Source organism: Streptomyces beigongshangae (assembly GCF_019710745.1).
GTDB classification, from domain to species: Bacteria; Actinomycetota; Actinomycetes; order Streptomycetales; family Streptomycetaceae; genus Streptomyces; species Streptomyces beigongshangae.
On the sequence record NZ_JAHKJW010000010.1, the window covers coordinates 56811 to 172153 of the forward strand.

At 70.7% G+C, this 115343-nt stretch carries 93 protein-coding genes and 8 pseudogenes (1 of these 101 only partly in view); 46 read left to right on the plus strand and 55 right to left on the minus strand.

The genetic code is table 11. From position 1 onward, the window contains the following. The first annotated feature begins 38 nt into the window (after nucleotides 1–38). Nucleotides 39–950 (plus strand): MerR family transcriptional regulator, encoded by a 912-nt coding sequence (locus KM933_RS09990; protein WP_221350380.1) that lies wholly within the window; start codon nucleotides 39–41, stop codon nucleotides 948–950. Nucleotides 951–1055: 105 nt separating this feature from the next. Here the strand turns inward: KM933_RS09990 and KM933_RS09995 are convergent, their stop codons facing one another. The 3 genes from KM933_RS09995 to KM933_RS10005 all read right to left on the minus strand — a co-directional run bounded on the left by KM933_RS09995 (nucleotide 1056) and on the right by KM933_RS10005 (nucleotide 3807). After that, nucleotides 1056–1640, minus strand: a complete 585-nt coding sequence (locus KM933_RS09995) for a short chain dehydrogenase (RefSeq protein ID WP_221350591.1) — start codon at nucleotides 1638–1640, stop codon at nucleotides 1056–1058. A 13-nt stretch (nucleotides 1641–1653) separates the two neighbouring features. Continuing rightward, a complete protein-coding gene (locus KM933_RS10000; RefSeq protein WP_260333320.1) occupies nucleotides 1654–2418 on the minus strand; it encodes a hypothetical protein in 765 nt (254 codons plus the stop codon). A gap of 534 nt (nucleotides 2419–2952) precedes the next feature. Continuing rightward, entirely contained in the window at nucleotides 2953–3807 is an 855-nt protein-coding gene (locus KM933_RS10005; protein ID WP_221350381.1) for an alpha/beta hydrolase, read from the minus strand. A gap of 325 nt (nucleotides 3808–4132) precedes the next feature. Here KM933_RS10005 and KM933_RS10010 point away from each other — a divergent pair, with 325 nt between their 5' ends. Then, nucleotides 4133–4732, plus strand: coding sequence for a TetR/AcrR family transcriptional regulator (locus KM933_RS10010; RefSeq protein WP_221350383.1), 600 nt, complete (start codon nucleotides 4133–4135; stop codon nucleotides 4730–4732). A gap of 879 nt (nucleotides 4733–5611) precedes the next feature. On the opposite strand, the gene KM933_RS10015 is transcribed toward KM933_RS10010, so the two are convergent. From KM933_RS10015 to KM933_RS10025, 3 genes and pseudogenes are all read right to left on the minus strand, one after another. Next, nucleotides 5612–6445 (minus strand): NAD(P)H-binding protein, encoded by an 834-nt coding sequence (locus KM933_RS10015; protein WP_221350593.1) that lies wholly within the window; start codon nucleotides 6443–6445, stop codon nucleotides 5612–5614. An 84-nt stretch (nucleotides 6446–6529) separates the two neighbouring features. Next, a pseudogene (locus KM933_RS10020) lies at nucleotides 6530–7294 on the minus strand (transposase); the annotation flags it as partial. Between the two features lie 43 nt (nucleotides 7295–7337). Further along, a pseudogene (locus tag KM933_RS10025) lies at nucleotides 7338–7751 on the minus strand (transposase); the annotation flags it as partial. Between the two features lie 133 nt (nucleotides 7752–7884). Here KM933_RS10025 and murJ point away from each other — a divergent pair. Further along, nucleotides 7885–9447 carry a murein biosynthesis integral membrane protein MurJ gene (murJ, locus tag KM933_RS10030; protein WP_221350385.1) on the plus strand — a complete coding sequence of 521 codons (1563 nt, stop codon included), beginning with the start codon at nucleotides 7885–7887 and terminating at the stop codon, nucleotides 9445–9447. Nucleotides 9448–9512: 65 nt separating this feature from the next. On the opposite strand, the gene KM933_RS10035 is transcribed toward murJ, so the two are convergent. Both KM933_RS10035 and KM933_RS10040 read right to left on the minus strand, forming a co-directional pair. Further along, complete coding sequence (locus KM933_RS10035; protein WP_308013324.1) at nucleotides 9513–11216, minus strand: IS1182 family transposase; 1704 nt, start codon at nucleotides 11214–11216, stop codon at nucleotides 9513–9515. A gap of 240 nt (nucleotides 11217–11456) precedes the next feature. Next, a complete protein-coding gene (locus KM933_RS10040) occupies nucleotides 11457–12215 on the minus strand; it encodes a hypothetical protein (RefSeq protein WP_221350389.1) in 759 nt (252 codons plus the stop codon). Between the two features lie 632 nt (nucleotides 12216–12847). Between KM933_RS10040 and KM933_RS10045 the strand changes: the two are divergent. Both KM933_RS10045 and KM933_RS10050 read left to right on the plus strand, forming a co-directional pair. Next, nucleotides 12848–13664, plus strand: a pseudogene (locus KM933_RS10045) (IS5 family transposase). 665 nt (nucleotides 13665–14329) lie between these two features. Continuing rightward, nucleotides 14330–14974 (plus strand): annotated as a pseudogene (locus KM933_RS10050) (type III PLP-dependent enzyme domain-containing protein); the annotation flags it as partial. 144 nt (nucleotides 14975–15118) lie between these two features. On the opposite strand, the gene KM933_RS10055 reads toward KM933_RS10050, so the two are convergent. From KM933_RS10055 to KM933_RS10065, 3 genes are all read right to left on the minus strand, one after another. Beyond that, nucleotides 15119–15682, minus strand: coding sequence for a TetR/AcrR family transcriptional regulator (locus KM933_RS10055; protein ID WP_221350391.1), 564 nt, complete (start codon nucleotides 15680–15682; stop codon nucleotides 15119–15121). Between the two features lie 144 nt (nucleotides 15683–15826). Then, entirely contained in the window at nucleotides 15827–17218 is a 1392-nt protein-coding gene (locus KM933_RS10060) for an amidase (RefSeq protein WP_221350392.1), read from the minus strand. Further along, a complete protein-coding gene (locus KM933_RS10065) occupies nucleotides 17205–17414 on the minus strand; it encodes a hypothetical protein (protein WP_221350394.1) in 210 nt (69 codons plus the stop codon). The genes KM933_RS10060 and KM933_RS10065 overlap by 14 nt, the downstream gene beginning before the upstream one ends. 131 nt (nucleotides 17415–17545) lie before the next feature. Here KM933_RS10065 and KM933_RS10070 point away from each other — a divergent pair, with 131 nt between their 5' ends. The 7 genes and pseudogenes from KM933_RS10070 to rfbB all read left to right on the plus strand — a co-directional run bounded on the left by KM933_RS10070 (nucleotide 17546) and on the right by rfbB (nucleotide 24141). Beyond that, nucleotides 17546–18808 (plus strand): MFS transporter, encoded by a 1263-nt coding sequence (locus KM933_RS10070; RefSeq protein ID WP_221350397.1) that lies wholly within the window; start codon nucleotides 17546–17548, stop codon nucleotides 18806–18808. A 40-nt stretch (nucleotides 18809–18848) separates the two neighbouring features. Further along, the gene (locus KM933_RS10075; protein ID WP_221350399.1) at nucleotides 18849–19763 is read left to right on the plus strand and encodes an MBL fold metallo-hydrolase; all 915 of its coding nucleotides are present in this window, start codon (nucleotides 18849–18851) and stop codon (nucleotides 19761–19763) included. A gap of 66 nt (nucleotides 19764–19829) precedes the next feature. Continuing rightward, nucleotides 19830–19955: pseudogene (locus KM933_RS10080) on the plus strand (ATP-binding protein); the annotation flags it as partial. Between the two features lie 26 nt (nucleotides 19956–19981). After that, on the plus strand, nucleotides 19982–20575 hold the full coding sequence (locus tag KM933_RS10085) for a hypothetical protein (RefSeq protein ID WP_221350401.1): 594 nt from the start codon (nucleotides 19982–19984) through the stop codon (nucleotides 20573–20575). A 241-nt stretch (nucleotides 20576–20816) separates the two neighbouring features. Next, nucleotides 20817–21821: an IS3 family transposase gene (locus KM933_RS10090; protein ID WP_221350403.1), complete on the plus strand. Its 1005-nt coding sequence runs from the start codon at nucleotides 20817–20819 to the stop codon at nucleotides 21819–21821. 283 nt (nucleotides 21822–22104) lie between these two features. Continuing rightward, nucleotides 22105–23070 carry a hydroxymethylbilane synthase gene (gene hemC, locus KM933_RS10095; RefSeq protein ID WP_260333323.1) on the plus strand — a complete coding sequence of 322 codons (966 nt, stop codon included), beginning with the start codon at nucleotides 22105–22107 and terminating at the stop codon, nucleotides 23068–23070. 75 nt (nucleotides 23071–23145) lie between these two features. After that, nucleotides 23146–24141: a dTDP-glucose 4,6-dehydratase gene (gene rfbB / locus KM933_RS10100; protein WP_221350405.1), complete on the plus strand. Its 996-nt coding sequence runs from the start codon at nucleotides 23146–23148 to the stop codon at nucleotides 24139–24141. 84 nt (nucleotides 24142–24225) lie between these two features. On the opposite strand, the gene rfbA is transcribed toward rfbB, so the two are convergent. The 7 genes from rfbA to KM933_RS10135 form a co-directional block, all read right to left on the minus strand. Further along, on the minus strand, nucleotides 24226–25098 hold the full coding sequence (rfbA, locus tag KM933_RS10105) for a glucose-1-phosphate thymidylyltransferase RfbA (RefSeq protein WP_221350407.1): 873 nt from the start codon (nucleotides 25096–25098) through the stop codon (nucleotides 24226–24228). Further along, entirely contained in the window at nucleotides 25095–25388 is a 294-nt protein-coding gene (locus KM933_RS40570) for a DUF6059 family protein (RefSeq protein WP_430727296.1), read from the minus strand. Before KM933_RS40570 ends, rfbA begins: the two co-directional genes overlap by 4 nt. Next, a complete protein-coding gene (locus KM933_RS10115; RefSeq protein ID WP_260333324.1) occupies nucleotides 25328–26998 on the minus strand; it encodes an acyltransferase domain-containing protein in 1671 nt (556 codons plus the stop codon). The genes KM933_RS40570 and KM933_RS10115 overlap by 61 nt, the downstream gene beginning before the upstream one ends. Nucleotides 26999–27101: 103 nt before the next feature. Then, on the minus strand, nucleotides 27102–27374 hold the full coding sequence (locus KM933_RS10120; RefSeq protein WP_221350412.1) for an acyl carrier protein: 273 nt from the start codon (nucleotides 27372–27374) through the stop codon (nucleotides 27102–27104). A gap of 31 nt (nucleotides 27375–27405) precedes the next feature. Continuing rightward, nucleotides 27406–28626, minus strand: coding sequence for a ketosynthase chain-length factor (locus tag KM933_RS10125; RefSeq protein WP_221350414.1), 1221 nt, complete (start codon nucleotides 28624–28626; stop codon nucleotides 27406–27408). Further along, entirely contained in the window at nucleotides 28623–29885 is a 1263-nt protein-coding gene (locus tag KM933_RS10130) for a beta-ketoacyl-[acyl-carrier-protein] synthase family protein (protein ID WP_260333325.1), read from the minus strand. The genes KM933_RS10125 and KM933_RS10130 overlap by 4 nt, the downstream gene beginning before the upstream one ends. Nucleotides 29886–30163: 278 nt before the next feature. Beyond that, the gene (locus tag KM933_RS10135) at nucleotides 30164–30955 is read right to left on the minus strand and encodes an AfsR/SARP family transcriptional regulator (protein ID WP_221350418.1); all 792 of its coding nucleotides are present in this window, start codon (nucleotides 30953–30955) and stop codon (nucleotides 30164–30166) included. 975 nt (nucleotides 30956–31930) lie between these two features. Here KM933_RS10135 and KM933_RS10140 point away from each other — a divergent pair. Continuing rightward, nucleotides 31931–32671, plus strand: coding sequence for a sensor histidine kinase (locus KM933_RS10140; RefSeq protein ID WP_221350420.1), 741 nt, complete (start codon nucleotides 31931–31933; stop codon nucleotides 32669–32671). A 15-nt stretch (nucleotides 32672–32686) separates the two neighbouring features. Then, a complete protein-coding gene (locus tag KM933_RS10145) occupies nucleotides 32687–33298 on the plus strand; it encodes a response regulator transcription factor (RefSeq protein WP_221350422.1) in 612 nt (203 codons plus the stop codon). A 42-nt stretch (nucleotides 33299–33340) separates the two neighbouring features. On the opposite strand, the gene KM933_RS10150 is transcribed toward KM933_RS10145, so the two are convergent. The 5 genes from KM933_RS10150 to KM933_RS10170 all read right to left on the minus strand — a co-directional run bounded on the left by KM933_RS10150 (nucleotide 33341) and on the right by KM933_RS10170 (nucleotide 40257). Further along, complete coding sequence (locus KM933_RS10150) at nucleotides 33341–35077, minus strand: AMP-binding protein (protein WP_221350424.1); 1737 nt, start codon at nucleotides 35075–35077, stop codon at nucleotides 33341–33343. Nucleotides 35078–35205: 128 nt separating this feature from the next. Continuing rightward, on the minus strand, nucleotides 35206–36171 hold the full coding sequence (locus tag KM933_RS10155; protein ID WP_308013325.1) for an aromatase/cyclase: 966 nt from the start codon (nucleotides 36169–36171) through the stop codon (nucleotides 35206–35208). Between the two features lie 74 nt (nucleotides 36172–36245). After that, complete coding sequence (locus KM933_RS10160) at nucleotides 36246–37280, minus strand: ketoacyl-ACP synthase III family protein (RefSeq protein ID WP_221350428.1); 1035 nt, start codon at nucleotides 37278–37280, stop codon at nucleotides 36246–36248. Nucleotides 37281–37307: 27 nt separating this feature from the next. Continuing rightward, nucleotides 37308–38939: a citramalate synthase gene (gene cimA / locus KM933_RS10165; protein ID WP_221350430.1), complete on the minus strand. Its 1632-nt coding sequence runs from the start codon at nucleotides 38937–38939 to the stop codon at nucleotides 37308–37310. 82 nt (nucleotides 38940–39021) lie between these two features. Then, complete coding sequence (locus tag KM933_RS10170) at nucleotides 39022–40257, minus strand: CaiB/BaiF CoA transferase family protein (protein WP_221350432.1); 1236 nt, start codon at nucleotides 40255–40257, stop codon at nucleotides 39022–39024. Nucleotides 40258–40475: 218 nt separating this feature from the next. Here KM933_RS10170 and KM933_RS10175 point away from each other — a divergent pair, with 218 nt between their 5' ends. From KM933_RS10175 to KM933_RS10185, 3 genes are all read left to right on the plus strand, one after another. Further along, nucleotides 40476–41258, plus strand: a complete 783-nt coding sequence (locus tag KM933_RS10175; RefSeq protein WP_221350434.1) for an SDR family NAD(P)-dependent oxidoreductase — start codon at nucleotides 40476–40478, stop codon at nucleotides 41256–41258. Between the two features lie 150 nt (nucleotides 41259–41408). After that, nucleotides 41409–42782, plus strand: coding sequence for an MFS transporter (locus KM933_RS10180; RefSeq protein ID WP_221350436.1), 1374 nt, complete (start codon nucleotides 41409–41411; stop codon nucleotides 42780–42782). Nucleotides 42783–42841: 59 nt separating this feature from the next. After that, nucleotides 42842–43879: an MDR family NADP-dependent oxidoreductase gene (locus KM933_RS10185; RefSeq protein ID WP_221350438.1), complete on the plus strand. Its 1038-nt coding sequence runs from the start codon at nucleotides 42842–42844 to the stop codon at nucleotides 43877–43879. Between the two features lie 97 nt (nucleotides 43880–43976). On the opposite strand, the gene KM933_RS10190 is transcribed toward KM933_RS10185, so the two are convergent. Both KM933_RS10190 and KM933_RS10195 read right to left on the minus strand, forming a co-directional pair. Next, on the minus strand, nucleotides 43977–44315 hold the full coding sequence (locus tag KM933_RS10190) for a hypothetical protein (RefSeq protein WP_221350440.1): 339 nt from the start codon (nucleotides 44313–44315) through the stop codon (nucleotides 43977–43979). A gap of 49 nt (nucleotides 44316–44364) precedes the next feature. Continuing rightward, entirely contained in the window at nucleotides 44365–45591 is a 1227-nt protein-coding gene (locus KM933_RS10195; protein WP_221350442.1) for a cytochrome P450 family protein, read from the minus strand. Nucleotides 45592–45755: 164 nt separating this feature from the next. On the opposite strand from KM933_RS10195, the gene KM933_RS10200 reads away from it, so the two are divergent. Further along, nucleotides 45756–46847, plus strand: a complete 1092-nt coding sequence (locus KM933_RS10200) for a winged helix DNA-binding domain-containing protein (RefSeq protein WP_221350444.1) — start codon at nucleotides 45756–45758, stop codon at nucleotides 46845–46847. Nucleotides 46848–46899: 52 nt separating this feature from the next. Here KM933_RS10200 and KM933_RS10205 read toward each other — a convergent pair whose 3' ends face one another. Together KM933_RS10205 and KM933_RS10210 are read right to left on the minus strand one after the other, a co-directional pair. Beyond that, nucleotides 46900–48135, minus strand: a complete 1236-nt coding sequence (locus KM933_RS10205; RefSeq protein ID WP_221350446.1) for an NAD(P)/FAD-dependent oxidoreductase — start codon at nucleotides 48133–48135, stop codon at nucleotides 46900–46902. Next, nucleotides 48135–48458: a 2Fe-2S iron-sulfur cluster-binding protein gene (locus tag KM933_RS10210; RefSeq protein ID WP_221350448.1), complete on the minus strand. Its 324-nt coding sequence runs from the start codon at nucleotides 48456–48458 to the stop codon at nucleotides 48135–48137. Before KM933_RS10210 ends, KM933_RS10205 begins: the two co-directional genes overlap by 1 nt. A gap of 146 nt (nucleotides 48459–48604) precedes the next feature. Here KM933_RS10210 and KM933_RS10215 point away from each other — a divergent pair, with 146 nt between their 5' ends. Both KM933_RS10215 and KM933_RS10220 read left to right on the plus strand, forming a co-directional pair. Further along, nucleotides 48605–50044: an MFS transporter gene (locus tag KM933_RS10215; protein ID WP_221350450.1), complete on the plus strand. Its 1440-nt coding sequence runs from the start codon at nucleotides 48605–48607 to the stop codon at nucleotides 50042–50044. Between the two features lie 98 nt (nucleotides 50045–50142). Continuing rightward, complete coding sequence (locus tag KM933_RS10220) at nucleotides 50143–51627, plus strand: alpha/beta fold hydrolase (protein WP_308013326.1); 1485 nt, start codon at nucleotides 50143–50145, stop codon at nucleotides 51625–51627. Between the two features lie 68 nt (nucleotides 51628–51695). Here the strand turns inward: KM933_RS10220 and KM933_RS40225 are convergent, their stop codons facing one another. Beyond that, complete coding sequence (locus tag KM933_RS40225) at nucleotides 51696–52925, minus strand: cytochrome P450 (RefSeq protein WP_308013327.1); 1230 nt, start codon at nucleotides 52923–52925, stop codon at nucleotides 51696–51698. A 27-nt stretch (nucleotides 52926–52952) separates the two neighbouring features. Then, nucleotides 52953–54074, minus strand: a complete 1122-nt coding sequence (locus tag KM933_RS10230) for an epoxide hydrolase family protein (RefSeq protein WP_221350452.1) — start codon at nucleotides 54072–54074, stop codon at nucleotides 52953–52955. 218 nt (nucleotides 54075–54292) lie between these two features. Between KM933_RS10230 and KM933_RS10235 the strand changes: the two genes are divergently transcribed. Together KM933_RS10235 and KM933_RS10240 are read left to right on the plus strand one after the other, a co-directional pair. Beyond that, nucleotides 54293–55756, plus strand: a complete 1464-nt coding sequence (locus KM933_RS10235) for an NDP-hexose 2,3-dehydratase family protein (RefSeq protein WP_221350453.1) — start codon at nucleotides 54293–54295, stop codon at nucleotides 55754–55756. Next, the gene (locus KM933_RS10240; RefSeq protein ID WP_308013328.1) at nucleotides 55753–56721 is read left to right on the plus strand and encodes a Gfo/Idh/MocA family protein; all 969 of its coding nucleotides are present in this window, start codon (nucleotides 55753–55755) and stop codon (nucleotides 56719–56721) included. Before KM933_RS10235 ends, KM933_RS10240 begins: the two co-directional genes overlap by 4 nt. A 118-nt stretch (nucleotides 56722–56839) precedes the next feature. Here KM933_RS10240 and KM933_RS10245 read toward each other — a convergent pair whose 3' ends face one another. The 5 genes from KM933_RS10245 to KM933_RS10265 form a co-directional block, all read right to left on the minus strand. Further along, nucleotides 56840–57862, minus strand: coding sequence for a helix-turn-helix transcriptional regulator (locus KM933_RS10245; RefSeq protein WP_221350455.1), 1023 nt, complete (start codon nucleotides 57860–57862; stop codon nucleotides 56840–56842). Nucleotides 57863–57946: 84 nt separating this feature from the next. After that, on the minus strand, nucleotides 57947–59071 hold the full coding sequence (locus KM933_RS10250; protein WP_221350457.1) for a cytochrome P450: 1125 nt from the start codon (nucleotides 59069–59071) through the stop codon (nucleotides 57947–57949). Between the two features lie 247 nt (nucleotides 59072–59318). Beyond that, nucleotides 59319–59846 carry a nuclear transport factor 2 family protein gene (locus KM933_RS10255; RefSeq protein ID WP_221350459.1) on the minus strand — a complete coding sequence of 176 codons (528 nt, stop codon included), beginning with the start codon at nucleotides 59844–59846 and terminating at the stop codon, nucleotides 59319–59321. A 64-nt stretch (nucleotides 59847–59910) separates the two neighbouring features. Beyond that, entirely contained in the window at nucleotides 59911–61026 is a 1116-nt protein-coding gene (locus KM933_RS10260; RefSeq protein ID WP_221350461.1) for an acyl-CoA dehydrogenase family protein, read from the minus strand. 28 nt (nucleotides 61027–61054) lie between these two features. Next, the gene (locus tag KM933_RS10265) at nucleotides 61055–61519 is read right to left on the minus strand and encodes an SRPBCC family protein (protein ID WP_221350463.1); all 465 of its coding nucleotides are present in this window, start codon (nucleotides 61517–61519) and stop codon (nucleotides 61055–61057) included. A 186-nt stretch (nucleotides 61520–61705) separates the two neighbouring features. On the opposite strand from KM933_RS10265, the gene KM933_RS10270 reads away from it, so the two are divergent. The 3 genes from KM933_RS10270 to KM933_RS10280 are packed head-to-tail and all read left to right on the plus strand — an operon-like array spanning nucleotide 61706 to nucleotide 63974. Next, a complete protein-coding gene (locus KM933_RS10270) occupies nucleotides 61706–62491 on the plus strand; it encodes an SDR family NAD(P)-dependent oxidoreductase (protein ID WP_221350465.1) in 786 nt (261 codons plus the stop codon). Nucleotides 62492–62517: 26 nt separating this feature from the next. Beyond that, nucleotides 62518–63054: a flavin reductase family protein gene (locus KM933_RS10275; protein WP_221350467.1), complete on the plus strand. Its 537-nt coding sequence runs from the start codon at nucleotides 62518–62520 to the stop codon at nucleotides 63052–63054. Further along, entirely contained in the window at nucleotides 63051–63974 is a 924-nt protein-coding gene (locus KM933_RS10280) for an MBL fold metallo-hydrolase (RefSeq protein ID WP_221350468.1), read from the plus strand. Before KM933_RS10275 ends, KM933_RS10280 begins: the two co-directional genes overlap by 4 nt. 57 nt (nucleotides 63975–64031) lie before the next feature. Here KM933_RS10280 and KM933_RS10285 read toward each other — a convergent pair whose 3' ends face one another. The 3 genes from KM933_RS10285 to KM933_RS10295 form a co-directional block, all read right to left on the minus strand. Then, nucleotides 64032–64649, minus strand: coding sequence for a glycosyltransferase (locus tag KM933_RS10285; RefSeq protein ID WP_221350470.1), 618 nt, complete (start codon nucleotides 64647–64649; stop codon nucleotides 64032–64034). A gap of 70 nt (nucleotides 64650–64719) precedes the next feature. Further along, nucleotides 64720–65127: a glycosyltransferase family protein gene (locus KM933_RS10290; RefSeq protein ID WP_347355169.1), complete on the minus strand. Its 408-nt coding sequence runs from the start codon at nucleotides 65125–65127 to the stop codon at nucleotides 64720–64722. Between the two features lie 76 nt (nucleotides 65128–65203). After that, nucleotides 65204–65635 carry a nuclear transport factor 2 family protein gene (locus tag KM933_RS10295; RefSeq protein ID WP_308013329.1) on the minus strand — a complete coding sequence of 144 codons (432 nt, stop codon included), beginning with the start codon at nucleotides 65633–65635 and terminating at the stop codon, nucleotides 65204–65206. 199 nt (nucleotides 65636–65834) lie between these two features. Here KM933_RS10295 and KM933_RS10300 point away from each other — a divergent pair, with 199 nt between their 5' ends. The 3 genes from KM933_RS10300 (at nucleotide 65835) to KM933_RS10310 (ending at nucleotide 68773) form a co-directional block, all read left to right on the plus strand. Beyond that, a complete protein-coding gene (locus tag KM933_RS10300) occupies nucleotides 65835–66881 on the plus strand; it encodes a methyltransferase (protein WP_221350473.1) in 1047 nt (348 codons plus the stop codon). Nucleotides 66882–66928: 47 nt separating this feature from the next. Beyond that, complete coding sequence (locus KM933_RS10305; protein WP_221350476.1) at nucleotides 66929–67954, plus strand: methyltransferase; 1026 nt, start codon at nucleotides 66929–66931, stop codon at nucleotides 67952–67954. A 96-nt stretch (nucleotides 67955–68050) separates the two neighbouring features. Beyond that, the gene (locus tag KM933_RS10310; RefSeq protein ID WP_221350478.1) at nucleotides 68051–68773 is read left to right on the plus strand and encodes an SDR family NAD(P)-dependent oxidoreductase; all 723 of its coding nucleotides are present in this window, start codon (nucleotides 68051–68053) and stop codon (nucleotides 68771–68773) included. Nucleotides 68774–68794: 21 nt separating this feature from the next. Here KM933_RS10310 and KM933_RS10315 read toward each other — a convergent pair whose 3' ends face one another. Beyond that, nucleotides 68795–69997 (minus strand): cytochrome P450 family protein, encoded by a 1203-nt coding sequence (locus tag KM933_RS10315; RefSeq protein ID WP_221350480.1) that lies wholly within the window; start codon nucleotides 69995–69997, stop codon nucleotides 68795–68797. A 180-nt stretch (nucleotides 69998–70177) separates the two neighbouring features. On the opposite strand from KM933_RS10315, the gene KM933_RS10320 reads away from it, so the two are divergent. After that, nucleotides 70178–70558 carry a hypothetical protein gene (locus tag KM933_RS10320; protein WP_221350482.1) on the plus strand — a complete coding sequence of 127 codons (381 nt, stop codon included), beginning with the start codon at nucleotides 70178–70180 and terminating at the stop codon, nucleotides 70556–70558. Between the two features lie 33 nt (nucleotides 70559–70591). Here KM933_RS10320 and KM933_RS10325 read toward each other — a convergent pair whose 3' ends face one another. Next, nucleotides 70592–71764, minus strand: coding sequence for a winged helix DNA-binding domain-containing protein (locus KM933_RS10325; RefSeq protein ID WP_221350483.1), 1173 nt, complete (start codon nucleotides 71762–71764; stop codon nucleotides 70592–70594). 183 nt (nucleotides 71765–71947) lie between these two features. Between KM933_RS10325 and KM933_RS10330 the strand changes: the two genes are divergently transcribed. Then, entirely contained in the window at nucleotides 71948–72454 is a 507-nt protein-coding gene (locus tag KM933_RS10330) for a VOC family protein (protein WP_221350485.1), read from the plus strand. Here KM933_RS10330 and KM933_RS10335 read toward each other — a convergent pair. The 6 genes and pseudogenes from KM933_RS10335 to KM933_RS10355 form a co-directional block, all read right to left on the minus strand. Beyond that, entirely contained in the window at nucleotides 72437–73612 is a 1176-nt protein-coding gene (locus tag KM933_RS10335; RefSeq protein ID WP_221350487.1) for an acyltransferase family protein, read from the minus strand. The two genes, KM933_RS10330 and KM933_RS10335, sit on opposite strands and share 18 nt — an antisense overlap. A gap of 30 nt (nucleotides 73613–73642) precedes the next feature. Beyond that, nucleotides 73643–74914: a nucleotide disphospho-sugar-binding domain-containing protein gene (locus KM933_RS10340; protein ID WP_221350489.1), complete on the minus strand. Its 1272-nt coding sequence runs from the start codon at nucleotides 74912–74914 to the stop codon at nucleotides 73643–73645. A 43-nt stretch (nucleotides 74915–74957) separates the two neighbouring features. Then, on the minus strand, nucleotides 74958–75704 hold the full coding sequence (locus KM933_RS10345; protein ID WP_221350608.1) for a methyltransferase: 747 nt from the start codon (nucleotides 75702–75704) through the stop codon (nucleotides 74958–74960). Nucleotides 75705–75823: 119 nt separating this feature from the next. Next, a pseudogene (locus KM933_RS40575) lies at nucleotides 75824–76036 on the minus strand (methyltransferase family protein); the annotation flags it as partial. A gap of 210 nt (nucleotides 76037–76246) precedes the next feature. Continuing rightward, on the minus strand, nucleotides 76247–77764 hold the full coding sequence (locus KM933_RS10350) for an MFS transporter (protein ID WP_221350490.1): 1518 nt from the start codon (nucleotides 77762–77764) through the stop codon (nucleotides 76247–76249). Between the two features lie 144 nt (nucleotides 77765–77908). Then, a complete protein-coding gene (locus KM933_RS10355) occupies nucleotides 77909–79198 on the minus strand; it encodes a nucleotide disphospho-sugar-binding domain-containing protein (RefSeq protein WP_221350492.1) in 1290 nt (429 codons plus the stop codon). A gap of 197 nt (nucleotides 79199–79395) precedes the next feature. Here KM933_RS10355 and KM933_RS10360 point away from each other — a divergent pair, with 197 nt between their 5' ends. The 4 genes from KM933_RS10360 (at nucleotide 79396) to KM933_RS10375 (ending at nucleotide 83494) form a co-directional block, all read left to right on the plus strand. Beyond that, the gene (locus tag KM933_RS10360) at nucleotides 79396–80658 is read left to right on the plus strand and encodes a nucleotide disphospho-sugar-binding domain-containing protein (RefSeq protein WP_221350494.1); all 1263 of its coding nucleotides are present in this window, start codon (nucleotides 79396–79398) and stop codon (nucleotides 80656–80658) included. A gap of 79 nt (nucleotides 80659–80737) precedes the next feature. Continuing rightward, a complete protein-coding gene (locus KM933_RS10365) occupies nucleotides 80738–81970 on the plus strand; it encodes a class I SAM-dependent methyltransferase (RefSeq protein ID WP_221350496.1) in 1233 nt (410 codons plus the stop codon). A 4-nt stretch (nucleotides 81971–81974) separates the two neighbouring features. Further along, the gene (locus tag KM933_RS10370; RefSeq protein WP_221350497.1) at nucleotides 81975–82559 is read left to right on the plus strand and encodes a dTDP-4-dehydrorhamnose 3,5-epimerase family protein; all 585 of its coding nucleotides are present in this window, start codon (nucleotides 81975–81977) and stop codon (nucleotides 82557–82559) included. Then, a complete protein-coding gene (locus tag KM933_RS10375; RefSeq protein WP_221350499.1) occupies nucleotides 82556–83494 on the plus strand; it encodes an NAD-dependent epimerase/dehydratase family protein in 939 nt (312 codons plus the stop codon). Before KM933_RS10370 ends, KM933_RS10375 begins: the two co-directional genes overlap by 4 nt. A gap of 34 nt (nucleotides 83495–83528) precedes the next feature. Here the strand turns inward: KM933_RS10375 and KM933_RS10380 are convergent, their stop codons facing one another. Next, nucleotides 83529–84332 carry an AfsR/SARP family transcriptional regulator gene (locus KM933_RS10380; RefSeq protein WP_221350501.1) on the minus strand — a complete coding sequence of 268 codons (804 nt, stop codon included), beginning with the start codon at nucleotides 84330–84332 and terminating at the stop codon, nucleotides 83529–83531. A gap of 316 nt (nucleotides 84333–84648) precedes the next feature. On the opposite strand from KM933_RS10380, the gene KM933_RS40580 reads away from it, so the two are divergent. Continuing rightward, a complete protein-coding gene (locus KM933_RS40580; RefSeq protein ID WP_430727298.1) occupies nucleotides 84649–85086 on the plus strand; it encodes a transposase family protein in 438 nt (145 codons plus the stop codon). Between the two features lie 112 nt (nucleotides 85087–85198). Here KM933_RS40580 and KM933_RS10390 read toward each other — a convergent pair whose 3' ends face one another. The 6 genes and pseudogenes from KM933_RS10390 to KM933_RS10415 form a co-directional block, all read right to left on the minus strand. Further along, nucleotides 85199–85618 (minus strand): hypothetical protein, encoded by a 420-nt coding sequence (locus KM933_RS10390; protein WP_221350505.1) that lies wholly within the window; start codon nucleotides 85616–85618, stop codon nucleotides 85199–85201. Then, nucleotides 85615–85725, minus strand: a pseudogene (locus KM933_RS10395) (aminoglycoside phosphotransferase); the annotation flags it as partial. The pseudogene KM933_RS10395 and the gene KM933_RS10390, both read right to left, overlap by 4 nt. Nucleotides 85726–85862: 137 nt before the next feature. Then, a complete protein-coding gene (locus KM933_RS10400; RefSeq protein ID WP_221350507.1) occupies nucleotides 85863–86624 on the minus strand; it encodes an anti-sigma factor in 762 nt (253 codons plus the stop codon). Further along, nucleotides 86621–87205, minus strand: coding sequence for a sigma-70 family RNA polymerase sigma factor (locus KM933_RS10405; protein ID WP_221350610.1), 585 nt, complete (start codon nucleotides 87203–87205; stop codon nucleotides 86621–86623). The genes KM933_RS10400 and KM933_RS10405 overlap by 4 nt, the downstream gene beginning before the upstream one ends. A 196-nt stretch (nucleotides 87206–87401) precedes the next feature. Continuing rightward, complete coding sequence (locus KM933_RS10410; protein WP_221350509.1) at nucleotides 87402–88052, minus strand: fasciclin domain-containing protein; 651 nt, start codon at nucleotides 88050–88052, stop codon at nucleotides 87402–87404. A gap of 86 nt (nucleotides 88053–88138) precedes the next feature. Next, nucleotides 88139–89797: a molybdopterin-dependent oxidoreductase gene (locus tag KM933_RS10415; protein WP_221350510.1), complete on the minus strand. Its 1659-nt coding sequence runs from the start codon at nucleotides 89795–89797 to the stop codon at nucleotides 88139–88141. Between the two features lie 244 nt (nucleotides 89798–90041). Between KM933_RS10415 and KM933_RS39180 the strand changes: the two are divergent. Continuing rightward, a pseudogene (locus KM933_RS39180) lies at nucleotides 90042–90149 on the plus strand (IS6 family transposase); the annotation flags it as partial. Between the two features lie 243 nt (nucleotides 90150–90392). Here the strand turns inward: KM933_RS39180 and KM933_RS10420 are convergent. Genes KM933_RS10420 through KM933_RS10430 form a run of 3 tightly spaced genes read right to left on the minus strand, consistent with a single transcriptional unit; the run spans nucleotide 90393 to nucleotide 92970 of the window. Next, nucleotides 90393–91367 carry a sugar phosphate isomerase/epimerase family protein gene (locus KM933_RS10420; protein ID WP_221350512.1) on the minus strand — a complete coding sequence of 325 codons (975 nt, stop codon included), beginning with the start codon at nucleotides 91365–91367 and terminating at the stop codon, nucleotides 90393–90395. After that, complete coding sequence (locus KM933_RS10425; RefSeq protein ID WP_221350514.1) at nucleotides 91364–92647, minus strand: tetratricopeptide repeat protein; 1284 nt, start codon at nucleotides 92645–92647, stop codon at nucleotides 91364–91366. Before KM933_RS10425 ends, KM933_RS10420 begins: the two co-directional genes overlap by 4 nt. Further along, the gene (locus tag KM933_RS10430; RefSeq protein WP_260333327.1) at nucleotides 92644–92970 is read right to left on the minus strand and encodes a PadR family transcriptional regulator; all 327 of its coding nucleotides are present in this window, start codon (nucleotides 92968–92970) and stop codon (nucleotides 92644–92646) included. Before KM933_RS10430 ends, KM933_RS10425 begins: the two co-directional genes overlap by 4 nt. Before the next feature lie 817 nt (nucleotides 92971–93787). On the opposite strand from KM933_RS10430, the gene KM933_RS10435 reads away from it, so the two are divergent. From KM933_RS10435 to KM933_RS10480, 10 genes are all read left to right on the plus strand, one after another. Further along, nucleotides 93788–94537 (plus strand): class I SAM-dependent methyltransferase, encoded by a 750-nt coding sequence (locus tag KM933_RS10435; protein WP_221350518.1) that lies wholly within the window; start codon nucleotides 93788–93790, stop codon nucleotides 94535–94537. Nucleotides 94538–94633: 96 nt separating this feature from the next. After that, the gene (locus KM933_RS10440; protein ID WP_221350520.1) at nucleotides 94634–98794 is read left to right on the plus strand and encodes a non-ribosomal peptide synthetase; all 4161 of its coding nucleotides are present in this window, start codon (nucleotides 94634–94636) and stop codon (nucleotides 98792–98794) included. Continuing rightward, entirely contained in the window at nucleotides 98791–105621 is a 6831-nt protein-coding gene (locus KM933_RS10445) for a type I polyketide synthase (RefSeq protein ID WP_221350522.1), read from the plus strand. Before KM933_RS10440 ends, KM933_RS10445 begins: the two co-directional genes overlap by 4 nt. Nucleotides 105622–105668: 47 nt before the next feature. Beyond that, nucleotides 105669–107249, plus strand: coding sequence for an ABC transporter substrate-binding protein (locus KM933_RS10450; RefSeq protein ID WP_221350524.1), 1581 nt, complete (start codon nucleotides 105669–105671; stop codon nucleotides 107247–107249). Continuing rightward, nucleotides 107234–108232 carry an ABC transporter permease gene (locus KM933_RS40230; RefSeq protein WP_221350526.1) on the plus strand — a complete coding sequence of 333 codons (999 nt, stop codon included), beginning with the start codon at nucleotides 107234–107236 and terminating at the stop codon, nucleotides 108230–108232. The genes KM933_RS10450 and KM933_RS40230 overlap by 16 nt, the downstream gene beginning before the upstream one ends. Then, nucleotides 108229–109056, plus strand: coding sequence for an ABC transporter permease (locus KM933_RS10460; RefSeq protein ID WP_221350528.1), 828 nt, complete (start codon nucleotides 108229–108231; stop codon nucleotides 109054–109056). Before KM933_RS40230 ends, KM933_RS10460 begins: the two co-directional genes overlap by 4 nt. Next, the gene (locus KM933_RS10465; RefSeq protein WP_221350530.1) at nucleotides 109053–110735 is read left to right on the plus strand and encodes an ABC transporter ATP-binding protein; all 1683 of its coding nucleotides are present in this window, start codon (nucleotides 109053–109055) and stop codon (nucleotides 110733–110735) included. Before KM933_RS10460 ends, KM933_RS10465 begins: the two co-directional genes overlap by 4 nt. Beyond that, nucleotides 110713–112095 (plus strand): class I SAM-dependent methyltransferase, encoded by a 1383-nt coding sequence (locus tag KM933_RS10470; RefSeq protein WP_221350531.1) that lies wholly within the window; start codon nucleotides 110713–110715, stop codon nucleotides 112093–112095. Before KM933_RS10465 ends, KM933_RS10470 begins: the two co-directional genes overlap by 23 nt. Continuing rightward, a complete protein-coding gene (locus KM933_RS40235) occupies nucleotides 112092–113516 on the plus strand; it encodes a class I SAM-dependent methyltransferase (RefSeq protein WP_221350533.1) in 1425 nt (474 codons plus the stop codon). Before KM933_RS10470 ends, KM933_RS40235 begins: the two co-directional genes overlap by 4 nt. After that, a protein-coding gene (locus KM933_RS10480; RefSeq protein ID WP_221350536.1) for a condensation domain-containing protein crosses the window boundary here: on the plus strand, nucleotides 113513–115343 show its 5' portion. Its footprint extends 191 nt past the window's final position; the window shows 1831 of its 2022 coding nt (coding positions 1–1831); the start codon lies at nucleotides 113513–113515; the stop codon falls past the right edge of the window. The genes KM933_RS40235 and KM933_RS10480 overlap by 4 nt, the downstream gene beginning before the upstream one ends.

The window sequence follows — 115343 nt, forward strand, 5'->3', positions numbered from 1 at the left end:
GACTTACGTCCCGATCCCTTGAGGAAAGATCCCTGCTCATGCATTCGTCCTTCATGCCACCTCGCCAGGTCAAGATCGGTGACGCGGCGGCCTTCGCCGGCACCACGCCGCGGGCGATCCGTCATTACCACGAGATCGGCCTGCTCCCCGAGCCTGAGCGGGGCGGCGATGACCGCCGCCGCTACGGCTACGAAGACATGATCCGGCTGCTGTGGATTCGCAAGATGGCCGACGCCGGGATCGCCCTGGACGACATCCGTGACGCCTTTACCACCGGCACGGCTTCCGCCGGTGCGGACAGCGGAGACGGTATCCAGGTCATCCTGGAGCGGTTGGAGGAAACCCTCGCCGAGCAGGAAGCAGAAGTGCGGCGGCAGCGGACCGCCGTGCAGCGGATGCGCACCGAAGGCAGCCGGATGGGTCTGCTCTCCGACTTCGTCACCGAACGCCTCAAGAGCCTGCCCGAGGGCTCCCTGCGTCAGGCGGACCTGGACAGCCTGCTGGTCACTGAGCGGATCTTCGGCCCGCTCGGCGCGGCCGTCCAGGCCACCCGCTTCGTCGTCCTGGCCACGCACCCCGCTCTGCGGGAGGACTCCGACCGCATCGATGACGCCGAGGAGGCACTCGATGACAGTGTCGCCGTCGATGATCCGCGCGTGGCCCAGGTGGCCGCCGAACGGCACGCCTTCGAAAGCGCCCTGCACGCCGTCATCGAGAAGTCCGGTCTGGAAAAGGACGACGATGCCCTCTTCGACGCCTGGGACGCTTTGCACCCTGCTCCCGCCCATGAGGGCGAGGACGAGGCCGATCCCAGCTCCGGCGGGCGGGAGACTGACTCCACGAGCGTGTTCGAAGCCATCGGCAAGATGCCCTACGACTTCTCCCCAGCCCGCCTGCGCTGTATGGAACTGGCCGTAGAACTCTCCGCCCAAGACTCACCCGCTACCTAAAACACGCCCTAGCCGTATTGCCCTGTGAGGCAGGGGTTCGGCTATCCCGCACTCAGGTCGCTGGCCCGTCGCCCTCGATGGCGACGGGCCGGCCTCTCCTGACGGTTACGGACGTATGGTCTGGCCTTGCGCGGTGCCTTCCACCGTTGTCACATACGCCCGGGCCACCTCGGAGACAGGAGTTCCCTCGCTCCCGTCTGCGCCCATGCTTTCCAGGGTTTCCTTGATCCACCCAGGGCTGATGAGATTGATGCGAAGCCTTCGCGGCAGCTCGCTGGCCGCGTTGCGGACGAAGCCTTCCAGGCCGGTGTTGACGAGAGCCCCCAGCGAACCGCCGGCCAGCGGGGTGGAGAAGGTGCCCCCGGTCAGAGTGATGGAGCCGCCATCGCGCAGCCGGCGCACAGCTCGTTGCACCAGCGCGACCTGCCCCAGCAGCTTGCCCTGTACTCCAGTCACGATCTCTTCATCCGCCGCTGACTCCAGGTCCACCAGCGGGCCGCTGGCGGCGCAGCACACCACAGCGTCGAGATCCGGCACCTCATCGAAGAGTGCGTCCAAGGAAGACGGGTCTTCCATATCCACCTTCACCGGCCCCCTGCGGGACCCCTTGATCACCTGATGAGAAGCCTCTAACGCGCTGACGACAGCGCTGCCGATCGTGCCTGTCGCTCCGATCACAAGTACCTTCATGTCATCGATCATGTCAGGGTCGGTAACACACGAGCGACGTCTTTCTCCGCACTGCCACAGACCCGGGAGAGCGGTTGTGGACGGCTACTGAAGCAGGATCAACTTTGCGGAGCAGTTCGAATCCGGCTCGCCCATAGAGCTGTCTCCTGATCTTCTTGATGCGGTTGACGGATCCCTCGATGCTGCCGGAGCTCCAGTCCAGGGTGAGCCCCGCTGCCACGGCGTCGAGGTCCCGTAGCAGGTGGAGTGCGAAACCGGTGAGGCCAGGTGGTTGGCTGGCGTCGACCGAGTCGATCCGGGCAGGGAGCGTGGCACCCGGACGGTTGTTGAGTATCTCGCCGAAGTTGCGGACGTGCCCAGCGGCCGGGTCCAGTTCGGGGCAGCGCACCAGGACATCCTTCAGCCCGGCGCGGTCGCCCTCGCTCGGCGCGGTGGGGTGTCGGGTGAGCCAGCCGGTCACCTGGCGCACCGTCGGCGGCTGGGATGGGGCGCCGGCCGGCGTCCTGCGGAGGGTGGCGATGTGGGCGCGGACCATCTGGTGGGTGACGGAGGCGTTGTCGGCAACAAGTTCACTGTGGAGGTGGGTGACGCTGGTGAATCCTGCGGCAAACCGTCGCTCCAGGTAGGGCTTGCAGGGGTCCAGCCTGCTGGGTCGGGGCCGGTTGTCGCGAATGGTGTCCTGCCGGCGTGCGGCGTTTGCGTGCCGGAGCACGGTGTTGACCGGGCCCGTACGACGATGGACCGCTCCGCGCACCGCGACGATGCCGAGAAGCCGCACCGGCGCGCCAGGACGATCAGCAGGCGCGCCGCCCGCAGGAGCCCGGACCGTACCGCGCCCGGGAAGCCGGCCACTGAACGGACCCGATGCCGCGCACCTGGTGCGCACCGCTCCCGCACCGGAGTCCGGCTTCCCGTCGAATGGCTCAGAAGAGAGTCCTCACGGTTACTTGCTGTGCGCGGCCAAGTCGGCGCACACAGCCAGCAGTACCCCAAGTCCGCGTTCAGGTGCGTGAAGCTGAAGCCGAACGTCGTGGTGGAGCGCCTGGTCATCGTTCAGCGGTCGCTGCCCTGAAGCTGACTGCTCGCTGGGCGTAGGCAGCACCGCCGTGAGGAGAGCGACAGGACACGCCATGGCCGCGTGATCTGCACCTGCGACCTCATCGAGCGCTACGGACCGAACTCCGCGCGTGACGGCGACCGGCTCCAGGCTCCGACCGGTCCCCGGGCCCGTACAGGGCCCGGGGTCTCGCACAGAGCCTGTCGGAGGAGGCAGCGCACCTCTTGGCCCATGACGACGGCCGCGAGCAGGCAGCTATCGGCCACGGCAGGTCCTGAGGTAGCTGAGGAACGACGCCTGCAGCCCGGTCACGTGCGTTTCGTGCATGAGTGCGCTGGTGACAGAACCGTTGCGTGCGCTGAGGCGGTGGAGGAACGTGGCCGTGTTCTTCGCGAGATTCTGGTAGACCGCCAAGTCTCCGAGGATCTCCCGGTCGTTGAAGGTCACGTGAAGCTTGGTGTCAGGCAGGGTGTCACCCATGGCTTGAAGGCGGGCGAAGACCTGACTGTCCGCACTGACAATGCCGGGGCTACCCGCGCCGATGCTCTCGAAGAAGGTGCTGTTGGTGAGCCAGGCGTAGAGACTGAAGAGTCCGCCGTAGGAGTAGCCGAAGAGGCCGTGACCGCCCGGGGCTGTACCGTAGTCGCGTTCGATCCGCGGGTGCAGGTCGTCGGTAAGGAAGTTCAGGAACATATCCCCGCGGCTGTCGCTCAGTTCAGCGAGGTAGGCATCGGCTTGCTCGCGCGTCATCGTCCCTGTTTCGACCCCCATGTCCACCGCATCGACGTACTCCTTCGCGATGGGCTCGCCCGGGGGTACGAGATCGCGGTTGCGCAGCCGTTCCCAGTGCTCTGCTTCCTCGCCCGCGTAACCCACGCTGACTTGGACGTAGGGCAGGATCGACTGCATGGGGTCCAGCTGCGTGACTATGAGCGGGGCGGTCATGCCCACGGCCCAGTTGCCGTCGAGGACGTACACGACAGGCGCTTGCGCCGCGGCAGGGTCGTAGTTCGGTGGCGTGGTGACCCACACGCCGTAGTCGTGCCCACCGCTGGAGCGCATCTCGAAATAGTCGGTGTGGGCGAGGCAACCTTGCCACATGGTGCTCATCTGAGGTCCTTCACGATGGGGTCGGCCTGGATGACGAGGACGGCGTTGATGGGGTCGAGAGCAGTTCCGGGTCTTCGGCGAGGTTGCCGTTCCGGGGGACGAGGTCTGTCTGCGCGCCGCACTGGAGGCACCGGGCTGGGTGAGGCGGCCGTCCTCAAAGGTGACGCCGAGGTTGCTGGGACCGCGCTCCGATCCATCGGCGGACGCCGCGTGACTGCCTGAGCAGGTCCCAAGGTCGATCCTCCGCCGTTGCGAGCTGACTGCGTCCGTATGCAGAACAGCATGCGACCGCCTATGATTCTTTTCCAATGGATAAACCGTAGGAGTGATTCTGTCAACTTCAGAACGCAAGGGCAGCGCGCCGCGCGAGCGGCTCCTGGCACGGCTTCTAGATGCCTTCGGCGAGGCCCTTCCCTCGCCGGAGATGTCGCTCCGTGAGGTCGCCGCCCGGATCGAGACCAGCCACGCACTGTTGCGTTACCACTTCGGGTCGCTCTCAGGCGTCCTGGCCGCCATGCTCACGGCGCAGCGATCCCGTGACAACGAGGCGCTTTTGCAGGCCGCCCAGAAGGGCACCTTCGACGATCTCGTCGCGGCGATCTGGCGTACGTACACCCGGCCGGAACAGCTGCCGCGTTTCCGGGGCTTCTTCCACGTCGTCGGACTGGCCGCGTACAGCCCCGGGGACTTCTGTGAGTTCGTGGAGTCGATCGGCGACCTGACCGTGATGCTGTCCTCACTCGCGGAACGTGAAGGACTCGGCACGGAGGAGGCGCGAAATGTGGCCGCCGTCACTGTTGCCGCGATACGCGGCCTTCTCCTGCAGGAGGTCCTGACCCCCGGAACACGTCCGGAGGACGCGGTCACCTTGATCCTGCGCATGAAAGAGGGCCGACCCGATCCGCGATCACATCCGGAGCGTTGAGGTGTCATCCCGTTGGGAAGCGATCGGCAATCCCCGGCGCGAGACGGCCGGTGCCCGCGACCGGGAAGAGGCCAGGGCCCGGCAGGAGGAGTACCAGGCACAGGCGCGGCGAGCAGCTCAGGGGCAGAGGGCGAAGAAGGCAGCCGAGCGCGAAGCCCGCCGCCCCGTCTGCGCTGACTGCGGGGCGAAGTCCACCGACGAACGCTGGGAGGCGGTACAGGGGCAGGCGAAGGTGGTTGGGACGGCTTCTTTCGGCCCCACCGAGGCGACTCCAACTGGCCCGCTGAAAAGGGGCGTTCGGAGGTACTTGGGGGTAGTGGCGAGGTGAAGTGGCCCCACCTTGGGCCTTGCGGTGGAACGGTGGGTGTGGTCCGCCGAGGGTGGGTGCTGTGGATGTCTTTTCCAAGCGAGAACTGTTCGACCGGATCTGCCGCGACAACTGGCAGCAGCTGTCGATCCGGGCGTTGTCGAAGAAGTACGGCGTCCACCGGCGTCTGGTACGAGAGGCACTGGCTCGCCGGTGCCGAAGCCGCGCAAGCGGCCGACGCGGGCCTCGTCGCGGATGGAGCCGTACAAGAAGACGGTCGACGAGTGGCTGCGGGCTGATCTTGAAGCGCCGTGCAAGCAGCGGCACACCGCGGAGCGGATCGGTACGCGGCTTCAGGAAGAGTTCGGCGTCACGCTTCCTTACACCACGGTGCGGGACTTCGTCACCGCCAGCCGCCAGGTGATTGCCACGGAGGGCGGGGTACTGGTCGGGGTTTCCTGGTCCGGCGCAACGCGCCTGGGGCGGATGCCGAGGTGGACTTCGGGGAGGTGTCGGTGTACTCCTGAAAATGCGCACCTGGGTACGGATGAACGTGCTCGGGCCCTGGCGATTCAACGGAAGGCGTCGGCGTTCTCCGAAGCCCACTGCAGGAACGGGCGAGCCGGCGTTCCGGTGACCTGAGAAACCGTGTCGCGCACCATCAGCAGCTCGGGGTTCACGTCTCCACCAGTGACGTCGAGCACCGCGTCCGCGGCCTCGACCCCGAAGACCGCGACCATCTGCGCGTGGGCCTGCCGACGGCTGATCTCGGCGAAGGGAACCTCCCGACCCAGTACTGCCGCGATGGCCTCGACCTGCTGTCGGGCGGTTATCGGCTCTGGCCCGGTCAAGGCATACGTGCGTCCGTGGTGGCCGGGCTCGGTCAGTGCCACCCGTGCCACCGATGCGATGTCCGCGGGGTGGATGGTCGGCAGCGCGGTCTCGGCGTACGGTGCGCGGACGGTCTCGCGGCCACGGATGGACGCAGCCCACATCAGGGCGTTCGACGCGAACTGCGTCGGCCGCAGGATCGTCCAGGCCATACCGGTTTCCTTGAGCAGGTGCTCCACCGCCAGGTTCTCGTCGGCGGGGCCGAGGTGCGGGTGGGTCTGGACGGTGATGGACGACACCAGCACGACGTGCTGCACTCCCGCCTGCCGGGCGGCTTCGAGGATGTCGGCGTCCGAGCCCAGACGCGACACAAGAAACAGCGAGCGCACCCCCTCCAGCGCGGGCTTCAATGACGCCGGCTCTGCGAAGTCGCCCTCCACAGCCTCGACCCCTTGGGGGAAGACGGCCCGTGCGGCATCACGGGTAAGCCCTCTCAGCGGCCCGACACCGCGTGCGTGCAGCTCCATCAGCAGGGCACTGCCTATGTTTCCAGTGGCTCCGGTCACGAGGATCACGAGCGTGTTTCCCATCGTCAGATGATCGAGTAGGTGACACGCTAGAAGCTCAATCATGCTTCAGGTCAAGAAGACGCCTGACCATGCCCGCGGGTGGGCACGTTCATCCGTACTCGGCTGTGCGCGTTCACGTGTACGCCGACACGGGCAGCCGACCGGTTTCGGCAGGCGCATGACGCGGTCGGAGAGGACACGGCCGACCAGCTCGACGGGCCGGTCGCGCAGGACCCAGGCCGGGCGAGTGACGTCATGGCCGGCGTCGCTGACGATCACGATATCCGGGTCCCCCGCCTGCCACTGGCCCACGGCGATGAGCCGCTCGACAACCCCCCGCAGCTGGGCAGCAGTGACGGCGGTCGCGTCGTCTGCAGGTCCCAGCCGGACCGCGTCCAGGATCGCGGTCTAGGACGTGGCCCCCGGCTCCGGCACGGCCACGAAGGAGTAGGGCCAGCCGGGGATGAACTGCGAGGCCGTCTTCGCGCGGCCGTGGACGTGGCGGAACAGCCGTTCCGCCGAGCACGGTGCGTCCGAACGCAGCCACGGTGACACGTCGACCGCCAGTACCAGGCGCCCGCCGTCAAAACGCGGGGGCGACAGCCCGGCCAGCACCGTCCGCAGCCGTCCGACGTCCATCCGGCCGGGGTTCAGGCCGCCATGCATCGCTCCGTGTCCACGCCGGTGCTCAGGCAGCAGCGTCAGGTCCACCGGGGACCTCACCGCACCCTCCGTACACAGCACCGCGTCCATCAACTCGAACAACTCATCGCGCCGGACGGTCAGACACTCGTAGAGCTCGCCCTCACGGCCTTCGTCGCGATCACGTGCATCTTGGCCGGAGCACAGGATCAGACGAAGGCCGCCCCTACGTCCGGCGAATCCCCAGGTGAGCGACTCAGTACGAGACACCGTTCGAGGCTGGAAGAAAAAGAACTTCCCAATGACGACGTTGAGCCGCTGCCGTGACGGTTGGCAGGGCCTCGTAACACTCTCCGTCGCGGAGCATGGCCCACAGGACGTTGGCTCGTCGGCGGGCCAGAGCGAGTAGGGCCTGCTCGTGCCCCCTGCCCTCGTTCCGCTTGCGCCCGTGGTAAGCCTGAGAGGCAGAGCAGGTTCTCAGGCTGGCCATCGCGGAGAGGTAGAAGGCACGGAGCAGGCCGCGGTGGTAGCGGCGCGGGCGGCGCATGCTGCCGCTGACGCGGCCGGAGTCCCGGGGCGCGAGTGAGAGGCCCGCGAAGGACGCGAGGCGGTCGGCCGTGCCGAAAGCCTTCAGGTCGCCACCGGTGGCGGCGATGCACTCGGCGCCGATCGTCCTCGCAGAGCTTCACCCGCCGCAGCCGTACAGCCCAGGACTCACCCACACGAGTGACGCCCTCGCAAGATCACCGCCGTTTGCGGCTGGTGACGATCCTGCTGGCCAATTCTGTTGATGGTCGGTTGTGATGCTCGTTGGCCAGGCAACACGGGCGACGGGGCTGGTCCGTCAGGTGCTACAGGCCGCGGCGCTGGGAACGGGCCTGCTGGCCAGTACGTACAACACTGCGAACACCGTGCCGACGAGCCTGTACACGCTGCTGATCGGTGGCGCGCTCAACGCTGTACTCGTGCCGCAGCTGGTGCGGGCCCGGACGACGGAGCCCGACGGCGGGCGGGCCTACGAGCAGCGGTTGGTCACGCTCGTGGTGTGCGTGCTGGGCGTGGGGACGGCGCTGGCGGTGTGGGCGGCGCCGCAGATCGTGGGCCTGTACATGCGGGACACTCCCGACAGTCATGAGGCGTTCGAGCTGACGGTGACGTTCGCCCGGTTCCTGCTTCCGCAGATCTTCTTCTACGGGCTGTTCAGCATCTACGGGCAGGTGTTGAACGCCCGCGAGAAGTTCGGCGCGATGATGTGGACGCCGGTGCTGAACAATGTGGTGCTGGTCGGCATGTTCGCCGCCTACCTGGGGCTGATGGCGGTGTCCGACCAGGTTGAGGACATCACCGCCGGCCAGGTGCGGCTGCTGGGGATCGGGACGACAGCTGGCATCGCCGTGCAGGCCCTGGCTCTGATCCCGTTCGCGCGGGCGACGGGTTTCCGGTTCCGGCCGCGGTTCGACTGGCGGGGTACGGGCCTGGGCAAGAGCGTCCACGCGGCGAAGTGGACGCTGCTGTTCGTCCTGGCCAACCAGGTTGCCCTGACCGTGGTCACGAACTACGCCAATGCTGCCGACCAGGAACTGCCCCAGGCCGGCGCGGGCTACTCGGCCTACACCTACGCGCAGACCATCTGGATGCTGCCGCAGTCGATCGTGACCGTGTCCCTGGTTACGGCCCTGTTGCCGCGCATGAGCCGGGCTGTCGCCGAGGGACGCATCCCGGATCTACGCGCGGATCTGTCCCGGGCGCTGCGGATCAGCGGGGTGGTCATCGTGCCTGCCGCCTTCCTCTTCCTCGCCCTGGGCCCGCAGATCTCCTCGCTGCTGTTCGCCCACGGAGCAGCCGACGCCGCCTCGGTCCGCCCGCTGGGCTACATGCTTCAGGCTTTCGGGCTCGGGCTTATCCCGTTCTCTGCCCAGTACCTTCTGCTGCGCGGCTTCTACGCCTTCGAGGACACGCGCACGCCGTTCTTCATGGCGGCGTGGATCGCGGGCGTGAACATCGCCTTGGCCACGGCCTGTCATCTGCTGATGCCCGCCCGTTGGGCGGTGGTGGGCATGGCCGGGGCCTACACCCTCTCCTACGTGGCTGGCCTCGCGCTCACCGCGTCCCTGCTACGCAGGCGGCTGGGAGGCCGTGTCGACGACGGCGGTCTGCGCCGCACCTACGTGAAACTGTTTTGCGCCGCGGGCCCGGCTGCCGGGCTGGGCTGGGCCGCAGCGCGTGCGTGCGCTGGCCTGGGAGATGGAACGTGGCCTACAGCCGTCGCATTGGCTGCCGGGGCGCTCGCGACAGCCCTGGCGTACCTCCTTCTTGCCCGGTTGCTGAAAGTCAACGAGCTCCGTCGCCTGCCCGGGATGCGTTGAGTCCAGGCAAGCGACGCAAGGGTGGGCAAGAACGCTGTCACCGATCCTTTTAGCCATTTCGGGGGTCACGCGGTGAGGGAGAGGTCGAGTCGGGCGAGGTGGCTGACGCGGGTGCGGTCGAGCGGGTGGCCGGTCCACCAGGCATCGAGGCGGATGAGGTTGAGTGCGACGGCGTAGAAGACGTGCTCCAGGTGGGTCTTCTGGAGACCGAGGTAGCGGGCACGTCTTATCCCGGTGACCGCGACGGCCTGGTGGATGGTTCCCTCGATGCCCGCGCGGGTTGCGTACTTGGTTCGCCACTGCTCGTCGTCCTGCTGGAGGCGGGCATGGTCGAGGACTTCCTGCAGCTCGCGGGGTTGCAGGGAGAGGGTCCGGCCGCCGGTCTTCGAGCGGGTGCACTGGTCGCGCACCGGGCAGGGGCGGCATGTCTCCTTGTCGAACTTGATAATGATGATGGCTTTGGTGCCGCGCAGGGTGGCGGGGCTCCACCAGGTGCTGGTGTCCCCGCGTGGGCAGGTGGCCTGCCGCTTGTCCCAGTCGATGGTGAACGCGGTGCGGTCGAAACCGGCGCCGGCACGCGCCTGGGGTGAGCTGTTCATGAGGACCGGGGTGACCAGGGTGACTCCGAAGTTCTTCTTCATGCCCACGATCAATTCGGCGGAGGCGTAACCGGAGTCGAGGTAGTGCTTGGCGGGCAGGAGATCGCGGGCGGCGAGCATGTGATGGACCGGTTCGGTCATTTCCGCATCGGTCACCGTGGCGTCGGTGGTCGCGATGCCGGTGATCAAGCGCGGCGGCGGTCCGTCGGCTCCAGGGATCAGCGCCTGGCCGCCGGAAGCCGGGTCCTGGTCATCGGCATCGTCGCAGGACTCACTGATGTGGACCTTGTAGCCGGTCCACCAGGAGCCCTGTTTGAGGCCGTAGCGCGCGTCGGCGTCGTACGGAGAGGCCAGCCGCAGTCTGCCGGGCGGGAGGTCCTTGCTCTCCCGCCGCTTCACCTCCGCTCCGGCCTCGGACACGGTGCGGTGGTAATTCTGCACCCACATCGCGCGCAGAACCTGTACCGCCGGGAGTTCGCGCAGCCACGCCGGGGCATCAGGGGTATGCACTGCCTCCAGCAGCGCGAAACCGTCCCGGCCGTAGACCAGAGCCATCTCCTCCCGCTTGCTCGTGGAAGCCGGCGGATGCCAGGAGTGAATCCGCGGACCATAGCGTTCGGCCCATTCCCGAACCGGCACCGCCCGGGCCAGCCAGGCCGGGGCCGCACAGGCCAGCGCCTCCAGCGCGGCCCGCAGCGTCTCCCCGGCCAGCTCCAGCCTGTTCAGATCACGTACTGCCGCCAGCACGCGGGTGGAGTCGGTGCGCTGCTTGCCTCCGGCCTTCACCAGACCCCGGTCCTTGAGCGCGGTCAGCAGCAGGTCGAGCACCATCTCCTCCATCCCGTGCTCGACCAGTCGCGTGCGGAACTCGGACAGCACCGATGCGTCGAACCCGGGATCATCCAGCTCCAGGCCGAGCGCGTACTTCAGGTCCATGCCGTACCGCCCCCGATGCGCCGCCGCCCGGGCGGTGAGGTTCTCGGCGAACTGCAACACCGTCACCAGCGCCAGCTGGCCCGGTGACCAGCCCGGCCGCCCTCTGACTCCGAACGCCTCGGCGAACTCGGCGTCCGCGAACAACTCGCCCAGCTCGTCACGGACCCGCATCGCCAACGGGTACGGGCCCCGTACCGCCACCGCCCGCGCCACCTGCGCGGTCAGCTCAGGCACCTTCGGCCACGACCTCGGCTGCATCGACACTCCACACCCCACCCGCGACCGGGAACGCCCAGACGGCCGCTGCTGCTCCGACCAACGAGCCGCCAGCCCTGCCGGGCACGGAATAAGCCAGCAGGATCGGTGACGGCGCTCTTACCGGCACCCCATCCAGCGAAAGGCGGGCCTTTTGCACCCTCGCCGGGTGGGGAGGGCGGTTCTGCACACCCTGGCCCCACTCGGCGTGGCGGTGCTCTACGGATCTACCGGCTTCCCATTGGGGTAGGAGCACACGGCGTAGACGTAACACTGGAAGTACGGGCCAGGGATGTCCCCAATGATGGGGAACGTATCGTTTTGCCCGAGATCCTTCACAACCATATTGGTCAGGTTGTAGTAGAAGATCTGCCGGTCGGAATGCTCCGTGAACAGGATCTTGGACGCCTTGTAGTCCTTGGAGTAGTAGGACGTCGTGTAGACGACGCTGTCCTCGACCACATCGGTCCCAGGCCAGTAGATGTAGCGCTTCATCTGCGCGTTGATCGAGAGGTTGACGTCGCGGCCGTCCTTCTGGTTCCAGTAGATCTCCAGCCACTGATGCTGATACTGGCCGAGACTGATGATGGCGCGGACGAAGATGGTGCTACGGAACACCCACTGGCCGTTCTCTATTGTTCCGTAGATCAGATCGTCTTCGGTGCGGCCCCGGTACAGGCCATCGACGTAACCGACGAAGGGGCGCATCTCGTCGTAGGAGTAGGTCTTCGACCGCCCGGTCGCCTTCGAGGTGACGGTAGCGATTCCCCGGTAACAGGTCACGTTGACACGGCCCTTCGGTGACGCCTCGGTCACCGCGTCCACGCAGGCGTCGGAGGCGTCGGTGCTTGCGCTTGCATCGGCCGCCGAAACACCCGTGGACGCCATTATGAACGCCGCCGCGAGCGTGCCGGCGAGCGACGTCCGCCATTTGCGAGCCAATTCGATCACATTCTCTCCGGTCGCTGGATCTGCCATTACTCGGATCGTGACCGTGGGCGTTGGTCGGCAGCCTGTGATCAGCGCCTGGAAGGCCGGCACCCGTCGGTCATCCGCTCCAGGTGTAGCAACTCAGGCATTGTTCGCGTTCGACCCTCTGATCCGAACAAACAACTCTCGAAAAATATGGCGACGTCATGTGGGTCGTGGCACACCGACGGCACGTCCCACGGGGTTTCGAGTAGGCTTGGCCCCGGTCGACCCGCGAGGGACCCATCTGGTTCCCCCTTGCAACGCCCGGACGTGGGAGGCCGAGAATCATCATGGCTTCGTCCGGGACACCGATGGTGATCCTGATGCCTTAGAGGTCGTTTTCATCTATTTTGCACCGCCACAACTGCCTCATTGGAATACTTGCGCTTCCTGAGTGCCGGACCGGCGGGGGCAACTACGGGGCGGATCGCCCATGCAGGCAATATTTGGGATGAGACGGAACTTGCTCAGATGAAACGGAAATTTGAAGCACCGCCTCAGTCACTCTGAGTTCTAGAGAAGCCATCGCCCCAATAGTCACGTCTCGACACTGCGACCTGTTGGGATGAAACGGGCTTCGTAGATGAAAACGACCTCTTAGACGATGTCCTATGTGGTGATCGCTCGTTGTGCTGTGTATGGGGCGAGGTACGTGGAGTTGGATTGTTCCGGATGGGCTGTGGGAGATCGCGGAGTCGTTGATCCCGCCGTCGAGAGTGCGGCCGCAGGGCGGCGGAACGCAGGACACGCCTGATGAGACGCTGTTCGCGGCGATCATCTACGTGCTGGTCAGCGGTTGCGCATGGCGCCAACTGCCGCCCTGCTTCGGCATACCGAAGTCAACCGCGCACCGCCGGTTCCTGATCTGGTCCAGAGCCGGGGTGTGGGGCCGCCTGCATGAGGCCGTGCTGCACCAGCTCGACGACGCCGGCCTCATCGACGTCACCCGTATCGTCCTGGACACCGCTCACGTACGCGCTAAAAAAGGGGCGAACACACAGGTCCGAGCCCCGTGGACCGGGCAAAGCCGGGCTCCAAGATGCACATCCTGTCGGACGCGAACGGACTGCCCCTTCTCGTCGGCATCTCCGCGGCGAACGTCCACGACAGCGAAGGACTGAAGCCCATGGTCGAGGGCCACCAAACGAGACACGACCCCCACAACGGCCGCCACTTCAAGCCCCAGCGTCTCTACGCGGACAAGGCCTACGACAACCTCACCTGCGGAAGTGGCTCTGGGGAAAGCACATCGGCGTGCGGATCGCCCGCAAAGGCATCGAATCCAGCGAAAGGTTAGGGCGCCGCAGGTGGGTCATCGAGCGAACCATGAGCTGGCTGTCCGGCTACCGCAGGCTCAGTCCCCGCTACGAGCGCCATCCCCGCAACTACCTGGGCTTTCTCGGCCTCGCCGCCGCCCTGTGCTGCTACAAACGGCTCGTCCGACTCACCACATAGGACATCGTCTTAGCGCCGGTTTTCGTTCCGATGTTCCTCAACCCCCGAAGAAGGCGGCTCAGGACGGCGCCGGAGGCTCCGGTCGCCGCGCCAGACGCTCCGCAGGCACCGGTGAGGACGCGTGAGATGCGATCGGCCGGGTTCGCCTGCGGACTGTTGCCGGACCTCACCCTCCACCCGACAGGACGAGCACCGAGGTGCGCCGTCACCGGTTCGGCCCATCAGTGTCCCCCTGACGAGGTACGGCAATCGGCTGTCGGTGCCACGCCGTAGCGCGCCCATGAGGTACACGTTCATACCGCCGGTTCCGGCGGAACAGATCCGGCAGCTGCCCACCTGGGATGTTGCGAGCCTCCTTCTGAGCCCCTCGCCACCGCCACCGGCTTCCTGCAGTACGCAGGAACGATGGGTTCGGCCTGCCAGGCGTTCCAGGACGAGCCGGACCGGGCGCCAGGCTCCTTCTGTCCCGTCCCCCGCCCGCCGGAGCTTGCCCACCCGGGGTGACTACCACGTTCGGTTCTCTGGCGTGCGCGTGCGGACGGCGAGGCTGGCCGGGTAGAGCATCCGGTGTCCGTAGCGGGCGCGGGCCCGGTCGACGACGGCCTCGATCGCGAGCGAGGTGTCATCGCTGCTGTCGAGGGTGAGTTGCCGCGCGGCTCGCCCGGGGCGTACTCACGCACGCGGGCGAGCCCTGCTTCGCCTACACCGCCGAAGAACAGCGCCTGGCGGCGAAGAACGAACGCGACACCGCCGTCGCCGTGGCCCAGCGGCTGCGTGCGGCCGACCTGCCGGTGGACACCGTCAGCGTGGGTTCCACCCTCACCGCCCATGCCGCCGAGGACCTCACCGGGGTCACCGAACTACGCGCCGGCAACTACGTCTTCTTCGACCTGGTGATGGCCGGCGTCTGCGACATCGATGACCTCGCCCTCCCGGTCGTCGTCACCGTCATCGGCCACCGCCCCGAGTACGGATGGATCCTCACCGACGGTGGCTGGATGGCCATGTCCCACGACCGCGGCACCGCAGCCCAGCAGACGGACCAGGGCTACGGCCTGGCCACTGACCTGGACGGCAACCCGATCCACGGCCTGGTCATGACGGCCGCGAGCCAGGAGCACGGCACCCTCACCGCCCGCGACGGTGCCGATCTTCCCGACCTGCCCGTCGGCACCCGCCTGCGTATCCTGCCCAACCACGCCCGCGCCACCGCCGCCCAGCACCACGGCTACCACGTCATCGACGGCCCCCGGAGCACAGGCGGCGCGCCCGTGACCGAGGCTTTCCGGCAACGCGTCACCGGCTGGTGACTTGCCTCGGCGTGCTCGGGAAGTGCTCCGGGTACGCCCTTGGGACCGCCCGCCGGAGGACCGGGGACGCGGCGAGGTCCTGCCGGTCTCCGAGGCCCGGGATCGCAGGCGCTGCCAGCGGGGCATGCCGGTGCGATCACCTGGTCACGGGCCGGTCTGGCCGAGGACCTCTGCGGCGAGCCGGCGCGCGTACGTGGCGTCGAGTCCGTCCGGGCGGAAGAGGATGCGGTACATCATGGGCGCGACGACACGGTCGATGACCGTCTCGACCTCGGGCGTCCTCTCCCCGCGTTCGGTGGCGCGGGTGAGGACGAGGCCGATCTGCTCGGCGGCGTAGGCCGAGCACTGGCCGGCGTTACTGCCGTCCGGGTCGCCGAGCAGGGCGTCACGGATGTAGGCCCGGCCGGTGGGGGAGGCCATCTCGTCGAGGAACTGCTCGGCCCAGGCTGTCAGGTCGGACGACAGGGCACCGTGGTCGTTGGGTGCGGTGTCGGGCCGCAGACGCTCGACCGCTACGTCCGACAACAGCTCCTGCAGATCCCCCCAGCGGCGGTAGATCGTCGACGGTGTCACGCCCGCACGCCGGGCGATCAGCGGTACGGTCAGGGCGTCCCGGCCCACTTCCGACGCGAGTTCGCGTACGGCGGCGTGGACCGATGCCTGGACCCGGGCGCTGCGCCCGCCGGGGCGCACCATCTGCCTGCTCATAAAACCCACCTTAAAGCAAAATCATTGCGTCTAGCGAGCGGCCCACCTCCGTGCGACGGTCTTCTTCTTGCGGCACCTGGCCGATCGGAGCCGAACGGCGCTTTCGGGCCCGGCCGACTGGTGAGGCCGGGCCCGAGCGCTCGTTCACGCTGCGCGAGCGAGCTCGCGGGCGGGCTGGGTCTGCTCGTAGGCATGACCGACTCGCAGGAGCGCGCTCTCTCCGAGCGGTCGCCCGAGCAGCTGCATGCCGATCGGCATGCCTGCCGCATCGTGGCCGACGGGGAAGGACAGGGACGGCACCCCGGTGATGTTGGCAGGAGACGAGAGGCGTACGTAGGCGTCGGAGACGTCCTCGACGGTGCCGTCGGCCCAGGTGATCGTCTCCTGGCCGGCCTTGACCGCGGTCGCCGGGACGGTGGGGGCGACGATCAGGTCGACCGCCTGCAGCATGCGTGCCCATTCCTGCCGCATGAGGGTGCGGGCGCGCTGGGCCCGCAGATAGTCCCCGGCGGGCATCAGTTCGCCGGCCTCGAGGAGGATGCGGACGTCGTCCTGGTAGAGCTCGGGGGCGGTGCGCAGGGTGCTCTCGTGGTAGGCGGTCGCCTCGGGCACCATCAGACCCCACTGGGTGGCCTGGATGTAGCGGGTCATGGGGATCTCGACCTCCACGAGGCGCGCGCCAAGGGCCCGAAGCCGGGTGATCGCGCGCCGGACGGCAGCCTCCACCTCCGCGTCGACGTGATCGAAGTAGTAGTTGCGCGGTACGCCCACGCGCAGCCCCGTCAGGTCCGTACCTGCGCCCGGCCGGTAGTCCACGGCGGGAGTGGTAAGGGACGCGGGGTCGCGCGGGTCGTGTCCGGCCAGGGCGGCCAGGACCAGGGCCGCGTCCTCGACGGTGCGGGTGATCGGGCCGACGTGGTCCAGTGACCAGGACAGGGACGTGACGCCGTGGCGGGGGACGAGGCCGTACGTCGGCTTGAGGCCGACGACCCCGTTCAGCGCGGCGGGCACCCGGATCGATCCGCCGGTGTCGGTGCCCAGGGCGAAGGTCGCGGTGCCCGCGGCGACGGCGACGGAGGATCCGCCGCTGGAGCCGCCGGCGACCCGGCCGGTGTCCCAGGCGTTGCTGGTCTGCGGGGTGGTCAGCCCGTAGGCGAACTCGTGGGTGTGGGTCTTGCCGACCAGGATGGCTCCGGCCGCCGACAGGCGTGCGGCGACGGCGCTGTCGGCCTGGGCGCGGTGGTCGGCTCGGACGCGGGAGCTGGCCGACGTCGCCGCGCCGGCGACGTCGATCAGGTCCTTGAGGCCCATCGGGATGCCGTGCAGCGGACCGCGGTGGCGGCCGGCCGCGAGGTCGTTCTCGGCTTCGCGCGCGGCCCGGCGGGTGTGCTCGGCGGTGACGGTGACGTACGCCTGAAGGTGCGGCTCCACCTGTTCGATGCGCTCCAGGACGGAGTCAGCCAGCTCGACGGGGGACAGCTGCCGGGCCCGGATCGCGTCGGCGGCTGCGGTCAGGGGCAGTTCATACGGCTGCATCGTGGTTCTCCTGTTCAGCGCGGTAGGCGGGGGCGGGCGGGGTCTCCCCGAAGTCCAGCTCCCGCAGGACCGCGACGACGGAGTGGATGTGGTCGGCGGTGGCTGCGACCGCGGCGTGGCGGTCGGCAGGCAGCGGGAGCCCGGCGTGGGCGGCCCAACGGGCCGCTTCCGACGGCGTGAGTTCCGCGGAGGACATGGACGTTCTCTCCTCAGGACTGGAGGGGGCGGAGCAACCCCCGAGACCAAAAGCTAAGAGTTTGCTTTAACCGACTGTAGAACCTACGGTGCTTTAAAGCAAACTCATTGCGTTTAGCGCCAAGGAGTCCCATGCCCACCGTCACACCCCGCGCACCTGCGCGACCCAACTACCCGGGAGCCCGCACCCAGAGCGCCCACCGCGCGGCGTCCTTCGTCCTGGACGCCTCGATCCTGGCCGCCCTCCTCGCGGCATCCAGTGCGCCGACGCCCCTCTACCCCCACTACCAGGACGCCTGGGACCTGTCCGCACTCACCATCACCGTGGTCTTCAGCGCCTACTCCCTGACGCTGCTGCTGGCCCTGCTCACCACCGGAGCGCTCTCCGACCACCTCGGGCGGCGCCCCGTCCTGGTGGGCGCCCTGCTGCTGGAGGCCGCCTCCATGCTGATGCTGGCCACGGCGGACGGCGCCGGAGTGCTGATCACCGCCCGGATCCTGCAGGGAGCGGCCACCGGCGCGGCCACCAGCGCCGCGGGAGCGGCCCTCCTCGACCTTCACGACCCCCTGCGTCCGGGCCGGTCCGCCCTGACCAACAGCATCGCGCCCGTGGCGGGCATGGCCGCCGGCGTCCTCGCCTCCACCCTCCTCGTCCGCTTCGCCCCCGCGCCCACGGTCACCGTGTACGCCCTGCTGGCGGTCCTCTTCGCTGCCCAGGCGATCGCGGTCACGTTCACCGCGGAGACGGCCCGCCCGCACACCGGCGCCCTGCGGTCGCTGCGCCCCCACCTCGCCGTGCCGCCGTCGGCGCGCAGCGCCCTGCTGGCGGTCGGCACCGCTGTCGTCGCCATCTGGGCGCTGGGCGGCTTCTACTCCTCCCTCGGACCGGCGCTCGTGCACCTCATGGCCTCAGGTGCCTCACAGGCGGCCGGCGGCATGGTCTTCTTCGTACTCACCACCGCGGCCACGCTCACCGTGTGGACACTGCGGCGCACGGCGCCGCGCGCCGCCGCCACCGGCGGAACCCTGGCCGTCATCCCGTCCGCGGCCCTGAGCCTGCTCGGCCTGCACGGCGCCGGCCTGCCCGCCGTCTACGGCGGCGCGGCCCTGGCCGAAGTCGCTTTCGGCGCCGTCTCCCAAGGGGCGCTGCGCATGACGCTCGCCTCCATCGACGAGCAGGACCGCGCCGCGACCCTGGCCGCCTACTACGTCCTCAGCTACCTGTCCATGAGCCTGCCCGCCATCGCCGCGGGCGCCGCCACCCAGCACCACGGGCTGCGCACCACCGCACTTGCCTACGCCATCGCCGCCGCCCTGCTCGCCGTAGCGGCCCTGGCAACACTCGCCATGTCGAGACGCGGGGCAGCCCACAGCGCACACAACGACCTTCCGTAACGAGATAACGAGATAACGAGAGCAAGGGAAACGACCGATCATGAGCACTGCACCGGCCACCGACCCGACCGCCATCCCCTCCTGGACCGTGGGCGACGTCACCGTCCACCGCATCGACGAGATCCTGCTGCCGTCGGCCACCGGACCGTGGCTGCTGCCCGACGCCACCCCGGACGTCGTCGCCGGGCAGGACTGGCTGCGCCCGGACTTCGCCGACGACGAGGGCATCCTGCACATCGACAGCCACAGCTTCGCGTTCACCGTCGGCGGGCTGCGCATTCTGGTGGACACCGGCATCGGCAACGGCAAGGAGCGGGCCAACCCCGCCTGGCATGATCTGAACACCGACTACCTTCAGCGCCTCGGCGCCGCCGGGTTCCCCCCGGACTCCGTCGGCCTGGTGATCCTCACCCACCTGCACGCCGACCACGTCGGCTGGAACACCCACGAGGTGAACGGCGAGTGGGTTCCCACCTTCCCCAACGCTCGTTACATCACCTCCCGCGTCGAGCGGGAGTTCTGGGTCGGGTACGACATGGAGGAGGCGCGCAAGCAGATGTTCCGCGACTCCGTGATCCCGGTGGAGGCGGCGGGGCTGCTCGACCTCGTCGACGTCCCCGCCGACGGTGTCGAAGTCGTCCCGGGCCTGCGCCTGATCCCCACCCCCGGGCACACCCCCGGCCACGTCACCGTCGAGCTGACCAGCCGCGGAGAGACGGCTCTGATCACCGGCGACTGCATCCACCACCCCGTCCAGCTCGCCCATCCCACCATCGGGGCCTGCGTCGACATCGAGCCCGAGCAGTCCGAGGCCTCGCGCCGCACGCTGCTCGGCTCGCTCGCCGGCACGGACACCCTCGTCCTGGGCACCCACTTCGCGCCGCCCACCGCCGGCCGCGTCGTCACCCAGGAGGGCGCCTACCGGCTCTCACCCGTCCCCGCCGACCCGCACTGACCCGGTCGCGGCCCAGCCCGTGTCCGGCCGGCACTCCGCGCGGCCGGACACGGCTCGCACAGCGCTGTCCTGGCCACCGCCATCCTCGACCGTCTCCTGCACCACTGCGGTGTCATCTCCATCAACGGCCCCAGCCACAGGCTCAAGAACCGGCTCGCCGCCATCGAACGAGAACAGGACGACACGGCCTGATAGTTCAGCTGGTCGACAATGAGGGCATGGACGTCCCTGAGTTGCTCGAATCAGCTTCCCTGCTGGTTCCGGAAGATACCGCCACCGAGAACGACATCACGGTGCGAGACATCTGGGACTACCTCGTCCACGACGAGTGGGAGATCACCCTGAGTCTGCTGGAGGAACTCGGGGACGCTCGCTCGCTCCCTCTGACGTTCTGGGAGAAGCTCGCCGAAGCGGCTGAGCAGCTCCGGATGGAGCGGAGCGCGGCCTGGTGCCATTGGCGGTGCTCCGAGATCCGCAACGGCGTGATCCGGGCGGATCTGACGCTCCGTGCTGCCGCCGAGGCGCGACGCACGACGCCAATCCACTCCGGTGTTCTGCGACCGATGTGGGACATCGGACACCTCTCACCCATCGGTGGACGTTCGGTCAGCATCGCCGCGCTCTGGGTTGAGAACATGCCCATTCTGCAACCCGGCGGGCGAGCCACGGTCCGTCTCGTGCCTCTGACTCCCGCCCACTGGATGCACGTCCGGGCCGGCCAGCAGATCACCATGCACGAGGACCGAACCGTCGCCGGCACCGCTGTCATCCTGGAGGTTCATCCTCCTGCCACCGCCATGCCCACACGATGACGTGACTGGCTCACAGCCTCCCTGCTGGTGCACGTATCTCCGTACTTGGTGGAGCACTCGGGCCTTGAAGCCGGGTCTTGGACACAGGAGACACTTGGATCTTGCGCCGGCCTGGCGCCCACTCCGAGCCGCCCGCCGCCTCGCCGGCCGGCGGTGACGTGGTTCAGGCGGAGCTGGCCGCGGCCCGCAGGAGGATCCGTGAACTCGGGGAGGAACGGGACATTCTCCGCAAGGCGGCCCGGTGTTTCGCGACGGAGACGCGCTGGTGAACCGCTGCCAGTTCGTTGACGATCACCGGCGCCGATACGGCGTGAAGCGGCTGTGCGACATCCTCGCTCTGGCCCGATCGAGCTTCTACTACCGGCGCCGCACCGCAGGCGCGGGAGCGGCCCGGCAGATCGCCGAAGCCCGGGTCGCGGCCCGGATGCGCACGGTCCACCAGGACTCCGACGGCACCTACGGGACTCCCAGGATCACCGTGGAACTCCGCGACGAGGACGGCCCGGTGGTCAACCACAAGCGCGTCGCGAGGATCATGCGGACCATCCGGCTCGAGGGCGTCCGTCTGCGCCGCCGGCACCGCACCACGTTCGCGGACCAGGCCGCGGCAAAGGCACCGGACCTGATCGGACGTGACTTCACCGCGACCGGGGTGAACACGAAGTGCGTCGGCGACATCACATATCTGCCGGTCAGCGGTTCGGGACCGCTCTATCTCGCGACCGTCATCGACCTCGCCCCGCGCCGGCGGGCCGGGTGGGCGATCGCCGATCACATGCGGACCGAGCTCGTCATCGACGCCTTCACGGCCACCGAGCAAAAGAGAGACGCTCAAGGGACGCAAAGGCTGGTCGAGCGAGCACGAGGCCAGGCTCGACGCCTTCCGCCGGCTGACTCGGTACAACACCCGCCGCCGGCACTCCCGCCTCGGTCGACGATCTCCGATCGCCTACGAGAACGCCCTCCAACGAACGGCAACTACCCTGACCCAAGCCGCATGGACGTGTTCGAAATCCGGGGTCAAGGCCCCAGTCTGCCCTCGACCAGCTCCGGTGCCGGCACGGGCAGCAACGGCTCAATCAGCGACCACAGTTCGAAGTCCTCGTCGCACCACAGGCCGTCCCAGCCGGTCACGCACCCATATCGCCGCCGTGCCGCCCGGATTGCTCGCCCGCGCGATCTGCGCAGTCAGAGGCGGGATTTGCCCGCCGGAACGGGGGCGGAGGGACAACGGGCACCACCATGACGGTTGCATCAGTCATCGGAACGACCCGGGCATGCCCGTTGGCCATGCTGCCGCGCCGGGAAACTCCAAGATCTCCGACAGAGTCGATTCACCTCGGACACCGTCAATCCTGTCGCCCGGCCCTGGTTCCGGCCGGGCGCGGGTGCTGCGTCGTTTCGGCAGGCTTCTGACGTCCCCCATGGGTCGAAGGGCGCGGTCGGCCCCTCGTGCCGGATCGTCCGCGCAAACGAGAGTCGACCGCAGGTCGAGTTCGTCCCTGTAAAACAAGCAGTCATGGAGGTCCATGAGTGTGCAGGAGTTGATTTCCGTGTCGGCCTACGTAGTTGGTTCGCGAGCAAGTAATCTCGCTAAAGCTCAGGTTCGGGAGTATCTCGCCCTTCTTCTCGATGGTTTCCCGGAGGTTGAGTTCAAGCATCGGGTCATTCTCGAGGGCGGCGACAGGGACCGAAAGTCTCGGATTTCCGAAGTGTCCGCGGTCTACGGTGGAAGTGCCTTCAGTTCCGCGCAGGAGGCGGCACTGAGCAGTGGTGACGTGGATGTCGTCGTCCACTCGCTGAAAGACCTGCCGACTGTGAATCCGCCCGGCCTGATTCTGCTGTCGCCTCCTGGCCGTGAGGACGTGCGGGACGCGCTGTGCGGGGCCACGCTGTCCGGACTGCGAAAAGGCGCACGGGTGGGAACCGGTTCCCCCCGGCGGATTGCTCAGCTCTTGGCCGTGCGACCGGATTTGGAAGTGGTTCCGATCAGGGGGAATGTGCCTCCGCGTCTGAAGAAGATCGAGGCCGGAGGGCTCGACGCCGTGGTTCTGGCTGTCGCGGGGCTCAGACGCCTGGGTCTCGATGACGCGATCGGTGAGCTGTTGCCCCTCGACCTTTTCCCGCCTTCGCCCGGTCAGGGCGCGCTCGGCATTCAGGTGCGAGACGGCAGCGCTGAGCTCAAGGAGATCCTCTCCGCTGTGGGCGACGTGACTGTCGACGGTCAGGTGCGCGCGGAGAGGGCCTTGCTCGCTGAGCTGCACGGCGGGTGCAGTGTGCCCGTGGGCGCGTACGCGCAGACAGGGCCGGACGATTCCCTGACTCTCTTCGCCCAGGTCACGTCGCTCGACGGCACCCGGCGCGTCACGGGCAGCCTCGTCGGCACGGTCGGCGAGCCGGAAAAGCTCGGTGCGGCGCTGGCCGAGGAGCTGATCGACCGGGGTGCGCGTTCCGTCCTCGACGGGATCAGGGGCGATCCGGTCGCCGGTCGCTGATGCATCGGCAGGTTCTGTCCGTGCGTCGCGTAGTGCCGTCGGCAGGGCCTGAACGACGATCGAAAGGAATGCCAAATGAATCTTCTCATTACCGGCGGCGCTGGTTTCATCGGCTCCCACTATATCCGCAGCCTCCTCGCTGACGCTTACCATGGGCACGAGGAAGACCGGCTGACGGTGCTGGACAAGCTCACTTATTCGGGCACGCTCACCAGTCTTCCGAACAATCACCCGCGCCTGACGTTCGTGCGGGGTGATATCTGCGACGCTGATCTTCTTATGGATGTCCTGCCAGGGCACGACGCGGTCGTGCATTTCGCCGCTGAATCGCATGTGGACCGATCGATCGCAGGTTCCACGCCCTTCATCACGACCAATGTCGTCGGCACGCACACTCTCCTGGAGTGCTGCCGGCGCACTGGTGTGGAACGTTTCGTGCACGTCTCGACCGACGAGGTCTACGGGTCGGTCGAGGAGGGCTCCTGGACCGAGTCGTCCCCGTTGGAGCCCAATTCACCCTACGGGGCGTCGAAGGCCGCGTCCGATCTGGTCGTTCGGGCCTTCCATCGAACGTATGGTCTGTGGACCACCGTCACTCGGTGCTCCAACAATTACGGCCCTTACCAGTTCCCCGAAAAGATCATTCCGCTCTTCGTCACGCGTTTGCTCGACGGCGGGAAGGTGCCGCTCTACGGTGACGGCCGGCACGTGCGCGAATGGCTGCACGTCGACGACCACTGTCGCGCGATTCAACTCGTGCTGAAGTCGGGCCGGGCAGGGGAGACGTACAACGTCGGCGGCGGCACCGGGCTGACCAACAGTGAGCTGACCCGCAGGGTGCTCGCCGAACTCGAGTTGGGCTGGGACCGGGTGGAGTACGTTCAGGACCGCCAGGGACATGACCGGCGATACTCGCTGGACGCCTCGCGTATCCGGGACGAGCTCGGCTTCGAACCCCGGATTGCCTTTGCCGACGGGCTGGCCGACACCATCCGCTGGTATGGCGAGAATCGGGCTTGGTGGGAGCCGCTGGCCCGGCGTGCTGCCACGCTCGGCGCCCCCGTCGGCTGACGGGCGGGACCGGCCGCGATCGCGGCGAAGGCCGGCTGCTGGGCCCGCCCGTGAACTTCGGGTACGGGCCCAACGGTCGTCGGCTCAACCCCGGTCGGAGGCGATGGCCATGACGTACTTGCCGTAGTCCGAGGAGGCCATCCGGGAGCCCAGCCGGTGACAGGCGTCGGCATCGATGAATCCCATGCGCAACGCGATCTCCTCGATGCAGGCGATCCGCACCCCCTGGCGCTCTTCGAGCGTACGGACGTAGTGGCCCGCCTGGAACAGCGATTCCGGCGTTCCGGTGTCCAGCCAGGCGAATCCCCGGCCCAGATCCACGAGTCGGGCCCGGCCCCGCTCCATGTAGACGCGGTTCACATCGGTGATCTCCAGTTCGCCGCGCGCCGACGGCCGGAGGTTCTTCGTGATGTCGACCACGTCGTTGTCGTACAGGTAGAGGCCGGTGATCGCGCGGTTGGAGCGAGGGTGCTGGGGTTTCTCCTCGATGGAGATGAGATTGCCGTTGACGTCGCTCTCTCCCACGCCGTATTCCCGGGGGTCGTTGACCCGGTAGCCGAACAGCACGCATCCATGGACGCTTCTGGCGTTCTCCGTCAGCGTTGCAGAGAAGCTGTTGCCGTGAAAGATGTTGTCACCGAGGATCAGCGCTACCGGACCGTCCCCGATGTGGCCGGCCCCGATGAGGATCGCGTCCGCGATACCGTGCGGGGAGTGCTGCTCCCTGTAGGAGACGTGCAGTCCCAGGTGGGAGCCGTCTCCCAGGAGTGCCTGGAAGTTCGGTGTGTCGGAGGGTTTGGTGATGATGAGTATGTCCCGGATGCCCGCGAGCATGAGCACCGAGAGCGGGTAGTAGACCATCGGTTTGTCGCCCACGGGGAGAAGCTGTTTCGACGTGCCGATGGTGATCGGATGCAGACGGGTTCCCACCCCGCCGGCGAGTATGATGCCCTTCATGTGCGTTTGCCCTTTCGGAATCGCATGGGGTTCACGGACGGCACGGCTCCGCCGACTCGTAGCGCACGTTCGAGATCGCGCTCGGCCTCGCTGAGCGGAATCCCGCGCAGGAGCCTCTCGGGATGTCTCGGACCGGGCTCGTCGAGATGCCGGACGGGTGGGACGTACACCCAGATGCTCCCTGCGGCGATCAGCCCTCTGGCGATCGCGTGCAGGAGACGCGAGAGCATCATCGGCCTCCCGGCGCGACAGGCGAAGAGGGGGCGGCTCGGTCCTCGCCGTCCGCCCATGGCCCGGAGAACGAGGCGACGTTGAGATCGTGGCCCTCTGTCCACAGCCGGGCCACGGCGCCCAGCAGGGATCGGCGGTCCGCCGCCGGACCCCTGGGACGGGCCGGAAGCGCCGGCACCACCGCGCTCGCCCCACTGCGCACCGCAGGGTGCCGGCGTGCGAACGCGGTCAGGGTCTGGCGCGGTCCGGCCTCGACCAGCAGCGTGTCCTCCGCGGCGAGCAGCTGGTCGAGGGCCTGCCGGAAATACACGGTGTCCGTAATCTGCCGGGCCCAGAACCGCGGGCTCAGTGCGTCCTGTTCACTCATCAGCCCGCCGGTGTAGCCGGAGTAGAGCGCAAGGTCGGGGGACCGGAAACCGATCCGCGTGTATTCCCGCTCGACGGCCTCGGCGGCCGGGGCCATCGCGGGGGAGTGGAAGGGGCTGGTCGCCGGCACCGTCACGACGGTGTGGCCGTCGGCACGCAGTCGCTTCTCGACGAGAGACAGCTGGGCCGCGGGGCCGGCCAGCATGGTCTGCAGTTCGGCGTTGACCGCGGCGACGGCCACCTCGGCGATCAGATAGGGGCGCAGTTGAGCCTCGGACGCCGCGACGGCGAGCATTCCGCCCGCCGGGACGGACAGTGCGTGACGGACGCGCTCACGCATCATCGTCACGGCGTCCGGGAGGGACACGACGCCGGCGAAGGCGGCGGCCACGAGTTCGCCGGCGCTGTGACCGAGGAGTGCCGTCGGACGCACTCCCCAGCTCATGATCAGCTTTCCGAGTGCGTAGTCCACGGCGAACAGCAGCGGCTGCGCGCGCCGGACGTCGTCCATGTCGATGACCGGCCGGTGCGGGGCGAGCCAGTCGGCGCGGATCGCCGCACCCTCGGCGCCCATCAGGTCCAGCACCGTGTCGACGGCCTCGGTGAACACCGGCTCGTGCCGGTAGAGCCCGGAGGCCATCTTCGTGTGCTGCGAGCCCTGCCCGGGAAAGAGCAGCGCCACCGGACGCGGGCGGTCGGCCGTGAACGCCTTGGCCGCGTCCAGCGCGGCGGTAGGGTTCACGGAGTTGCACAGGGCGGCGGCCCGGACAGGGCCCGGGCATGGTCTGCACGGCACCACGGCGGGCAGGGCGCGGAAGACGTCGTCCGTCATCCCGTCGACCACCAGGCGGAGCCGGGCCCGGGTCCGTGTCTCGTCGCCCGCGCCGCTGCCGGACCAGAGCAGCATCCGTGTGGTGTCGCCCGCCGACGCCGGGTCGTCCTCCCGGGGCACCCTGCTCAGAGTGACCCGGCTGGCCCGGACGGGTCCCGGCTCACCGAGACCGGCCAGCACCAGCGCCACGTCCTTGGTGCCGTCGACGAGTTCGGCGTGCGCCAGCACCAGGGCCGACACCGCCGACTCCGCGGTGCGCACGGCGACATCCTCGACGCCGCCGTGCGGCGACGGCGGGGAGTCACCGGTCACCAGGAAGACGACGGTGCCGGCGCGCGTCGGTGAATCGGTGAGCCCGAACGCGTCCAGGGCGGTGTCGACGCCTTGCGCGCCGGCCGGCGACTGCCCCTCCGGAGGTTCCTCGAGAACGGTCAGATCTCGTGTGACAACGTTCAGAGCTGTACAGGACAACTGTGTCTCCTGACGTCGTGTGGCCCGTGGGCGGCCGGGGCGGCACACCGCGGTCGGGTGCCTGAGAAGGGGCGCGCCGTCCCCGGTACGGGAGTCGGGCAGGTCACCCGGTCTGCGGCACGTGCCCATTGGTGTTGATCAGCGCCAGCAGGGCGCGCGGGGTGTCCGCGTCGGCGGCCGCCTCGTCCGGCAGCCGGATGCCGTATTCGCGCTGGACCTGGCCGATGACCTGGAGCATGGCCAAGGAGTCGTAGCCGAGATCGTCGAAGGAGACGTCCAGGACGTCGCCGTCCATGTCGACGCCTTCTTCCTCGCCCGCGCTCTCACGCAGCATCCGGGTGAGGTCGGCCAGGGTTACCGTGGTGGTTGCGGACATGCCGTGGTTCCTTTCGGCGGGGGTCGGAGGATCAGCCGTCGGTACGGCGCAGTACGAGGGCCGCGTTGAAGCCGCCGTATCCGCGGGCGAGGACCAGAGCCGATCGCGGAGCGGTGTCGCGGGGCTGGCCGGTGACCAGATCGAGCCCGTACGCGGGCGCCGGAGCCCGCACATGGACGGTCGGAGGGATCACTCCCGCGTGCAGGGAGAGCAATGCGGTGGCCACATCGAGGGCCGCACCGCCGGCCAGCAGCCGGCCGGTCATGGTCTTGGGCGCGGTCACCGGCACTCCGCGCGGCCCGAACAGCCCGCTGATGGCCGCGGCCTCGGCCTGGTCCAGTTCGGGCACGCCCGCCGCGTCAGCGAAGACCACGTCGATGTTCCGCGGGGTGAGGCCCGCGTCCGAGATGGCGATCTCGGCCGCCCGCCGCAGGCCGGGCGGCCGGCCCGACGTGGGCGGCGGGTCCATGGTCGCCCCGTAGCCGGCGACCTCGCCGTAGATGCGTGGGGCACCTCGTTCACGGGCCGAGGCCGCGTCCTCAAGGACGACCACGGCACCCCCCTCACCGACGACGTATCCGGACGCGTCCGCGGAGAAGGGCAGGTAGGCGCGGTCCGGGTCCGCGACGGTGCTCATGCGGCCGGTGGTGATCTGAGGCACCCAACCCCAGGGGCACAACGCCGAGTCCACACCGCCGGACAGGACAAAGGGTGTGCCCTTGCGGATGTGTCGCCGGGCGTGGCCGATGGCGTCGATGCCACCCGCCTGTTCGGTGAGCAGGACCCCGCTGGGGCCGCGCATCTTGTTCCGGATGGAGATCTGGCCCGTGTTGACCGCGTAGAACCAGGCGAAGGACTGGTACGCGCTGACGTGCTCCTTGCCCTTGCTCCACAGGTTCTGCAGCTCCCGCTGGCCGAACTCGACGGCACCGCCGGAGGCGGCGGTCACCACGCCCATGCCGTACTCGGGCAGCTGCCGCAGGTCGGCGCCGGTCTCGTCGATGGCCCAGTCGGCGGCGGCGAGTGCGAGCCGGGTCATGCGGTCCGTCTGCGGCATCAGCCGACTCGGTATGTGCTCCTCGGCGACGAAGCCCTTGACCTCACCGGCGATCACGCACGGGTACTGGGCCGCGTCGAAGCGGGTCAGCGGGACCAGACCGCTCTCTCCCGCCACGGTGGCCTTCCAGAAAGCCTCCGTTCCGAAGCCGTTCGGCGCGGCGATGCCGAGACCGGTCACGACGGCGGCGGTCATGACTGCGCCCGTGGACGGGTCAGCAGCATCGCGCTCTGGAAACCGCCGAAGCCGCTGCCGACGCTGAGCACCACGTCCGCCCATTGCTCGCGCGCAGTCAACGGGATGTAGTCGAGGTCGAGTTCGGGATCGGGTTCGTGCAGGTTGGCGGTGGGGGGCAGTACCCCGTGCTCGATCGCCAGCGCGCAGGCGACGATCTCCAGCGAGCCGATCGCACCGAGCGAGTGCCCGATCATCGACTTTACCGAGCTGATCGGTACGTGATGGGCGTGGTCGCCCAGAGTGCGCTTGAACGCGCCTGTCTCGTGACGGTCGTTCATCTTGGTCCCGGAGCCGTGCGCGTTGATGTAGCCGATGGCCTCCGGCGCGATACGGGCTTCCTGAAGGGCGGCGTTGATGGCCTCCGCCATCTCGCGGCCGTCCGGCTTGAGTCCCGTCATGTGGTAGGCGTTGCAGCGGGCGGCGAATCCGGCGATCTCGGCATAGACATGTGCCCCGCGCCTTCGGGCACTCTCCCATTCCTCAAGGACCATGACCGCGGCGCCTTCCCCCAGCACCAGACCGCCGCGGGTGCGGTCGAAGGGCCGACAGGCGCGTTCCGGTTCGTCGTTGTGCGGGGTGGTGGCGTGGATGGCGTCGAAGCAGGCCGAGGTGATGGGGGAGATGGGGGCCTCGGTGGCGCCGGCGATCATCACGTCCGCGCTTCCCTCGCGGATCAGCTCCACCGCGTGACCGATCGCGTCGAGTCCCGAGGTGCAGCCCGTCGACACCACGGCGGCAGGGCCTTCGGCGCCCGCGACCCAGGCGACTTCGGCCGCCATCGTGCTGGGGACGAAGTGCCGGTAGAGCTCCGGGACGGCGTACTCGTGGTCGACGTTCCACTTGCGCCCACCGTCGCTGACGACCACGTACTCGCGCTCCAGGCTCGTCGTGCAGCCCACTGCGCTGCCGATCGACGTGCCGATCCGGTCGGGGGAGGGGCGGGAGGCGTCCAGGCCGCTGTCGGCGAGCGCCTCGCGGGTGCTCACCACCGCGAACTGGGCGGCCCGGTCCAACCGACGGATCTCCTGTGGCGTCAGGCCCGCCGACACCGGATCGAAGTCGCACTCGGCCGCGACCCGTGAGCGGAAGGGGGAGGGGTCGAAGAAGCTGATGGTGCGAGTGGCGGATCGGCCGGCGGTGAGCAGTTCCCAGTACTCTTTTACGCCGATACCTCCCGGGGCTACGGCGCCCAGGCCCGTGATGGCGACTCTGCGCAAGGTCGTCACCTCTCTTGTGTGGGGACCGAGGGTGGTCCGGTGGGCCAGCGGGCGAGACGCCGCAGGTTCTCTGCGGGTGCGTCCCGCCCGCTGAATCGGTCGGTGGCACGCTCGTGACGGGTCACCGACGTCGATCCGGTTCATCGTTCGACGGCCCCCTCGATGCATGCTTGTGCCGACATGGAGCGTGGTGCCGGGAGACCGGGCCGGGGCGGGCGGTGGACGCGGAAGCGGGGACGCGCCCCAGGCGCGTCCCCGCTCGGTGCGAACGGCTCGGTTCAGAGAGCAGCGGCGTGCAGATCCAGCGTTGGATCGCCGGTGAGTATCGACTGGTGCAGCCGCTGGAGCCGGGGGGAGGGCTCAAGGCCCAGTTCCTCGATGAGAGTGGACCGTAACTGCTGGAACGCCTGAAGAGCCCGCCAGGCGTTGCCCGAGCGGTAGGAGGCCAGCATGAGCAGCGCGCAGAAGTTCTCGTGCATGGGGTAACGGGCCGTCAGCACGGTGAGCTCCGGTACGAGTTCGGAGTGCCGGGCCAGCCGCAGATCCGCGGTCAACCGGCGTTCGAGCACCGCGAGCCGGTCCTGGTCGATCCGGAGCACGTCCAGCTCCAGCACCCTTCCGACGCGTACATCGACGAGAGCCGGGCCCCGCCACATGTCGAGGGCCGCGCCGAGCAGATGGGACGCCGCCCGGTCGTCGTGCGCGTCGAACGCGGCCCGCCCGGCGGACGCGCACTGCTCGTACTCCTGGACGTCCACGTGTCCCGGAGGCAGGTCGAGCAGATAGCCGCCGTGCTGGGTGACCAGGATGTCCTTGGCCCCCCGGGTGGCGTTGTCCGAGAGCGCGCCGGTGATCATGCGGCGCAGCTGGAGGATGTAGGTCTGCAAAGTGGTGGCCGCACTGCGCGGTATGGCTTCGCCCCAGATCTCCTCCATCAGCGTGGACACCGTGACGATCCGTCCTGCCTGGAAGGCGAGCACGGCGAGGATCTGTCTGGGTTTGGCCGCACTTGGCACCACCGAGATTCCGTGCTCCTGGGCTGTCAACGGGCCCAGCACCTTGATTTCCATCCTGTGCTCCCCTCGGACACCGGTACGGCATCGGTGGAGCTTCGCACTCCGGCTGATCCGAGGCACAGTGAGGGATGCACGAGCACCGTTGTGAATATGTCATACCGATCTTGTGAACGTCGCACTACCAGGTGTCACAGGGCTACGTTGAGAATTCGTACGTGCGGATGCGCCACAGGGCGACCGCGATCGGCGGGCGGCGGCCGCGTGATGCGCCCCCTTGCGCGCCATCCGTCCTGTAATGACACACCGCAAGAATCAGCCACGGCTCAAGCCGGGACAAAGACGTCACCGGCGCCCTGCCGTGCGTGGTGGGGGCGAAGGCCCGTCGCCGGCCCGGGTCCGTGATCCGTATCTTTGCCGGAGCGGCTTTCGGGCCGGAGGAGGCTTGTTTACGCAGTTTAGGTCACTGGCTGTGATTGCGCGGATCCGGTGCGGTTGTTCGTTAAGTGCTTCCTGTTTACTATGGGTCCGGTGTGCTGTCGACTTTTGCAATATGGCCAATAGTGCAATTGATCTCAGTTATGCGGGGGACAGGTGGATGTTTTATTTGGTGAGCCCTGCGGTGATAATCGATCGGACCGTGAGCGTAGGGCCCTTAAAATCGCTCGACTGCTGCTCTTCGTCGTGGTGTTGAGTAGTGGTGCGCTGGCTCTGTTCGGCGTGGTGAAAGGGGCGTCCGGGACAGCGGAGATCGTTGCCTGTGTGCTGTGCGCGATACCGCTCATCGTATTCCAGATGATTCTCCCTTTTCTTCCGTATCGGCAGTGGGAGTCGGGACGTAGAGTTTCGCTCTTCCTTCTGGTCTCGGCAGCGACCTACCTTGCCATTGTGATGGCGGGGACGAACTGGAATGGGCTTGTAGGGCCGCTTGCCAGTTCCGCACTGTTATTGCTCACGGGATTCCGCGCCTGGGTCGCCTTCGCGCTGGTCGTCGCCGAAGCACCCGTGGGCGCAGCGGTTCAGGGATCGTCCATGGTGTCCTCCATCGAGCCCGCCCTGACCGCCGCTCTCTGCGGACTCGTGGTCCTGGGGCTCGCCCGGCTCACCCACCTCGTCTGCGAGTCACGGGCCTCGCAGGCGGAGACGGCCCGCAGGGCCGTTTCGCGTGAGCGGCGCCGTTTCGCCATGGACCTGCACGACCTGCTGGGTTACAGCCTGTCGTCGATCGCGTTGAAGAGCGAGCTGATCTACCAACTGGTGCCCAGCAGGCCGGAGCAGGCGCGCAAGGAGATCGACGAGGTTCTCGAAATCTCCCGCCAGGCCCTGTCCGACGTGCGACTTGTGGCGCGGCGCTATCGAGGCATGTCGCTGGAGAGCGAGGTGTCCTCCGTGGAGTCGGTGCTGAACTCCCTCGGAGTCGTCGCGCACGTGGACATCCGGTGCGGGAGCCTGCCGCCCGCCCTGGACACCGCCCTGGCCACCGCAGTACGCGAGGGAGTGACCAACGCCCTCAGGCACGCGCACGTCCGGCACGTCACGATCCGGGCGATCGGCGAGCAGGAGTGGGTCCGGCTCTTGGTCGCCAACGACGGTTTGGCCGGCGGCGCGCGCGGACAGCCTTGTCTGGGCGGCGACGGTCTGCACAATCTGGCCAGTCGGTTCGACGACATCGGAGGTCATGTCGACGCGGGAGCGACGGATGACGGCTGGTTCCACCTGATGTGTGAGGCGCCCCGGGGCGTCGCGCTGGAGTCGGTCCGACCGGCTTCCTGAGACCGGAGGTCCACGTTGTCCGTCAGAGTCCTCATCGCCGAAGACGTCTCCATGCTGCGCGGAGCCCTGGTGGCCCTGCTGGAGATGGAACGGGACCTGGAAGTGGTGGCGGCCGTCGGACGCGGGGACGCGATCGTGCCGACGGCCCTCAAGACCAAGCCGGACGTCGCCGTCATCGACATCGGCCTTCCCGGGATCGACGGGCTGAGCGCCGCGGCCGAACTCCATCGGCAACTGCCGGACTGCCGGACCATCATGCTGACCGGGCTGGGCCGCTCGGGCACGCTGCGGCGCGCCCTGGACGCCAGGGTCTCCGGGTTCCTGCTCAAGGACTCCGAACCGCCCCGGCTCGCCCACGCCATCCGTGCCGTCGCGGCCGGACAGCGGGTCATCGATCCCGAACTGGCGCTATCGGCCTGGGACGTACAGGCCACGCCCCTGACCAGGCGCGAGCTGGAAGTGCTGCGGCTGGCCGCGCAGGGAGCGGAGGTCGGGGAGATCGCCAGGCGCCTGCGCCTCTCCAAGGGCACCGTGCGGAACTACCTGACCGCCACGGTGACCAAACTCAACGCCCGCAACCGGGTCGACGCCATCCGCATTGCCGAACAAGCGGGATGGATCCCCTAGAGCCGGCCCGGCCGGGCGGCGCACCGGCCGCCCGGGCCCGGCTCACCGGGCTCCGGAACCGATGAGTTCCCGGACCTCGCGACCCACCTGCCGGTGGATGGCCTTGAGTTCGCCGTCGAGCAGCAGCCGACGCAGCTCGCCGCGCTCCACCGTCCCGCCGGCCGTCCGGCGGATCGTCCCGCGGGGCACGAGGAACACTCCGCCCGGGGTGAGCCGGAACTCCTCGGACAGGTGCTTCTCCACCGCCCGGACGAGACCGGGGAAATCGATGCCGTAGTGGTTCTTTCCCCGCAGCTCCAGGACGAGCACCAAGTGCTCCTGCTCGACACCGACACCGAAGGCCGCGCCCGCCCCGAACAGATCGCTCAACCGGCGGACGGCACGCTCCAGATCACCAGGTGACAGAGGGGACCCCGCCCGCCCGACGGTGTCCTCGGGCGGACCGGTCACATACAGACGCCCGCCGCACAGCGCGCCCCGGTCCCCGGTGCGCAGGAAGCCGCGCGTGCCGTCGGCAGTGCGGGCGTCGAACGTGTCGGTGGTCTCGAGCGGGCGGTTCCAGTAGCCGTCCGCGATCGCCGGCCCTCGGACCCAGATCTCCCCCGCCCTTCCGTCCGGCAGCACTTCGAGGCTCACCGGATCGACGACGCGCAACTCGGCGCCGACGGGCACCCCGCAGTCCGCCAGGGTGCGTGTCGGCCGGCCAGGGACCGGAGCACGCAGTTCGCGGTCCTCCAGCGCCGCCGCGTCCACGGTGCGGTGGGCCGCCTCGCTCCTCGACGCGCCGGACACCAGGAGGGGCACCTCGGCCGGTCCGTAGCAGGTCCTGAGCGCATCGGGCCGAAAGCCCGCCGGAGCGAACCGGTCCGCGAAGGTCCGCAGCATCTCGGGCCGGATCGGTCCCGGCGTGCATACGGCACGCTCCCAGCCCGACAGGTCCAGCCCAGCCAGCTCCTGGTCACCGATCTGGCGCGCACACAGGTCGTACGCCGGGCCGGGACCTCCGCTCACGCGCAGGCGGTGGGCCGAGACGACTTTCAGCCAGGCCGCCGGTCGACGGTCGAACAGGCCCGGACTCAGCAGCACGCAGGTGCCTCCCAGCCAGAGCGGGTGCAGGAGCAGGCCGGTCAGGCCCATACCGTGGTGCACCGGTGACCAGCCGCCGATCCGGTCGCCCGGCCGCGTGTCCAGCACCCGGGCGACCGTGCGCTGACCCACGACGAGGTTCCGGTGGGTCAGGACCACACCGCGGGGCTGCCGTGCGGAGCCGGACGTGTACTGGATCAGGGCCACCTGGTCGGCGTCGTCCACCGGCGTGCGGAGTCCGTCCCCGTCCGGCGCTGACTCCACCGCCAGACAGCTGATCCGGTCGTGGCCGTGCCGGGCCAGGAGCACCGAGACGTCCGGCGCCGTCGCCGCGTCCGTGAGGACGACTCCGGCCGACGCGTCCCTGGCGATGCCGAGGACCCGGTCCGCGTCGTGGCGGCTGGTGCCCGGCACCGCGACGGGTACGGCGACCGCTCCCGCGTACATGCAGGCGAGGACGCTCACCGCGAAGAAGCGGGGCGAGGACTGAAGCACGAGCACGCGCTGGCCGACGGGCCCGCGCTCCCACAGCCAGCCGGCCAACGCGGCCGCCTCGCGGTCCAATTCGCCGTATGTCACACGCTCGACGGGCGCGTCCGGACCGTTCTCGCCCACGGACAGCAGAGCCTCCCGGCAGGGATGCGCCGTCGCCCACTCGCGGATCGTCTCGCCGTACGAACGATCGCTGTTCAACGTTCCCCCTAGCAGGCAACCGGGCCCGAGGCCGTCGACGTCGGGCCCGGTCACGGATCGGTGATCTCGAACGGCGGTCGTGCGGCGGCGGGCGGGGACCGGGCGTCCCGGGCACCGCGCCGTTCCCGTCAGCCGCTCTGTTCCACGTACTGCTTGGCCCGGAGCAGGGTGGCGGAGCTGTTGGCGTCGAGGGACCGACGGACCATCGCGCCGGCCTCGGCAAGCTTCGTGGTGGGTCCCAGCACTCCGCGCACGCCGTCCATGTCGAGCACGACGGTGTGCCAGGAGGTGGCACGCACCATGGGCACCCCGCCCTCGCCCTGGACGGACTCGACGACCCACCGCCCCGTGTGGCCGGTCATGACCGGTGGGGGCGTTGTCTGCTTGTAGACGATCAGCCCGCGGTCGGGAAAGCAGAGCCTGACCGAGGACGTCGTGTGCTCGGAACCGTCAGGACTGTAGGTGTCCATGGTCAAGTGCTGGACGCCGGGCTCGTCCTCACGCAACTGCACTCGAGCGACGTGGGGAAGCCGACTCGGCCACGCGTCGGCTCGTGCCAGGAAGCCGAACACGTCCCGCCGGCTGCCGCTGATGTCCTGGTGCGTGCTGAAGGTGAACCTCGACTGCGTGAAATCGGCGAACCGCTCGGCCGTGGCCTTCAGCGCACGCAGCTCGGCGGTGCTGTTGGTGTCCACGGCGGTCTCGATCAGGCGCAGGGCCTCGGGGTCGTCGTCGATCGCTCGGTAGTCGTGCAGCAACGTCACCCGACAGCCGTCGGCCGTCTCCACGATCCGCCACTCTCCGACCATCGACGCCACCGGCGGAGCGGTCACCACCTGTCGGAACGTCACCGTTCGGGTCGCGGGATCGAGGGACCGGCGCGAGGTCCAGCTGCGCACGCGGCCGTTCGCGAACGCCCAGATCCGCAGCAACTGGTGCTGCTCGGTCTCCTCTAGCACCTCGGCGTGCACCGTCGGACCGAAGACGTCGGGCCAGCCCCGTACGGCGGCTATGAGCTCGTAGACGTCCGCGGCAGGCGCCATGATGATGGCACTGTGCTCCGCGACATGGGTTGCCGCACTGCTCTTTACCACAGGACATTCCTCTCGACTGGGCCGCCGCGGCGGCGTCTTCCACGGGCGGGATCGGGCGGACGCTGGGCCGGATGTCAGCCGACGGCCCAGGAGGGACGTTCGAGGATGTCGACCACCGCGCAGCCCCAGCTGTAGCCGGCGCCCACCGACATCAGCACGCACCGGTCACCGGGCACGGCCAGGCCGGAGGAGACGAGTTGGTCCAGGCTCGCGAACTGGTCGCCCGCGCCGAGATGACCGACGGTCCGGCTCCAGTCCCACGTGGTGCGGTCCGGGTCGATGCCGAACGGCCTGTAATAGATGGACTGCAGCCGGCGCCGGCCGAAGTGCGGAAGGATCACCCATGCGGCGTCGGCGAGTTCCATCCCGGCGTCCGACAGCGCCTCTTTGACGACGCTGTACTGCCCTGCGCTGCTGCGGGCGACGGCATAGGAAATGCCCATGCGCTCGACGAACGAGCGCTTGGCCGCGTCGAAGTCCACAGGCATGCCGTGGGTGAACGGCGCCGGTGAGAACGGGATGTCGCCACGGTGCAGGGGTTCGAGTTCGGCGTCGGCGTACAACGCCACCGAGGACAACGACGCGAACCCGACGCGCCGGGAGAGCACCAGCGCCGTACCTCCGTCGGCGTACGGAGTACCCGGGTCGGTGCGCCAGCGGTCGATGCCGGGCGGGCAGAAGCGATCGGCGGTGGTCAGCAGCGCGTCGCGGTGGCCGGGCGCGGACCTCAGATACGCGGCGGCCAGTTGGAGCGCGGCCAGTCCGCCGTTGCTCATCTGCCGGATCTCCAGAGCGGGGCAGGTGTTGCGGAGCGTCTCGCGCTGTATGTAGGAGGCGACCGGCCAGAGATCCTGACCCTGGTGATAGGTGTCGGCGTGCAGGATCAGGTCGATGTCGTCCGCCTGCGCCTCGGCGCGGTCGAGGGCGTGGGCGGCGGCCGCGACCGCCATCTCCGCCGCCGACTCGTCGAGTGAGCGGGCCACGGAGACGATGCCGGTGGTCTCGGCGGTTTGTGGCGGACAGTCGCCCGCGGCGACGGCCTCGCTCACCGGCAGTGCGGCCGGGAGCCGGACGCCGGTGGCCCGTATGTACATGCCTTCCGTACGCATGGTCATTCCGTCCTGGGGCTCGGTCCGTCAGTGTGCTGCGGCTGCCGGTTCGTGGCCCGGGGACCGCGCTTCGCCGAGGTGGCCGTCGGCCGGCGCCAGCAGGTACCGCACGGCGTCCAGCAGCGCCTGGACGAAGGCGGAGTCGGCGTCACGGTCCACCCCGACGGTGTTCAGCCGGTCGGACCCGTGCGTGAAGGAGGCCAGCACCCGGGCCAGCACCGGTCCGCCGGACTCGCCGACCGGGAGGCGTACCTGATGGTTGGCCAGCCGCAACCGCCGCAGCCGTGGGAACGACGGGTCGAGGGCGTGGTGCACAGCCCGGTCGAGGGCGTCCACCGCGGTGTTGCCCGAGCCGGCGCCCTCGACCGGCACGCCGTCCACCCGCAGCCGGACCGAGGCACCGGACCGTGCCCGGCCGGTGTCGTTCCGCTCCGTGGTGACGTGCCAGGACAGGAGGTCGACTGGTGGCCCGCCCTGGTCCGCGGACAGTTCGGCGCTCAGCAGCAACGCGAAGGAGGTGTCCGCCGACTCGAAGCTGTAGCCGCGGTGTTCCAGCTCCTTGACCTTCGTGGCCAGCCGCGCGACGGTTTCCCCCGCGTCGGTGACGTCGTAGCCCAGTTCTTGGGACTTGAGCAGGATTGACGACCGGCCGCCCATGTCGGACACGAGCGTGCGCATGCTGTTGCCGACGTCCAGCGGGTCGATGTGCTGGTACAGCGCGCTGTCCCTGCGCAGCGCGGAGGCGTGCAGGCCGGCTTTGTGCGTGAAGGCCGACCTGCCCACGTACGGGGCGCCGGCGGCCGGGGAGCGTCCGGTGATCTCGGCGACGGACCGGCTCACCGCGACCATGCCGCCCAGCCGGTCGGGCGGCAGCACCGGCACCCCGCGCTTGAGGATCAGGTTGGCGGCCAGCGTCAGGAGATCGGCGTTGCCGCACCGCTCGCCGTAGCCGTGCACCGTGCCCTGGACATGGCGGGCTCCGGCGGCCACGGCCGCCATCGAGTTGGCGACCGCGCACCCTGAGTCGTCGTGGCAGTGCACACCGATCGGCACACCCGTGCTCCGGATCGTGTCGGTCACCACCGTGCCCACCTCGTCCGGCAGTGAGCCGCCGTTGGTGTCGCACAGCACCACGGTCTCGGCCCCGGCCTCCGCGGCGGTGCACACCACTTCCAGGGCGTAGTCGCGGTTGGCGCGGTGGCCGTCGAAGAAGTGCTCCGCGTCGAGAAAGACCCTGCGGCCGGCGAGGACCAGGTGCCGCACGGTGTTGCCGATCGCCGCGAGGTTCTCCGCCAGAGTGGTTCTCAGAGCGAGTTCGACGTGCCGGGGATGGCTCTTGGCCACCAGGGTCACCACAGGGGTCTCGGCGGTGAGCAGCGCCCGCACCTGCGGATCGGTCGCGGCCGAGGCCCCGGGTTTGCGAGTGGCACCGAACGCCGCCAGCAGGGCGTTGTCCAGCTGCAGTTCCGTGGCCGCGCGCCGGAAGAATTCCGTGTCCTTCGGTACGGCCCCAGGCCAGCCGCCCTCGATGAACCCCACGCCCAGGGCGTCCAGGCACCGCGCGACGGCGAGTTTGTCGTCCACCGACAGCACGAGACCCTCCTGCTGCGTGCCGTCGCGCAGGGTGGTGTCGTAAAGCTGGAAGTCCTTTGCTGCCATCTGCCCCTCCCGCGGTGCTGGTTCGGTGTCAGGCCGTGTCGGCCGGGGACGCGAAGCGTGGATCCGGGCGCTCGCGTCGCGCTCAAGAGCGGCTGGGCGCTTCGCGGCGGTCGGCCAGGTCGAACCCGGAGTCGGCGTGGGCCGCGCCGGAGGACAGCAGGTGCTCGATCTCCGCCGCCGACCACCCCGACTCGGCCAGGACCTCACGTGTGTGCCGGCCCTTGACCGGGGCGGGCGCGGGCCGGGGCGCCTCGGCCCCTTCGAACCGCGGTGCGGGGGCGGGCTCAAGGGCGGGACCGTCCGTCAGGAACGTGCCGCGGGCCCGTAGATGCGGGTGACGGGCCGCCTCGTCGAGGCTCAGCACCGGGGTCACGCACGCGTCGGTGCCGGCGAGGTCGGCCGCCCACTCGTCGCGGGTGCGCCGGGCGAAGCGGTCCGCGAACGTGGACCGCAGCACCGCCCAATTGTCGCGTTCCCACCGGTCCGGCAAGCGGCCGGGGTCGAGCCCCAGGGCATGGACCAGGGCCGTGAAGAACCGGTCCTCAAGAGCTCCCACGGCGACGTACCCGCCGTCGCGGCAGAGGTACACGCCGTAGAACGGCGCTCCGCCGTCGAGCAGGTTGCCGCCTCTGGATGCCTGCCACTGCCCGCTGCCCGACATGCCGAGCAGCATGCCCATGAGCAGTGCGGTGCCGTCCACGACGGCCGCATCCACCACCCGGCTGCGGCCCGTCCGCCGCTGCTCCAGCACCGCCGCGAGGATGCCGCCGAACAGCAGCATCCCGCCGCCCGCGAAGTCGCCCAACAGGTTGGCCGGCGGAACGGGAGGCCCTCCTGCCGTTCCGATCGCGTCCAAGGCACCGGTCAGCGCGATGTAGTTGATGTCGTGTCCCGGTGTCCGGGCCAGCGGTCCGTGCTGCCCCCATCCGGTCATGCGGGCGTACACGAGGGCGGGATGGCCGGCGTGGCACTCCTCCGGCCCCAGGCCCAGACGCTCGGCCACTCCCGGCCGGAAACCCTCCACGAGGACGTCGCACTGCCTCGCGAGTCGTAGCGCAACCCGCACCGCGTCGGGCTTCTTCAGATCGAGAGCCAGCGAGCGGCGCCCACGGTCCAGCACCCGGTGCCACTTCGCGAACGGCCGCTCCCCGTCGGCCCGTTCGATCCGGATCACCTCGGCCCCCAGATCCGCCAGCAGCATGCAGGCGAAGGGCGCCGGGCCGATGCCGGCCAGCTCCAGTACGCGCAGCCCTGAGAGCGGCCCCTTCCCTGCGTCCGTCTCCGGCCCCGAGGGGGAGCAACCACCGAGTACTGACATCACACGCTCCGTCGATCGGCGACACCGTCGCGGCTCAGGCTCTGCCACGCCGGTCAAGAGCGGCTCGAACGCGACCACGTCCTCGCGTGGGCGATCCACCCGAGGTCCAGACGGCCACAACCGCGGGGGCCCACGCTGGCCGTCCGGCCGCCGTCCTCGGCCCATGGGGTGGGGGAGCCGCCGGTCCGCTCTCAGCCGCCTGCTTCGAGGAGGGAACCATGCCGGACCAGATCTTCGCCGGACGTACCGTCGTTGTCACCGGCGGTGGCACGGGCATAGGCCGTGCCACCGCGCTGTCCTTCGCCGAGCAGGGAGCCACCACCGTGATCGTCTGTGGCCGCCGCAAGGAGCGCCTCGACCAGGTCGCGGCCGAGCACCCGGCCGTTGTACCGGTGGCCGCCGACGTGACCGAGGAAGCGGGTGCCGAGGCGCTGGCCCACGAGGTGCGGGAGCGCGGCGGCGCGCTGGACGTCCTGGTGCACAGCGCCGGTGTCTTCCGCTTCACACCGCTCGGCGCACTCGGACCGGACACTGTGCGAGAGGTCCTGGACACCAACCTGGTGGGACCGTTGATCGTCACCCGGCACCTGCTGCCGTACCTGCTCGCACGGCGCGGGAACATCGTCCTGGTCTCCAGCCGCGCGGGTCACAACCCGGGGCCCGGGCAGTCGGTGTACGCGGCGAGCAAGGCGGGCGTGCACAGCCTGACCCGCAGTTGGGCAGCGGAACTCGCGGCACACGGAGTGCGGGTCAACGCCGTGGCCCCCGGATTCGTACGCACCGAGGCGTTCGAGGCCAACGGCATGACGCCGCAACAGGTGGAGGGGCTGTTCGACGCGGTCACCGCCGGCATTCCCCTGGGGAGGGTGGCGGACGTCGACGACATCACCCCGTGGATCACGCAGCTGGCCCGTCCGGCCGCGTCGCTGGTCACCGGACAGATAGTCACCGTCGACGGGGGCATGGACACGGGAACCGACCCGGCCGGACAGGAGCGCTGAGGCCGGGCGCCGCAGCGTATCCGTGGGGCATCGCGCTACGGCGCGGCTCCGACACGCCTACGACGCGACGCCCATAGCGGACGGCCTTCGTCCTAAAGGAAATCTAATGTCGCTCACGAGATCGATACCGCCGTGAGCAGGGAGACTTCGATGAGGTTCACGTTCCGTCCCGCGCCGGCCGACACGTCCGTGCCAAAGCCGGAGGCCGACCGGATACGCGGGTGGGCGACGGCCGTCGTCATGGCGGCGAGCCTCATGGACCTGGTCGACCTCACCATGGTCAATGTCGCCCTTCCGACGATCCGAAGAGATTTCGATGTTCCACACGCCGTTCTGCCCTGGATAACAGGCGGTTATGCGTTCGCGTTCGCCGTCGTCCTCGGGCACGGCACACGGCTGGGCGACGTGCACGGGCGCCGGAGACTGTTCCTCGTCGGCATCGGGGCCTTCACCGTCGCGTCCGTGCTGGGCGGAATTGCCCCGAGCCCCGAGACGCTGGTGGCCGCCCGGTCGGCACAGGGTGCGGCGGCGGCGCTCATGGTCTCCCAGGTGCCCCACATACTCGACGCCTTGTTCCCCGCCGACGAGCAGGGACGGGTGGCGGCCCTCTTCGGCGCGGTGATCGGGCTGGGCTCGGTGACCGGTCCGCTGGTCGGAGCCGTGCTCCTGGAGAGCGACCTGTTCGGCCTCGGCTGGCGTTCGGTTTTACTGATCAACGTGCCGATCGGGCTGGCGGGTCTGGTACTGGGGCGGCTCTGGATCATTGAGTGCCGGGAACATCCGCGTCCCGTCACGTCGACCGCCGTCGTCCGCCACGCGCGGGCCGGCAGCCGCCGACACGACGGCCCGCCGGTGGTCAGGTCCCTGTTCGGCATCCGGAGCTACGCCGTCGGCATCGGGATCGAACTCGTCTACGGCACCCTCGGCGGCATCTACTTCCTCGCTTGGTGCTTCCACATGCAGGCCGGGCTCGGCTGGTCCCCCGTGCGGGCCGCTCTGTGCATGCTGCTCTTCGGTGCCGCGGTGGCCGTCTGCGCCGGGCTCGCGCGCGACGCCCTCTTCCCGAGGTACGGGCGGAAGGTGCTGCAGGCCGGAGTGCTCACGCAGTTGGCGGGGGTCCTGGTGTACGACTGGCAGACACAGCACTACGGCACCGGTATCCAGTCCTGGCAGATCCTGCCGGCACTGGCCCTGCTCGGCGGCGGCATGGGACTGACGGTGGCACCGCTGCCGACGGTGCTGCTGGCCGATGTCCCCCGCGAGCACCAGCGCTCCGCGGCCGTGCTCGGCAACACGACCTACCAGCTGGGGGCGGTCCTGGGAATGAGCCTGGTCCCGGTGGCTTTCCTCGGGCTGCTGGACGCCGGACATCCGGTCTCCGCGGCCTTCTCCCACACACTGCGGTGGATCGCCTGCCTGCTCGCGGCGGCCTTCCTGCTCACATTCGCGCTGCCCCGGCAGGCGCGCCGGTGGCCGTCGGAAGCGTCCAGGACCGGCGCCGACGGTACGTCCACGACCGTCTGAGCCATCGCGCGCGACCGGAACCAACCAGCTCGCCCACGATTCGCCACGGAAGGAGAACGATGAGCACACGGAACGTTCTAGAGGTGCCGGGGACGGCCCAGGAGGTCCGGCTCACCAGAGCACTGGAGGGTGAGCTGACCCTCGGCCACTTCGACATCGTGGAGACGCCCGTCCCGCGGCCGGGCGCGGGGGAGGTGGTCGTCCGTACGGAGTACCTGTCCCTGGCGGCGGCCTACGCCGACCTCATGCGGCCCGGCTGCCAGCTGCCGGTTCCCCCGTTCCTGGCGGGCGAGCGCCTCGGCGGAGGCACGGTGGGCACCGTGGTGCGGTCCGCCGACGACCGGCTGGCCGTCGGAGACCTCGTTCAGTCCATGAGCGGATGGTCGGAGTACTCGACCGGCCCCGCCGAGGCGTACGTGAAACTCCGCGCGGACCTCTTCCCGAGCCCTGTCCACTACCTGAGCCAGGGCCCCACCGCCTACTACGGCATGGCCGACATCGCCCGGGCGAGCGAGGGGGACGTCGTCTTCGTCTCCGGAGCCGCGGGCGGGGTGGGGTCCCTCGCCGGGCAGATCGCCAGGTGCCGGGGCGCCGCCCGGGTGATCGGCAGCGCGGGCAGCAAGGAGAAGGTCGACTACCTGGTCGACGAACTCGGCTACGACGCCGCCTTCGACTACCACGACGGGCCTGTGGTCGACCGGCTGCGCGAACTCGCGCCGGACGGGATCGACGTGTTCTTCGACAACGTGGGCGGCGAGCAGTTCGAGGCAGCGGTCCAAGTGGCGGCCCCGCACGCCCGCTTCGCCCTCTGCGGGGCTCTGGCGGGCCAGATCGGCGGCGGTCGGGCGGGCCACCCGAGGCTCGACCTCATGCGGGCCATCACCAGGCACCTGGAGATCAGGCCGTTCGCGTGCCACCACTCGCCCGAGCAGATCGGTGCCTGGTATCAACACTTCGCCCAGTGGCTCCGTGAGGACCGCTTCGTCTTCCCCCACACCACGGTCCAGGGCGGCCTCACCCAGGCCCCCGAGGCGATGATCGCGCTGCTGAACGGGCGCCACCGCGGCAACGTCGCCGTGCGGGTCGCGTCCGACTGACGCAACGACGACGGTGGCGGCTGCCACCGGCACCCGCCACCGTCATGTCGTACGCCTGCCACCGTTGTCCCGTTGTCCCGTTGTCCCGTGGTCGCGCTCAAGACGCGACGCGGGTCGCGTGGATCTCCACCGGAACGGCTCTGGCCAGCCGTCCGTCGGCGTCATGGACACGGGAAGTGCCCCGGCCGGTGAAGGACTCGCCGCTCAGGTTCGCGCGCTGCTCGATGTCCACCCACCCGACACAGACCGCGTCGTCGTCCAGGACCGGCTCCGTGACACGGAACAGGAAGCTGCCCGGCCCGAGCGACGACCAGCGCCCGGCACCGAGCCCGCCGGCGACGAGCAGCGCGTGTCCGCAGGCCGTGAAGTGGAACGAGGCGGTCGATTCGCCGCCCGGCCGGCGCACCCGGGCCGTCCAGGCGCCGACCGGGGTCACAGGGACCGGGGACGTGGGCTCGCCCGGCGTCGCCGCGGACACCGGCCGCCTACGCCCGACCGGCCGGTCCGACCGGCGTGAACGTCACCGGGAGGCCCTCCAGTCCCCGCAACGTGAAGGTGGGGGGCTTCCATGCGAGGTCCTCGTACGGCACGGCCAGCGTCAGGTCAGGGCACCGCTCCAGCAATGCACGCAGGGCGATACCGCTCTCCATCCGGGCCAGCGGGGCGCCCACACAGTGGTGGACACCGTGTCCGAAGGCGAGATGCGCGCGCACCTCGCGCAACTGCCGGCCGATATCGAAGCTGTCCGCGTCCGAGAACTGCCCGGCGTCCCGTCCGGCGGCCGCCATGCCGATCAGCACCACCTCGCCCGCCGGGATCTCGGTGTCCCCGATGGTGATCGGTTCGGTGGTGTAGCGGTACGCGGACACCTCGACCGGCCCGTCGAAGCGCAGGACCTCCTCGACCGTGGTCTCCAGCAGTGACCAGTCCGCCCGGAGCGCGGTGAGCTGGTCGGGGTTGCGCAGCAGGGCCAGCGTTCCGCTGGAGATGACGTTCGCCGTGGACTCGTGCCCGCCGACCAGCAACAGGAACGCCATGCCGAGGAGTTCCTCCGGGGACAGCCGGTCGCCGTCGTCCTGCACGGCACGCGCCATCGCGCCGAGCAGATCCTCACCGCCCTCCCTGCGCTTGGTGTCCACCAGGTTCGACAGATAGCCGGTCATCGCCTCTTGTGCGGCGTTCCCCCGTTCGGGGGTCGGTGGCGCCGACAGATCGCTCGACCAGAGGTGGAAGTCCGCGCGGTCCCCCTCCGGGACACCGAGCAGTTCGCAGATGACGGACAGCGGAAGCGGCAGGGCATAGGACTCGACCAGGTCGGCCGCGCCCAACGGCAGGAGGGAGTCGAGCAGTTCGTGAGCGATCTGTTCGACGCGCGGACGCATGGACTGCACCCGGCGGAGCGTGAACTCCCGGGCGATGAACTTGCGCAGACGGGTGTGGTCCGGCGGGTCGACCTGCATCAGGGTCTTGCCCACGACGTTCCGGCCGAGGTTCTCCCACGCCTTCAAATACCGGACGTCGTTGCTCAGCCTCGGATCGGTGAAGGCGGTCCGTGCCGCGTCGTAGTCGGTGATCAGCCAGCAGTCCCGTCCGTCCAGGACGCGGGCCCGGTGGACCGGACCCCGTTCCCGCAATTCAGCGAAGAGTGGATAGGGGTCGGCCGTGAAACTCGGGTCCGATCCGGTGAGATCGGCGACCAGGGCCTCGGTCATGACGGCTCCAGGGAGTCGGAGGTGAGGGCCACGCGGGCGCGGCAGGCGCCCGGGCCGAAAACGTAGGCCGTGCCCCTCGATCTTCGCTCGCGCCCAGCTCATGAGGAGCGGGACCGCCCGCAGGCAGGACAGGTGACCGGTGCGGCCCCGCGATAATGGGCGCCATGCCGTTACTCTCCACCCGCGCCCTCAACCGGTCCTTGTTGGAACGCCAGTTGCTGTTCGACCGCGTCGACTGGCCCGTTTCCAGGGTCGTCGAGCGGCTGGTCGCGATGCAGGGGCAGGAGCCCGACGCGCCGTACGTGGGCCTCTGGACGCGGATCGCCGGATTCCGGCACGATGCCTTGTCGTCGTTGCTGCACGAACGCCGGGTGGTGCGCGGCGCGCATCTGCGCACCACCCAGCATCTCGCTCTCGCGGAGGACTTCCTCTGGCTGCGGCCGCTGCTCCAGCCTCGGCTGGATCGGGCTCCCGCGGGCGGGCTGCGGCGCGAGGCCGGGGGACTCGACCTGTCGGAGCTGGCGGCGGCCGGCCGGAAGCTCCTGGCGCGCCGGACCCTGACCCGTCAGGAACTGGGCAGTCTGCTCACCGAGCAGTTCCCGGATCACCGGGCCAACGACCTCGCCATGGCCGTGCACTTTCTGGTGCCCATGGTCCACCCGCCGCCGAGCGGCCTGTGGGGGCGGCGCGGAGCGGTGCCGTGCGTGCTCGCCGAGGACTGGATCGGGCGGCCGCTGGAGCCGGCACCGCGGATCGGGGCGATGGTCACCAGGTACCTGGCGGCGTTCGGTCCGGCCGACGTGAAGGACATGCAGACGTGGTCGGGGCTGAGCAGGCTGCGCGAGGTGGTCGATGACCTCCGGCCGCGGCTGCGGGTCCACCACGACGAGCACGGCAGGGAGTTGTTCGACCTGCCGGAGGCGGCACCCGGCGACCCGGACCGCCCGGCGCCGGTGCGCTTCCTGCCCGCCTTCGACAACCTCCTCCTCGGCCACGCGGACCGCAGCCGGGTGATCGCCGACGAGCACCGGAAGACGGTCGCTCCCGGGCAGGCGCGCGTGCTGCCCACCTTCCTCGTCGACGGCTTCGTGGCCGGCACATGGTTCGTCAAGGACGGCCTGCTGCTTGTCTCGCCCTTCCGCACCCTGGCGAAGGCCGATCGCGCGGCCGTGCGCGAGGAGGCCGGGCGACTGGCGGAGTTCGTGCTCCCGGACGACAGCCGTCGGGACGTCCGGATCCGAGCCGAGGCGGCGTGAAGCACGTCAGGGGCGGCGGGGACGGGTGCCGCCGACCCGGCCGCCTCCCGGCTCAGACGGGCTTCACCGGATGCCGCCGGAGGTCGAAGCCGGGACGGGCGACCTCGTCCGCGGCCGGTCCCGCCATGCCGTCGGCCAGCAGCCGACGGGTGATCATGTGGTCGGCCGACCGGTTCACCGACTCAGTTCCCACGAGGCGTCCGTCGCGGTAGCAGAAGACCGAGAACCGCCCCTCGGCGCGCGACCCGGAGACGACCGCGCGGTCGTGGAAGGACGTGATGCCGGCCATCTGCACCCGGACGCCGCACTGCTCGGTCCAGAACCAGGGTATGGCCGTGTACGGCTGCCGGTCCCCGGTCAGCGTCGCGGCCACACAGCGGGCCTGGTCGGAGGCGTTCTGGAGGGACTCCAGCCGTACGGGGTACGCCGCGTGCGGGCTGGGGAAGCGAGCGCAGTCCCCGATGGCGTACACGTTCTTGTCCGAGGTGCGCAGCCAGCGGTCCACGACGACGCCGTCACCCGTCGTCAGTTCCGCCCGCGAGGCCAGCGCGGTGTTCGGCAGCGCGCCGATGCCGAACACCACCAGGTCGGTGACGACGCGCCCGCCGTTGTTCAGTTCGGCGACCCGGACACGGCCCGCCTCGCCCCGCAGGGCGACGAGTTCCCGGTCGAGCAGGACCCGGGTGCCCTCGGCCCGGTGGAGGGCCAGCAGATGGGCGGAGAGTGTGGAGCTCACCGAACGGCCCATCAGACGCGAGCCGGACTCCACGACGGTGACCGGAAGACCCAGCCCCCGTGCCACGGACGCCACCTCCAGACCGATGAAGCCACCGCCGACCACCAGCAGCTCACGGCAGTCGCGGAGCGCACACCGCAGCCGCTCGGCGTCGGACAGGTTCCGCAGGACCACGACCCCCTCCAGGTCCGCTCCCGGGACGGCCGGCCACCGGGGCCTGGACCCGGTGGCCAGGATCAGCGTGCCGTAGGGGACGTGCGCCTCTGACGCGAGCAGCACCCGGCCCGCCTCGCGGTCGATCTCGACGACGCTCTCCCCGAGCATCGTGGTGATGCCCTGCTCGCGGAAGAAGCTCTCCGGACGCAACCACAACTCCTCGGGCCCGACCTGTCCGGTGAGGTAGCTCTTGGACAGCGGTGGTCGCGCGTACGGAGGCGCGGTCTCCGCGCCGATCAGGGTGATGGGGCAGGTGTGGCCTTTCGCGCGCAGCTCCGCCGCCGCCTCCAGCGCGGCATGGCCCGCCCCGATGATGACGACCGGCCCGGTACCCATCACACCTGGGTCGCCGGGAGGTGCACGACCAGTCCGTCGATGGCTTCCGAGACCGGTATCTGACAGCTGAGCCGGCTGGTGGGCCGGCGCTCGGCGGCCGTGCCGTACAGCACGTCGTCCTCCGCCTCGTGCATCTCGGGAAGCGGCAGTACATTGCCCTCGTCGATGTACACGTGACACGTCCCGCACTGGGCCGAGCCGCCGCACTGGGCCAGGATGCCCTCGACGTCGTTCAGCTTGGCGCCCCGCATGACCGTGTTGGGAGCCGTCACCTCCACGACGGTCTCCGTGCCGTCGACGTGCTTGTACGTGATCTTGGCCATGGTGCCCTCCTCGTGGCAGGCCGCGCGACCGGGTGAGCGGATCACTGTGACGGCCCGCGCTGGGAGGGTGGTCGAGAGAGCCTCGAAGCCGCCCGGCTCGACCTGGCCGCTACCAGCCGTCGACGACCGCCCGCCAGGGTGCGCGCATGGATACTCAGCCGCTGCTCGCCACCACGGCGGGAGAGCCCGGACGACACCGCGATGGTCTGGTCCTGGCCGTCTGCTGCCTCGCCCAGTTCATGATCGTGGTCGACGCGTCGGTCGTGAACGTCGCCCTGCCGAGCCTGGCCGCCGAACTCCGGTTCCGGCCGGAGTCGTTGCAGTGGGTCAACAACGCCTACGCCGTCGTGCTCTGCGGCTTCCTGCTGCTCGGCGGGCGGCTGGCGGACCTGTACGGCCGGCGGCGGGTCTTTCTCGGCGGCGCCGTCGTGTTCACCCTGGCCGGCGGTCTCGGGGGAGTGGCCACCGAACCGGTGGCCCTGGTGATCGCTCGCGCCTTCCAGGGACTGGGCGCTGCCGCCATGGCACCGGCCACGCTCACGGTCCTGAGCGTCACCTTCACCGAGCCCGCCGCTCGCGCCCGGGCCTTCGGGGCGTGGAGCGCGGTGGGCGGATCGGCCGGCACAATGGGTGTCCTCCTCGGCGGGATCATCACCCAGTGGCTCTCCTGGCGGTGGACCCTGCTGGTCAACCTGCCCCTCGGGGTGCTGCTCGTCGCCGTCGGACGGCTGCTGCCGCGCGACGAACGGCCGCGTCAGCGCCGGGCGTTCGACCTGCCCGGCGCCGTGACCGCCACGGCGGGTCTCATGGCCACCGTGTACGGGATCGCCGCGTCGCACACCCACGGCTGGACATCGCCCCGGGTGCTGGGTGCGCTCACGGCGGGAGGTGTGCTGCTGTCGCTCTTCCTCGTCGTCCAGCGCTGGTTCGCACGCTCGCCCCTGGTGCCACTCGGTGTGTTCCGCAACCGTGCGGTGGCGTCGGCGAACCTGGTCGCTTTCTTCGGCATCGCCGCGTTGTTCAGCACCTTCTACGTCCTCACTCTGCTGCTCCAGCAGGTGCTCCACTACAGCCCGTTGCAGACCGGCCTCGCCTATCTGCCGCTGTCCGCCGGGATCGCCCTCGCCGGCTGGCGGGTCTCCGCGGTGTTGCCCGTCACCGGACCGAGGCCGGTGATGCTGTGCGGTCTGGCGACGGCGTGCGCCGCGTTGGTGTGGTTGTCCCGGGCCGGCGCGGACGCCACCTACGGAGGCGATCTGCTGGGGCCATCGATGCTGCTCGGCCTCGGCATGGGCGTGGTGCTCAACGTCACGACGGTGGTCGCCACGTCCGGACTCCCCCAGGAACGTGCCGGGCTGGCCTCCGGGTTGCTGAACACCACGCGCCAACTCGGCAGCGCGGTGGGGCTGGTGATCCTGTCCACCTTCGCCGCCTCCCGCACCGGTGGAGCGGACGGCACGGCGGTCGCCCCCGAGGTTCTGGCGTCCGCCTACGGAGCCGCCCTCCTCGGCGCGGCGGGCTGCGCCGCGCTCGGCTTCCTGGCGGCACTGACCGTTCCGGGGCGGCCGAGGCATGCTCACCGCTGAGGCACAGCGGTCGCCGCCGACGGCGGTCCGACCCCGTTCCAGGGGGTTTCGAGGCGCATCCGTAACCCTGGGCACCCTGATCCGAACGGAGGTATGAGGTGGCAGCCATCTGGCCCGACACCGATGCGGCGCACATCCTCAAGGAGTTCCACACCCAGCGGCCGCGCTGGGCGGCGGAGCGGCCGGCCGGCCGCGCGGGGATTCCCGGCATGGAACACGCGACCGTCGAAGTGCCCCGCGACTACGCGGACCCGACCGGGGAACGCGTCACGCTCGCCCTCACCCGGCTGCGCGCAGCCGACACCGCACGACGCCGCGGCATCCTGCTGGCCGTCAACGGCGGCCCGGGCGGCGACGCCGGCCTCGGCCGATTCCTGCCGGAGAAGTTCGCCGAGACCGAACTGCACCAAGTCTACGACCTGATCGGCTTCGACCCACGGGGCACCGGTGCGTCCACAAGGCTCTACGCCGAGGTCTCCACCCCGACCGCGCCCTTCGACTCGCGGCCCCCCGACTCCGTGTTCCCCCAGCTCGCGGAGGACATGCGGCAGCGGGAACTGGCCTGCGGCTGGGCCGGGGGCACCCTGCGCCGCCACATCAGCACCCGCAACACCGCCCGGGACATGGACGTCATCCGCCAGGTGCTCGGCGAGCCGCACGTCAACTTCGTCGGATACGCCTACGGGACCTATGTCGGGGCCGTCTACACCAGCATGTTCCCGGACCACGTGGACCGCTGCGTGCTCGACTCCTGCGTCGGACCGCAGTGGACCTGGCGTGAGCAATTCCTGTGGCAGGGCGACGCCGTGCACCGCAACGTGAACCAGTGGGCCCGGTGGACCGGACAGCGCCACACCGTCTTCGGGCTGGGCCGCAGGCGCGCGCAGGTGCTGTCGACGGTGGAACGGGTCGCCGGTCTGCTGGAACGCCAGCCCGGTGGCGTACGGCTGCGCACGCTCTTCGACGGAGCGGTGGGCAACCGCTCCGCCGACCGCGGGCGCTGGGTGGAACTTGCCGAGGCCGTCGGGGCGTTGCTGGCTGCGTCGGCACCCGGAGGTGCGGGCCCGCAGGCATGTGAGGAACTGCTGTCCGAACAGGCCGTCTGGCGAGCTGCGGACAGCGAGGGCACGCGGCGGGTCGCCGTGCTGGAGGCCGTCACCCTCGAACACGAATGGCCCTCCGACCTGGAGGTCTACTACAACGACATGCGTGACTTCCGCAAGCGGTTCCCGTACGGCTACGGAGTTCTGCGCGCGCAGCCCTGGGTCGGGACGTTCCGCACCTTCCAGCCGGCCGAGCCGCCGACGCGCCTGCGTCGCGGCCACGGTCCGACGGGCCTGGTCGTGCAGGCCGACGGGGACCCGATGGACCACTACGCGGGTGGTGTCGCCATGGCGGAGCTGCTGGGCCACCGGTTGCTGACGGTGGAGGACTCCGGAGAGCACGAGATCTACGTCCTGGGCGCCAATCAGCAGGTCGACGCCGTCGTGCACCGCTACCTGGTGGACGGCCGGCTGCCCGCGGAGGGCACCGTCTGCCGAGGTGCGTCGCCGCGTCCGGACATCCCCGCCGATACCGACTGAAGCCTTGTGCGGACGGCTCCGTTCCGGGACCCGGTCCCGGAACGGAGCCGTCCGCACGAGGCAGGAGGTCACCAGGCGACCGGCAGCTCCCACAGGCTGTAGATCACCGCGCCCTCCTTGCGCGGGACACGGTCGAAGGGCCTGGCGAGCCTCAGCGTCGGGATCCGGTGGAAGAGCTTGCTCCACACGATCTCCAGCTCCAGGCGCGCCAGGTCCGCGCCGATGCAATGGTGCACCCCATGGCCGAAGCCCAGGTGCTTGCGGCTGCCTCGGGTGATGTCGAGGCGGTCCGGATCCGGGAAGACTCGCGGATCACGGTTGGCGGCCAGTCCCAGGCAGAGAATGCCGTCGCCCTCGCGGATCAGCTTGCCGCCGAGCTCGATGTCCGCCAGCGCGACCCGGGGCACGGCCGTGTCCCCGATGGTGGCGAACCTGATGAGTTCCTCGACGGCGGGTTTCACCAGCGAGGGATCGTCGCGGAGCAGCTCCAGCTGGTCGGGGTGTTCCAGCAGGCAGGCGGTGCCCAGCGAGATCTGGCTCGCGGTGGTCTCGTGCCCGCCGTTCATGAGCAACCGGACCATGTTGAACAGGTCCCGGTCCGTGTACTCCTCGCCCGACGCCTCGTAGTCCGCCATCGCGCGGCTGAGCAGGTCGTCCCCGGGCTCCCGGCGCTTGGTCCTGATCAGCTCGCTGATGTAGGCGTTGACCTCCACGATCGCCGCCTGCCGCTCCTCGGTACTGCTGTGCCCACCCAGCAGTGCTGTGCCGTGCTTGATGAAGAAGTCGTGTCGGTCCTGCGGGATGCCGAGCAGTTCACAGATGACGGTCATCGGGACGGCCAGCGAGAACACCCGGTGCATGTCCACCGGCGGGGAGAGGGACAGCATCGCGTCGATGTGCGCGTCGACGATCTCCTCGATCCGCGGACGCAGCCGCTGCACCTGCCGGTTGGTGAAGGTGAGCGCGGCCTTGCGGCGGGTGCGTACGTGCTCCTCGCCGTCGTAGCCGATGAACGAGGTCTCGGTGCGGTACTCCGGCGGGGCGATGAAGTAGAAGGGGAAGTTCGCGTGCTTGCGGGAGGCGCTGACGCGCGGATCGGTGAGCAGGCCCCGGATGGTGTCGTATCCGGTGACCGCCCATATCCGCAGCCCCGAGCCCCGCAGCACCACCTGCGACACGTCCTCTTCGATCATCGAGGAGTACTCCGGCGGCGGGCTGAAGGGGCACGTGCGCGCGTACGGGAAGTCCTTGCCCTCCGGGGCGGAGTGGGCCTCGGACTCGGTCGAAATCGTCGTCACGGGTGGGTTCCTCCTGATGGCTTGTCGTCAACGCAGGGGACGGAAGAAGGCGCGCAGTTCCTCGACGAGCGCGTCGGGTTGTTCGAGGGCGGGGAAGTGGCCGCCGACGGCGTGGTCCGTCCAACGCCGTACATCTGTGAACCGGTTCTCGATCCACGACCGCGGCATCCGGCCGTCCTTCGGGAAGTTGGAGACCGCGGTCGGCACTCGCACCGGTGCGAGTGCCAGCTTGTTCTGGCTCTCCCAGTAGATGCGGGCCGAGGACGCCGCCGTCGCGCGGAACCAGCCGACCGAGACGGCGTCCAGCAGCCGGTCCCTGGGTATGACCTTGCCCAGGTCCCCGTCGTGGTCGCTCCAGGCCCAGTACTTCTCGATCATCCAGGCCAGTTGTCCCACCGGCGAGTCGGTCAGGCCGTAGCCGAGCGTCTGCGGGCGCGTGCTCTGGACCGCCGAATAGCCGCCTTCCTGCTGCTGGAACTCCTTCATCGCGGCCAGCCCGGCCAGGTCGCGCTCGTCCAGCGCGGCCTGCTCTGCGGGCGGCCGGGCGAACGGCATCGTCAGATGGATGCCGGTCAGGCCGCCCTTGTCGGTCTCCGCCATGGCCGCGGTGACGAAGGAACCCCAGTCCACGCCGTGCGCCCCGTAGCGGTCGTAACCGAGCCGGCCCATCAGAGTCGTCCAGGCGGCCGCGATCCGTTCCACCGGCCATCCAGAGCCGACCGGCTTGTCGCTGAATCCGTAGCCGGGCAGCGACGGGCACACGACGTGGAAGGCGTCCGCGGGGTCCGGCGGGTCGGTGAGCGGGCCGATGATGTCGAGGAACTCCGTCACCGACCCGGGCCAGCCGTGGCTGACCAGCAGGGGGACCGCCCGGGGATGCGGCGAGCGTGCGTGCAGGAAGTGGATCCCCAGCCCGTCGATGTCGGTGCGGAACTGGGGGAGGGCATTGAGCCGGGCCTCGGTGTACCGCCAGTCGTACCGTCGTGCCCAGTGCGCGGCCAGGTCCTTCGCGTACGCCAGGGGCATGCCCTGCGACCAGTCGCCGACCGTCTCGGCCTCCGGCCAGCGGGTGCTCGCCAGCCGGTGCCGCAGATCGGCGAGTTGTTCGTCGGGGACGTGGACTTGGTAAGGGGTGACGCTCGCGCTCATACGGGCTCCTTTCCGGTCGGCCAACAAGGTCGCCTGCCGGTGTCGAACGGGACTGGAGTCCGCGTGCAGCGGCGGTGCCGGCCGGCGTCCGCGACGCGCTGCGACGCAGTCCGCCGCCCCGGCGGGCGAGCCGAGGACGGTACGACCAGGTCTCCAGACCCCACTTCTACGGTGAGCGCCGTCGAAGGCCGACGGCTCCTTCGGAAAGGGACACCGGCATGAGTGAACTGACCGAGAAGGCGCTGGTAGACGCCACCGTGGGGTGCGCACAGCGCACCAGGCCGAGCGGCGGGTCGCCGATCGGGGCAACTGGTCTGCGGTCCCGCGCGGATGCCACGCTGCCCGAGCGGTTCCGGCGCTCCGCGGCGGTCGTCGGATCCGGCGCCGGGATGTCCACGCAGGACTTCTCCGGCTGGCTGGCCGAACGCAGTGCCGCGCATCCGTTTCGCGTGCACAGGATTCCGTTCGACCAGCTCGACGGATGGTCCTTCGCACCCGCCACCGGAAACCTCACCCACATCAGCGGGCGCTTTTTCACCGTGCACGGAGTGCGTGTGCGCGTGGCGGAAGGCGCCCACGACTGGCAGCAGCCGATCATCAACCAGCCGGAGGTCGGCATCCTCGGCATCCTCGCCAAGGAGTTCGACGGCGTGCTGCACTTCCTGATGCAGGCGAAGATGGAGCCGGGCAACCCACGGCTCGTTCAGCTCTCGCCCACCGTGCAGGCCACCCGCAGCAACTACACCAAGGCGCACGGGGGAGGCGCCGTGAAGTACCTCGACTACTTCACGGGCCGGCGGCCGGCCCGCGCCCTCGTCGACATCCTGCAGTCCGAGCACGGTTCGTGGTTCCTGCACAAGGCCAACCGGAACGTCATCGTCGAGACGCGGGAGGACGTGCCGCCCGACCCCGACTTCTGCTGGCTGACCCTGGGACAGCTCGGCGAACTGCTGCTGCGGGACAACGTGGTGAACATGGACGCCCGGACGGTCCTCGCGTGCGCGCCGAACCTCCCGGCCGAGCCGGAGGCGCTGTCCTCCGACACCGAACTCCTGTCCTGGGTCACTACCGAAAAGGCCCGGCACCAGGTGCGCGTCGAACCACTGCCGCTCGCCGAGGTCGACGGATGGGTGCGGACCGAGACGGCCATCCGCCGTCCCGACAACCGGTTCTTCCAGGTGGTCGCCGTCCGCGCGGAAGCGGCGAACCGAGAGGTGACCGGCTGGACGCAGCCGCTGTTCGAGCCCAGTGCGACCGGCGTGGTCGCCTTCCTGGCCGGCCGCTTCGGCGGAGTGCCGCACCTGCTGGTACATGCCCGGGCCGAGGGTGGATTCCTGGAGACCGTGGAACTCGGGCCCACCGTGCAGTGCGTCCCCGACAACTACCGAGGAGACGCGGCACTCGCCGCGCCGCGCTTTCTCGACCTGGTGCTGAACGCCGCGCCGCACACCATCCGCTACTCCGCGCTGCACTCGGAGGAGGGTGGCCGTTCCCTCAACGCGGTCAGCCACTATCTCGTCGTGGACATCGACGTCGATGCCGCCGGACTCTCCACTCCGCCTCCGGGATACCTCTGGGTGACCCCAGGACAGCTGAACTGGCTCGTCCGGCGCAGCCGTCATGTCAACGTGCAGGCCCGCTCGCTGCTCACACCCTTCAACAGCGGGGCGGTGAAGCTGTGACGGAACCGCTTCGGATCGGCGTCATGGGATGTGCGGACATCGCCCGGCGCAGGATGCTCCCGGCGTTCGCCCGCGCCGCACGGACCGAGGTCGTCGCGATCGCAAGCCGTGAACTCCCGCGCGCCCGGGAACTGGCCGCTGCCCACGGCTGCCGGGCGGTGCGCGGATACGAGGCGCTGCTGACGGACGAGGAGGTCGAGGCCGTGTACGTGCCGCTGCCCGCGGGCCTGCACGCCGAATGGACCGAAGCGGCACTGATGGCCGGCAAGCACGTGCTCGTGGAGAAACCGGTGTCGCTGCGCCGGGAGACGACCGGCAGACTGGTCGGACTTGCCACCAGCCGGCGACTGGCCCTGATGGAGAACGTCATGTTCGTCCACCACGGTCGGCACGCCGCCGTCGGGAAGCTCCTCGCCGAGGAGGCCATCGGTGAACTAAGGGGATTCGAGGCGCACTTCACGGTGCCCCGGCGACCCGAGGACGACATTCGCCGGCGACCCGAACTGGGCGGCGGCGCCTTGTGGGACACGGGTGTGTATCCGCTGCGGGCGGCCCGGTACTTCCTGGGACCGGGGCTGCGGGTCATCGGCGCCTCCCTGGTGCGGAGCCGCGGACATCGGGTCGAGTCGGCCGGGACGGCGCTGCTCGCGACACCGGAGGGCACCGGAGTCCACGTCTCCTTCGGCCTGGATCATGCCTATCGCAGCTCGTACGCCCTGTGGGGGGCCGACGGCAGCATCACGGTGGACCGTGCGTTCACGCCCCCCGCCGACCATCGGCCGGTCATCCGGCTGGCCGACGGAACCGGAGTCCGGGACGTTCTTGTCCCCGCCGAGGACCAGGCCCACAACACGGTGATGGCGTTCGCCGCCGCGGCCAGGGCCGGTGGCGCACCCGACGGTGTCTGTCTGGAGCAGGCCCGTCTCCTCGACGACGTGCGGGCGGCGGCGTCGCTGCACGGCTGAGCCCCGAACGGCCGGGCCGTGGGGCAGGACGGTCGACGTCCTGCCCCACGGCGGTCTCCGCGACGAAGCCCGCCCCGGCCGGGTCCAGCGAGGCCACGACCGGCCCCTGGCACCGAGATCAGGGGACGTCCGACGCGGCCCACTCGGTGGAGGACCGCGCGGAACCGTCGACGGAGCGGGTCGCCCGGGCGCCCAGATCACGCATGTACGCCACCAGGGCGGGCGGTTCGTGCACCTCGAACGGGTAGTCGGCGCTCACCAGACGGAACGCCAGCCACCCCAGGGAATCGGCCCGGCTGTGGAGTCGGCAGCTGTGCTCGGACAGTTCTTCGATCTCGTCGCCCGAGCCCCCGAGCCGGTCCTCGATCTGGCTCGCCGGGGCGTAGAAGGTGACCACCGCCCGGTAGAGCGGGGCGAGTTCCGAGAGCTGCCGGGTCACGTACGCGGCGGCGTCGTCGAGCGGCGGGGACCGGAACGGCGCGCGGACGCCCGTCGGCTGCGGATCGTGGATGCGGTCGACACGGAACGTCCGCCAGTCCTCGCGCTCGTTGTCGTACGCGACGAGATACCAGCGGCGGCCGGTCGGCACCAACCGGTGGGGCTCGACGAGTCGTAGGGTCTCCTGCGGCCGGTCCGGGTCCTGCGCGGACCGGTGGTATGCGGGCCGGTAGGCGAAACGCAGTTGGTTCTGGCCGGCGACCGCCGAGGCGAGCACGGTCAGATGCTCCGCGGCGACCCCGGGACCGTAGTTCGGCAGCGGTACGGTCGCGGCGCCGAGGGCGCTGACCCGGTGCCGTAGATGTGAGGGCAGGACCTGCTCCAGCTTCGTCAGCGCCCGCACGGACGCTTCCTCGATGCCGTCGACCGCGTGCGCCGCGGTGCGCAGTCCGACAGTGATGGCGACGGCCTCGTCGTCCTCCAGCAGGAGCGGGGGCATGGCGGCCCCCGCGACCAGGCGGTAGCCGCCCACCGCGCCCCTCGTGGCGTTGACCGGATAACCGAGGTCGCGCAGGCGGTCGATGTCCCGGCGGACGGTGCGGGCGCTGACGCCGAGCCGCTCGGCCAGTTCGCTGCCCGGCCATTCCCGCGGAGTCTGCAACAGGGACAGCAACTTCAGTAATCGTGCCGAGGTCTCACTCATGGCGTCCAGGATGTCAGTTGTTCGCGGGTGGGCCCAGGGCGTGTTCGCGGCCGGACCAGGGGCGGAGGTCTCCTGGCCACGGGGTCAGGAACCCCAGGCCACCGGCAGGGAGGTCAGGGTGTGGTTGATCTCGCCCGCATGCCAGGGCAGTTCCGCCTCGTCCACGGCCAGTCGCAGATCCGGCAGGCGCCGGACCAGACCGGTCAGCGCGATCTCCATCTCCATCCGGCCGAGGTGCTTGCCGAGGCAGTGATGGATGCCGTGACCGAAGGACAGATGCGGGTTGTGGGCCCGGCCCAGGTCCATGCGGTCCGGATTCTCGAACACGGTCTCGTCCCGGTTGGCGGAGGCCAGCGAGAGCAGGACTGCGTCACCGGCGGAGATCTCGACCCCGCCGATCTCCATGTCCGCCGCCGCGATCCGGGGGAAGCCCGAGGTGTCGGTGGCGAACAGATTGACGTGACGGAGCAGCTCGTCCACCGCGCCCGGGATGCGGACGGGATCCTCGACCAGCGACTCCCACTGATCCCGGTGGCGCGAGATCAGTGCCAGAACGGAGTTGGCGAGTTGGTTGGCTGTGGTGTCGAACCCCGCGCCGATGAGGGTGAACCCGAACGTGACCAGCTCCGACTCGCTGAGCCGGTCGCCCTGGTCACGGGCCGCGATCAGCTCCGACATCATGTCGTCCGTCGGCTCGGCCCGTTTGTCCGCGATCAGCCCGACGATGTACTCACTCAGCCTCGCCAGGCCCTCCAGCGACGCCTCGCCGCCGGCTCGGTCGTCGACGGTGGCGAAGGCACGCGCCCATACCTCGAACTCCCGCAGGTCCTCGGGCGGGACGCCGAGCAGCTCGCCGATCACCGTCAGCGGAAAGGGGAGGGCGAGTTGCGGCACGAGGTCCGCCGGTGAGCCCTTGGCCTCTATGTCGTCGAGGAGTTCGTCCAGTACGGACTGCACACGCGGTCGCATGCGCTCGACCCGGCGGAGCGTGAAGGCCCCGGCCACCAGCTTGCGCAGCCGGGAGTGTTCGGGCGAGTCCAAGGAAATGATCATCTCAGGGGTCGTGTACATCGTGCCGCCGATCCGCGGCGCGTCGGGACCGCAGGCCAGGGCCCTGCTCAGACGGGGGTCGGCCTGCGCGGCTCGTACGTCCGCGTACCGGGTGACGAGCCAGGCGTCCACCCCGCCCGCAGTCCGGACGCGTTTCACCGGCTCCTGGGTCCGCCACCCGGCGTACCGGGGGTCCGGCCCCCGATAGGAGGAGCCCTTGAAGGGGAAGACCTCGGATTCCCGGGACTCGGACTCTTGGGAGTCGGATCCCCGGGACTCGGACTCTTGGGAGTCGGATCCCCGGGACTCGGTTTCTCGGGACGACGACACGATGGTGGCACCTCCACAAGTGCGTACTGCCGACGAGCAGACGGCTGGGGACGTTGGAAGAGCGTCGGGCATCCGCTCAGGACGGGTTGTGGATCTTGTCGGCCCAGTTGGGCGAGTCGTGTGTGACCCGGCGCGAGCGCGTGTACCACTCGCCGTTCTGGCGGACCAGCACGTCCTCGACCGTCGTCGTCGGTTCGAAGCTCACCTTGCCCGCGGCGTCCGTCATGCTGACCATCGCCTGGTAGCGGACCCTCAGGACGTCGTCCGCCTCCGCCTCGATGCGCATCCGGTCGAACCAGTACCGGTAGACGATCCCGTCGTAGTAGGCGACCTCGTCCGCTCGTGCCTGACGCGCCGACGTCTCGCCGACCAGCGGCCGGTCCGGGTCGCCCCGGCGAGCACGCATCTCGGTGAGCAGCGCGTTCCTGCCCTCGATCCGCCACCCGTTGGGCACGTGCTCGATGGAGCCGTCCTCGGTCATTGTCTCCAGGAACTCCTCCAGCCGCCGCTCCTCCAGCAATGGCATCTGCCGAGCGTAGAATTGCAGGACCTCGACGTAGAGTTCGGCGTCGACCCGCCGGGTGGAACGCTGCGGTGCGTGCATCAGTGCTCTCCTCGTGGTCTCGGGCGGTCCGCCGGAGCCGTCCGGCCGGCGGACGGAGCGGGGCTCACTCCGCCGGTCCGGCGAGTACCGCCGCGTAGTTCTTCCTGGCCGCCGTGTCGTACTGGAGTGCCACGTGGCTCGTGGCGGAGGTGATGTCCCGCCACAGCCGCTGGAGCGGATGCCGGGACCCGAGACCGGTGGTGCCCGCCGCGGCGACGAGCAGGCCGATGGCCTCCCTGACCGCCTCCGCGGCGAAGGTGGCGTTGCGTTCGTTACGCGCCATGTGGTCGGGCGTGAACAGCCGCTCGTCGAGCACGCGGGTGTTCTCCTCGACGAGATGGCGTGCGGCGTCGACCCGGCCGGAGGCGCGTACCAGGGCCGACTCGTTGGCCGCGGTGCGCCGACGTCCGGTGAGGCCGGCCGCGAAGGCGCGCAGCGCGCCGGTTCCCGCGCCGATCACCGGAGCGATGAAGGTCAGTCCGCCGACGGCCTGGAACGGCACGTTGTGCGCGGGAGCGTCCGAGTGCGGATTGAGCCCCGTGACCATAGCGTCCCGGTCGAAGGTCAGATGGTCCGGGACGGTGGCGGAGTCCACGACGACGGTGTGGCTGGCGGTCGCCCGCATGCCGACGCTGTCCCAGTCCTGGTGGACGGTGCACTCTTCCCGTGGAAGGGCGAAGAACCGCAGCCGGGGCGGCCCGCCGCCGGAGTCCACGGCGGCGCAGAGCAGCACCCAGTCGGCGAAGTCGACGCCGCTGACGTAACTCCACCGGCCCGTCAGGCGCCAGCCGCCCTCGACGGCGACGGCCCGTCCGCCGGGCATCAGCGCCGTCGCGACCATGGTGTCCGGGCCGTCCGCCCACAGCGCCCGCTGCCCCTTGTGCGGGAGGTGGCAGGCGAACCGCGCGGAGTAGGCGCTCAGCGAGGCGCACCAGGCGGTGGCCGGACACTCCTGGCCCAATGCGACGACCGCTTCGGTGAGGTCCGTGAACGACCCCTCGGTCCCACCCCAGCGGGCGCCCACGAAGTGCCGGGCGACCCCTGTCTCCCGGAGGGAGCCGGTGACTTCCGGGGAGAGCCGGCCGGCACGGTCGGCGGTGTCGGCGTGCTGCGCGGCGAGGTTGCGCAACTTGTCCACGGGCAGGGCCGGTTCGGCCGTCCGTGAGGTATGCCCGTCCATCTCGTACCCTTCCTGTCGGCCGTCCGGGTCAGATGGCGTCCGCGAAACGGGCCAGGGTCTCTCCCGGGCTCGGGGTGTCCAGGGCCTTATGGATGTTCCACGCCCCGTCGCCGTGCCGGTGCAGCTTGACATGCGCCAGCTCCACACGGGTGCCTCGGCTGCCCGCCGCGGTGAAGTCGACCTCGATCTCGCTCGCCCGGTCGTCGTCGGGAACGGACTGCCAGTGGCCATCTATCCGCCAGGTCATGGCGAGCCGGTGCGGCGGATCCCATTCCAGGACGCGGCCCCAGGTGACCTCGTTGCCGTCGACGTCCCACTCGTAGTAGCGACCGCCGACGAAGGGCTCGAAGGCGAGACCCGCCCGCTCCTTCTTCACCAGCACGTGCGAGGGCGGCCACCAGTCGGCGGGACGCTCGGTGAAGACCTCGAAGCAGTGCTCCACGGACGCTGCCACAACGACCGACTTCCTGACGTCGGGGATCTCTTCGGGCATCGGAAACTCCTCAACTCCCAGGGGCATGGGGCCCGCACCTGCGGACGCCGCCCACTCTCGCGCCGAGGCCTTGACACCGCGTCGAACCGTGCTCGACCGCTCTCGGCCTCCAGCCCGTTTCGAGACCCGCGCAAGCAGACGTTGACACGGTCGTGCGCGGCGGACTGTCGAGGACGGGAGAGCAGGATGACAGGCACGGAACGGCGGGCGGCCTTCGTCACCGGTGCGACCAGCGGGATCGGTCTGGCCGTGACCGAGCTGCTGGCCCGCCAGGGCATGGCGGTCTTCGGCTGTGCGCGTGGCGCGGAGAACGTACGTGACCTGGTGAAGCGGCTGCGGGAGGAGGGACTGGAGGTCTCGGGCACCGTGTGCGACGTCACCTCGGCCGAGCAGATACGGACGGCCGTGGCGGAGGCGGTCGCCGCCTACGGGCCGATCAGCGTGCTGGTCAACAACGCGGGGTGCAGCGGCGGCGGTGAGACCGCGCACCTCGACGACAGCATCTGGACGAACGTGATCGACACCAACCTGCACGGTGTCTTCAGGGTCACCCGCGAGGTCCTGGCCAGGGGCGGCATGATCGATGCCGGCTGGGGACGCGTGATCAACATCGCGTCCACGGGCGGCAAGCAGGGCGTGCCGCTGGCCGCCCCCTACTCCGCGTCCAAGCACGGGGTGGTCGGCTTCACCAAGGCCGTCGGCCTGGAACTGGCCCGGACCGGCGTCACCGTGAACGCAGTCTGCCCCGGCTACGTCGAGACCCCCATGGCCGAGCGCGTCCGCCAGGGCCATGCCGCGTACCACGGCGTCAGCGAGGAGGAGATCCGCAGCCGGATCGAGGGACGCATCCCGATGGGGCGCTATGTGTCGGCGGAAGAGGTCGCCGGGCTCGTCGGCTATCTGACCACGGACGCCGCCGCCGCGATCACGGCCCAAGCGCTCAACGTCTGCGGTGGACTCGGCAATTACTGATGGCTCTCACGAATCAGGGCGGGACGATGAAGAATTCGGTCGACACCGTCCGGACGAGGCCGGACGAGGCCGCCTTCCGGGCGACGATGGGCTGTTTCCCCACCGGGGTGACTCTGCTCACCTGCGGACGGGACGACGACCTGGTCGTCATGACCCTCAACAGCCTGACCTCCGTGTCCCTGGATCCGCTGCTGATCCTGGTGTCCGTCAAGGCGGACGGCCGGATGCGGCCGCGCGTGCGAGCTCGCGGCGGGTACGCGGTCAGTGTGCTGAACAGCGACCAGCGGGACCTGGCACGGGAGTTCTGTCTGCCAGACCGGCCCGAGGGCGCCGGGGCCATGAGCCGCCTCGGCGGTGTGCCGGGCCTGACGGGACACACGGTCGTGCCCTCGGCCACCGCCTGGCTGGAGTGCGAACTGCACGGCGAGTTCGAGGCCGGGGACCACACGCTGCTCGTCGGCCGGGTGGTCGCTGTGTCCGGCAGCCGGCCGGACCGGCCACCACTCGTCTTCCACCACGGTTCGTACAGCGCCGTCCCCGGCACGAACGGAGCGGTGACATGACCGTCGTCGTCGCCCCGCCGGGACGACTGACGCGGCTCGCCGACGGCGTCTACGCGTATCTCCAGCTGCCGGGCGGCTGGTGTCTGAACAACGCCGGACTCGTCGTCGGCCCTGACACCTCCGTGCTCGTGGACACCGCCGCCACCGAGGCCCGTACGAGGCATCTGCGCGACCAGGTCGACGCGGTCGTGGCGGGCGGTCCCGGCTTCGTCGTCAACACGCACTTCCACGGCGACCACGTGTTCGGCAACGGCCACTTCGCGCCGTGGGCGACCGTCGTCGCGCACGAGGGGACCCGCGCAGACATGGCGGAGGCGGGCCTGGGCCTGCGTGGGCTGTGGCCGCAGGTCGCGTGGGGCGAGACCCCGCTCGTGCTGCCGACCCTGACCTTCCGCACCGAGCTCACGCTGCATCTGGGCGCGGTCGGGCCCCGGGTCGAACTGCTGCACATCGGACCGGCCCACACGGCCACGGATGTCGCCGTGTGGGTTCCCGAGCAGAGTGTGCTGTTCACCGGCGACGTGGTCTGGTCGGGCGTCACCCCGTACGTGCTCATGGGGTCGGTGGAGGGTTCGCTGCGGGCGATCGCCCGGATGCGTGCGCTGCGACCCCGCGTGGTGGTGCCGGGCCACGGTGCCGTCGGAGGTCCGGAGCTGCTGGACCGGACCGAGGAGTACCTGCGGTGGTGCCGCGGAGTGGCGAAGGAAGGGCTGTCGGCCGGGCTGTCCCCGCTGGAGGCCGCGCGGCGTGCCCGCCCCGGGCCGTACGCCGCCCTGACCGACCCGGAACGCCTCGTCGGCAACCTCCATCGCGCGTACGCCGAGTCGCGGGGACTGCCACCGGGGGCTCGGATCGACGTCGCCGGTTCGTTCAAGGAGATGTGCGAGTTCCACGGTGGTCTGCCGGAGTGCCACGCTTGAGGGGTGGGCCCGCAGGGGCCGGGGTGCGAACGGTCCGCCCCGGTCGGGGCCGGTGGGTCAGCGGTCCGCCCCGGCCAGGGCCAGTGCCTCTGGCGGGGCCACCAGCGCCGAGGACGCGGGCATCCGGGCCGTCACCGCGGCCAGCCGCGACGCGGCCTCGACGTACCGGTCGTCCTCCAGGAGTTGCAGACACCCCTTGGCCACGGCCTCCGGAGCGGCCGCCGACATGGGCAGCACGACGGCCGCGCCGGCCGCCTCCAGGGCCCGGGCGTTGTCGGACCGGTCGTCCAGCTCCGGCAGCACGAACTGCGGCCGCCCCGCCGCCATCGCGGTGAGGGACGTGCCCTGGCCCCCGTGACGGACCACGACGTCGCAGGTGGGGAGGGCTACGGTCAGGGGAAGCCGGCCGATGTGGCGGACGGCCGCGGGCGGTGCCTTCCATCGGGCCGCCAGGGAGTCCTCCACCGCCACCAGGAGCTCGGCCCCGGTCTCCGCCAGAGCGTGCGTCAGGGCGGTCAGCAGACCGAGCGGTCCGCCGTCGCCGCGTCCGGGGAACTCGGCGCGGCGACGGCGGTGCCGGGCGTCCCTGAGTTGCCGCGGCCCGCCGCGGTCCTCGACCCCTGGCCCACCGGCCTGCGTCTTGGGCACCCGGCGGGGCACCGGGAGATCCGTCATGTCCCGCCCCACGGCGATGCCCGAGTGCTCGGCTGGCTCTTCGGACGGCGGCGTCGACCGCGGATCTGCCTCACGTTCGGCACGCTTCTCCCGCAGTACGGCGTGCCGGTACTCGGGGAGTTCCGCCACCGACCAAGTGATACTGCACCCGGGGGACGCCCCGCGAAGCCGCGACGAGCGAACCGGCGAACTCCGCCTGCTCGCAGACCATCAGGTCCGGCCGCCACGACTCCGCGAGTTCCGCGATGCCGGCTGTCGAACCGGCGGTGATACGGCCGAAGGCGCGCCCGTACAGATAGCGCTGCGGCACCAGCCCCTCCGGCACGGCGGACAGGTCCTCCCGCCTGATGAGTCCCGTCAACTCCGCCGGCGGGCCGCAGGAGGCGGCCGGCAGCCCTGAACCCAGCACCGCGGGCACGAAGTTGTCCGGTGTGGTCACCAGGACCTCGTGGCCCGCCGCGCGCAGGGCCCACGCCAGTGGTGCGACGGCAGCAAGTGCCCCGGAAGGGGGACGGTGCTGAACAGAACCCGCACGGGTCCTCCCGGCCGCGTCGTCACCGCTGGGCGGGGGTGCTGCGGTGGATGGTCCTCGAACGGGTCAGCAGCCGCCCGCCCGGCTCGCGCACCAGCACGTCCCGCACGCTGTAGGCCGGCTGGAGGGACAGCCCGCTCTCGCCCGTCTGGGCGACGAGTGTGTAGTAGGAGATCTCCAGGGCACCGTCGTCCATCGGCTCGATGAGCAACTGGCCGAACCAGTGCTGGGTGGACACATCGCGGTAGCGGGGCAGCCTGGTCCGCATGGCGGCGATCATCTCCGCCCGGCCGCGGGTCCGCCCGCCGTCGGCGTGTGTCACCTCGCCATCCTCGGTGAACGTGTCGGCGAACCCCTCGATGTCGAGGGCGTCCGCCCGTCGCATCTGCCGGGCGTAGAACATCTGGACCTCCGCGTAGAGATCTCCGGTGACCTGGGCGACGGTCTGGGACACAACGACTCCCCTCGACGGTGTACGAGACGCCGGTCACCGTGCCCCAGCCCCCTCCAACTCCGCTGGAGACCAGGTCAATCGGGTGACGGACGCTGCGCCGCGCCTGCAGGGTGCGGCCGGTCTCAAGCGCTTGTTGAGGACGCTCCCGCAGTGTGGCGGCGACAGAGGGAATTCCGGTGCGAGGGAGAGGGATGAGGCCATGACCGACACGGCGAGCGGGCCGGACCCATCGGCGGCAGGGATCGCGCCACCGCCGGAGGCGACCCTGATGCCCCTGCTGATGGGCGGCTTCGTCACCCAGGCGATCGCTGTCGCTGCCCGGTTCGGAGTACCGGACGCGCTCGTCGGGGGGCCGCGGCAGGTGGACGACATCTCCGCGGAGGTGGGTGCCCACGCGCGCAGCCTCTACCGGCTGCTGCGGGTGCTCGGCGACTTCGGCGTGCTGGCCGAACTCCCCGGACGCCGCTTCGCGCTGACCCCCGTGAGCGAGCTGCTGCGCAGCGACCATCCCGCCTCGCTGCGCGGCCTCGCGGTCCACTTCGGCTCGGACTTCCACCGGGCCGCCTGGAGCCACCTCTACGAGAGCGTGCGCACCGGTGAGCCGGCCTTCGACAAGGCCCACGGGCAGCCTCAGTTCGAGTACTACCGCAGCCACCCGGAGCAGGCCGCGATCTTCGACGCGGCGATGACGTCGGTTGCCTCGGCCATCTACGCCACTCTGGCGGCCTACGACTTCAGCCGCTTCGGCACCGTCGCCGACATCGGCGGCGGCAACGGCGCCTATCTGTCCGGCATCCTCTCGGCGACCCCAGGACTGAACGGCATCCTCTTCGACCTGCCGGACGTCGTCGCCCGCTCCGAGCCGGTACTGACCAAGGCCGGGGTCGCCGACCGCTGCGAGGTCGTCGGAGGATCGTTCTTCGACGGAGTCCCCGGCGGCGCCGACGCCTACGTGCTGACGGCAGTCGTCCACGACTGGGACGACGAACGTTCCGTGGCGATCCTGCGCAACGTCCGGGCGGCCATGCCCGAGCATGCCACCGTCCTGCTCGGCGAGCCCGTGGTCCCGGACGGCCCCGAGCCCTCGGTCACCAAGCTCCTCGACCTGGAGACGCTGGTCGGCACGACGGGCCGGCAGCGCACCGAGGCCGAGTTCCGCGACGTACTGGACCGGGCCGGGTTGCGGCTGACGCGGGTCGTCCACAGCGACGGCCCCGACAGCCTCGTAGAGGCGGTGGCCCGCTGATGGCCGGACCCGACAGCGCCACGACCACGACGGAGGACGAACGCCCCATGAGCAGCGAACCGGCGCTGGAGAACAGTCTGCGCCTGCTGGAGATCGGTGACGGCTTCATCTACGCACGGGCCCTGCATCTCGCGGCCGAGCTGCGGATCGCCGATCTGCTGGCGGAGGGGCCGCGTTCCGCGCTCCACCTCGCCGACGCCACCGGGACGCACGCCCCGAGCCTGCACCGGATGCTGCGGACCCTCGCCGCGTGCGGGGTGTTCACCGAGGTGGCGCCGGGCGCCTTCGGGCTGACGGCGCTCGCCCAGCCGCTGCGGTCCGACCATCCGCATTCGGTCCGTACGACGGTGGCGCAGGGCGGACGACTCACCGCCGAGACCTTCCGGCACGCCGAGCACGCCCTGCGTACCGGTGAGGGCGCCTTCGAGAAGACCTTCGATCAGCCCGTATGGGAGTACCTGAAGGAACATCCGGAAGAGGGCACGGACTTCGACACGGCGATGCAGGAGCACAGCCGGGTCGAGCAGGCCGCGGTCGTCGAGGCGTACGACTTCTCGGGCGCCACACGGATCGTCGACATCGGCGGCGGCAACGGCACCCTGCTGGTCGCGGTGTTACGGGAAGCGCCCGAGGCCACAGGGGTGCTCTTCGACCTGCCGCACGTGGTGGAGCGGAACCGGATCGGGGAGAGCGGGCTCGCCGACCGCTGCGCGATCGTGGGCGGCGACATCTTCGGCGAACTGCCGGCCGGAGGCGATCTCTACATGATGAAGTCCGTGCTGCACGGCTGGACCGACGACCAGGCCGTGTCGATCCTGGAAGGCTGCCGGCGCGCCATGAGGCCGGACGGCCGGCTGCTGCTCATCGAGCGGGTCATCCCCAAGGGCGACACCCCGCACGCCAGCAAGGCATTCGACTTCGCCATGCTGGTCATGGCCGGTGGCCAGGAGCGCACCGGCGACGAGTACACAGCCCTGCTGGAGAAGGCCGGGTTCCGGGTCGCCCGGGTGATCGGCACGGCGTCGGTGCAGAGCGTCGTCGAAGCGGTGCCGGTGGGCGAGCGTCCCCGATGACCGGGACGCCCCCGACGCCGACGCGCCCGGCCCGTCCGCCGACTGCCGTGAGAGAGAGCCCAGCTGCACTCCAGCGCCCCGTGACAACCTCTGGTCATGGACGCCAAGGGAAAGATCGCTCTGGTCACCGGAGCCACCAAGGGGATCGGGTACGAGACTGCGCGCGGCCTGGGCGCGCTCGGCGCCACGGTGCTGGTCGGCGCCCGCGACGCGGAACGAGGTGCGGCTGCGGCGGCGGCACTGCGTGAGCGGGGCACGGACGCGCGTGCGCTGTACCTCGACGTCACGGACCCGGCGACGGCCGAGGCCGCGGCGCACCTGGTCCAGGAGCGGTACGGGCACCTGGACATCCTCGTCAACAACGCCGGGATCAATGTCGAATGGCCCGCCAGGCAGCCCAGCGAGGTGACCCTCGACGATCTGCGGACCACCATGGAGACCAACGTCCTCGGCGTGGTCACGGTCACCAACGCCCTGCTGCCCCTGCTGCGCGCGGCGGCGGCCGGACGGATCGTCAACGTGTCGAGCGAGATGGGCGTACCGGCCTGGCTGTCCGGTACGGAGATGCCCGCCATGACCGCCTACAGCCTGTCGAAAGCGGCTCTGAACATGCTCACGGTGCTCTACGCCAACGAGCTGCGGGACTCCTCCGTCAAGGTCAACGCCTGCTCGCCGGGGTTCGTCGTCACCGACATCAACCGGGGCGCCGGTGTGCTGACCGCGGAGGAGGGCGCGCGGATCGTCGTGGATCTGGCGACCCTGGGTGAGGAAGGCCCCGCCGGGGCCTTCCTCAACGACATCGGCCCCGTCTCCTGGTGAGACGGGGCCGGTTGCGCGCGGTCAGCGGACCCGGACCGGCAGCCGGTCGAGGCCCCGCATCATCACGCTCGGATGCCATACGAGGGCGGCCGGGTCGGCGTCCAGGGCCAGGCCGGGGCAGCGCTCGACCAGAGCGCGTACGGCCGTCGCGACCTCAAGCCGGGCGAGCGGTGCTCCGAAGCACATGTGGATGCCGTGGCCGAAGGCCAGATGACCGCCGCAGGCACGGCGGATGTCGAAGCGCTCCGGGTCCGGGAAGCGGGCGGGATCGTGGTTGGCCGGCGTGTTGCCGATCAGGACCAGCTCACCACCGCCCGGTATGACGGTGCCCCCGATCTCGACGGGTTCCGTGGTGAAGCGGTGCAGGGACGTGCCCGTGGGACCGCTGTGGCGCAGCATCTCCTCGACCGCCCCGTCCAGCAGCGACATGTCCGCGCGCAGATCGTCCAGTTGGTCCCGGTGCTGGAGCAGCGCGAGCATGCCGTTCGCGATCAGTCCGGTGGTGGTCTCGTGCCCGGCGATCAGGAGCAGCAGGGCCATCCCCGTCAGCTCCTCGACGGAGAGGGCGTCCTCGTCCTCGGCCTGTCGGCGTACGAGCGCGCCGAGCAGACCGTGCCCGGGGTCGGTGCGCAGAGTCGCCAGGAGTTCGCTGAGATAGCCGACGAGTTCGCCCATCGCGGCTTCGGCTCCGCCGCCGCCGAGCCCCTTGGTGACCTGGGTCGACCAGTGGCGGAACCGGTCGCGGTCGGCGGCGGGGACCCCGAGCAGTTCGCCGATGACGGCCGCCGGCAGCGGGAAGGCGAAGTCCTCGACGAGGTCTGCGCGGCCGTCCGCGCGGGTCAGCATGCGGTCGATGAGTTCGTGCGTGATGTCATGGACCCGCGGCCCGAGTTCGCGGACGCGCCGCGGGGAGAACTCCTTGGCGACCAGTCGGCGAAGCCGGGTGTGCCGGGGCGGGTCGGACATCAGCATGTGCGGGGTGGGGGGCAGCTCCACCGCCCCCATCTGCGGCCCCGCGTTGCGCCAGTCGTTGGACAGCCGGGGGTCGCCGAGCGCGGCGCGCGCCTCTTCGTGACCGAGCACGAGCCACGCCGTGAAGCCGTCGGGGAGCCGCACCCGGTGCACCGGCCGCTGCGCGCGCAGCCGCGCGTAGACGGGGTGGGGGTCACGGACGAAGTCCGGTCCGAGTGCAGCCAGATCGACGGTGTCGACCTCAGTGGCCATGACGGTCTTCCTTTCGACGGTCCCGGTGTCGCAGAAACCGTACGAAGCGGCGCTGGAGGGCAGGTCGGCTGTCTCTCGCACGCCGGGCCGGCCGCCTCGAAACACCGCGGCTCAAGCAGCTGTCGAGCCGGTCGGAGGATCGTTGTCGGGTCAGCGCGGCAGCAAGGGACGGAGGGCGACATGAGTCAGCCGGCACAGGGCTCCACCACCTCGGTGGACGTCCTGGTGGGTACCTGGGCGGAGGAACTGTTCCTCACCGACGGTACGTACACCAGCACCATCCGGTTCGTGGAGAACGGCCGGGTGCTGCTGCTGAAGGGCCCGCGCCCCGGCTGCGTGGGCGCGGGCAACTGGCGTGCGAAGGGCGACCATGGCTTCTGGTGCCAGATGGCGGAGCTCGTCCTCGACGGGAGCGGTGTCCTCACCGGGTGGGTGGACATCGAGCAGGACCTCGTTGTGAGCGGCGACACGCTGACCGGCACGGGAGTCGCCCATGTCTACGACGCCGACGACACGCTGGTCGCCCGCTCCGGCATCGAGGTACGGGCCGTACGTCAGTGACCGGACCGGCACATGGCCCGACGGCCCCGGACGTCAGGCGTGCGCCCCCGCGGTCACTGTGCCGATGGTGAGTTCGGGCCGGCCTTCGAGGACCGCCGCCACCCGCTCGACCTGTTCGTCCAGCAACGCGCGGTGGGCTGCGGAGAGTTCCGTGAGCGGCTCCACGGTGATGAACAGCTTCTTGCCGGACCGGCGCTGATGCCAGACCCCGCGGACCGTGCCGTCGATCAGGAGCACCGGGTAGTTGCCCGCCTGGCCGCTCGGGGTGAGGGCGCGCTCGGCGGCACGGCCCGGGAAGAGGCGGTCTCTGGGCTGGGCGGCCACCACGTAGGCGTCGAAGTAGGGCAACAGCCGTACTCCGCGCGGCGGTTCCGAGGGGAACTCGGTGTCGCCGGCGTTGACCCATGCGGGAGTTCCCTCGACATCGACGCGCTGGACGAGGCCGCCACTCTCAAGGGACGCGAACAACTCGGTGGCCCAACCGCGCGGCGCGTTCAGCCACTTTGCGTAGTTCTGCGGAGTGGCCGGGCCGTAGGCGCGCAGGTAGTTCTCCAGCAGCCGCGCCTGCCCCTCGGTCCCCTCGACGGTTTCGAAGCCCGGCAGATGGCGCTGCGGGTTGGTGTAAGTCACCTTGCGGCCCTTGTTGGAGCCGAAGCACAGGACGCCGCGGTACGAGGCCAGGGTGACCGCCTGCCGCCAGCGTGGCCACATCCCCTGGAAGGCGGGCATGACCAGGTCGCCGGCCCACGGCCCGGCGATGTCGACGACGGCCTCGTTCAGCTCGTCGACGGTGAGTTCCGAGTCCGCGAGCGCCTTTCCGATGGCGGCGATCACCTCCTCCGTCTGCTCGTCCGTCATCCGGACGTGCTGCGGAAAGGGGTTGGCCGGATGGGGCATCGTCGACAGGGCGGCGATCCACATGGGCAGATCGGCCGTGGGCAGCAGATGGACGGTGCCGCGCGGGCCGTGCGTCTTCACCAGGCTGCGCTCGTCCCACAGGGCGGTCCGGACGTCGCCGCGCGTCGCGGTCCCGGACCTGATGCCGATGGAGAGCTCGGCGGCCGACAGGACCTGCGCGTGCGCGCCGCACAGGGCGCGGACGAGCGCGGCGGGGCTGGCCGCGGCGGACGGCGCGGCCAGGGCGCTGCGCGCCGACCGCCGGGCGGACACTTCGCTCCACGACAGCTGTTCGGCCCGGGACTTCATGGATCTCCTTCGTGCTCGGCGGCGGTGCGGCGACCCTTCCTGCCCGGTCGCGCCAGAGAACGACCGGAGGCGTGACGAGCGGTCGCCGGCCTCGGCCACAGCATGCCGCAGGTATAGGACATCTCCCGGCCTAAATGATCTCTATTGTCGGGAGAGTTCTCTGCACCACCCAGGAGGAGCGCCATGTCCGTCAAGCCGGTTCCCGACGCCTACGCCACGGTGACGCCGTGGGTCATCTCCCACGACACCGCCCGTCTCATCGAATTCAGCAAGGAGGCATTCGGCGCCGTGGAACTCGGCCGCTTCGTCGGCCACAGCGGCAGCATCGAGCACGCCGAGGTACGTATCGGTCACTCCGTGGTCATGATGTTCGACCACCCAGGCACGCCCGACTGGCCGCAGACGCCGGCGTTCCTCCGGTTGTACGTGGAGGACGCCGACGCGGTCCACGCGCAGGCCGTCGCGGCGGGCGCGGCCTCGGTCACCGAGGTCACCCATCTCTTCTTCGGTGACCGCGTCGGGCGGGTGCGCGACCCCCTGGGCAACATCTGGTGGATCCAGACCCATGTCGAGGACGTCAGCGACGAGGAACAGCTGAGGAGGCTCGACGATCCCGGATTCACCGCCGCGATGGCGTACGTCCAGAGCTCCGAGTTCTTCCCGGAGCGGGTGTCAGGCCAGCGCGGTTGACGACGGCGGGACGGTCGGCACGGGATCCGCGCGCCTGCTCCAGCGCCGCATGGCCGGCGCCTCGATGAACGTGTGCAGAAGCCAGGCGAGAACCAGGCTGCTCACCAGCGTCACCCCGGTGAGCAGGAACGCGTCCCCGGTCGACAGCGGCTTCGTCCAGTTCTCCAGGTGGATGGCGCCGATCGGCCCGTAGCTGACCACCAGGAAGTGCACCATGTAGAAGGCGTATGAGATCTCACCGAGCCGGACCATGGCCCGGCCGCCGCACCCGGTGCGGCGGCCGCGCAGATCGGCCGTGGCCGCCGCACCGACGAGCAGAGCCAGCGGCAGGGCGGTCGGCGCCACGTACCGGTAGGTGTCGGTCAGCAGGGCGCCGCCCGTGAACGCCCCTGCGGCAAGGAGCGCGGCGACGCCGAACGGCAGCGGAATCCAGCGCCCGCTGCGGATGACCAGTGCGGTCAGGATGCCGAGGACGAACTCCAGCAGCCGGGTCACCGGGAAGTGGTACACGAACCACACCTGCCACCACGGGTCGCTGCTCGCCACCATGTACGGCCGGTCCGGCAGCAGCCCGGCCAGCAGCGGGACCACGCACATCGCGACGACCAGGCCCACCACCCACCACCACAGCCGCTGCGGGCGGATACGCCTCGCCGCGATGAGCAGCCAGGGGAAGGACAGATAGAAGAGGAGTTCGCAGGAGAGCGACCAACTCGGTGTGTTTGAACCGAAGTTGAGGATCACGTCCTGTCGGGGTATCCAGGCCTGCACGAGGAACAGCGTGGGCACGGTGTTGGCCGTGGTCACCGCCACTCCGGTGTACAGCATCAGGGCGACGGCGGCCGCCAGGGTCACTAGATGATTGGGGAAGATCTTCACCAGGCGTCTGCGCCAGAACGCGACACGGGTGTCGTCCGGCGCGGCGACCCAGGTGAGGACGAAGCCGCTGAGCACGAAGAAGAAGGACAGCCCCACGGGCCCGGCGTTGGCGACCAGTCGCTCGTACCAGGACACCTTCGGGTCCCCGAGACGGGGCAGCAAGCTGGTGCCCGCATGGCAGAGCATCACCATGAGTGCGGCGAGGAAGCGCATCCCGGTGAGCGAGGGGAGACGCGACTGCGCGGTCGTGGGCGAAGGCGCAGGACGTGGCACGGGCACGGTGACTCCTTGGTTGCGAGCTTTGGCCGGTCAGCGTCGGGCGGCGGTGAGTCGTTCGAGGGTCGGTACGATGTCGTTCGGACTGGGCATCGAGAGCCAGTCCGTGCGCAGCCGGTCCGCGTTCTCCCGGAAGCCGGCGTCGGTCAGCAGACGCCGCAGTTGCCGGCGTATCTCCGCGGCCGGCCGCGCCGCGTCGACGGTCAGCCCGACGCCGCGCGCGGACACGTGGCGCGCGTTGGACGCGTAGGCCACGGCCCTTTCATCGCTCACGACGAGTTGGGGCACGCCGTGCGCGATCGCGGTCGACAGGGTGCCGATGCCTCCGTGGTGGACGATCGCCGCACAGGTCGGCAGCAGCAGATCGAGCGGCAGGTAGTCGACGGTTCGTACGTTGTCCGGAACGGCCCGACCGGCGAGTTGGGAGGCGTCCAGCGTGGCGACCACCTCGGCATCCAGGCCGTCCACCGCCTCCAGGAGCGTTTCGACCAGCCCCAGGTCGTTGCGGTACGCGCGCTGCGTGGTCCCCAACGACAGCGCCACACGCGGGCGTTCGGGCGCCGCGTCGAGCCAGCGAGGCACGACGGCGTGCCCCGCGTACGGGATGCGGCGCACGGGAACCGTCCGGCCGCGGAACGGCAGCCGCATGTCGGGGAGCATCGGGTCGATCGTGAACCGGCCGAGCAGCAGTTCCGTGTCGACGTCCACGCCGTGCCGCTCGGCCGCGGGCCGGACGGTCTCCGCCACCGGGTCCCGCAGCCCGGCGTCGGCCAGTTCCTTGCGGTGCCCGTCGATCAGCAGCTCCGCCCGGCCGATGTAGTCGGGCCCCCACAGCAGACGGGCCTGGGCGGCACCGCAGACCCGCGCCGCGACGGCGGCCGACGGCCAGTTGGGATCCCACAGCACCAGGTCGGGGTGCCAGCCGCGCGCTGCCTCGACGAGGGCGTCCACGCTCGTCCAGCGGTCCTGCCCGGCGTTCTCCTTCGGGTGGAACAGCCGCGAGGCCGCGAGTGTGTACGTGCTGAACGTCGTCCACAGGTCGTCGTCCGGAGGGACGGACAGCGCCGCGGTGAGCCGTTCCCTGTCCTCCGCCGGCAGCAGGAAGTCCCCGACCGCCGCAGGCGAGGGCACTGTGTCCGGGGTGCCCAGCTCGATGGCGTTGACTCCCGCGTCGGTGATGGCACCGGAGAGGTCGGGGTGGGAGGCGACGCAGACGTCGTGTCCGGCTCCTTGAAGCGCCCAGGCGATCGGAAGGGCCGGGTGGAGATGTGCGGTCAGGGGCCAGACCACGATCATGACGCGCATGGCGAACTCCTCTGGCTGCCGGCGGGGCGGGTGGTATCGCGGCTCAGGCGACCTCGGCCTCGACGATCGACATCAGCGAGTTCGTCGGCAGGACGCGGACGACCTTGAAACCGCCCTTGGCGAGGATCTCGGTGAACTCGCCCTGTGTGCGCTCCTTGCCGTCGTGCACGACCATCATCATCACGTCGATGGTCTTGCTGGCGTCGGGTTCGTTGCCCGGCGGGATGACGGGGTCGACGACCAGTAGCTTGCTGTCCTTGCGCATCCCGGAGCGGACGGCCTTCAGGATCCGCAGGCAGTCCTCGTCGCTCCAGTCGTGAAGCACCGACTTGAGCAGGTAGTAGTCGGCGCCCTGCGGCACGGTCTGGAAGAAATCGCCGGCTTGCGCACTCCAGCGGCCCTCGATCTCCGGGGTGTCCAACTGGTGCTCGGGGATGACCGATTCCTGGTCGTACAGGACACCGGTGACCGTCGGGTTGGCGGCGAGCACCGCGCGCAGCAGACCGCCGGTGCCGCCGCCGACGTCGATGACCTTGGAGCCGACCGGGAACGCGTATGCCTCGGCGACGCTCTGCGCCCAGAGCCGGGAGAACCCGGCGGCACCACGGTTGAACAGTGAGGCCAGCTCCGGCTGCGACTGGAGGTACGGGAAGAACTGGGCGCCGAAGATGTCGTNGAGGCCAGCTCCGGCTGCGACTGGAGGTACGGGAAGAACTGGGCGCCGAAGATGTCGTCGAAGACCGTGTGGCCGCTGCGCACGGTCTCGTGCAGCTTGGCGATCGGCTTCCAGTACAGGTCCTCACCCATCATGAGAAAGCTGTCCCTGAGCGAGCCGGGTACCCCTTCGCGGAGCAGCTCCGCCATGGGCGTGAGATGGAACCGCCCCTCCGCGTCCTCGCGGAAGACCTCCCTGGTGGCCAGGTAGCGCATCAGGCGCCGAAGGTGAGGGCCGTGCAGTCCGGTGGACTCGCCGAGCTCCATGGGGGGGCGGGGACCCTCGGCGAGCTTGTCGGCGACACCGGCCCGGGTGACGGTGTAGAGCGAGGCCGTGTAGAGGTAACCGTTCATGTGCTCGGACAACCGCGCGCTGAGCTCGGCGGTGTCGTGCTGAGCAGATGCCATCGTGGGTGCCTTCCGGATCAGGGAGCGGGGAGGAAGCCGTCGCGGGCCCGGTCACGGGCGCGTCGTACTCCTACGGTGTCCGAGCGGACTTGAGGGGCGATACAGAGCGGCTTGCGGAGGACGCAGAGGTGCGGGCGACGCCCTGTCCCGGTACGGCACAGCCCGTTCCGCCGCCGGGCGGGCGTGCGGAACGGGCTGTGCCGAGCTGGGTCAGTGAGCGGGGGCCGCCGCTGCGGACTCCCCGTCGGTCTCCTCCTCCGGCGGCGGTGTGAAGGTGAAGACGCCTCCGTCCTTCGGGAGGGCGAAGACCAGCAGGAAGACGATCGCGAAACCGGCCGCCACCCACCACATGGAGGTGCTGAAGGCGTTGATGTAGTCGTCGGCCGTGGGGCCGCGGCCGCCCGAGCCGTCGAGGCTGCGGAAGAACGACAAGGACGTCAGGCCGAGCCCGATCGCGGTGCCCAACTGCATGGTCGTGCTGACCAGACCCGAGGCCGATCCAGCGTGGGCGAACGGCACTTCGGACAAGATCGCGCTGGACAGCGGCGCGACGATCAGGCCCATGCCCACACCCACCACCGCCATCGCCAGCAGCACGTGCCACGCCTGGATGTCGGTGCCGAAGTGCCGGGCCTCCCACAGGTACAGCAGCGCGCCGACGAGCATGATCAGAGTGCCTGCCTGGAGCACCTTGCGCCCGTACCTCGGGACGAACGACTTGATGGAGCGGCCGGCGAGCAATGCCACGGCGATGGACAGCGGGATCGTCACCAGGCCCGCCCGCAAGGGGCTCCAGCCCAGGCCGATCTGCAGGTACAGCCCGCCGACCAGGCCGAAGATGCCGAACGACACGGAGAACGTGAGCTGGAGCGCGATTCCGCCCGCGAAGCTCTTCAAGCGGAACAGCGGCAGTTCGACCAGCGCCGACCTGCCCTGCCGCAGCCGCGAGCGCTGGTACAGGACGAACACGACGACGAGCACCAGGCTGCCGGCCAGGCAGCCGAAGCTCCAGGCGGGCCAGCCCAGTTCACGTCCCTGGGTGAGCGGGTACAGCAGGGCCAGCATGGTGGCGGCGGCGAGAAACACCCCGACGAGGTCCAGGCGCAGGGCGTCGGGCGCCCTGGAGTCGTTGATCACCCGCAGGCCGATGAGGAGACCGGCGATGCCGATGGGCAGGTTGATCAGGAAGATGGGGCGCCATTCGAGGCCGAAGAGGTTCCACTCGGTCAGCACGGCGCCGATGAGCGGCCCGGCGACGGCTCCGATACCGAAGATCGCGCCCACCATGCCGAACACCTTGCCCCGCTCGTCGGCGGGGAAGGTGACATGGATGATGGACAGGACCTGGGGGACCATCAGCGAGGCCATGGCGCCCTGAAGGATGCGTGCGGTGATCAGCATTTCCGGACTGCCGGCGACGGCGCACAGCGCCGAGGCGATCGTGAATCCGCCGACCCCGATCAGGAACAGTCTCTTGCGGCCGAAGATGTCGCCGAGTCTGCCACCGGTAATCAGGCCGATGGCAAATGTGAGCGTATAACCACCTGTGATCCACTGGATCTCGGCGAACGATGCGTCGATGTCCGCGCGGATCTTGGGGAGCGCGATATTGACGATCGTGGAGTCGACGAGGTCCAGAAAACTGGCGGTCAGCAGCACGGCCAGCGCACGCCATCGATGAGGGTCAGGGGCTGGGGGAGCAGCCTCCTCATCAAGGGCAGAGCTCATGGCATTCTCCTTGCAACGGGACGTGGGGGACATGGTTAAGAAGTCGAGTGTTCCCGATGCCGCTCGATTCCCGCTCGAGTCCGGCTGGACCCGGATGCCCACCCGCGCACCGCGGTTCACGTGCGCGCGCCCCGAACCGAAGGATCACGCCCGCGCGGCGGACGGTGCACTCAGCTCGACCAGCCGCTCCAGGGCCGGGACGACGTCTCGCGGGTTCGGCATGGCCGCCCAGTCCGCGTACAGGGAGCGGGCCCCGCGCCGGAACGAGGGGTCGTTCAGGACGCTCAGCAGCCGCTCGCGCATCGCGGGCACGGAGTCCTTCCTATGGCTGAGGGGCAGTCCGGCGCCGTGGCGGACGGCGCACGCCGCGTAGAACTCCGCCTCGGGCCCGTCGTCCACCTCGATGAGCTGCGGGACCTGGTGGGCCACCGCGGCGGTGAAGGTTCCGCCGCCGCCGTGGTGGATGATCGCCGAGCAGTGCGGCAGCAGCTCGTTGAGCGGAAGGTAGCTGATGACCCGTAGGTTGTCGGGCACTTTCAGCCCGGCCAGCTGGCGCTCGTTGAGGGTGGCCACCACCTCCACGTCCAAGCCCTCCACCGTCTCCAGGAGCGCGCCGACCATCGCGCCGTTGCTCCAAAAGTCCCGTCCGGACGTACCGAGCGACAGCGCGACACGGGGCCGCGACGAGGACCGCAGCAGCCAGTCCGGCACGACCGCGGGCGCGGTGTAGGGCAGTCGGCGCATCGACAGGGTGCGGGTGGCGGCGGGCAGCCGTACGTCCTCCAGGGTCGGGTCGATCGTCCACTGCCCGAACATCAACTCGTCGTCGGCTTCCACGCCGTACCGCCGCGCCGCGGTGCGCAGCGGCTCCAGCAGCGGATCGGTCACCCCGGCCGCCATCCCGGCCGCGTGCGCCTCGCACTTGTCGCGGGCCCACTGCCAGTAGTCCGGGCCCCACAGCAGACGTGCCTGTGCCGCGCCGGAGCACCGTGCGGCGACCGCCGCGGCCGGCCAGCACGGGTCCCACAGCACCAGGTGCGGCCGCCACGCGCGGGCGAACTCCACCAGGCCGTCCGCGCCGGGATGCGGGTCCCCGGGAGCGAGCTGGACGGGGTGGAACATGCGCAGCGTGGTGAGGAGGTAGGTGGTGACCATCGTCCACTGCTGACGCTCGTCGGGCGCGACGTCCCAGACAGCGGCGAGCTGTTCGCGCTCGGCCTCGCCGGGCACGTAGTCACCGCCGGTGGACAGGGCCGGCATCCCGCCCGCAGCGTCCAGGGCCACCGCGGTCAGCCCGGCAGCGGTGACGGCACCGGCCAGATCGGGGTGCGAGGCTACCCGTACCTCGTGCCCCGCGGCCTGCAGGGCCAGGGCCAGCGGAACCATCGTGTTGAGGTGGGCCGGGGCCGGCCACACCGTGAAGAGAACGCGCATGGGGCGACTCCTGCTCTGGGGCGGGCATACGCCACCACGATGGGCAACGGCTCTCGGATCCGGCTTGAGCCTGCCGCTCCCTCCGCCCGCCTCCTCCGAGCCGGAGAGAGGTGCAGGTCCAGCGGTGGTGTAGTGGACTTCTAGCCGCCTCCGGCACGATCTCGCTCAGTCGGCGAAGGACACCGGGAGGAGACCCGATGCGCGTCCTGTTCGTGGTGTGGCCCGTACAGGCTCACTTCTATCCTCAGATACCGCTGGCATGGGCCCTGCAGGGAGCGGGGCACGAGGTGTGCGTCGCCTCCCACCCCGATCTGGCCGACACCATCACCGCCGCCGGGCTGTCGGCGGTCCCGCTGGGCAAGGACACCGGCATGCCCGCGCTGGCGACCATCGGCGAGTACGTGACGGGGGAGGAGCAACGAGCGGCCTTGGCCGACCGGTTGGGCATCGCGCCCGCCGACCGCTCCTACCCCTGGGACATGTACAGCTCCTACTACGTGCCCGAGATCCGGATATTCCACCCGGAGGGTGCCACGCCCCAGGACGCCAACCCGGGCGCCGACGACCTGGTGAGGTTCGCCCAGGGCTGGCAGCCGGACCTGGTGCTGTGGGAGGGGGTCTGGCTCGCCGCCGCGGTGGCGGCGCGGTCCTGCGGAGCGGCGCACGCACGCTCGTTGTGGGCGCCCGACTACCTGGGCTGGGGCAGGGCACGGCACCTGGCGGCCGGCCTGGCGGACCCGTTGGCTGAACTCGTCGGCCCGGTGGCCGAACGCTACGGCGTGCCGGTGGACGAGGAGTTGCTGCTGGGTCAGTGGAGCATCGACCCCACACCGGCGAAGGTGCCCCGCCTCACCGACGTCCGCACGGTCCCTGTCAGGAGGGTGCCCTCGACCGGTGCCACCGCTCTGCCCGGCTGGCTGCACCCCAGGCCCGAGCGGCCGCGGGTGGCGCTCACGCTGGGCGCGTCGATGCGGAACTACATGATCAACAAGCCGCTGATCTCCGCCATGCTGGACATGATGGACGGCCTCGACATCGAAGTGGTGGCCACCTTCAACGAAGCCCAGCTGGCGGACCAGCGGGTTCCCGACAACGTACGCACCATTGACTACATCCCGCTGGCGCAGCTGCTGCCGACCTGCTCGGCGATCGTCCACCACGGGGCCGGCGGGACCATGTCGGCCGCGACTGCCCACCGGGTGCCGCAGCTCATCGAGATGGACGGTCTGGAGGCGCATCTCTACGCGCCCTACGTCACCGGCCTCGGCGCCGGCCTGACCGTCGACCACCAGAAGGACTCCACGTCCGAGATGCGCAAGCAGTTGCTGCGGCTCGTGGAAGAACCCTCCTTCCAGGCCGGCGCCGACGCGCTGCACGCGGACTGGCTCGCGCTGCCGGCGCCCGGCGACATCGTCCCCACCCTGGAGAGGCTCACCGCACAGTTCCGTGACCGTTCCTGACCGGCTGCACGGTGAACGTCCCAGCTCCGCGTGCGCGGAGTTCCGCGGGCCCTGGGCCCCTTGGCTGAAAGTTACCGCGATGGCCATCGATGCCTGCCGCATCTGCGGCAACCACGAACTGCTGCCCGTGCTCGACCTGGGCGCACAGACGTTGACGTGTGTGTTCCCCACCAGCCCCGACGCCGACGTGCCTGCCGTCCCGCTGGAACTCGTCCGGTGCTCGCCCGTCGGCTGTGGCCTGCTGCAACTGCGCCACACCGCTGACTTCTCCCTGATGTACGGCGATCACTACGCCTATCGCTCCGGGATCCGGCCGTTCATGATCGAACACCTTCGGAGCAAGGTGGACATGCTCACCGGGATGGTCGACATCGGCTCCAACGACCTGGTGCTGGACATCGGCAGCAACGACGCGACGCTGCTGCGCTGTTACCCCGCCGACGGGCCGCAGTTGGTCGGCGTCGACCCGTCCGCAGGGAAGTTCCGCGACCGCTACCCGGCCGGCGCCGAGCTGATCGCCGACTTCTTCTCCGCCAAGGCATTTACGGACCGCTTCGGCTCCCGCAAGGCCAAGGCGGTCACGTCGATCGCGATGTTCTACGACCTGCCGCGGCCCCTGGAGTTCATGCAGGACGTCAGCGACATCCTGGCTGACGACGGGGTGTGGCTGATGGAGCAGAGCTACATGCCGGCGATGCTGGAGGCGACCGCCTACGACGTGGTCTGTCACGAGCATCTCGAGTACTACGGCCTGCGACAGATCGAGTGGATGGCCGAGCGCACCGGACTGACCGTGATCAGCGCGGAGCTGACCGAGGTGTACGGCGGCAGTCTCAACGTCGTCCTGGCCAAGAACCCCGCCCGGCACCGGGTCGACCTCGCGGGAGTCGAGCGGATCCGGGCCCGCGAGAGCGCGCTCGCCCTGGACACCATGGCGCCGTTCCAGGCGTTCACCGAACGTGTCCACCGCTACCGGGAACAGCTCGTCGAACTGCTGGCGGACTCACGCAAGGCGGGCAGGCGGACGCTCGGGTACGGAGCCTCCACCAAGGGCAACGTCATCCTGCAGTTCTGCGGACTGGGCCCCGACGAACTGGAGTGCATCGGCGAACCGAGCGAGGAGAAATGGGGCTGTTTCACACCCGGCACCGGCATCCCCATCGTGTCGGAGAAAGAGGCCAAGTCCCGCAAGCCGGACCAGTTGCTCGTACTTCCCTGGATCTACCGGGACGGTTTCCTTGAGCGGGAGCGCGAGTACATGGCCCGCGGCGGCAGGCTGGTCTTCCCCCTGCCCGCACTCGAAATCGTCTGATCCCGTGCGCATCCGCCGACTCGCCGTCGAAGGCGCCTTCGAGTTCACCCCCGAAGTCCACTCGGACCGGCGTGGACTGTTCGTCTCCCCCCTCCAGGAAGAGCCGTTCCTCTCCGTTGTGGGCCGTCCGTTCCGCGTGGCACAGACCAACCACAGCAGGTCGGCCAAGGGGGTGCTGCGCGGCCTGCACTTCACCACCGCTCCGCCCGGCCAGGCCAAGTACGTCCACTGCGCCCGCGGCAGCGCCCTCGACGTTGTCGTGGACATCCGTCTCGGCTCGCCCACCTTCGGCGCGTGGGACGCCATCGCCATGGACTCCGGGACCTTTCGCGCCGCGTACTTCCCCGAGGGCGTCGGGCATGCCTTCCTCGCCCTGGAGGAGGACACGGTCATGTCGTACCTGGTGTCCACCCCTTACCGGGCGGAGCTGGAACTGGCCGTCGATCCGCTCGATCCCCGGCTCGCCCTGCCGTGGCCCGACGACCTGGAATTCATCGTCTCCGACCGCGACCTCTCCGCTCCCAGCCTGGCCGAGGCGCAGGCCAAGGGCTTGTTGCCGCGGTACGAGGACTGCGGGAGAAGGGAGTGAGCGCGGAGGCGATGCCCACCGTCGCCGTCCTAGGCGCCACGGGATGCATGGGCCGGCAGATCAGCGCCGCCTTCGCGTCCCAAGGCGGCCGCGTCCTGGCGGTGGCCCGGCGGCGGGTTCCCGAGACGCAGCCGCCCGGCGGGCTCCCGTTCCTCCCGCTCGACATCGCCGCCTGCGGCGGCCGGGAACTCGCCGCGCTCCTGGCCGCCGAACGGGTCGGAACGGTAGTCAACGCGACGCTGGGCTGGGGACGGACCGACGCGGAGATGTACCACTCCAACGTCCGCCCCGTGGAGACGATCATCGACGCGCTGCGGCGGCTGCCATGGCGCGCCCGCCTGGTCCAGTTGGGAACCATCCACGAGTACGGCCCGCTTCCCGAGGGTGTCGCGACGGACGAGGACGTCGAGCCCCGTCCCCGGTCGCCGTACGCCCGCGCGAAGGTGATCGCCTCGCGGAAGGTGCTCGACGCGGTCGACGCGGGCGATGTCGACGCCGTCGTGCTACGGCTGACCAACACCATCGGTCCGTATCCCGCGATGGAGAGCTTCCTCGGATCCCTTGCCCGCAGCATGCGCAGGGCGGACCCCGCCGAAGGGCTGGACGTGACGGTCGCACCGGCCCGTCGGGACTACGTGGACGTCAGGGACGCCGTCGACGCCGTGGTCACCGCGGCGTACGGCCCCTGCGCGGAGCCGTTGCTCAACATAGGCAGCGGCACGGCGTCCACCATCTGCACGCTGGTGCGCGCGCTGGCCGCCGCCGCCGGGCTGCCGCCGGGGTCCGTCCGGGAGCACGTGGCGGAGGTGAACAGCCGCAGCGCCGGCGCGGACTGGATCAGGGTCGACATCGGGCGGGCACGGCGGGCGCTGGGCTGGCGGCCCCGCCGTACGCTGGCCGACTCCATGGAGGCGATGTGGGACACCGTGCGCTGACGAGTGCGCCGACGCAGGCCGGCCGTCGGTCCGTTCAGTCCGCTCTGGAGAGGGGCACGTGTGCGTGCTGCGCCTCCGGATCCATGGAGAGGATCGACTGGTGCAGTCGCTGGAGTGGCGGTGAGGGTTCGAGGCCGAGCTCCTCGACGAGCGAGCCGCGCAACCGCTGATAGGCCTCCAGCGCCCGCCATGCCTTGTTCGACCGGTACAGCGCGGTCATCAGATAGGCGCAGAAATTCTCGTGCATGGGGTGCTTGGCCACCAGGACTCGCAGCTCGGGGACGATCTCTGCGTACCGCCCGAGGCAGAGATCGGCTTCGACGCGCCGCTCCAGAGCGGACATCCGCCGCTCTTCCAGCCGGAGCCTCTCCAGTTCGAGGACGCTGCCCACCCGGACGTCCACGAGGGCGGTCTCCTGCCACAGGTCCAGGCCGGCACGCAGCAGCGCGGCGGCGGTCCGGAAGTCGCCCGCCTCATGGGCGTCGCCCCCGGAGGCACACAGCCGCTCGAACTCCTGCGCATCGATGTGCCCCGCCTGAACTTCCAGCAGATAGCCGCCGTGCTGGGTGACCAGGATGTCCTTGGGCTGCCGGGCCTGTTGGTCGCCCAGAGCGGCCGCGATCTTGCGGCGCAGTTGCAGGATGTACGTCTGCAACGTCGTGGCCGCACTGCGGGGCAGGTCCTCGCCCCAGATCTCCTCCATCAGGGTCGGCACCGTCACCACTTGCCCAGGACGCAGGGCGAGCAGAGCGAGAATCTGCCGAGGTTTCGCAGCACTCGGCACCACCGAGACGCCGTCGAGCACCGCTCCGAGCCTCCCCAATAAGGTGATGTTCACAGTCCGATCTCCTAACTCGCACGCTTGCCCATGCGCGTCTCGCAGCGGTGACAGAGCTTCGTGGGCGACAGTAGGTGCCGATTAGGCCAGAGGGTGTCCGCAACGGGTGGTTGGTTGTGGCGGTCTCTTTGGGTTCTGGTCCACTTGGTGGGCTCTGTCGCTGTTCTGGGGGTGGTGACGGTCAAGGACGGGTGGGCATCACCTTGGCGTGGGGAATGTGCTTCGCCTCGCTGACCTCCTTTTTCAGGGGGCCGGAGTCGAGGTGGAAGAGGTTGTTCTTGCGGACGCTGAGGTCCGTCCCGCCGTGCGGTCCACGGTGGAGTCGGCCGCATGTCCGGGATGTGGATGGAGATCCTCGCGTGTGCACCGCCACTACCAGCGGTGTCTGGCGGACCGTCCCGTTGCTGGTCGGCGGGTACGACTGGACTTGCGGGCACGTCGTTTCGTGTGTGCCAATGGCAGCTGCGAGCGTCGAACCTTCGCTGAGCAGATCCCGGACCCGACGCATCGGTGTGCTCGCCGCACGAATGCCCTCACCGCCCAGCTCACTGACATCGCCCTGTTTCTGGGCGGACGTGCCGGCGCCAGTCTGTGCGGACGCATGACCGTTGCCACCGGCAAGGACACCCTGCTCCGCCTCCTTCGCGCACCTCGGGGTTGCGGCCTGGACTGGCCGAAACACGCGCAAGCATCCTGGCGAATTCCGCGTCGCTCCGGGACCGGATCCGACGTGTCACCCCAGCGGTTCATGTAGAACTGTGGCTCTCTCTCGCTCGTCATGGCGCAAAGATACGAGGGCGCCGCAGACCCCATGAGGCCATCACGTCGTCTGCGGGGTTCGACCTTGCCGGCACCGTGGTGCGACATCAGCGGCGCGGCAGGGTGACAACACCAGCAGCGTCGTCACCCTGGTCCACTTCCGAGACCGACACCGGAGTGTTGTCGAACGTGCTCAGCTCGCGGCGGAGCCGCTGGCTGAGGTCCCGTAGTCGGGCGATGCGCGCCTCGCGGGGGTCGGGCTGCTGGCCGGCTGGCCAGACGGCTGCCCGCCGCTTCTCGAACTCGTCCTTGAGGTGGCCCCAGGTCCGGTGGAGAGAGGCGCGGGAGATGCCCGCCTCGCGGGCGAGCGTCTTGACGTCGCAGGCGCCGCCGGGCGGGATCTGTCCGGCCAGCAGCCGGTCGATGGCCGCGCGGACGGGGCTGTCATTGCGCGTGACTGCGGGAGCCGCTTCGAAGTGACAGCGGGAGTGAGCGGCGCGGCGGCCGGAGAGGCCCGGTGGTGTCAAAGGCCCTTCAGGGCACGATCAAGCGCCGACCGGCCTGCGGGCCCCCAGTGCGGCTTGCCGCCCGGCAGGCCGCGGTCCCCGTTCTGACCCATCAGCAGCAGGAACAGCTGGAGACCCGGCAGCGACACGAGCAAGAACACGCCCTCGCAGCGTAAGCATCGAGTCTCCAACATCACGGGGAAACTCACTGATCGTCCGCAACGCTCCTTCCACCCGACTGCGCTTCCTGGCAGCGGCTCGCTGCTCAGGTGGGGAAGGACACCAGTGCGATCGGTGGGGACGTCGGTCTGGTCGAGCCCCCGGCGGGCTCCAGGGTGAGACCTATGCCGGATGCGTTGCCGACTCCGCCGCTCATCAGGACGGCGGTCACCGGGCGCGTGGTGTTCAGGAGTCCGGCCGGCCGCATGGTGCCACCGTCGTCGAACCACAGTTCGTACACCTTCCCGGCGGAGGGCTCGGTGAGTCCCGCGGTGACGAAGGCGGCCCGGTTGAGACTCCTGGACACGACGACCGTCCCGGTGGCCCCGTCCGCGAAGCGGGCGGTACGGGTCCTCGCGTCGGGTGCCGCCAGGACGGTGGCGAGGGAGTCGGCACGCTGCTCGGTGCGGCGGGCCTGTTCGGTGGCGTCCTGGGCCCGTTCGTGCTGCCAGACGGTGGTGCCGCCCAGGGCCGCGGCAACGGCCACGCAGGCGGTCAGTGCCCACCGTGACATACGGCGGGAGCGGGAGCGGGAGCGGGAACGGGGACCGGGGGAGGGGAAGGCGGCGAGCCGCGGTCCCGACTGGCGGACCGTGCCGATGGTCCGCAACACGTGCGCTCTGAGTTCGGGGCGTGGCGTGATCGACGCGGTGATGCCCAGGCGGGCGGCCGTCTCCCTCATCTCCCGTACCTCCTCGGTGCACGCCGCGCAGTTCACGAGGTGACGTTCGAAGGCGGTGGCCTCCTCCTCGCCCAGTGCGTGGAGTGCGTAGGCCCCGGTCAGGGTGTGCAGGTCGGCGGTCTTCATGCGCTCACTCCTAGGCAGTCCCGAAGCCTGATGAGGCCGTCGCGCAGTCTGGTCTTGACGGTGCCCAGCGGAAGGGCCAGGAGTTCGGCCACCTCGCGGTAGGTCAGCCCGCGGTAGTAGGCCAGGGTGACCGACTGACGCTGGAGGTCGGTGAGGGTGCGCAGACAGCGCTTGACCTGCTCGCGTTCGAAGCGGGCCTCGACCTGTTCGGTGACCTCGTCGTACTCGGGGGTGTGGTCCAGCAGCGCGGCCTTGTGCTCCCGGGCGACCGAGGCCTCCACGGAGCGCACCCGGTCCACGGCCCGCCGGTGGGCGAGGGTGAGGATCCAGTTGATGGCCGAACCGCGGTCCGGCCGGTAGCGGGCGGCGGTGCGCCACACCTCCACCAGGACGTCCTGGGCGACTTCCTCGGACTGCGCGTGATTGCGCAGCACGCTGCGGGCGATACCCAGGACCGGTGAGACCGTGGCGTCGTAGACGACGGCGAAGGCCTCCTGATCGCCGCCCGCGACCTCGGCCAGGAGTTTCTCCAGGTCGGGTCGGGCCGACGGATGCCGTCCGATGTGCACCGGCTCTTTCACCACGCCACGCTCCAGGTCAGAAGGACATGCCTTGTACCGGTAGTCCGAAGCTATCGGGCATTCGGCTTGCCGCGTTCGACGGTTCGTGTGGAGGGCGTCGCGCTGCGCGAACGGCGCGCGCGGCGTGGCAGGGGTTCATCCGGGGCCGGCTGGTCCGGCCACCACCGCTGCGGGTGGGGCCGGACCGGTCCGCCGGTCAGCTCCTGGGCATCAGGACGGTGTCGACGATGTACACGTTGGCATTGGCGGTCTTGACGTTACCGCAGACGACCTTGGCGGAGTCGTTGACGGTGTAGGACTCGCCGGAGCCCGAGACGCTCAGCTCCGACTTCTCCAGCGTCGGGTAGGAGCTGTCCTCCAGGTCGGCGGGCGTGAGCTTCTGGCCCACCACGTGGTAGGTGAGGATCTTCGTCAGCTGGGCCTTGTCGGCGAGGACCTTGTCCAGGTCGGCCTTGGGGATCTTCGCGAAGGCGTCGTTGGTCGGCGCGAACACGGTGACGTCCTGGGCGTTGTTGAGGGTGTCGACCAGGCCTGCCTTCTTCACCGCGGTCACCAGCGTGGACAGGGCCGGGTTGTTGGAGGCGGCGGTGGCCACCGGGTCCTTGGCCATGCCGTCGAAGGAGCCGGCGCCGTCCTGGGGCACCGTGGAACAGGCGGGGCCGAACGGCTCGTCCATGGACGCCGTGCCGCCGGAGCCTGTGGTGGCGTTGTCGCTCGCGGGGGAGGATGCCTTGTCGGAGGTGGAGGAGGAGGTGTCCTTGCCGTCGTCCGAACAGGCGGTCAGGGCGATGGGCAGGACGGCGGCGGCGGTGATCGCGACGGCGACACGGCGCATACGAGTATTCATGATTTTTCTCCTGACGGAATGTGATGCATGGTCAAAAAAAGGGGGCGCACGTCTTGAGGGGGAGCTGGGCGCGGGAGGAGGTGTGGTCAGTCGACGGTGACCACCACCGAGTGCCGTCCGCTGGCCCCGTCGGGGACGGTGCGGGTGCGCCGTTCGGTCTGGATCCGGCCGGTGCGGTCGGTGGCCCGCACGGTCAGGGTGTGTCCGCCCCGGATCGCCTTCCAGGGGAAGGACCACTGGCGCCAGGTGTCCCGGGTGTCCTCGGCCGCCAGGTCGGCCTGCTGCCAGGGGCCGTCGTCGACACGGACCTCGACCTTGTCGATGCCGCGGTGCTGGGCCCAGGCGACGCCGGCGACCATGACGGTGCCGGCCGTGGGGCGGGCGAACGGCTTGGGGGTGTCGATCCGTGACTGGGTCTTGACGGGCGCCTTGCGGGCCCACTTCCGCTTCACCCAGTAGGGGTCGTAGGAGTCGAACGTGGTGAGTTCGATGTCCTCGATCCACTTGCACGCCGACACGTAGCCGTACAGACCGGGCACCAGCATGCGGACCGGGAAGCCGTGCTCGAAGGGCAGCGGCTCGCCGTTCATACCGACCGCGAGCAACGCGTCACGTCCGTCCATGACGTCCTCGACGGGGCTCCCGATCGTCATGCCGTCGACCGAACGCGCCACCAGCTGATCCGCCGGCCCGCCCTCGGAGGGCGGCTCCACTCCGCATTCGGCCAGGAGATCGGCGAGCCGTACGCCGATCCAGTGGGCGTTTCCCACGTACGGCCCGCCGACCTCGTTCGAGACGCACGTCAGGGTGATGTGCCGCTCGATCAGTTCCCGGCGCAGCAGGTCGTCGAAGGTGACGGTCATCGGGCGGGTCACGCCCTTGCCGTGGATCCGCAGCCGCCAGGCGGTGGCGTCGACCTTCGGGACGACCAGCGCGGTGTCCACCCGGTAGAAGTCCTTGTTCGGCGTCACGAACGAACTGACGCCGGGGACGCGCAGCTGCGCCCTTTTCGGCACCGGGGCGGCGGCCGATGCCGGAGCGGGCAGCACCACCGTGCTGCGTGAGGCCGCGGCGTCCCGGCCCCGGGAGCTGGTGAGCACCCTCCCGAGGGTTCCTGCCGCTGTGGAGGCCGCCGCGGCGGCGGTGGCCGCGACGACGAACCCGCGCCGGTCCCAGCCCGCTTCCCTCGTCACAGCGGCCGGGCCGTCCGGCCCGGTGGCTGCGGGGGCGACCCCGCGCGACTGGGTATCCGGCGCGGGCGTGTGTGCGGCCTTGCCGGGGCCGAGCCGTCCCGTCAGCACGTACAGCACACCGGCCCCGGCGATCACGCCGACCGCGGAGGGCAGGGCGTCCGTCCAGCTCGTCGAGTCGGGACGGCTCGTCGCGGCCCACGCGCCTACCACTCCGAACAGCAGCACGCCCGTGGCCCCGGCCCTACGCCGGTCCGCGGCCAGCACTCCCAGGAGCAGGGCGAGAGCGGCGAGGGTCGCCAGGATGCCGAGCTGGAGGACGAGTTTGTCGTCGGTACCGAAGTGGCGAATCGCGTAGTCCTTGACCGCAGCCGGCGTGCGGTCGACGGCTGCGGACCCCACCGCGACCACCGGCCCCGCCTGCGGCCGTACTGCCGCGGCCACCAGCTCCGCGACCGCCAGTGCCGCGCAGGCCGCCAGGAGACCGCTGACGGCCCCGAGTGGACGACGACGCCAGGCGGGCCGGGCCCCCGGCAGTTTCTCTTCTTCGCTCACACGGGGAATCCGGAACAGACCGGCTCGCGGATTGCCCGCTCGTCCCGTCGAAGAAATATGGGTTTCGGACCAAACATTTCGCCGTGCAGCTTCGTATCAACCACGTCATCCGTGGGCCGGAATCCCAGTTTGTTGTCATCGAAGGACAACCTGTATTTCTGAAATTCGCCTGCGGAAAAACGGGTGCGTCAGGCACTCGGGCAGTACGGCACGGAGACGAACGGCCGGCCGCCCAAGCACGGCCCGGCCCCGCCGTCACCTGGGGCCCGCCCATCACCACCGGGCCGAGATGACCGTCCGCTTCGCCAGCTGGGACCAGTTCACCGGCGCTGCTGGCCGGTCCACCACGGCCTGGACACCTGTCCTGCCCGGCCCTGTCCTGCCCGGCCCTGCCCTGCCCCAAAGCCCATCACGCCCCGACGCGCCGTCAGACAGTCACGCACCCAACAACGTGACAGTGCCCACGCCGATCGTCGCTCCCAGAAGGCCAGCACCTGTTCGTCGGTGACTGCAACCCGTGGGGCGTGCGGGAAGAGCCCTCGCCCTTCCCGCACGTTGATCGCCACGTGCCGGGCTTTTGTCGACGGCCGGGTAGTCACGCGACGTTCCGCAGTTCTGGCTGCTCGGGAACGATGAAGCGCCGCAGGTGGTCAGCGGCCTTCTGCAACCCGACCCTGGTCCTGTCCGGTGTGCCGCCCCATACGGGATCCTCGTGCTCCACGGCGACGGCACCGTTGTAATCAGCCTTGTAAAGCCTGTCGACGAGGCAGTTCCAGTCGAGCTGGTTGCCGAGCCCTGGAATGCGGTACTGCCACCAGCCCACGTCCGTCGGCGATGTGCGTCCCACCGTCTTGCCGAAGACGCCGTAACGGGTGCGCAACCGTTGGTTGATCTCGATGTCTTTCGCCTGGAAGTGCGCGACCATGCCGCGCTCCAAGGCATGGTCCAGGGCATCGATGGGGTCGATGCCCAGCCATGGCAGGTGGGACGGGTCGTAGGTGAGCAGAAAGCCGGAGCGGTGGCCACCGAGGTCGAACATCCAGTCCCACAGTTCAGGGGAATAGGCGAGGTTTCCGGGATAACCGTCGGGGTGCCACCCCTCCATCGGGCAGTTCTCTGCGAGCAGGCGAACGCCGCGTTTGGCTGCGTACTCCAACAGTGGCGGAAGGACGCGCTCGGCCAGTTCGATGTTGTCGTCCACCGAGCGTGTGATGTCGCGGCCGATGAACGTGCCAACGTAAGGGACACCCAGGGTTGCCGCGGCGTCGATGCAGGCCCGCAGGTGCTGGTGGATGCGGTCCCGTTCCTTGCTGTCACCGTGCAAATTGTTGTCGCAGTAGGTCACTGCGGAGATGGTGAGGCCGTGCCGCTCCATCAGTTTCCGGACGCGTTCGGCGTCATCGCCGGAGAAGTTGGCAACATCGAGGTGTGCGGCGTGGTGGATGTGTGTGCCACCGGTCGGCCAGGCCGCCACCTCCAGGGCTTCATACCCTTCGGTGCGGGCGGCCCAGGATGCGACTTCGTCGAGGGACAGCCAGGGCAGGCATGCGGTGAGAAGTCCGAGTTTCACTGGACCTCCGTCGATCCGGTGAGCATGGCGAGCCACCGCTGGGTGTCGCGGGTGCAGGGGTGGCCGGGCCCGTGCCTTCCCGTCTGCGCTCGCACGATGTGCCGGAGTTCGCGGAGGATCATGCGGTGCGCGAGGCCGCTGCGGCGAGGAAGCGTAAGCGAACGGGCGATAGCAAGGTACTTGCGGGTCTCCAGTGTGTCCGGATGGCGGGTCCCCAGGACCCGCTTGCGGTCGGCCAGCAGCGGCCGGAGGACCGTGCAGGCCCGTGGCCCATCCCCGGACAGCACGAACATCTTTCCCTGGGAGTGCCGGGCGTCGAGGGTGTCGGCATGGTCGGGCCCCAGCTCGCGCGACCGGAAATCGATGACCATGTCGTAGCCGTCCTCTGCCTCATGCCGATGGCCCTGGCAGAAAATTGTCCAGGAGTGCATGCATCGGATGTGCAGCCGCAGTGAGGCGGCGCTGTGCGGCACTTGCGCCGCGAGGGAGCGGAATTCCGTCTCGGCCGACTGAAAGCGGCCCTCGCCCACCAGGGCCCAGCCCAGCAGGCGGCGCGTCTGGAACGTCTCGGGGGTGCCGGGGCCGAAAAGCCGGACTTCGCCCGCGCTGAGCTCACGCAGCAGCGCCTCGGCTCGCTGGAATCGGCCGAGCTGGAGCAGCACATGCGCATAGACACGGCGTACGCCGAGGACGGCCGGATGGTCGGGGTTCAGGCTCTCGGCCAACGGACGGGCGGCCTCAGCAAGGCCCTGGGCTGTTACCTCATCCCGGTCATCGATGCACGCCTCGCACGCAGACACAACAACAGTGAGGAGCCGTACCGCGGCATCGTGGTCGAACGCGTCGGCCGGACGCTGGAGCAGTGAGTGCAGCCGTGCCGTCAGCACCCCGAACTCCCTGCGGCGAGCCGCGGGCAGAGCGCGGATGTCCTCGAAACCCTCCAAGGAGGGAGGAGTGATCGCAGTCAGCGCTTCGGCCATGTGCACACCACCGCGCCTCAGCCACAAGGACAGGGCGTGACCGGTGGCCTTGATCAGCCGAGTGACCGGTCCCGTCTGCTCGCTGCTCAGGATGTAATGAACGTCTGGCAACCACGTCTCTTCGTAAATGTCGGTACGCAGCTCCGCCGGTAATTTGCGAGCGGCCATCCGGAGGATCAAGAACGGCAGTCGGAAGAGACGAGCACGGATCTCCTGGCTGAGCAGGTCGCACACGACGAGGTATGCGACCGCCCCCAAGAGGGCAACAACGACACCGATCACGACGGCGGCTGCGTTCACAGAGCCCCTCCCTCCGGACGCAGAATGCCCTGGACTCCCTCAGCAGGCGGGCGTAGTTGTTCACTGAGCGCGGCCAGTTCGAACCGAGCCGTCTGAATCCCGTCGGGACTGAGCCGGTACATACGACGGGGAGGGCGGCCGGCCACGGACGGGTCGATGTCCTCCTGTTCCTTGATCAGCCAACCGGCCGCCTGCAGCCGGGCCACGATCGGGTACAGCTTCCCGCTGGGAAAGCCGGTCACTTGCATGAGTTCGTAGCCGTAGCGGGGCTGCGCGGTGTCTTCGAGGAAGACCCGCAGCACCTTTGCCACGGCGACAGTCATTCGCACAGAGGCCATAGTAAGAGTTTTACATAGGGGTCGGGGTGATCGCCAGAGCAACTTCCTTCTGCGGCAGTTCAGGGAGCCTGGCGCCGTAGGTCTGCTGCCCGGCCTGTACGGTTTTCGGCTGGCGAACGGTCGCTGATGTCGGCCGGTGCGCGGAGGGCCGGCACGGTGGCTGTGGTGAGGTTCAAACGGGCGCCCAGGTCGGGGTCCACCTCCCCCGTACGGCTGTACGGGGGACCAGAACGGCGAGGTCGGACCGCGCCGGCCGGCCGGGGTGAGGGGGTTCCTCCGTGGAGGAGTGCGCGGCCTCGGAGTTCGGAAACTGAAGGGATTCCCAGCGATGACCCGAGGGTGGGGTGCCCGGATTCCCCGCTCCTCGCGTGCCTCGGGAAAAGCGGAAAGGACTTGCGGGCGAGCGTGCGGTTGGTGGAACGCCGGCGCCGGGCCTGGCGCGAGGGCGTGATGGGGCCCTGCGCCCGACAGGTCCGGCGAACTCCCTGTGACGGGCGCGACGACGAGGTCGGGTCGGGTCAGGTCAGGTCAGCCGCAGTGGCGTTGAGGAGCGGCCCGGCCGGGAGCACCACCAGCAGGTGCGTGCACGTGGAACCCGTCGGGTGTGAACGGGCGCACGGGCGGAACCACGCTTTCTAGTAATGACATTCATTATCGATTACCGTACCGGTCGAGTGTCGCGCGCCCTGGTGCGAAGGTCTCCCGACTGTTCGACGTCTGTCCCGCCCTGCGCGGTCGGCCGTCGTGCCCGGTGTGCGTCCGCTCGTGACGAACTGTCCGGCACCGGATTTCAGGAGCAGCGATGAGTGACCCCTATGAGCGTTCCGCGGAGTACCTCGACCTCATGATCGACGAGGCGTGGGGGCCGCTGGCCCCGGCGCTGGCGGATGTCCTGTCGACTATCCGCGCCGACGCCGGCGTCGTGGTGGACCTCGGAGCCGGATCCGGCCGGGGTGTGCGTGTCATCTGCGACGCGCTGCCGCAGGCGCGGGTCCTCGCGGTCGAACCGTCCGCGGCCATGCGCGCCGTCCTGCTCGCCCGGGTCCATGAGGACGGCGACCTGCGCAAGCGTGTCACGGTGATTCCCGGTGACTGCGCGAGCGCCGAGTGGCCCGATGGCGTGCGTGCGGTGGTCGCACTGAATGTGATCGGTCACCTGCCGCCCGGGGAGCGGCGTGCGCTGTGGGGCCGTGCCGCCCGCCAGCTCGCCCCGGGCGGGATGCTGGTGTTCAACGTCGCCCCACCGTTCGCTCCGGTGCGGGTGGAGCGTGTGCGGATGGCCCAGGCCGTCGTCGGCGAGCTGCGTTACGAAGGCTGGGCGAGTGCGCGTCCCACGGGCGCCGACGAGATCACGTGGCGCATGGACTACAGCGTTCTGCGCGGAGGGGAGCCGTTGGCCGGGACCTCGGTCGAATACCGGTGGTGGGTCGCCTCGGAGGACGCGCTGGCGGCCGAGGCCGCAGAGGCGGGGCTGAGGTTTCGCAGTGCGGGTGGTCCAGGACTGGGGCTGTGGGTCGCGGAACGCGCACAGGAAGATCAACTCACTAGTTGATCTGATAATCATTTTCATCTAGGTTCATCTGTGTCCCGCTTCCCCTGCCCGGGGGAGGGGAAGCGCCTTCCTGCCTGCCGCCACCACGGAGACCGGATGAACCAGCCTGTGCCGAGTGAAGACACCCTTGCCCGCGTCGTCGACTGCGTAGCCGACGTCCTCGGCACACCACCGCAGAAGGACGCGTTGACGACTCCGCTCGCGTCCCTGGGACTCGAATCCTTCACCGCGGTCCGGCTGAGGCGGCGGATCCGTGAACGAACGGGCCAGGACCTGCCGTTGACCGCCTTCCTCGGTGACGGCGCGACGGTCCGCGCGGTGGCGGACCTCCTGCTCGCCGCACAAGTGCCCCAGGACTCCGCGTGTCCCGGGTCCGCCGCCCCGGACGCACACGCGGGGACGGGAGGCGGCGCCGCGGAGGTCGTGGACGACACCGCGGAGCCGGAGGGCGCCGCCTTCCCCCTGACCCCCATTCAGGCCTCGTACCTCGCAGGACGGGCCGAGGGCATGCCATTGGGCGGGGTCGCCACGTACTACTACCACGAGTACGACCGCACGCCCGGCGACACGGACCCGCTCGTGGACGTGGACCGGCTGGAGGCAGCCTGGAACCGGCTGGTCGAACACCACCCGATGCTGCGCATGACGGTGGACCACCGGGGCCGCCAGCGCATCGCCGCTGCTCCCGGCCCCTACCGGATCGGCCGCACCGACCTGCGCCACGAGCCTGCGGAGCGGGTGGAGGAAACCCTGACGGCCCGACGCCGGGAGCGGTCCCACCGGAATCGTCCCACCGACTCCTGGCCGTTGTTCGACATCCACGCCACGCTGCTGTCCGACGGCCGGACCCGGCTGCACGTCGGGGTCGACGTGCTGCTGACCGACCTGGCCGGCTGGATGCTCCTGATGCGCCAGTGGGGCCTGCTCGTCGAGGACCCCGACCGCCGGCTTCCCGAGCCGTCGGCCCGGTTCGCCGACCTCCAGCGTGCCCGGTCCGCGGACCCCGAGTGGGCGGCCCGACGCGCACGCGACCGCGCCTACTGGGCCGAGCGCGCCCCCGAACTGCCGCCGGCACCGCGGTTGCCCGTGCTGCGCGACCCCGTCGACACCACCCCGCCGCGCTTCGTCCGCTCCACCGCCGAACTCGATGCCGGGACCTGGTCGGAACTGCGTGCCCGATGTACGGAGCACGCTGTCACCCCGACCGCCGCCCTGCTCGCGGCCTTCGCCGTCGTACTCGGCCGGTGGGGCGCCGGAGAGCGGATATGCCTCAACACCACCTTGTTCGACCGTCCGGAGGACGGGAGCGGGGCGAAGGACGTGGTGGGTGACTTCACCACCACCGCCCTGGTCGGCACCCCCCGGTTCCGTCCGGCCGACTGGAAGGGTTTCGCCGACTACGCCACCGCGGTCAACCACCGCTTCTGGGAGGACCTGGACCACCGGTCCGTCTCCGGCGTCGAAGTGCTCCGGGAACTGCGGGCCCGTGCCCCGCAGTCGCAGCCCGTGGGAGTTCCCAGCCACCCGGTGGTCTTCACCAGCGGGGTGGGTCTCGCGGGCGACGGGGCATCCCCCGCCGCCTGGCTCGGCCAGGAGGTGTACGGCATCTCCCAGACCCCCCAGGTCCTGCTCGACCACATCGTGTGGGACGAGGGAGGACGGCTCCGCCTGGCCTGGGACGCCGTCGAGGGAGCTTTCCCCGACGGCTGGACACCGGCCCTGCTCGGCGCCTACGTACGCCTGCTCCGCACCCTGACGGAACCCGGCGCCTGGCGTGATCCGGCTCTGGGCTGGGACCCCTCCTTCCACCCCGAGGAACCACTGGACGTCAGCCCCTTCGGGACCGCGGGCCCTTTGCTGCACGATCCGCTCGTCGACGCGGCCCGGCGGCATCCGCGCCGGCCCGCCCTGCTCACCACCTCCTCCGCCGTCACCCACACCCGTCTCGCGGACAACGCCGCCGCCACCGCGGCCCTGCTGGCCGCGCACGGAGTGGGCCCCGGTGAAATGGTCGCCGTCGCCTGTGAAAAAGGCTCTGCACAGATCACCGCCGTGCTGGGCGTCAGCCTGAGCGGGGCGGGTTACCTGCCGGTCGAGACCTCCTGGCCGGACGCGCGCATCGCCGCCGTCTGCCGACGGGCGGGCGTGCGGCACGCATTGACCGGGCGAGGGGTGAAGACGGACTGGCCCGAGGGGGTCACCGTGCATCGCCTCACCGCTGCGGGCCGGCCCGCCCGCAGCGCCGTGGCAGGCGCCCGGTCCGCGCCGTCGTCCACGGGCCCGCGCCCCGAGGCCCCGCGCCCGGACGACATCGCCTACACCATCTTCACCTCGGGCTCCACCGGCAGCCCCAAGGGCGTGGAGATCGAGCACCGGGCCGCGCGCACCACCATCGACGACATCGTCGACCGGTTCGCCATCGGCCCCGACGACCGGGTGCTGGCGCTGTCGGCCCTCAGCTTCGACCTGTCCGTGTTCGACATCTACGGCGTCCTCGGCGCCGGCGGTTCCCTGGTGCTGCCCGACCCCGCCCGGCAACGCGATCCGCAGCACTGGCTCGAACAGGCCGGACGGCACGGCGTCACCGTGTGGAACACCGCCCCCGCCCTGCTGGAAATGCTCGTCGAATACGCGGAGATGGAGCCGGACGAAGCCACCGAGGCGTTGCACACCCTGCGCCTGGTGATGCTCTCGGGCGACTGGATCCCCCTGACCCTGCCCGACCGCCTGCGCCGCCTCGCACCGCAGGCGAAGGTGATGAGCCTGGGCGGCGCCACCGAGGCGTCCATCTGGTCCATCACCCACCCGGTCGAGCACACCGACCCGCGCTGGCGCAGCATCCCCTACGGCAGGGCGCTGCGCGGACAGAGCTTCTTCGTCCTCGACGAGAACGCCTCGCCCTGCCCGGTCGGCGAGGCGGGTGAGCTGCACATCGGCGGCGACGGACTGGCCCGCGGCTACACCGGCGACCCGCTCCAGACCGCCGACAGGTTCGCCGTCCACCCCGTACTGGGGCGCCGGCTGTACCGCACCGGAGACCTCGGCCGGTGGACCGCGGACGGCACCATCGAGTTCCTCGGGCGCGTCGACCGGCAGGTGAAGATCCGCGGGCACCGCATCGAACTGGGCGAGGTGGAAGCGGTACTCGCCCGCCATCCGGCGGTCCGCCAGTGCGTGGTGTCGTCCGTACGGGGACCCGACGGGCGGCCCCGGCTGGTCGCGCACCTCTCGCCCCGCGGAACGAGCGAACCGCCCACGGCGCAGCAGCTGGCAGAGGCCTTGCGGGAGCGGCTGCCCGACTACATGGTGCCCAGCCGGTTCGTGATCCTGGACCAGCTGCCGGTGACCGCCAACGGCAAGATCGACCACGCGGCGCTCACCGCCGTCCCGGCCGGAACCAGGCCGGCGGACACCGCTACCGCCGACGGGTCAGGCCCGGCCATCACCGAACGGGCGGAGTCCGCCGACGGTCCGGGGGCAGGTGCGGCGCGGTCCGCCACCGGGTCTGGCCCGGCCACCGCCGCCGGGGCCGAGAGATGGGTCACCGCCGCGCTGGCCGAGGCTGCCGCCCTGGGACTGGAGGCCGCCCTCGTGGTCCGTCCCGGACGACTGCGCCCGGACCAGGCGCTGGAGGCTTCCGCCCACTGGCTGCGGCACGTGGCGCGGACCGCCGACGGCACAACCGCCGAACCACGTCTGGCCGTCGGGGGACTCGCAGAGGTGGCCTGGCACCCCCACGGAATCGACTCCACAGCCACAGCTTCGCCCGCCGCCCCGGCCGTCACGCACTCGCCGGGGGCCACGGACGCCTCGGCGACAGGGTCCGGCGCACCGTCCCCGGACCGGCACGACACCGAATCCCGTACGGCACCCCGGCGCCGCGGGGCAGGCCCGGCCGCCTCCGTCGATCCGGCCGTACTGAAGACGCTCATCGGCGTCCTGGCCGACTTCACGGACGTGCCGGTGACACCGGACAGCACCTTCGGTGAGCTGGGGGCGACCTCCCTCACCCTGGTCCTCACCCACCGCAGGCTCCGCGAGAGCGTGGCCCCCCGCCTGATGCTCGCAGACATGTTCGAGCACCCCACCGTCGCCGCTCTGGCCGCCCGCATCACCGCCCAGAGCGCCCCGGACCCCGCTGCCGCCGACCGCGCTTCCCCGCCCGAAACCCCGCCCGCGACCCCGCACACCGCACGGCCCACGCGCAGAATTTCCCGCGTCGCCGCGCGTGCCCTGGCCGAGGAGAACATGCGATGACCGGATCGACCTCCTTTCCCGGACGCCTGCCGGACACTCCCCGGCCCGATGGCCTGGACGGCGCCGACGATCTGATCGCGGTCACGGCGCTGGACTGTCGGTTCCCGGGTGCGCCCGACACTGCGGCGTACTGGGACCTGCTCGTGGACGGCCGCAGCGGACTGACCCGGCACAGCGAACGGGAACTGGCCGAACGCGGTCTGCCCGCGCGCCTGCTGGCCAACCCGGCCCACGTACCCGTCAGCGGGATCATCGACGAACAGGACCGGTTCGACCCCGAGCCGTTCGGCCTGGCCGACGCCGAAGCGGCCCTGATGGACCCCCAGCAGAGACTCTTCCTCGAAGCGTGTCTGCGTGCCCTGGAGAGCGCGGGGCACGGCGGCGGCGCCGGAGCGGGTGCCGTCGGTGTCTTCGCCGGCGCCGCCCACAGCGACTACCTCGCCCGTAACCTGGCCGACCGGTACGGGGCCTCCGCCACCGACCCCGTCGGCAGCCTGCAGGCGGCCCTGGCCGGAGTGGCCGACTACCTGCCCCTGCACGTCGCGCACCGCCTCGCCCTCACCGGACCCGCCGTCGCGGTCGGCACGGCCTGCTCGACCTCCCTGGTCGCCGTCCACCTGGCGGCGCAGTCCCTGCTGGCGGGGGAGTGCGACACCGCGCTGGCCGGCGGGTCCTCCCTCATCGTTCCGCAGGGCCGGGGCTACCTCCACGTCCCCGACGGCATCTTCTCCGCCGACGGCCGCGTGCGGACCTTCTCCGCCGAGGGCACCGGCATCGTGCACACCCAGGGCGTCGGCGTGGCCGTACTGCGCCGACTGCGCGACGCCCTCGCCGACGGCGACCCGGTCCTGGCCGTCCTCCACGGTTCGGCGATGAACAACGACGGCGGGGACCGCACCGGGTTCACGGCTCCCTCACCGCGCGGACAGGCCCGTGTGGTCACCGAGGCGCTCGGCGTCGCCGGGCTCACGCCGAGGGACATCAGCTACGTCGAGGCCCACGGCACCGCCACCCGCCTCGGCGACGTCGTCGAGGTTGCCGCGCTGCGCCGGGTCTTCGGCGACACCGGTCCGGCCTGGTGCGCCCTGGGATCGGTCAAGAGCAACATCGGACACGCCAACTCGGCCGCCGGCATCGCCGGTTTCGCCAAGACGGTGCTCGCCCTGCACCACGGTGTGCTGCCGCCCACCCTGGACGCACTGCCCCTGAACCCCGACCTCCAGCTGGACGGCTCACCCTTCACCGTCGTGCACGAGCCCACCGACTGGACCGGCCCCCGGTACGCGGGCGTCAGCTCCTTCGGCATCGGCGGCACCAACTGCCACGTCGTCCTGGGCAGCGCCCCCGTCCGGCCCGGACCCCCCGCCGACCCACGTCCGCAACTCGCGCTGCTGAGCGCGCACCGCGACGACGCACTCGCCCGCCTCACCGAGGCCACCGCGACCGCCCTGCACACCACGGCGGCCGATGCCGCCGATGCCGCCCACACCCTGCACACCGGCCGCACGACGCTGCCGTACCGTGCCGCCGCGGTGATCACCGGACAGCGGGAGGCCGACAGCCGGGCCCTGCGCACCGCCTCCCGGCGCCGTCCGGGTCCCACCCCGCCCCGAATCGTGCTGGCCTTCCCCGGCGGCGGAGCGCAGTACGCGGGAATGGGCCGCGAACTGTGCGCAGAAGAGGACGAGTTCGCCCGCACCGTGCGCGAGTGCGCCGACCTGTTCGACGACGGCACCGGCATCGGCCTCACCGGCCTGATCACGGCCGAACCGTCCGACGAGCGGGCACGACGGCTGCTGCGCGACCCCGCGCACGGCCTGCCGGCCCTCTTCGCCGTCTCCCTGGCCGCAGCGCGCACCCTGCGCTCCTGGGGTGTGGAACCGGACGCCGTGGTCGGTCACAGCCTCGGTGAGTACGTGGCCGCCGTCCTGGCCGGAGCCCTGTCCCTGCCCGACGCGGCCACGTTGGTGACGGTCCGCTCGCACGGCATGTCCCGGGCGGCCGGCGGCGGGGCGATGCTGACCGTCCCGCTGACCGAGCGGCAGGCCGGCGTCCTGCTCACCGAGCATCCGGAACTGGACCTGGCCGCCGTCAACGGCCCGCGGTCCTGCGTCGTCTCCGGACCCGAGCGGGCGGTTTCCGCGCTCGAACTCGCCCTGACGGCACGGGGCGAACGCACCGTACGGCTCTCCCTCGACGCGGCCGCCCACTCCCGCCTGGTCGACCCGGTCCTGCCGGAACTGCGGGCGGCCGCCGAAACCGTCCGGCCGGCTGTCCCCGGCATCCCCCTCGCCACCACCCTCACCGGGAAACTGCTGGACACCGCCCCCGGCGCCGACCACTGGGTGGCGCACCTGCGTTCCACCGTGCGCTTCTCCGACGCCCTGGCCACCGCACTGGGCGAGGGGCCGGCCATCCTGGTACAGGCCGGCCCGGGCAGCGCTCTGCTCCAACTGGCCCGCCGGCAGTCCGATCGTCCGCCCCTGGCCACCCTGGCCACCTTCCCCGACCGCGAAGAACCCCATGGAGGACGGGCCGCGCTGCTCGCAGCCGCCGGAGAGCTGTGGACCCATGGGGTCGACCTGGACGCGGCGGCCCTGCACCGCCCGGGACGTCGCCGGATCACCCTGCCCGGCCTGCCCCTGACCCGTCGCAGACTCTGGATCGATCCGCCCGCCGCGGGCCCGTCGACCGCTGCACCGGTCGCGACGGCAGCCGACCACGGTCACCGCGCCGGGCAGAGCGCCCCGGACGAGTCCGAACCCTTCCAACTGCCGGTCTGGCGGCGCACACCTCCTCTTGAGGCGGACCGATCGGCGCTGCGGGGCCGCTGGCTCGTGGACGGCCCGCCGGGCTCGCAGCCGGCCGAGCGGGTGCGCGCCGCGCTCGCCGCCGCCGGGGCCCACACCGGCACCGTCGACGACGCGGCCCAGGACCCGGACACCCCGTACGACGGCATCGTCGTGATCGGCCCGCACGACGACAGCGCCGGGGTTCCCGCCGACGGAACCGACCCGGCCGTGACCGTCGCCGCGTCGGTCCTGCGCTACGCGGCGGTGGCGCGCGTCACCGCCCCCTGGGCGCACCGCACCTGTCTGCTGCACCTCAGCCACGACGCCCAGCAGGTGGAGAGTGCCGACCGGCCCGCGGCCCACGCCGCCGCCGCTCTCGCCGTCCCCCGCGTCCTCGCCCAGGAGTTCCCCGGCCTGCGCTGGCGCTCCCTGGACCTGCCGGCCGGACCGCAGGCCACCGCCGAGGTGGAGGCCGTGCTCGCGGAGGCCGCCGACCTGGTGTCCGGCGGACCGAGCGGCACCGAGTGCGCCGTCCGCGGCGGACACCGCTGGACGCGCGGCGTCACACCCTGGCGGCCCTCCGACCCCGCCCCGGAGGAACCCGCCGGCACCGACGGCGGGACGGGCACGGCGGTGGTGCTCGGCGGCCTCGGGGACGTGGGTCTGGCCCTGGCCGGACACCTGGCCCGCTCCGGGCGGCGGGTCGTGGTGACCGGACGCACCGGACTGCACCCGGCCCCCGCCCCCGGCGGCGACGAGGCAGAACGGGCCGAGACCGTACGTCTCCTGCGGGCGTCCGGTGCCGACATCGAAGTCCGTGCCGCGGACGCCGCGGACGCCGCCGCCACGACGGCGCTGCTGCGCGAACTGACCGACCGGGACGGCCCGCTGGACCTGGTCGTGCACGCCGCCGGCGTGGTCGCCTCCGCCGCCGTCTCCCCCCTGCGGGCCACCGGGGAGCAGGCCGTGCGCGCCCACGCACACGCCAAGATCACCGCGGCCCTCGCCCTGCGTACCGCCGTGCACGCCCTTCCGCCAGGGCGCCGCCCCGCCACCGTGCTGCTGATGTCCTCGGCCACGGCGTTCGTCGGCGGCCTGGGCCTCGCACCGTACGCGGCGGTCAACCGCTACCTGGACGCGTTCGCCGAACACGAGCAGGCCGCCGCCCCGAACTCGCCCCGCTGGATCAGCGTGGCCTGGGACGGCTGGCGTGTGGGCCCCGGTGGGCGCGAACGCACCGTGGCGTCCCGGCACTCGATCGGTCTCGCCGACGGAATGCGCACCGTGGACCGGCTGCTGGCGCTCGCGGCCCGGGGCCGCGCGCCGGCCTCCGTCGCCGTCTCGCCGGCCGACCTGGCACCCCGCACCGCGGGCACGCCCACCGTCGTACCCGCCTCCGCCACGCCCGCCTCCGCCGTACCTCCGTCAAGCGCGCCCGCGGGAGGGTCGCGGGACGGCACGGGGCTCGCCGGTGACGCGGAGACGCTGCTGGCCGAGGTCTGGTCGGATCTGCTGGGCTTCCCCGTCACCGACCGCGACGCCGACTTCTTCGCACTCGGCGGGCACTCCCTGCTGGCCACCCGGATGCTCGCCAGGCTGCGCGACGACCTCGGCGCCGACCTGCGCCTGCAGGACCTGCTCGCCCGGCCGACGGTCGCGGCGCTGGCCCCGATGCTGCCCGGCGGACAGCCGCGGCGCCCCTCCTCCGGGCCGCAGGACACGGTGGACGCGGCTTCGCGAGCCGGCGACGGACCGCGGGAGTTCCCCCTCACCCGGGTGCAGCACGCCTACTGGATCGGTGGGTCGGGGGGCTACCGGCTCGGCGACGTCCCGTGCTCCTTCCATCTCGAGTACGACTGCCCCGGCCTGGACACCGACCGCTACGAATCCGCGTGGAACGCGGTGATCGCCCGTCACCCCATGCTGCGCGCGGTCGTCTCGCCCGAAGGACGCAACCGGGTGCTCGACAAGGTGCCCCGCTACCGGATCCGGGTCCAGGACCTGACGAAGGACGACGACACGGAACGCGCCCGGAAACTGGAACGCGTCCGCGAACGCATGGTCCGCCGCGAACCCCGCCCGGGCCGCTGGCCCCTGGTCGACATCCGGGCCGCCCGGCTGCCCGACGACGTCGTCCGCCTGTTCGTCAACGTGGACGTGCTGGTGTGCGACACCGCCAGCTACCTGCTCTGGGACCGTGAACTGCGCACCCTCTACCGCGATCCCGACGCACCGCTCCCGCGGCTGGAGACCACCTTCGCCGACTGCGTGGCCGCACTCGAACGCCGCGCCGAGGGCCCCGGACACGCACGTGCGGCCGCCTACTGGCGCGCCCGGCTGGACGGCCTGCCCGGCGCCCCCGCGCTGCCCGTCCAGGACCGCGGCCCGGGGGAGCGGCCCCGTTTCGCACGCCGTACCGCCCGCCTGGAGCCGGACCGCTGGGACGCCCTGAAGGCCGAGGCCGCCCGGCGCGGGCTGACCCCCACGGCCGTCCTGCTGGCGGCCTACGGCGAAGCACTCGCCCGGTGGTCGGGCCAGGACCGGTTCTCCGTCACCCTGACCCTCTTCGACCGGCCGGCGCACCTGCCCGGGGCGGACGCCGTGGTCGGTGACTTCACCTCGCTGATGCTGCACGAGGTGGACCGCTCGGACACCCGCCGCTTCGCCGACGCCGCCGTACGGGCCCAGCGCACCCTCTTCGAGGATCTGGACCACCGGGAGTTCTCCGCGCTCGACCTGCTGGCCGAGAAGTCCTCGCGCACCGGCCGCTCCGAGTCCGTGCCCGTGGTCTTCACCAGCGCCCTCGGCCTGTCCGGACCGCTCGGCGGCGGACACGACCTGGACTGGGCGGGCACACCGGTGTACGGGGTGAGCAGTACCCCGCAGACCTGGCTGGACCACCAGGTGATCGAGCAGCGCGGGGCGCTCCTGCTCCAGTGGGACGTGCTGGAGGACGCGCTGCCCGCCGACGGGGTGGACGCCGCCTTCGCCGCCTACACCGAGCGGGTGCGCCGGCTGGCCGACGCGCCCTGGGCGTGGGACCTCGACGAGCCCCGCCCCGCACCCGCCGCCCCGGTCCGGACGCCGGAACCCGAACAGCCGGCACCCGCCGGCATCACCCGGACCGCCGCCCCGGCCGGTGGGAACCCGACCCCCGACGCCGACGCGGCCATGCTGCTGCACCACGGCAACGGCGACCGTCCCCTGTTCCTGATGCACCCCTCCGGCGGGGACGTGCTGTGCTACGGCGAACTCGCGCGGCTCCTGACCGACGGCCGGCCCGTGGTGGCCCTCACCGACCCCGCCCTGACCGGCGGCACCGGGCCGCGGACCATCGCCGAGATGACCGACCGCTATCTCGCCGCGCTGCGCGCCCACCAGCCGCACGGCCCCTACCTGCTGGGCGGCTGGTCGATGGGCGGCACGGTCGCCCACCAGATGGCCGTGGAGCTCGAACGCCGCGGTGAGCGGACCGACCTCCTCGTCATGATCGACTCCAACACCCCCGACCGCATCCGAGCGCTGGGCGGAGCCGACCGTGTCCAGGACACCACGTACGCGGCCGTCCGCTACCTGCGCTCACTGGAGGCGTTCCTCGACCTCGACCTGGACCTCGGCACGGACGCGGACACGATCCGCGAGGCCCCGACCCCGGCGGCGGTACGCCGGGCGGTCACCGAACGCCTGCGGTCGGCCGGGCTGCTCGGCCCGCGCGACACCGCGGACACCAGACTGGAGGTCTTCGAGCGCCACCTGCGGGCGCTGGCGGAGCACCGGGCCGGACACCTCACCGATCCGGCCACCCGCCTGCTGCTCATCGCCGCGACCCGCCGCTCACCGCACAACGCGGGCGTCGGCATGGGCGTCGACGACGCCGGGGACCTGCCCGCGCTGGGGTGGCTGCCGCACGTCGGCGGCCCCGTCGACGCCCACACCGTCGAAGGCCACCACTACTCCCTGCTGCACGACCCCGCCGTCCGGCGCACCGCCGCTCTCATCGACCGCGCCCTCGCGGCCGTGCGCGCCGAGCGGTGAGCCCGGCAGCCCCGTCCCGACCACCGAACCTCTCGCGGAAAGCCACCATGCACCAGCACTCGTCGTCCCGTGTTCCCCTGTCCCGCAGATCCGCCCTCGCCGTCCTGACGGCGGCCGGTGCCCTGCTGCTGAGCGCCTGCTCCGGCACACCGGCCGCCGACACACCCGCCGCCGGCACCCCGGCCTCCCGCACCGGCGCACCGGTCGACGGCGGCACCCTGCGGTACGCCGTCGCCGGGTCGCCCGCCACCGCCAGTGACGATCCGCACGGCGGTCTCGGCAACGAGTCCGACGTCCTGCGGTTCGCCCTGACCTACGACGTCCTGACGGTCCCCGGCGAGGACGGCAGGACCCGTCCGCGGCTCGCCACCTCGTGGAAGCCCAATGCCGCCATGGACCGCTGGACCCTCACCCTGCGCGAGGACGCCCGCTTCACCGACGGCACACCGGTGCGTGCCGCCGACGTCCTGTACTCCCTGCGCCGCATCGGTGGCAAGGCCGCCGAGAACTACGGCCGGCTCGCCGACTTCGACCTGAAGAAGTCCACCGCCCCCGACGAGCACACCGTCGTCCTGGCCACCCGTGCCCCGATGGCCGACGCGCCCCGGGCCCTGGAGTCCGTCACCTTCGTCGTGCCCGAGGGGACCGAGGACTTCTCCCGTCCCGTCACCGGATCGGGTCCGTACCGGGTGAAGCAGACCGGTGCCCAGGGCGCTGTGCTGACCCGCAACGACACCTGGTGGGGCGAGCGCCCGCACCTGGACCGGATAGAGATCCAGGCCGTCGCCGATCCGCAGGCACGGGCCAGTGCCGTCACCGCCGGGCAGGCCGACGTCGCGGGCAGCGTCAGCCCCGCCGCCGTCAAGAGCGCCGGGACCTCGGAGAAGACCCGGGTCGTCCGGCGTGGCGGGGTCACCGAGTACCCGTTCGTCATGCGCCTGGACACCAAGCCGTTCGACGACCCCAGGGTCCGTGAGGCGTTCCGTCTCGCCGCGGACCGCAAGGCCCTGGTCGACACCGTGTTCCTGGGCTACGGCAAGGTCGCCAACGACCTCCCCACCCCCTACGACCCCTCGGCACCCAAGGATCTGCCGCAGCGCACCCGTGACGTGGCGAAGGCCAGGAAGCTGCTGGCGCAGGCGGGCCACGCCGACGGGTTGTCCGTCACCCTGCACACCACCACGTCCTATCCCGGCATGGACACCGCGGCCACCCTCTACGCCCAGCAGCTGGCGGACATCGGTGTCGACGCCGAGGTGAAGGTCGAGCCCGCCGACACCTACTGGACCGCCGTCTACGCCAAGAAGGCGTTCTACACCGGCTACTACGGCGGCATCTCCTTCCCCGACCTCGTCCGCGTCGGGCTGCTGTCCGCTTCTCCCACCAACGAGACCGCCTGGCGCAGCAGGACGTTCGACGACGGCTTCGCCCGTGCCATGGCCACCGCGAACGAGGCGCGGCGCGGGGAACTGCTCTCCGGCATCCAGCGGGAACTGTGGAAGGACGGCGGCTACGTCGTCTGGGGCACCGGCGACGGCCTGGACCTGGCCGCGCCCACGGTGCGCGGACTGCCCGACGGTCCCGGCTTCCAGCGCATGTTCATCGACCAGGCGTGGATGGCCAGGTGACCCTGCGCGCCGCCGGCCGTGCCCTGCGCCCGGCCGGCCGGGCCGTGGCCCTGGCCGTCGCCGTCACGGCGGTGGTCTTCACGGCCACGGAACTGCTGCCCGGTGACGCCGAGGAGCTGAGGACGACGGGCCGTGCCTCCCAGGAGGAGGCCGCGGCGGAACGGGACCGGCTCGGACTGGACCGGCCGGCCGCGGCGCGCTATCTCGACTGGCTGTACGGCCTGGCCCGCGGGGACCTGGGACACTCGCTGGCGGGCGGCAGACCCGTGGCGGCACTGTTCGCCGAACGGCTGCCCGCCACCACGGCACTGGTGGCGGTGGCGCTGGCCGGCACCGTGCTGCTGACCGCGGCGGCCCTGGCCGTCACGTACCTGCGGGGCGGCCGGGGCGGCTCGGCCGCCACCGGTCTGGCCGCCGTGCCGCAGCCGGTCCACGCGGCGGTGCTCGGCGCGGTCCTGGCCGGGCTGCTGGGATGGCTGCCCCCGGTGTCCCTGCTGCCGTCCGGCGGCTCGCCGCTGTCCGACCCCCGGCTGCTGGTGCTGCCCGCCCTCACCCTCGCCCTTCCCTCGGCCGCCTTCGCCACCGTCCTGCTGCGCGGAGCGCTGGGCGACGTCCTGCGCCGGCCCCACGTGGCCGACGCGCGGCTGCGCGGCCTGCCCGCCCCGCTCGTGCTGCACCGGCACGTCCTGCCCTTCCTGTACGCGCCCGCGCTCCAGGTGACGGCCCTGCTGACCGGGGGCCTCGTGGCGGGAACCGCCCTGGCGGAGACCCTGTTCGGCTATCCCGGAACCGGCCAGCTGCTGGTGTCCGCCGTCGCGCTGCGGGACGTTCCCGTGATCCAGGCCGCGGCGCTCCTGCCGGCCGTCGTCCTGCTGCTGGGCATGCTCCTGGCCGACCTGGCCGCCCGCCGCACCACGGCGACGGGCCCCGCCCGGCACCCCGGGCCCGCGCTGCCGGACGCACCCCGAGGGGGCGGACGATGAGCCGGTCCGTGGCCTTCCTGTCCCTGTCCGCGGCGAGGGCCCGCCGTACGGCGCCCGTCGCCGCGGCCGTCGTCCTGCTGGTGTGCGTGCCGTTGGGGCGGTACGCGGCCCCCCACCCGCCGGAACGGACGGTCGCCGCACCCTGGACACCCCCCGGCGGACGGCATCCGCTGGGCACCGACGTCCTGGGGCGTGACGTGCTGTCCCGGGTGCTGGCCGGAGGCACCCAGTTGCTGACCCTCTCCTTGCTGGCCGCGGCTGTCGCCGTCGTCTGCGGTACGGCTCTCGGCCTTGCCGCGGGCTGGTCGGGCGGACGCGTCGCCCGCGGTGTGCGCGCCCTGGGCGACCTGTTGCTCGCGGTCCCCGCCCTCGTCCTGGCACTCGTGCTGGCCACCGCGCTGCCCGGGGCGACGGCGGTCGTCGTGGCGGCGGTACTCGCGGGCGCACCGCTGACCGCGCGGGTCGTCGGTACCCAGTGCGCGTACCTGCGTGACAGCGGACACGTGCACGCCGCCGTCGAACGGGGTGAGAGCACGCCCGCCGTCCTCGTCCACGAGGTCCTGCCCAACCTGCGTCGCCTGGTCGCCGCCGACGCCGGCCTCCGGCTGGTCACGGCACTGCAGATCGCGGCGGCCCTCGCCGTGCTCGGCCTGGGGCCCCAGCCCCCCGAACCCGACTGGGCCCTGATGCTCAGCGAGAACCTGCCCGGCGCCGCGCTCAATCCCTGGGCCCTGCTGGCTCCCGCGGTCCCCCTCGCGGGGTGCGCCTGGGCGTTCGCCGCGACGGCCGGGACCGTCGCCCATACGCCTCGGGAGGCCGTATGACAACCCGTACGCCCGCTGTCCGTGAGGGCGCCGCCGTGCCCCTGCTGGCGGCTGAGCAACTGACCGTACGCCGTGCCCACGACGGTGCGACCGTGCTGCCGGCGGTCGATCTCGAGATCGGTGACGGCCAGGTGCTGGCCGTCACCGGCACGTCCGGTGCCGGCAAGACCACACTGCTGCGTGCCCTGCTCGACGTCCTCCCGGACGGACTGCACCGTCCGGCGGGCACCGTGCGCTGGCGCGGAGCTCCGGTGCCGGCGGGGCGTCCGGCCCGCCGGTGGCGGCGGGCCCGGTGCGGCTGGCTGGGGCAGGACCCCGCAGCGGACCTGAACCCGCTGTGGCGCGTCGACCGGCTGATCGGCGAGGGGTTCACCGGCGACACCGGCGCCCGTGCGCAGCGCGTCGAAGCCCTGATGCAGCAGCTGGACCTGCCGCCCGTACTCGCCTCGCGCCGGGCGGGGGAGATCTCCGGCGGACAGGCGCAACGCGTCGCTCTGGCCCGCTCCCTGTGCGCCGACCCGGAACTGCTCGTCCTGGACGAGCCGACCTCGGCGCTGGACCGCGCGACGGCCGACCTGGTCGCCGAAGCCGTACGGTCCCGGCGGGGAGTTCCCGGCCGGTGCGTCGTCCTGGTCACGCACGACACCCGGCTGGCGGCGGAACTGGCCGACCGGACCCTGGTGCTGGCCGTCGGACCGCGCCGGTCCACCGACGCGGAAGCCGCCCCCGGTCCGCAGCTCCCGGCCGCCCCGGCGCGCGAGCCGTGTACGGCCACCGCCGTACGCCTACGGTCGTCGGTGCCCCCAGCGACGTCGGCGGTCCCGGCCACCCCGGCGAAGGGGCCGCCCGCCCCCACCGAGGCTCCGGCGCCGCCCCCCACGGCCGCGGCACCGACGACGGAGGGCGCGTCCCGCACCGTGGCTCCCGCCCCGTCACCGGCTCCCGTGCTGTCGACGCGGGGCCTGATCCTGCTCACCCCGGACGGCACCCCACTGCTCGACGCCGGCGACCTGGACCTGCCGGCGGGCGGCTGGCTGGCCGTGACGGGACCGTCGGGCACCGGCAAGACGACCCTGCTGCACGCCCTGGCCGGCCGCCGCCCTCCGGCCGGCGGAGAGCTGCTGCTGCATGGACACCCGCTGCCCCGCGGCACCCGCTCGCGTGACCGGCGGATGCTGCGCGCCGTCCAGCTGGCCGGACAGGACACGGTGACGGAACTCAACCCGGCGCACACCGCGGGCCGGTCGGTGGCCCGGCCGCTGAAGGTGTTCCACGGCATGACCGGAGCGCCGGGGCGGCACCGCGCACGGGAACTCCTGGAAGCCGTGGGACTTTCCACCGAACTGTCCCACCGCAGACCCACGGAGCTCTCCGGCGGCCAGCGCCGCCGGGTCGTCCTGGCGAGGGCACTCGCCGCCGGCCCCGACGTGCTGCTGCTGGACGAACCCACCGCGGGTCTGGATCCGGTCTCCGCACGGCTGGTCCTGGACCTGCTGGACCGGCTGCGCAGGAGCGGCCCGGCGATCCTGACCGTCACCCACGACCCGGGCACGGCCGCCCGCGCCGACCAGGTCCTGCACCTGACCGGGCGCCGCCTGACCCCCCGGCCGCCCACCACCCCCGACCTTTCCCCCGAGCAGAGAACGGAGCCCTCCGGTGTCCGACAACACCACGGCTGAACACACCGGCCGGATCGTGGAGCTGCTGGCCGCCCATCCCTGGGTGGCGCGGGCGCGCCCCGCACCCGGCGGCGGCGTGCTGGTCGTGCCGCACCCCGCCGCCCTGGCCGCCTCACCCGAGCCAGGCCCCCTGCTGCGCGAGCACCTCGACCAGTGGACCGAGGTCTACGACTGGGTGTACGAGACGGCCGAGGGGCGGCACGCCGACGACCTGGACCTGTCCGGGTGGCAGGCGTCCGACACCGGAGCGCCGCTGCCCGAGGCCCACATGCGGGACTGGGTGGACCGCACGGTGGACCTCGTCCTGGCCCAGCGCCCGGGGAGGCTGCTGGAGCTCGGCTGCGGCACCGGCCTGCTGGCCCACCGCCTGCACCCGCACCTGGACGGTTACGTCGGCACCGACGTCGCGCAGGTCGCGGTGGAGCGCCTCACCGCCGCCGGCCTCCCCGGCACGGCGTTCGTCCGGGCCGCCGCCCATGAGACAGCGGCCCCCCGGGTGCGGGAGACCATGGACGCCGTCTTCGGCCCCGGCGTACTTCCCGACTGCGTGCTGTTCAACTCGGTCACCCAGTGCTTCCCCGACCTCGCCTACCTGGCGGCCGTGCTGCACGGGGCGCTGTCGGCCGTCGCGGACGGCGGCACCGTGATCGTCGGCGACAACCGGCACTCCGGTCTGCTGCTCGACCACTTCGAACGGCTGGAACGGACGCGCGACCCCGAGGCGGACGGCACGACGGTCGCCGCCCGGGCCCTCGCCGCCGCCGAAGCGGACGAGGAACTGTCCTTCACCCCCGCGGCCGTCGCCGCGGCGGTCCGGTCCCAGCCGCGGCCGGTCCGCATGAGCATCCACGCCCGCACCATGGCCGAGGACACCGAACTCACCCGCTACCGCTACGACATCGTCCTGCACGTCGGTCCGCACGCCGACGGACCGGCGCCCGGGCACGTGCGCCGGACGCCCTGGGACGGACACCGGGAGAGCGACGTCCCGGAAGCACTGCGCGGTGCGCTCGCCGAAGGTCCCGTCATCGTCCACGGCATCCCCAACGCCCTGCTCGTCGACGCGCCGGGGGCGGTCACCCCGTACGCGCTGCGTGCGGCCCTGGAGGGAGTGGACGCCGCCGTGCTGCTCGATGCCGCCGACCCGCACCTGCTGGCAGTGGCGGCTCCTGCGGACCGTGCGCCCGCCGCCACCGAGAACCTTCCGGCGCCCGCCGGCCCGCTCGCCCACGAGCCGTTCCCCCTGTTCGTCCGGCGCCGCCTGCCCGAGGTGCTGCGCGACCACCTGCGCCGTGCCGAGCCGGGCACGACACTCCCCGCGATCACCGTGGTGGACGTCACCGGGGACGGTCACGCGTGAACGGGGCGCTCACCGACGAAGCCCTCACCGGCCTGCCCGGCGTGACGGACTGGCAACTGGTGCGCGGCGGCGGGCAGGACACCCTGCTGGTGGCCGGTCCGCCCGCGGCGGCACGGCCGTCATCCGCTCCCGGCCGGGACGACGACCACACCGCCGACCGGGCCGCGGACGCCGGTGACGCCGCCGTCCGCGGGACCGACCCGGCCGCTCTTCCGGCGCTGATGCGGCAGCTCGACGAGACGGCGCTGCTGACGATGGCCCGGACACTGGACCGGACCCGCCTGTTCCGCGACGGCGGGCGGCACGGCACCGACAGGATCCTCGAAGCCCTGGCGGTCGCACCCCGGCACGCGTGGATCGTACGACGCTGGCTGCGCACCCTGACCGCGGAGAACCGACTCCACCTGCACGCGGCGACGGGCCGCTACCACTCCCTCGCGGCGCCGGACCGCCGCGAGCACGCCCGGGCCCTGCGCGAACTGGACGGAGCCTGCCGGGGCCTCGGCTATCCGCCGTCCATGACCCGCTTCTTCCGGGCCGCGGCCGAACGGCTCCCCCTGCTGCTCCAGGACCGCGCCTCCTTGCAGGAGGTCCTCTTCCCCGACGGGGAGACGGGCACCGCGCGGGGCAACTACCGCGACAGCGTCCCCAGCCGCTGGGCCAACCACGCCGCCGCGTCCCTGATCGCCGAAGAGGCCCGCCACCGGACGTCACGGGGCCCCCTGCGCGTCCTCGAAGCCGGCGCGGGCGTGGGCGGCACCACCGGCACCGTCCTCGAAGCACTCGGTGACACGGACGTCGACTACCTCTTCACGGACGTCTCCCCGTTCTTCCTGCGGACGGCCAAGGAGGTCTTCGGCGGCCGCCCCGGACTGCGGCACGCCCTGTTCGACATCCAGGCCGACCCGCTCGCGCAGGGCTTCGAGGCGGGTTCCCAGGACGTCGTCCTGGCAGCGAATGTCCTGCACAACGCGCGGCACGCCGGCCGGGCCCTGGCGGCCCTGCGGGAACTGCTGGTACCCGGCGGGCTGCTGGTCCTGGTCGAGTCGTGCCAGGAGCACTACCAGACGCTCACCTCGATGTACCTGCTGATGTCACCCGCGCCCGGTGAGCAGGACTGGTTCACCGACCTTCGGGTGGGCCAGGACCGGGTCTTCCTCACCGCCGAGGAGTGGACGCACCAGCTGGACGCGGCGGGCTTCGACCCGCTGCCCGTCCTGCCGCACGAGGAACACCCCCTCGCCGGGGCAGCGGGCCAACGGGTCGTCGCGGGCCGCGTCGGAGCCGACGCGGCCCGGCCGGACACCGGCCGCGTCCGCACCGCGCTCGCGGACCGCCTGCCCCCCGCCTCTCACCTCCCACGGGTCCACGCCGTGGACAGGATCATCCGCCCCACCCTTCCGACTGGAGCCCCCTGTTGACCTCCGCACCCGCCTCCGAGCACACCTGCGCCGCGCAGCCGGCCCCGGCCGACCTGGTCGACGCCGTCCGCGCAGTGTGGGCCGACGCCCTGGAGACCGATCAGGCCGCCGTACCGGCGGACGCCAGCTTCCTGAGCCTGGGCGGCGACTCCGTCCTGGCCGTCCGCATGGCCGCGATGCTCCGCAAACGGCTGGGCACGCCGCTGGCGCTGGCGGACGTCCGCGTGGAGCAGAGCGCCGCCCAGCTCGCCGCCCTCGTCCACGAACGCAGCACCGGGTCCGGAACCGGCGCCCTGCGCCCGCTGCCCCTGGACCTGCGCCGGCGCGAGGACCCGGAGGCCCCCTTTCCGCTCCTGCCCCTTCAGCAGGGCTACTTCGTGGGCCAGCAGGACGCCTGGGAGCTGTCCTACCGCTCCGCCCACCACTACGTGGACATCGGGCTGGAGGACATCGACGCCGACGAGGCCCCCGAGGCGCTGCAGGACGCCCTGGAACGGCTGGCCGAGCACCAGGCCGTCCTGCGGGCCCGCATCCTCCCCGACGGCCGGCAGCGCGTCCTGCCCCTGGACGACCCGGAAGCGGTACCGCGGCTCCGCGTCACCGACCTGCGCGACGCCGACGAGGGGACGGCCACCGCCCGGCTCGCGGAGATCCGCCACGAGATGAGCACCGAGGGCCCCGACCCCTCCCAGGGGTGCGGCCTGGACATGCGGCTGACCCTGATGCCCGGCGACCGCGCCAGGCTGCACTCCTCCACCAGCCTGCTGATCATCGACGGCTGGTCCTCCGGCGTCTTCTACCGCGACCTGTTCGCTCTGGTCTCCGACTACAACGCCGTCCTCGCGCCCCTGGACATCGACTACGGCGACTACGTGACGACCCTGCGGGACCTGCCGGGCACCGAGGCATGGCAGCAGGACCGTGACTGGTGGTGGGACCGACTCGACGGCTTCCCGCTGCCACCGGCGCTGCCGATGGTGGCCGACCCCGCCGACGTGCGCCCCACCCTGATGGGCACCCGGCAGGCCGTGCTGGACCCGGAGCGCTGGTCGGCGCTGCGCCGTCTGTGCACCGAGCACGGGGTGACCCCGTCCGCCGCGATGTTCGCCGGATTCGCCGCGGCCGTGGCCCGGGCCTGCGGCCACCGCCGCTTCCTGCTGAACACGCTGCAGCTGAACCGCCTCCCGCTGCACCCCGACGTGTCCCGTCTGGTGGGAGCCTTCTCCTCCACCATGCTCCTGCCGGTCGACCTGCCGGCGGCGCCCGTCTTCGCCGACCTCGCCACCCGCGCGCAGCGGGACATCGGCGACGCACTCGCCCACAACCTGATCACCGGCGTCGAGGTCTCCCGCGAACTGGGCCGCCGCCGGGGCACCCACCGTCCGGTGGCCCCCGTCGTCTTCCAGTCCACCTTGGGTGTGGACGCGGCACTGGGCAGTGAGGTGCCTCAGGAGGCGGGCCCTCTCGGCACCATCGACCTGCTGAGCCACCACCAGCAACTGCGGACGCCTCAGGTGGCCCTGGAGGTGAGGCTGTTCGAACTGCGCGGTGAGCTGGTGGTCGTCTTCTCGCTGGTGGAGGAGTTGTTCGCGGGCGCCGATGTCGACCGCATGTTCGATGACCTGATGGGCACCGTCGAGTCGCTGGTCGCTCCGGAGGGCTGGTCGGCCGTGGTCGAACTGCCCGCCCCGGCCGACGGCGAGCCGGCCGGCTCGGACGGGCGGGCATCCGGTCGGCGCCTGTCGGTGCCCAAGACGGCGACCGACCGGGCGGAACCGGGTCCGCCCCGGGACGATACGGAGCGGGCCGTCGCAGCGCACTGGCAGG

Excerpts from the sequence above, each read along its gene's own strand:
- KM933_RS10005 (WP_221350381.1), bottom strand. The coding sequence starts at position 3,807 with ATGAGCACCATGTGGCAAGGTTGCCTCGCCCACACCGACTATTTCGAG.
- KM933_RS10205 (WP_221350446.1), bottom strand. The coding sequence starts at position 48,135 with ATGGGTACCGGGCCGGTCGTCATCATCGGGGCGGGCCATGCCGCGCTG.
- KM933_RS10365 (WP_221350496.1), top strand. The coding sequence starts at position 80,738 with ATGGCCATCGATGCCTGCCGCATCTGCGGCAACCACGAACTGCTGCCC.
- KM933_RS10215 (WP_221350450.1), top strand. The coding sequence starts at position 48,605 with ATGGATACTCAGCCGCTGCTCGCCACCACGGCGGGAGAGCCCGGACGA.
- KM933_RS10400 (WP_221350507.1), bottom strand. The coding sequence starts at position 86,624 with ATGAAGACCGCCGACCTGCACACCCTGACCGGGGCCTACGCACTCCAC.
- KM933_RS10275 (WP_221350467.1), top strand. The coding sequence starts at position 62,518 with ATGAAGAATTCGGTCGACACCGTCCGGACGAGGCCGGACGAGGCCGCC.
- KM933_RS10355 (WP_221350492.1), bottom strand. The coding sequence starts at position 79,198 with ATGCGCGTTCTCTTCACGGTGTGGCCGGCCCCGGCCCACCTCAACACG.
- KM933_RS10195 (WP_221350442.1), bottom strand. The coding sequence starts at position 45,591 with ATGACCGAGGCCCTGGTCGCCGATCTCACCGGATCGGACCCGAGTTTC.
- KM933_RS10265 (WP_221350463.1), bottom strand. The coding sequence starts at position 61,519 with ATGCCCGAAGAGATCCCCGACGTCAGGAAGTCGGTCGTTGTGGCAGCG.
- KM933_RS10055 (WP_221350391.1), bottom strand. The coding sequence starts at position 15,682 with ATGAGCAGGCAGATGGTGCGCCCCGGCGGGCGCAGCGCCCGGGTCCAG.
- KM933_RS10325 (WP_221350483.1), bottom strand. The coding sequence starts at position 71,764 with ATGAAGTCCCGGGCCGAACAGCTGTCGTGGAGCGAAGTGTCCGCCCGG.
- KM933_RS10305 (WP_221350476.1), top strand. The coding sequence starts at position 66,929 with ATGAGCAGCGAACCGGCGCTGGAGAACAGTCTGCGCCTGCTGGAGATC.
- cimA (WP_221350430.1), bottom strand. The coding sequence starts at position 38,939 with ATGGCAGCAAAGGACTTCCAGCTTTACGACACCACCCTGCGCGACGGC.
- KM933_RS10160 (WP_221350428.1), bottom strand. The coding sequence starts at position 37,280 with ATGCGTACGGAAGGCATGTACATACGGGCCACCGGCGTCCGGCTCCCG.
- hemC (WP_260333323.1), top strand. The coding sequence starts at position 22,105 with ATGAGTGTGCAGGAGTTGATTTCCGTGTCGGCCTACGTAGTTGGTTCG.
- KM933_RS10450 (WP_221350524.1), top strand. The coding sequence starts at position 105,669 with ATGCACCAGCACTCGTCGTCCCGTGTTCCCCTGTCCCGCAGATCCGCC.
- KM933_RS10465 (WP_221350530.1), top strand. The coding sequence starts at position 109,053 with ATGACAACCCGTACGCCCGCTGTCCGTGAGGGCGCCGCCGTGCCCCTG.
- KM933_RS10140 (WP_221350420.1), top strand. The coding sequence starts at position 31,931 with ATGGTGTCCTCCATCGAGCCCGCCCTGACCGCCGCTCTCTGCGGACTC.
- KM933_RS10300 (WP_221350473.1), top strand. The coding sequence starts at position 65,835 with ATGACCGACACGGCGAGCGGGCCGGACCCATCGGCGGCAGGGATCGCG.
- KM933_RS10075 (WP_221350399.1), top strand. The coding sequence starts at position 18,849 with ATGAGCACTGCACCGGCCACCGACCCGACCGCCATCCCCTCCTGGACC.
- KM933_RS10410 (WP_221350509.1), bottom strand. The coding sequence starts at position 88,052 with ATGAATACTCGTATGCGCCGTGTCGCCGTCGCGATCACCGCCGCCGCC.
- rfbA (WP_221350407.1), bottom strand. The coding sequence starts at position 25,098 with ATGAAGGGCATCATACTCGCCGGCGGGGTGGGAACCCGTCTGCATCCG.
- KM933_RS10440 (WP_221350520.1), top strand. The coding sequence starts at position 94,634 with ATGAACCAGCCTGTGCCGAGTGAAGACACCCTTGCCCGCGTCGTCGAC.
- KM933_RS10085 (WP_221350401.1), top strand. The coding sequence starts at position 19,982 with ATGGACGTCCCTGAGTTGCTCGAATCAGCTTCCCTGCTGGTTCCGGAA.
- KM933_RS10320 (WP_221350482.1), top strand. The coding sequence starts at position 70,178 with ATGAGTCAGCCGGCACAGGGCTCCACCACCTCGGTGGACGTCCTGGTG.
- KM933_RS10235 (WP_221350453.1), top strand. The coding sequence starts at position 54,293 with ATGAGTGAACTGACCGAGAAGGCGCTGGTAGACGCCACCGTGGGGTGC.
- murJ (WP_221350385.1), top strand. The coding sequence starts at position 7,885 with ATGCTCGTTGGCCAGGCAACACGGGCGACGGGGCTGGTCCGTCAGGTG.
- KM933_RS10340 (WP_221350489.1), bottom strand. The coding sequence starts at position 74,914 with ATGCGCGTCATGATCGTGGTCTGGCCCCTGACCGCACATCTCCACCCG.
- KM933_RS10330 (WP_221350485.1), top strand. The coding sequence starts at position 71,948 with ATGTCCGTCAAGCCGGTTCCCGACGCCTACGCCACGGTGACGCCGTGG.
- KM933_RS09990 (WP_221350380.1), top strand. The coding sequence starts at position 39 with ATGCATTCGTCCTTCATGCCACCTCGCCAGGTCAAGATCGGTGACGCG.
- KM933_RS10170 (WP_221350432.1), bottom strand. The coding sequence starts at position 40,257 with ATGTCAGTACTCGGTGGTTGCTCCCCCTCGGGGCCGGAGACGGACGCA.
- KM933_RS10270 (WP_221350465.1), top strand. The coding sequence starts at position 61,706 with ATGACAGGCACGGAACGGCGGGCGGCCTTCGTCACCGGTGCGACCAGC.
- KM933_RS10120 (WP_221350412.1), bottom strand. The coding sequence starts at position 27,374 with ATGTCCGCAACCACCACGGTAACCCTGGCCGACCTCACCCGGATGCTG.
- KM933_RS10430 (WP_260333327.1), bottom strand. The coding sequence starts at position 92,970 with ATGACTGTCGCCGTGGCAAAGGTGCTGCGGGTCTTCCTCGAAGACACC.
- KM933_RS10175 (WP_221350434.1), top strand. The coding sequence starts at position 40,476 with ATGCCGGACCAGATCTTCGCCGGACGTACCGTCGTTGTCACCGGCGGT.
- KM933_RS10350 (WP_221350490.1), bottom strand. The coding sequence starts at position 77,764 with ATGAGCTCTGCCCTTGATGAGGAGGCTGCTCCCCCAGCCCCTGACCCT.
- KM933_RS09995 (WP_221350591.1), bottom strand. The coding sequence starts at position 1,640 with ATGAAGGTACTTGTGATCGGAGCGACAGGCACGATCGGCAGCGCTGTC.
- KM933_RS10460 (WP_221350528.1), top strand. The coding sequence starts at position 108,229 with ATGAGCCGGTCCGTGGCCTTCCTGTCCCTGTCCGCGGCGAGGGCCCGC.
- KM933_RS10445 (WP_221350522.1), top strand. The coding sequence starts at position 98,791 with ATGACCGGATCGACCTCCTTTCCCGGACGCCTGCCGGACACTCCCCGG.
- KM933_RS10040 (WP_221350389.1), bottom strand. The coding sequence starts at position 12,215 with ATGGCAGATCCAGCGACCGGAGAGAATGTGATCGAATTGGCTCGCAAA.
- KM933_RS10285 (WP_221350470.1), bottom strand. The coding sequence starts at position 64,649 with ATGACGGATCTCCCGGTGCCCCGCCGGGTGCCCAAGACGCAGGCCGGT.
- KM933_RS10185 (WP_221350438.1), top strand. The coding sequence starts at position 42,842 with ATGAGCACACGGAACGTTCTAGAGGTGCCGGGGACGGCCCAGGAGGTC.
- KM933_RS10230 (WP_221350452.1), bottom strand. The coding sequence starts at position 54,074 with ATGAGCGCGAGCGTCACCCCTTACCAAGTCCACGTCCCCGACGAACAA.
- KM933_RS10360 (WP_221350494.1), top strand. The coding sequence starts at position 79,396 with ATGCGCGTCCTGTTCGTGGTGTGGCCCGTACAGGCTCACTTCTATCCT.
- KM933_RS10070 (WP_221350397.1), top strand. The coding sequence starts at position 17,546 with ATGCCCACCGTCACACCCCGCGCACCTGCGCGACCCAACTACCCGGGA.
- KM933_RS10310 (WP_221350478.1), top strand. The coding sequence starts at position 68,051 with ATGGACGCCAAGGGAAAGATCGCTCTGGTCACCGGAGCCACCAAGGGG.
- KM933_RS10135 (WP_221350418.1), bottom strand. The coding sequence starts at position 30,955 with ATGGAAATCAAGGTGCTGGGCCCGTTGACAGCCCAGGAGCACGGAATC.
- KM933_RS10060 (WP_221350392.1), bottom strand. The coding sequence starts at position 17,218 with ATGCAGCCGTATGAACTGCCCCTGACCGCAGCCGCCGACGCGATCCGG.
- KM933_RS10280 (WP_221350468.1), top strand. The coding sequence starts at position 63,051 with ATGACCGTCGTCGTCGCCCCGCCGGGACGACTGACGCGGCTCGCCGAC.
- KM933_RS10260 (WP_221350461.1), bottom strand. The coding sequence starts at position 61,026 with ATGGACGGGCATACCTCACGGACGGCCGAACCGGCCCTGCCCGTGGAC.
- KM933_RS40570 (WP_430727296.1), bottom strand. The coding sequence starts at position 25,388 with ATGGGCGGACGGCGAGGACCGAGCCGCCCCCTCTTCGCCTGTCGCGCC.
- KM933_RS10210 (WP_221350448.1), bottom strand. The coding sequence starts at position 48,458 with ATGGCCAAGATCACGTACAAGCACGTCGACGGCACGGAGACCGTCGTG.
- KM933_RS10435 (WP_221350518.1), top strand. The coding sequence starts at position 93,788 with ATGAGTGACCCCTATGAGCGTTCCGCGGAGTACCTCGACCTCATGATC.
- KM933_RS10315 (WP_221350480.1), bottom strand. The coding sequence starts at position 69,997 with ATGGCCACTGAGGTCGACACCGTCGATCTGGCTGCACTCGGACCGGAC.
- rfbB (WP_221350405.1), top strand. The coding sequence starts at position 23,146 with ATGAATCTTCTCATTACCGGCGGCGCTGGTTTCATCGGCTCCCACTAT.
- KM933_RS10245 (WP_221350455.1), bottom strand. The coding sequence starts at position 57,862 with ATGAGTGAGACCTCGGCACGATTACTGAAGTTGCTGTCCCTGTTGCAG.
- KM933_RS10180 (WP_221350436.1), top strand. The coding sequence starts at position 41,409 with ATGAGGTTCACGTTCCGTCCCGCGCCGGCCGACACGTCCGTGCCAAAG.
- KM933_RS10200 (WP_221350444.1), top strand. The coding sequence starts at position 45,756 with ATGCCGTTACTCTCCACCCGCGCCCTCAACCGGTCCTTGTTGGAACGC.
- KM933_RS10125 (WP_221350414.1), bottom strand. The coding sequence starts at position 28,626 with ATGACCGCCGCCGTCGTGACCGGTCTCGGCATCGCCGCGCCGAACGGC.
- KM933_RS10065 (WP_221350394.1), bottom strand. The coding sequence starts at position 17,414 with ATGTCCTCCGCGGAACTCACGCCGTCGGAAGCGGCCCGTTGGGCCGCC.
- KM933_RS10255 (WP_221350459.1), bottom strand. The coding sequence starts at position 59,846 with ATGCACGCACCGCAGCGTTCCACCCGGCGGGTCGACGCCGAACTCTAC.